The organism is Kitasatospora sp. NPDC042419 (assembly GCF_056437345.1).
Genome location: NZ_JBWKAW010000022.1, coordinates 1 through 102848 on the forward strand (window position 1 = coordinate 1; position 102848 = coordinate 102848).

A 102848-nucleotide genomic window follows, 5' to 3' on the forward strand; every position below is an offset into this window, starting at 1 on the left:
GGCGACCTCACCAGCTGCTTCGACTTCACCGCACCCGACTACTCCATCCCCCAACTACCCGACACCACGGCCCTGATGGCCCGGGCCGACGCGGGCAGCAAACTCCCGGGCGTCCAACTCCCCGCCACCGGGACCCAGTCCATGCCCGTCCAGGAGCCGGGGCCGAGGCCGCACCGGCGGCTGCCGTACCGGCCGTGGGCGGAGGCCTCCGTCGACCGCGCCACCGGTCTGATCACCTGCACGCTGCGCAACGACGGCACCGTCGCTTTCCCGTTCACCGTCTACCCCAACATCGCGTACGCCTTCGCCGGCACCCCGTTCACCGTCGCCCCGGGCGCCACCCGGACGTACACCTGGGACGCCGCCGCGACGGACGGCCGCTACGACTTCACCGTCCACGGCCCCGACGGCTTCGTCCGCCGCTACGCCGGCACGGTCGTCCGCGCCGAGCAGGACGACGTCGCCGTTCCGGTGGTGACCGCGACGCCCGGGGCCTCGGCGCTCACCGTCGACCTGGTCAACGCCGGGCGGACGGCCGTCACCTTCACCCTCACCCCGAACGACTACGCGGGTGCGCCGCAGACCCTCAAGGTCGCGGCGAACTCCCGTGCGACGGCGTCCTACCCGCTCGACCAGGGCCGCTACGACGTCACCGTCACGGCGACGACCGGCACCCGCTTCACCCAGCGCTACGCGGGCACCCTGCACTGAGCCCGACCGCCGGCCGGCAGCGGGCCGCCGCGCGGCGAGCCGTCACGCAGCGGCCCAACGCTCAGCGGGCCACTGCTCAGCGGCCCACCGCTCAGCGAGCCGCCGCGTCGGCCCGCACCGCGTCGGCCGCCACCCGGAAGCCGATGTTGCCGGCCGAGCTGTCGGGCGTGTTCGAGCTGCGGGCCGCCACCCGGTAGCGGTTGCAGTACGACTCGTGGCACATGTGGGAGCCGCCGCGCATGACCCGCGCCGGGCCGTCCGGCGGCCCGGCCGGGTCGTCGCCCCGAGCGGTCCGGTGGAAGTCGGGGCTGAACCGGTCCGCGCACCACTCCCATACGTTGCCGACGGTGTTGTACAGACCGAAGCCGTTCGGCCGGAACGCGGTCACCGGGGCGGTGCCCCGGTGACCGTCGGCCGCCGTGTTCAGGGTCGGGAAGACGCCCTGCCAGATGTTGCACATGTGCCGGCCGCCCGGGGTGAGCTCGTCGCCCCACGGGTAGCGCCGCTGCTCCAGGCCGCCCCGGGCCGCGTACTCCCACTCGGCCTCGGTCGGCAGCCGGGTGCCGGACCAGGCGCAGTACGCCTGCGCGTCGTTCCAGGACACGTGGACGACGGGGTGGTTCTGGCGGGCCGTGACGGAGGAGCCCGGCCCCTCCGGCGCCCGCCAGCTCGCCCCGGAGACGGCCCGCCACCACGGCACCGCCGCCACCGCGGGCGAGGCGGCGGCGAGCTCCCCGGGCAGGAAGCCCTCGAAGACGAAGGAGAACCCGAACTCCTCGGCCTCGGTCCGGTGCCCGGTGGCCTTCACGAAGGTCGCGAACGCGGCGTTGGTCACCGTGGTCGGCGCGATCCGGAACGGGCTCAGCCCGACCTCGCGCACGGGGCCCTCGCCGTCGGCGGGGTAGCCCGTCCGGTCGTCCGTCCCCATCAGGAACCGCCCGCCCGGCAGGTCGGTCAGCTGCCGCGCGACCCGCAGCGCCCGGGGATCGGCGAGCGGCAGCACGGTCACGGCGGCGGGCTCGCCGGCGTCCGCGGCGCGTCCGGGGGTGCAGCAGGGCTTGGTGGTCGGCACGGTGTTCCTCGCTCCGGGTCGGTCGGTTCGGTGGTCGGCGCCCCGCACCGGGCGGGCCGGGTGCGGGGCGCCGGCCACGGCTGGTCGGACGGTCAGGCGACCCGGTCCGCGGCCAGCCGCGCCGCCAGCGCCGGGACGCCGAGCGCCTGCTCCTCCTGCGGTGTCGCCTGGTACAGCAGGTTGGTCAGCTGGTACGGGTCGGCCGCAAGATCGTAGTACTCACGGAACTTCACCTCCCCGGTGCCCGACACCGTGCCGTTCGCGTCGGTGTGCAGCGCGTAGTACTCGGTGTACTGGCGGTCCTTCGCGACGTACGAGGACCAGGTGGGCGGACCGCCCGCCGCCGTGCCCTGCTTCCACCACTCGACCAGCAGGTGGTCCCTGCTGTACGCGGTGAGCAACGAGCGGCCGTCCTGCGGGGTGTCGGGCGTGATGCCGGCGGCGTCGAGGATGGTCGGGGCGATGTCGATGTTGGCGACGATCCGGTTGTCGACGGTTCCCGCGCCGAGGCCGCCGGCCGGCCAGGAGAGGTAGAACGGCACCTCGTGGGCCGGGGAGTAGGGCACGGACTTCTTGAGCCATCCGTGGTCGGCCCAGGTGTACCCGTTGTCTCCGATGTAGACGACCAGGGTGTTGTCGAGCTGGCCGAGCGCCACCAGCTTGTCGTGGATCGCCTGGACGGCTTCGTCGACGGAGAGCAGGCTGCGCAGCTGCCGGGTCCGCAGGGCCTGGGCGTCGGCGAGCGTGGCGGTGGCGTTCTTGATGTAGCCGGGCTTGTCGCTGCGGTCGGCCTCGGGCACGGAGGGGCGCCCGTTCCACGGCGGGACCACCGTGTCGGCGTACTTCGCGGCCGGGACGTTGGGCTCGTGCGAGGCGTAGGGGGTGACGTAGGCGAACCAGGGGCGGCTGTCGGTGGCGGCCTTGTCCAGGAACGCCAGCGTGCGGTTCTTGATGATGTTGGTGGTGTAGCCGGTCAGCGTCTGGACGGTGCCGTCGATGTTCCAGTTCGCGTTGTTGAAGGCGGGCTGGAGCAGCGCCCACTCCTCGAAGTGCGGCGGGTTGTCCGCCAGCGTCCAGGAGTTGAGGTACTTGCCGAACAGGCCGGTGCGGTAACCGGCCTGCCGGAGGTAGCGCTGCACGGTGGTGTGCTGGTCCAGGCTGTGCGAGGCGCCGTTGTTGCGCACGCCGTGGTTGTGGGCGTGGCGGCCGGAGAACACCGACGACCGCGAGGGCGCGCAGAGCGGCGTGGTCACGTGCCCGTCGGTGAAACGCACGCCCTGGCCGGCGATCCAGTCGACGGTCTTCTGGATCGCCCACTCGGTGTGCTTGGGCTGGTCGTCGGTGACGATCAGCAGGATGTTGGGGCGGGTGGCGGCGGCCCCGGCGGCGGCTGCGGGCCTGGCGGACGCCAGCTGGAGCGCGGGGGCCGCGGCGGCGGCCGCCACGGCGGCGGCTCCGGCGAGGAACCCCCGCCGGCCGACCGTCCCGGCCGCGGCGGCCGTACCGGCCTCCGAATCGCCCGCCGAACCGCTCGTCGAATTGCCCGTGGAACTGCTCGCGGAACCTTCCGTGAAACTGCCCGTCGAATCGCTCATGGAATTCCCTCCGTGCTTTTCGGTGATCCCGTCCGACCGCCCCGGGGAATCCCGGCTCGGCATCTCGGAATCGGTGCCGGAAAGCGGAAATCCGCCCGCAATTCACCCGTACCCGTGTCCCGGACAGCACTCACGGGCACGGCGAGTCGCCGGCAGTCCGCCTGAGAGGAACCGGAGCACCCCGCCTACCTGCACGAACGGTGCGAGTGCGAGCCACTCCGGGGAGTTCCGACGCGGGCCGGCCGGTCCCCGTCCATCCCGCCGGGAACCGCCGCCCGACTCACGCCGGGTCGGGCGTACAGAGGGCGCTCGCCAGCCGTCCGAAATCGACATGCCGGCGAGCAGCCAGGAACTCTCCAGCTGCCATGCGAGCGACTGTAGGAGTTCCCGGGAAGTACTGGCAATACCCCCGGCCCATTGTTTCGGCACTGTGGCGGAATTCGGGACGCATGTTTCCCCCGGCCGCTCCCGACCACTCCCGGCCGCTCCCGGCCGCTCCCCGTCGACGACCGGCCCCGGCAACCGGGGCGTGCCGCCGCCGTCCGGGCACCCCCGGCCTCCCTCCGCCCGCACCCGCCGCCACGGCGCGCTCTAGGCTGCACTCATGATCATCCCCATGGAGGAACCGATACGGCTCGTCGTCTTCGACTGCGACGGCGTCCTCGTGGACAGCGAGCGGATCGCCGCCCGCGTCCAGGTCACCCTCGGCGCCGAACTCGGCTGGCCCCTCACCGAGGCCGACGTCGTCGAGCGCTTCGTCGGCCGCTCCCAGGCCTCGATCCACGAGCAGGTCGCGGCCCGGCTCGGCGAGGAGACGGCAGCGCACTGGTGGGAGGAGTTCGTGCGGCGGCACGCGGAGGAGGTGGACGCCGGCCTGACCCCCGTGGACGGCCTGCCCGAGGCACTGGACGCGATCGCCCTGCCGACCTGCGTCGCGTCCAGCGGCTCGCACGAGAAGATGGCGCACACACTGGGCCGCACCGGCCTCCACCACCGTTTCGCCGGACGGATCTTCAGCGCCACCGAGGTCGACCGCGGCAAGCCCGCCCCCGACCTCTTCCTGCACGCGGCGGAGCGGATGGGCGTCCCGCCGGCCGCGTGCGCCGTCGTCGAGGACAGCGCGCCCGGCGTCCAGGCCGCCCGGGCCGCCGGCATGCGCGCCTTCGGCTACGCCGGCGGCCTCACCTCCGCCGACCGCCTGGCAGGCCCCGGCACCGTCGTCTTCCACGACATGCGCGAACTCCCCGCCCTGCTCGCCGCCGGGTAGCACCCGGCCCGGTCCGCCCCTCGCGCCCCTCGCGCCCCTCGCTTCCGGCCGCGAGGGGGCGGGACGGTCCCAGTCCTCCTCAGACGGTCAGCGAGTGCTTCGGGCCGAGGACGCAGAATTCGTTGCCCTCCGGGTCGGCGAGCACGGTCCACGGAGCGTCCGCCGGCTGACCGACGTCCACGAGCACCGCCCCCAGCGCCAACAGCCGTGCCACCTCGGCCGGACGGTCGTCCGGGGCGAGGTCCAGATGGAGGCGGTTCTTGCCCGCCTTCTCCTCTGGGACGGGCAGGAACACCATCCCCGGCCAGGCCGTTTCGTCCGCCCCGACCACCACCTCGTCCGGGTCTTCCAGCAGGATGCGCCAGTCGAGCGCCTCGGCCCAGAACCGGGCCAGGGTTGCGGGATCCCGTGCGTCGACGGCGATCTGGTAGAGACGAAGGCTCATGCCACGGATCCTACGAGCCGTGCCGCACCGGGCGCCCCGCGCAACGCCGGTCTCCCGGCCTCGACTCCGGGTCGCCTCCGGTCTCCCCGCCACCGCTTCGATCCGGCCGCCCGACCGTCCGTCCGATTTCCCCCAACCTCGTGTTCTCCTCGGCGAGTTGCCCCCCGGCCAACCGGGCGGGCAGCCCATCAAGCGCGCAGCCCACCGAGCGGGCGGGCGCGCCATCCGCCGCGCCCGCCCGGCTCCGGCTCAGCCCACCGGCCCCAGCAGCGCGGGCAGTTCGGCGATCGACGCCAGCACGTGGGTGGCCCCGTCCGCCCGCAGGCGCTCCTCGCCGTGGGCGCCGGTGAGCACCCCGGCGACGACCGGGGCTCCGGCGCGCGTGCCGGTCAGCATGTCGTAGCCGGTGTCGCCGGCCACCGCGATCTGCCGGACCGACTCGGTCCCGGTGCGCAGCAGCGCGGTGAGGGCGAGGTCGGGGTACGGGCGGCCGCGGCCCGCGTCGGCGGGGCAGAGCGTGAGGTCGGCGACCGACTGCCAGCCGAGCGCGTCGAGGATGCGGTCCTGGGTGGGCCGGGAGAACCCGGTGGTGAGGACCACCGTCCGGCCCTGGCCGCGGAGTTCGGCGATGGCCTCGGCCGCGCCGGGCAGCGCCGCGCAGTGGCCGGCGTCGACCAGGTCGTGGTAGGCCGCCTCGAAGGCGGTGTTGGCCCGCTGGGCCTTCTCCTCCTCGCCGAACAGATGGCGGAAGACGGAGATCTTGGACTCGCCCATGGTGGCGCGGACGTGCTCCAGCATGCGGGCGTGCTCGGGGCTGCCGGCCTCGACGCCGAGCGTGCCGGCGGCGGCCTGGAAGGCCTGCTCGACCAGGCCGTCGTCGGCCACGGTGGTGCCGGCCATGTCCAGGACGACCAGGCGGATGTCGTACGACATTGTGAGTTCCTCTTACAGGTTGGCGAGTTCGGCGGTGGTCTCGGCGATGGCGGGCGAGCAGGTCATGCCCCGGCCGCCCGGGCCGGTGACCAGCCAGACGCCGTCACGGACGCGCTCGCGGTGGACGACCCGGGTGGTGTCGACGCACTGCGCGTACACCCCGGCCCAGCGGCGGCGGACCCGGGGCAGCGGACGGCCGAGCAACTCCTCGGCCACGCCCACCAGGTGGTCGTACGGGTCCTCGACGACGTCGAAGCCGAACGGCTGGTCGTACTCGTGGGTGTCGCCGATGGTGAGGCCGCCGTCCCGGCGCTGGACCATCAGCAGCTGCATCTTGTGCTCGGCGGCGACCGGCGGCTGCGGCTGGGCGGCCTTGAGCTGCTCCAGCGCACCGCCGGCGAAGGCGGGGTAGTAGCGGAAGGAGTCGCCGTCGGCGACCGAGGTGGTGAGCGTCTCGCCCAGCGGGTCGGTCTGCATCATCTGCAACCGCACCTTGCGGACGGGCAGTTCGGGGGCGAGCTCGCGGACCAGGCCGCCCAGCCAGGCGCCGGTGCAGAGCACGACGAGGTCGCCGGTGTGGACGTCGCCGTGGTCGTCGCGGACGGCGTTCTCGCCGATGACGTCGCGGACCTCGCGCCCGGGCAGGAAGGTGTACCGGCCGGTGGCCAGCAGGGCGGCGCGCAGGGCGGGCTGGGCGGTGCGCGGCTCGACGGCGGCGTCCCGCTCGCACCACAGGGCGCCGAGCAGCTTGCCGCGCAGCGCCGGGTTGGCGGCCCGGGCCTGCTCCGGGTCGAGCAGCCGGTAGCCGCGCGCCGCCGCGTCCGGCAGGGTCAACGCCTCTTCGGCGACGGCCAGTTCGGCCTCGGTGCGGATCGCGGTGAGCGAGCCGTTGGCCCGGAAGCCGAGATCGGGCACCTGGCCGCCGATCCGCTCCCAGAGCTCGCGGGCACGCAGTGCGGTGTCCAGCTCCTCCCCCTGCGCCCGGCCGCTGACCCAGACCAGGCCGAAGTTGCGCACCGAGGCGCCGCGCGCCTCGGCCTCGCGCTCCAGGTGGACGACCTCGTGGCCGCGTTCCACGGCGTGCCAGGCGTGCATGGTGCCGAGCACGCCTGCTCCTACGACGATGACTCTCATGCGGCCAGGGTGGTGCCGCCAGGTGACCGAGGGGCGTCCGAGTGGCGGCCCACAGATGAACCGACCGAAAAGTTGTACAGCCAACCTGGGGCGGGGTGCGGGGCTCGCGACAGCGGGCACCCCGCCCCGGGCACCTCAACACCCCGACGCCCCGACACCCCAAAGCCCCAGGAGAGCCCCAGGGGAGCCCCGGGGCAGCCCGCTACCGCCGCACCGTCGCCCGCAGGTAGTGCCGCCGGCCGAACTTCGGCTCGTCCACCGCCGTCAGCTCCTCCACCTGGAACCGGTACAGCGCCGCCGCCCCACCCCCGGTCAGGAACTGCCGCCGGATCTCCGCGTCCTGCGCGAAGGACGGATACCGCCCCTGGTAGGCGGCCAGCGCCGCCTCCGCCTGCCGCCCCCACGCCTCGCCCGCACTGCCCGTCAACTGGAGGCCGCGCAGCTGCTCGCCGAAGACCGGCGGCGGCAGGAAGACGGTCGCCGCCGCCCGGGCCTCCTCCGCGAGGTGGTGGCTGTGCCGGGTGGCGCGCTCGCTGACGAAGTAGAGGACGAGGTCGTCGTCGTAGGCGAAGAAGGCGAGGTTGGCGTGCGGGCCGTGCTCGTGGCCGGCGGTCGCGAGCGTGAGCACCATCGCCTCGGCCAGCAGCCCTTCGACCCCCTTGCCGAGCTCCTCGGCCGGCCAGTCCCCCTGGGTGATGTCGAGTCGGTACGGCATGGGCAGCACTTCCCTCCGTGGCACGCCCGGCGCCCGCGGCGCCCTGGCACGACTGAGCCGGGCGGGTGCCCCGTCCACAGGGGCCCCACGCCCGGCTCACATGCTCTCCCCGCCACCCCGGCCACACAAGGGTCGGGCGGCACCCGGACCGCTCAGCCCCGCCGCACCGCCGTCGGCGGGCGGCCGCCGGCCGCCACCGCGAGCCCGGCGCCCAGGAACGGGCGCAGTGGACCGCTGCGTGCGCGGTCCACCAGCGGCCCCGCCCGCCCGGCCGCCAGCGCGAGCGGAACCGCGACCAGCACGCCGACCACCGCGCCGGCCAGCACGTCGTGCGGGTAGTGCACGCCCACCCACACCCGGGAGGCGCCCATCAGCACGGCGGCGATCCCGGCGACCGCCCCGATCCGCCGGTCGGCGAACCAGAGCGCGGCGGCGGCCGCGAACGCGGCCACCGTGTGGTTGCTCGGGAACGACCAGTCCCCGGGGCCGGGGCAGGCCTCCAGGGTGTCGCGCACCCCGAGCTGGGCGCACGGCCGGACCTCCTCCACCACCCCCTTGAGAGCCGAGTTCACGACGTACGCGACGACCACGATCAGCGGCGAGGCGAGCACCCGCGCTATCACCGCCGAACCCGCGCCCCGCGCGCGCCACCAGGCGGCGAGCATGAGCAGCGCGAAGAGTGCCAGGCCGAGCGCGGACCAGAGCGCGACCAGCCGGTCCAGCCAGTGCGGCGCGGCGTCGGCCCAGCCGACCACCCGACTGTAGAGGCCACCGTCGATGCCGCTGCCGTCGTAGGCGGCCAGCGCGCCGCCCGGGGACGCCTGCGCGGCGGTGGTGGCGGCGGTGGCGGTGGCAGTGGTGGCCGTAGCGGCAGCCGCCGGGGCGACCGCCATCGGTACGAGGAGGGTCACCGGCGGTCACCCCGGCGACGGCGGGCTCTCCTGGAGCGGAACACTTCGAGAACAAACGGGAGCATGGAGACAACTACTACCAGACCGGCGATCAGCAGCAGATTCCGCTTGATATCAGGCACAGTCGACCGAGCGCCCGCGCGGCCGGGACCACCCCGACGGTCGAGGGCACCCGACCCGCCGCCCGCCGCCCACCGGACGGCGAACGGGCGGGCGAACGGGCGATCCGCTCGACAGCGGGAGCACCACCCGGACGCCCCTGGACACCCGATGACCAGCATGCGGACACGCGCCCCCGACACGCCCCCATGCGCCTGACGCGCACCTCTCACGACCGCCCCCACGGGACGTCGCGCCGCCACCCCTCCCGCTCCCTCGCACCTCCCCGCCCGACGACGCTCCCCCGCCCCACCACCACTCTCGCCCAACAAAATATGTAGACCGGTCCACTTACTAAAAATCCACCGACCGGTCTACATAAAAAGCCCGCCACTCATCTCCAAACGGGCAGAATATGCCGACCGGTCTACAGAGAAATGCCGTCGAAAGCCCGCTCAGCCCCCCACTCCACGCCGACCCGCCGCCCCTTCGCATCAGTCGCCGACCCTGCACTCCGGAGCAGGAAGTCGGCCCGTCCGACTTCCTGCTCCGATCACCCACCGCACACCACCCACCCCTGCAACCACACGGGACCCGGCGCCGGACCGCCATAACTCATTGGCATGTCCACTCTCATACCCTGTGGTATTCCGACTTGGCAGACCCCATCCCCAGGAACCGGTAGCGCCCGTACTCTTTCGTCAGCGCGTCGACCCCGGCGCGCCCTCGAACGGCGGCGAGGAGCAAACCGAGTGCGGCAGACCGGACGGCAGACCCGACGACCCGAACGTCGAACTCCGCAGACCGCGGCGGAGCTGGCCAAGGTCCACGAGCGCGCCCTCGCCGAGGCCGCCGCCCGCAGCGCCGCCCGGGACGCCACCGCCCCCGACGACGAACAGGCGCTCCTCCAGCCCCGCCCCGAGATCGGCGACTCCTGGGCCCGCCTGCGCCGCCTCGGCCTCGACCCGGACGCCGGCGCCGCCGCCGTCCACCTCGGCCCCGCCGAAATCGAACACCGCCGCCGCACCTCCGGCCTCGACCCGGTGCTCCCGGTCCTGCGCGACACCCTGCTCGAACCGGTCGGCCAGGCCCCGCTGATCCTGGCCATCGCCGACGCCGACGGCCACATCCTCTGGCAGGAGGGCGAACGCGGCCTCCGCCGCAGCGCCGACCGGATCGGCTTCCTCACCGGCGCCCGCTGGGTCGAGGAGAGCGTCGGCACCAACGGCATCGCCGCCGCGCTGCGTGCGCAGCGCCCGATGCACGTCCACTCCGCCGAGCACTACCTGCGCAGCCACCACTCCTGGACGTGCGTCGCCGCGCCCGTCCACGACCCGGGCACCGGGCGGCTGATCGGCGCGATCAACCTCAGCGGCCCGGCCCACACCGTCCGCCCGTACCTGCTGCAACTGACCGCCACCGCCGCCAAGCTCGCCGAGACCGAGCTGCGGGCCCGCCGCCTGGAGTCGCTGCACCACCTCCGCACCCTGGCCGCACCGCTGCTGGCCCGGGTGAACGGTCCGGCACTGGTCGTGGACGCCGCCGGCTGGACCGCCGCCGCGGCGGGCTTCCCCCCGCCGCCCCGGCTGCGCCTGCCCGCAGGCGGCTGGGGCTCGGCGGCCGTGCACTGGCTGCCGAGCCTCGGCGAGTGCGTGATCGAGCCGCTGGCCGACGGCTGGCTGGTCCGCCCGGTCCGGCCCCAGGACGACGACCCGACGACGGCCGCCGACCCGTACGGGGACGGTCCGGACGGCGGTCCGGACCGGGGCCTGCTCGCCGAGCAGGCCGAGGGCGCCCGGCTCCGGCTCGACCTGCGCCGGCCGGACCGTGCCGAGCTCTCGGTGCACGGTGCCGCCGGCAGCTGGTCCCACACCCTCAGTCCGCGCCACGCCGAACTGCTGCTCCTGCTCGCCACCGAGCGGAACGGCCACAGCGCGGCACAGCTGGCCGACGCGCTGTTCGGCGACCCGGCCCGAACCGTGACGGTCCGGGCCGAACTGTCCCGGCTCCGCCGCTACCTTGGCGGCCTGCTGGCCCACCGGCCGTACCGGTTCGCCGAGTCGGTGCTGGTCAGCGTGGCCGGCCCGGAGGACCCGTACGACCTGCTGCCGACCTCCTCGGCACCGGCCGTGCGCCGGCTCCGCGCGGGGCTGGCCGGCGGCAGCGTCCGGCTCCCCGGCACCCCGTCGTTACCGGACCCGCGCGCCCCCGGCGACTCGGCCGCGCCCCGCGCCCGGCCGTCCCGTTCGCCGGCCCTGCAGCAGCCGCCCCTGCAGCAACCGGCCCTGCAGCAACCGGCCCTGCAGCAACCGGCGCCGCAACAACTCACCCCGCAGCAAGTGGCACAAATGGCACCGCAATCGCGGGCGTCGCAGACCCAGCCGACCGGCACACCACAGCCGGGCACCCGGCCCGTCCCCCCGCAGTTCCCGAACCCACGGTCCCCGACCGCACCACCCGCGGAAACCCCGCCGACCGACACCCGGCCCGTCGACACACAGAACACGAACACACAGCCCACGAACCCACGGTCCACGAACGCGCGGTCCACGAACGCACGATCCACGAACACGCAGCCCATCGGCGCACAGCCGGCTGCCGCACAACCCCCGGGCCGACGGCCCGCGCGGCCTCAGCCGCCCGTCAGCAGCTCGGACAGCTGGGCGTCGGTCGGCCCGTAGGCGCGCTCCGCCTCCTCCGACACGAGCGCGTAGGTCCGGTCCAACCAGTCCCGGACCTTGGGCTTCGACACTTCCAGCAGGGCGCTGCCGTGCGGCGATTCCAGCGCCAGGTGCAACGTCGAGCCGTGGCACGGACAGTACGCCGGCCACAGCTTGACGTCGCCCTGACCGCTCAACGAGCGCAGGCCGTCGCGCAGCAGTTCACGCGAGAACACCCAATCGGCCTCGTCCGGCCGGCCCAGGTGGAACGTCAGCAGCACCTCGTACGGGCGCTCGGCGTCGAACCGGAACCGCGTGCGGACCTCCCCGACCACCTCCTCGCCCAACGAGATCCGCAGGATCAGCACCTCCTCCACCGCCGCCGGAGCGGCGGTGGAGCCTGCCTCATCGCCGCCCGTGGGGGTAGCGGCGAGAGGGGCACTGGAGGGTGCTGACAGCGGGTCGGGCGGCATGACGATCTCTCCGGGACGGCGTGGGATGCCCTCAGCCTGCGCCACTGGTCACCGGGCGGCAAGGGTTGCAAGGAGGTTGCAATAATCCCTGCCCGACCGGGCAGATCCTTACCGATACTGTCAGACGGACCGTCAACTTCCACTAAGGAATGGGTTGTCCACGGATCGGATCGATTCGGTCCGAGGGCTGGCCACCCCCGGGGCGGCCGCTGGTACGCTCGTCCCCCTGTCGGCGCGCGCCCGCGCGCGAGTCCCGGCGGACCCCGCACGCGCAGCCCCGGACGAGACCAGGCCGGATCCGGCCGGCCCTGCGGCCGTCCACCGGGTCCGGCAGCACCGGCTGCGCCGTCGGTACGTGGGAGAATGCGACGACCGCAACGGCGACTTCAGGGGAGGGAGGGGGTCCGGTGGCTCTGTCCGAGGACGCCGGGCAGGACGCGGCGTACCCGCACGAGCGGCGCCGCGAGCGCCGTGGCCGGCACGGTCGGCCGAAACCGTTCGGCGGCCGCCTCCGCCTGCCCACGCTGCGGTTCTCCGGTGCCGCGATGGCGATGTCCACCGTGGTGGGCATCAGCATCGCCACCACCTTCCTGCTCAACGAGCAGCAGGGCGTGGGCCGGCGTGCCGGGGTCGCCCGGGTCGGGTCCAGCGGACCGCCCAGTCCGGCCGCGCCCGACGCCTCGTCCGACACCGCCGACACGTCGTCCGGCCTGGCGTCCGCCGATGCTTCCGCTCCCACGGGCCACGCCCCGGCCGCCCTGCCGCAGTCCGGTCCGTCCGGCCCGTCGGGTCCGACCCGCGCGGCGGGACCGTCCGCGGGCGCGCACTCCCCCGGTCCGTCCGCGTCCGCTCCGGCTGCGCCGCACTCCGGTGACGCCGGGTCGGGTCGTCCGCTCGCCGAGGGCCCGGCCGACTCGCACCCGCACGGCACGACCGGCGAACCCTCCGCCCAGGAGCTCGGCACGGGCGGAGGCACCGAGGCCCCGGCCGCGACCCCGAGGCCCGGCCCGAGACCCGCCGACGGACAGCAGGCCGGCGCCGACCGGCCGACCGCCGGGCAGCTCGCGGGGGAGCAACCCGACGGACGTCAGTCCGACGGGCAGCCCCTCGCCGGGCAGCCCACCGACGGCCCGGCACCGTCCGAGCCGTCACCGTCCGCCCCCTCCCCCTCCGTTCCCCGGCCGATGGTCCCGTCGCCGGGCGGCTCCACGCCCCGGCCGCCCATCGCGCCGCCCGGTCCGGGAGGCTGGACCGGGGGCACCCTCGGCTCCGCCAAGGACACCGGCACCGAGGGCGCGGGAGGCCGGCCGACCACCGGCGGTCCCGCCGGCAGCGAGGACGGGGCCGTCGGCACCGGCAGCACCGGCACCGACAGCACGGGCGCCGCCTCCGACACGGACCGGACGCTCACCGGCGCCGCCCTGATCCAGCCCCTCGGCCGTGACGGCACCCGGCACCTGCTCGCCCTGACCGTCACCGAGCCGCTCACCGCGCTGCAGACCGAGTTCAGGCTCGCCCCCGGCTCGCTGGCGCCCGGCTCCGGCACCGCCTGGACCGACCTGACGGGCGCCGTGGCCTCCACCCACCAGGAGCGCGGCGCGCTCGTCTACCGCTTCACCACGCCGCCCGGCACCGACGTCCGCCCCGGCCGGTACGTGTTCGGCGTCCTCGGCAGCCGCCCCGCCACCCCCGCCCCGGCCAACACGACGGGCGTCCCCGCCGCGCCGGCCGCCACGTCCTCGCCGACGACCCCGTACCCCGGGCCCGCACCGACCGCCGCCCCGCGGCCGGCCACCGCGCCGGAGACCTGGAGCGCCGCCGCCTTCGGGATCGACCGCCCCCGCGCGGTCGCCGCCCTCGGCACCTTCGCATCCCCGGCGGACGCCCCCGGCGCAGCCGCCGCCCCCTCCGCCGCACCGCGCACCGGGGCCCACGCCACCGCCCCGGCCCGCTGACCCGGGAGGACGGCCGTCCCCTCACCGGCCCGCCGGCCCAGAGGCCCGAGCCCACCGGCCCAAGCCCCGACCGCTCACAGCCCACCGGCCCACCGGCCCGCCGGCCCGCCGGCCCACCGACCGACCGGCTCGCCGCCCCGCCGAGGGTCCACCGGCCCGACCGCGAAGCACCCGGCAACCCGACAGGTCAGCGCCCGTTCGGGCTCTTCTCGGCCGCCTCGTTCGTTACTGTGGTCGCCAGTCGGCACAGCCGCCCCGCGCAGGGGCCGGCCCCGCACCACCGCATCCCAGGAGGAGTTCGTGTCCACGGTCCTGACCCAAGGCGGCAACGCCCCGCTGACCGCCGCGCGGGTGACCGTCGAGGTCACCGCACCCAAGGCGCTGGACGTCTCGGGCCTGCTGCTGACCGATGCCGGAAAGGTCCGCTCGGACGCCGACTTCGTCTTCTACAACGCCCCGAACGGGCCCGGCGTGACCCACCGCCCGGCCTCCGCCGGCACTCCGGACGCCATCACCATCGACACCGCTGCCGTCCCGGCGGGCATCACCAAGATCGTGGTGACCGCCAGCCCCGACGAGGCCGGCGCCACCTTCGCGGGCATCGAGCCGACCGCGACCGTCCGGGACAGCGCCAGCGGCGAGGTGCTGGTCACCTTCACCCCGCCGCCGCTCAGCCGGGAGACCGCGCTGGTCGTGGTCGAGGTCTACCAGCGCAACGGCGCCTGGAAGGTCCGCGCGGTCGGCCAGGGGTACGCCGACGGCCTGGCCGGCATCGCCACCGACTTCGGTGTGAGCGTCGACGACCAGCCCGCCCCCGCGGCGGCAGCCGCGACTCCGGCCCCGGCCCCGGTCGCACCGCCCGTCGCAGCGCCGCCGGCGCCGCCCGCGGCGCCCGTCGACCCCCGGGTCGCGATGGCCTCCGCCCCGCCGATGCCGCAGGCCGCCCCGCCCGCTCCCCCGGCGCCTCCCGCCGCGCCGTCCTTCACCAAGGTCACCCTGGACAAGGGCCGGGTCAGCCTCACCAAGGGCGGTTCGGTCTCGCTGGAGAAGAACGGCAAGCCCTTCCTCTCCTCGGTCCGGATGGGCCTCGGCTGGGAGCCCGCCGGGCGTGGCCGCAACATCGACCTCGACGCCTCCTGCATCGCCTTCGACGCGAAGCGCGAGAAGCTGGACACCGCCTGGTTCATGAAGCTGGGCATCTTCAACGGCTCCATCACCCACTCCGGCGACAACCTGACCGGCGAGGGCGGCGGCGACGACGAGTCGATCACCGTCCACCTCAACGGCCTGCCGCCGGAGGTCTGCGGCCTGGTGTTCGTCGTGAACTCCTTCTCCGGCCAGAAGTTCACCGACGTCAAGAACGCCTACTGCCGCCTGGTCGACGCGTCGTCCAACCAGGAACTGGTCCGCTTCGACCTCACCCAGTCCGAGGCTCGCACCGGCGTGGTGATGTGCAAGCTGGTCCGCCAGTACTCGGGCGAGTGGGTGATGACCGCGATCAGCGAGTACGTCGACGCCAAGACCGCCCGCGCGATGGTCAAGCCCGCCGCCTCGATGCTCTGACCGCACTGGCACCGACACCGGAACGGACCCGGAACGGACACCGGTCGAGGGCCCGGCCGCTCCCCCGCACAGGGGAACGGCCGGGCCCTCCGAACTCCCGTGCGCCTCAGGCCTCTTGCCCCCGCGCGCGCCGACCTCTCGACCGCGCCGACCCCTCGCTCGCGCCCACTCCTCGACCGCGCCCACTCCTCGCTCGCGCCTACTCCTCGATCGCCCCGCCGACCCGCCGCAGGTGCTGCCGGAAGCTGTACGCCGGGTCCACGGCCCGGCGCTCCAGGTACTCGGCGAACGAGGTCTGCCGGCGCAGCGTGTCGCCGGTGCGGATCCGCTCCGCCTGGGCGCGCTCGGTGCGGGCGATCCCGGCGGCGGTCTCCAGCACCTCGTCCAGCCGCTCGGCCGGGACGAACAGCACGCCGTCCGCGTCCGCGAACACCACGTCCCCGGCGCTCACCAGGTGCGGGCCGAACCGGGCCGTGACCAGGGCCTCCGGCTCGCGCTCGTCCAGCCGCAGCGGGCCCAGCGGCAGGCTGCCGTAGCTGAACACCGGCAGCCCGATCTCCACCAGCTCCGGGGTGTCCCGGTGCAGCCCCCACACCACCAGTCCGGCCACCCCGGCGGCCTGCGCCTCCAGCACGGCGAGGTCGCCGACGCACGCCTCGTCGACCCGGCCGCCGTTGTCGATCACCAGCACGTCCCCGGGCTGTGCCGAGCCGTACGCCTCCAGGAACACGTCCACGCTCCCGTAGTGCCGCACCGGCAGCACCCGTCCGGCGACCCGGCTCCCCGCGACCACCGCGCCCACCCCGGCAGGAGCCGCCCGCAGCTCCACCCCGAGCCGCACGCACGCGTCCGCCACCAACGGCGTCGACAGCTCCGCGAACCGCTTCACCACCATGCCAACTCCTCCCACCAGCAGCCCAGTTCACCAGCAGAGAGATCCTACGCGCAGCCCCCTCACACCATCGGGTGAAAAACCATCGCGTACGGCATAGCCTCCCCGAACCCGCCACTAGCGTGACTCACATCTGAAGGAGGGGCATCATGAGTGCTGTGGCGCATGAGCAACCGATCACGGGTTCCCTGTCGCAGGAGGACATCCTGCTGGAGGGCTTCCTGAGCCTGCACTCCCCCGAAGGCTTCCGGGCCGAGCTCATCGAGGGAGAGATCATCGTGGCACCACCCCCGGACGGCGATCACGAGGACCACATCGGGCTCTTGATCGACCAGGTCGCGCGGCTGTCCAAGCTGCGCATGCAGGTGGCCGGCACCAAGGGCCTCCGCTTGGTGAGCGGCGGTCTCTGCCCGAAGAACCACGTCATCCCCGACGCGACCTTCGCCCCGATGGAGCTCCGCCTCTTCCGCGGCGCCCCGTCCTGGATGGAGCCCGACGGCGTGGCCATGGTCGCCGAGGTGACGTCCACCAAGCCGAATCAGGACCGGATCGCCAAGCGCCACTGCTACGCCCGCGCCGGGATCCCGCTCTACCTCCTGATCGACCGCGAGCGGTCGCAGGTCAGCCTCTTCGGCGCCCCCCGTCGCGACGAGTACACCGAGGTCCACCTGGCCGCCTTCGGCGAGCCGCTCGCGCTCCCCGAGCCCTTCGGCTTCGAGCTGGACACCAAGCCCTTCCTCTGAGCCCGCCCTCCTCCGGCCCCCTCCCATCCCGGAGGACCCCAGGCCGCCCCGGAGGACCGGCGCACGAGAACGGCCCGCACCCCTCCGCGCATCGGGGGTGCGGGCCGTGTCCTCGGTGGCGGACGGCGGCGGACGTCAGCCGCGGGTCGCCATGGCGCGCAGGAAGAACGTCAGGTTGGCCGGGCGCTCCGCGAGACGGCGCATGAAGTAGCCGTACCACTCCTGGCCGTACGGGAGGTACACGCGCATGGTGTTGCCCTCGCCGGCGAGGCGCAGCTGCTCCTCGGGGCGGATGCCGAACAGCATCTGGTACTCGAAGGAGTCCCGCTTGCGGCCGTTCCACTGGGCCAGCTGGCCGGCGATCTTGATCATGTTGGGGTCGTGCGAGGCGATCATCGGGTAGCCCTCGCCGGCCATCAGGACCTTGAGCGCGCGGACGTACGCGAGGTCGACCTCGTGCTTGCCCTGGAAGGCGACCGACTCGGGCTCCTTGTAGGCGCCCTTGCAGAGGCGCACCCGGGAACCGGCGCCGGCGAACTCGCGGCAGTCGGCCTCGGTGCGGCGCAGGTAGGCCTGGAGGACGACGCCCAGCCACGGGTAGTCGGCCCGCAGCTCGCGCGCGATGGAGAGGGTGGAGTCGGTGGTGGTGTGGTCCTCCATGTCGAGGGTCACCGTGGTGCCGGCGTCGGCGGCGGCCTCGCAGATGCGGCGGGCGTTCTCCAGGGCGATCTTCTCGCCGTCCACCGGGAGGAACTGGCCGACGGCCGAGAGCTTGACCGAGACCTCGGCGCCGGCGGCCAGGCCGGTCTCCTTGAGCGCCGCGAGCAGGTGCTCGTAGGCCTCGGCGGTGCCGGCGGCCTGGGCCGCGTCCTGGGTGTCCTCGCCGAGGTGGTCCAGGGTGACCTTGCGGCCGGTGGCGACCAGGTCGTCGCAGGCGGTGACGGCGTCGTCGAGGGCCTCGCCGGCGACGAAGCGCTCGACTATCGCGTGGGTCGGCGGGAACTTCTCGACGACGGTGCGGACCTGGGGGGAGCGGGAGGCCGCGAGGAGGGCGGAACGGAGCATCGTGACTCCTGGAACTGGTGCTTCTAAGGGTGGCAGAAAAGCGGGCGGCGGACGAAGAGGGGTGCCGCGCGCAGCGCGACCCGAGAAGGGTGGCGGCGGGCGACGGGTGGGCGGGGTCCGCCGCCCGAGGGACGCCCGGTTGCGGGACCGGGCGTCACGGGACCGAAGGGTCCGGGGGGGTACTCAGCCCATGTGCGGGTAGCGGTAGTCCGTCGGCGGGACGAACGTCTCCTTGACCGAGCGGGTCGAGGTCCAGCGGGTCAGGTTCTGCTTGGCGCCGGCCTTGTCGTTGGTGCCCGAGGCACGGGCGCCGCCGAACGGCTGCTGGCCGACGACCGCGCCGGTCGGCTTGTCGTTGATGTAGAAGTTGCCGGCCGCGTTGCGCAGCTTGAGCATCGCGTGCTGGACGGCCTCGCGGTCCTGGGCGATGATCGCGCCGGTCAGGCCGTAGGCCGACACCGACTCCATCTGGGTCAGCATCGCGTCGTACTCGTCGTCCTCGTAGACGTGCACGGCGAGGATCGGGCCGAAGTACTCGTCGCGGAAGTACTCCGAGGCCGGGTCCTGGCAGACCAGCACGGTCGGCCGGACGAAGTAGCCCACGCTGTCGTCGTACGTGCCGCCGGCCAGGACCTCGACCTGCGGGTCGGCCTGGGCGCGGTCGATCGCGGCCTTGTTCTTGGCGAAGGCGCGGTCGTCGATGACGGCGGACATGAAGTTCGACAGGTCGTTGACGTCACCCATGGTGAGGCCGTCGACCTCGTCGCGGAACTCGTCCTTCAGCTCGGCCCAGATGGACGCGGGGACGTAGGCGCGCGAGAGCGCCGAACACTTCTGGCCCTGGAACTCGAAGGCGCCGCGGGTCATCGCGGTCTTCAGGACGGCCTTGTCGGCGGACGGGTGGGCGACCAGGAAGTCCTTGCCGCCGGTCTCGCCGACGATCCGCGGGTAGGTGCGGTAGCCGGAGATGTTGTTGCCGACCTCGCGCCACAGGTGCTGGAAGGTGGCGGTGGAGCCGGTGAAGTGGATGCCGGCCAGCGCCGGGTGCTTCAGCGCGACCTCGGAGACGGCCAGACCGTCGCCGGTGACCATGTTGATGACGCCCTTGGGCAGGCCGGCCGCCTCCAGCAGCTGCATCAGCAGGTGCGCGGAGAACTGCTGGGTCGGCGACGGCTTCCAGAGCACCACGTTGCCCATCAGCGCCGGCGCGGTCGGCAGGTTGCCGGCGATGGCGGTGAAGTTGAACGGGGTGATCGCGTAGACGAAGCCCTCCAGCGCGCGGTGGTCGCTGCGGTTCCACACGCCGTCCGAGGAGATCGGCTGCTCGGCCAGGATCTGGCGGGCGAAGTGCACGTTGAAGCGCAGGAAGTCGACCAGCTCGCAGGGGGTGTCGATCTCGGCCTGCTGCGCGGTCTTGGACTGGCCGAGCATGGTGGCGGCGGCCAGGGTCTCGCGCCAGGGGCCGGCCAGCAGGTCGGCGGCGCGCAGGAAGATCGCGGCGCGGGAGTCGAAGGAGAGCGCCTGCCAGGCCGGGGCAGCGGCCAGGGCAGCATCGATGGCGTCCTGCGCGTCCGCCTGGGTGGCGTTGCGCAGGGTGCCGAGCCTCGCCGCGTGGTTGTGCGGCTGGACGACGTGGATCTCGGCGCCGGCGCCCATGCGGCGCTCACCGTTGATCGTCATGGTCAGCTGGACCGGCTCCTGGCCGCCCAGCTCCTTCAGCTTGGCCTCCAGACGGGCCCGTTCCGGGCTGCCCGGGGCGTAGCTGTGGACCGGCTCGTTCACCGGCGCGGGGACCTGGGTCACAGCGTCCATGAGCGCACGCTCTCCTTCATGTCATGCAGGGGGATGCCGGCGCGGATCGCACGACGGCCACAGGACGAACGCTATTCCCGCACCGGGGCCCGCTTGATTGGCCTGGCGGCTAAAATCATTCGCACGGCGTTGTCCGACCGGATGAACAGTCGGCCGATCGCACCCCTCTGCGGCACGGCGCACCCGGGACCGCAACCCGCACCGCACTACACCGCCGCACCACACCGCACCCGCACCGCACCGCCGAGGTGCCGCCGGCGCCCGAAGGAGGAGGACCGATGACCACCCCGGGCCTCCCGCTCCGCCAGCTGCTGATGTCGCTCGGCGAGCCGCTGGTCGAGCTCCAGGCCGCCCCGCACGGGCTGGACGTCGCGGTCCGCGACGTGGCGATCCTCGACCCGGAGGACCCTCCCACCGCCGCCGCCGGCGAACTGGTGCTCGCCATCGGCGCCCGGGGCCGGGCCGCCCTCCCGGCGCTGCGCGCGGCCGGCCGGTCGGGCGCCGCCGCCGTGGCCGTCAAGCTGGACGCCCCCGGGCAGGCCGACGCCCTGCGCGAGGCGGCCACCGAGGCGGGCGTGGCCCTGCTCTCGGTCCGCCGGGAGACCCGCTGGGAGCACCTCGACTCGCTCGCCCGCGCGATCATCGCCGGACCGGACACCCCGGACTCGCCGGGCACCGCCGAGCACAACGCCGGCGACCTCTTCTCGCTGGCCCAGACGGTCGCCGTGCTCACCAACGGCATCGTCTCGATCGAGGACACCTCCAGCCGGGTGCTCGCCTACTCGCGCTCCTCCGACTCGGACGAGGTGGACGACCTGCGCCGGCTCTCCATCCTCGGCTGGCAGGGCCCCGAGCCGTACCTGTCCAAGCTCCGCGAGTGGGGCGTCTTCCAGCACCTGCGCACCTCGGACACGGCGATCGCGGTCGACCCGCACCCGGAGCTGGGCCTGCGCCGCCGGCTGGCGATCGGCATCCGGGCCGGTGCGCAGCCGCTCGGCACCATCTGGGTGCAGGAGGGCTCCCAGGCGCTCGCGCCGCTGGCCGAGCAGGCGCTGGTCGGCGCGGCCCGGGTGGCGGCGGCGCAGCTGGTGCGTCGGCGGCGGGAGCTGTCGGCGGACGTCCGGCTGACCAGGACGCTGCTCACCGGCCTGCTGGAGGGCTCCACCGGTGCGCAGTCGCTCGCCACCCATCTGGGGCTGGACCTGCGCCGCCCGGCCACCGTGCTGGCGTACAGCGCGGGCTCCACCGAGGAGCTGACCCGGGCGGAGGTGACCGGCCTGATCTCGGTGCACACGGCGGCCCGGCACCGGACCGCGCTGCTCGCACCGATCGAGTCCCGGGTGTACGTGCTGCTGCCCGAGCTTCCGGCCAACCTGCCGATGGCGACGGTGCGCGGCTGGGCGCAGGAGGTGGTCGAGGCGGCCCGGGACCACCTGGGCGTGCCGCTGCGGGCGGCGATCGGGTCGACCGTGGACGGCCTCCCCCAGGTGCCCGACTCGCGGGCGCAGGCGGACCGGATCCTGGACGCGATGGGCCGCGGCGGGGTGGACCTGGAGGTCGCGGCGCTGATCGACGTGCAGGCGGAGGTGCTGGTCAGCGAGGTGCTGGCGCTGCTCCAGGAGCGGGGCGGGCTGCGCGACCCGCGGCTGACCGCGCTCGCCGCGTACGACCGCCGGCACGGCACCCGGCTCGCCGAGTCGGTGCTGGCCTGGCTGGACGCGCTGGGCGAGGTCAGGGTCGCGGCGGACGCCCTGCACATCCACCCCAACACGCTGCGGTACCGGGTCCGCCGGGCCGAGCAGCTGACCGGCATCGACCTGTCCCAGCCGCAGCAGCGGCTGCTGGCCATGCTCCAGCTGCGGCTCCCCGCCGAGCCGTAGGCCCGGCAGACCCCTCCCAGCGGGCGCTGCCGCCCGGCGGCCCCGGCGGCCCCGACGGCCGCGGCGGCCGCGGCGGCCCCACGCGAAAGGGGCCCGCCGAAGCGGGCCCCCGTCACTCACCTGCGGTCGGTTCAGGCGCCGTAGCCCTGGCCGCGCTTGTGCTCGTTCAGCCGGTGCCACGGGCCGGTGATGGCCAGCTGGATGCCCGGGACCTGGATGTTGGCGAAGAGGGTCTTGCCGTCGTCCGAGAAGGTCACGCCGGTGAACTCGCTGAACTCGGGCTTCGTGGCGGTGCCGATGTTCAGGTCGTTGCGGGCGATCGGGTAGGTCAGCCCGTCCTCGGTGGCGCCGAACAGGTGCGACACGCCCTCGCCGTCCTCGGCGATCACGATGCCGCCGTAGGGCGAGACGGTGATGTTGTCCGGGCCGTCGTAGTTGTCGTGGTCGCCGAAGACGTCGGAGTTGACGCCCAGCAGCACCTTCAGGGTGATGGTGCGGCGGGCCGGGTTGTAGAACCAGACCTGGCCGTCGTGCTGCACCGGGCTCTCGGAGCGGGCGAAGCTGGAGACGAAGTAGAAGCCGCCGTCACCCCACCACATGCCCTCCAGCTTGCGGGCGCGGGTGACCTCGCCGTCCTTGAACTGCTTGCGGATCGAGACGGTGCGGGCGTCGCGGTCCTCGACCTTGACCCAGTCCACGCCGTAGGTGGTGCCGACCGCGGTGGCGCGGGAGAGGTCGTCGACGAACTTGCCCTGGGCGTCGAAGACCTTGAAGGCCTCCAGCAGACCGGCGTCGGCGGCCAGCTTGCGCAGCTGGTAGCGGCCGTGCTTGAAGCCGGCCGGCGGGGTCCAGCGGAACAGCAGGCCGTTGGGGTTCGAGGCGTCCTCGGTCAGGTAGACGTGGGCGCGCTTCGGGTCGACGACGACGGCCTCGTGGGCGAACCGGCCGAAGGCCTTCACCGGCTGCGGGTCGCGGTTGTAGTCGTCGTCGAACGGGTCGACCTCGAAGATGTAGCCGTGGTCCTTGGTCAGGCCGTTCTTGCCGGCCTTGTCCTCGGTCTCCTCGCCGGACAGCCAGGTGCCCCACGGGCTGACGCCACCGGCGCAGTTGGTGGAGGTGCCGGCGATGCCGACCCACTGCTCGACCTTGCCGTTGGCCTTGGCGTGCACGATGGTGCAGCCGCCGGCCGCGCCCGGGTCGTAGACGTGGCCCTCGATCAGCGGGACCGGGTTCGGCCAGTTGGCGCGGCCGCCGGACAGCTCGTGGTTGACGACCAGCAGGTTGCCGCCGCGCTCGTCCTCGAACGCCGCGGTGCCGTCGTGGTTGCTCGGGGTGAACTCGCCGGTGCGCAGCTTGGTGACGCCGGTCCGGTTGACGACCTTGTACTTGAAGCCCTTGGGCAGCGCGAGCAGGCCCTCCGGGTCCGCGACCAGCGGGCCGTAGCCGACGGCCAGCCGCTCGGCCTCGGCGGCGGCGGCGACCGGCGCCTCGCCACCGGCCGGGGCGGCGATCGCGCCGGGCGCGCTGGCCAGCGCCTCAGCGCTGCCGGCGATCAGGACACCGGCCCCGACGACGGTGGAACGGTTGACGAAGTCCCGGCGGGACAGCGACATGGCAGTCACTCCTGAGGGGTGGGCCGCCGACCGGGACTGCGCCCGGTTCGTGGCGTGCGAGGTGTCGAGGCTGGTCCCGACGCCCAGCAGACTCCGCCCGTTCGGTGAACACACGGTGAAGCGGATGCCTCGTCAGGGTGTTCATTTGCCGACCGTATTCGAACTCATGATCCGCCCCCTGCCCGCGAGCCGCAGGTCGGACGGGCAAACGGGGGATCAGCGGCCGGTCCGGACCGCCCGCCACTGCTCCCAGGAGGCCAGCCACAGCTGCTCGCAGAGGCGGTGCTCGTCGCCCTCGCCGCGCCCCGTCCGGCCCCGGCCCGCCCGGCCGCGCCGGACCTGTTCCCAGGCCCGCTGCGCCGGCAGGCTCGGCACCTCGCTGGCGAACACCGTGTGGCGGATGACCTCCTCGACCGCGGCGTCCCCCTCCGGCGTCCCCACCACCCAGTGGGTCAGCTGGGACAGCCGGTTGAGCTGTTCGACCATCGCCGCCACCGCCGCCAGCGCCTCCTCCCTGGTCTCCGAGGCGAGCCGCATCTGCTGACGCACCGCCGCCTCCCAGCGCAGCGCACCCGCCTCGGCGCGCGCCCCGCGGGCGGGCCGGGGCACCCGCCCGGCCCGTACCCGCGCCTCGACGGCGGCGGCCTCGCTGATGCTGTGCGCGATCACCGCCCGGTGCGCCTCCAGCCCGGTGACCAGGGCGAGTTCGCGCTCCTCCAGCGGGAGGTGACGGCCGCGCCGGGCGGCCAGGTCGCGCAGCATCGCCGTCCGTCCGCGCAGGTACCGCTCGTGGTCCCCGATCCGGGTCAGCTCGACGCCGCCGGGCGGCACCCCCCGGCCGCAGACGGTGACGGTCAGTCCGTCCACCCGGAGCCGGCCGGCCCAGACCGGCTCGGCGCCGCTGATCGGACAGCAGCCGGGCAGCGCCGCGCCGGCCCAGAGGCCGCGCCGGTCCTCGTGCACCTCGACCGCGCGCGGCTCGCCGTCCACGGTGATCCACTCGCGCAGCGCCCGGACCCGGCCGGGCGCGTCGCCCTCGTCCACGCCGAGCTGCTCGTAGACGCGGTCGCGCTCGTCCTCGACCACGTCGTCCAGCTCGGGCAGCGGCCCGAGCCGCTCGGCGCCGGGCCGGTGGGTGCGCACGGTGACGTACGGGCCGTCGGGGGAGCCCCAGTCGCCGGAGCCGACCTCGATCCAGCCCGGACCGGCGACCGTCCCGACGCCGGCGAACCCGGGCCCACCGAACCCGGCCGGGCCGAACCCGGCCGTCCCGGCCCCGGCCGGGCCGAACCCCGCACCGCCGCCGACCCCCGCACCGCCGAACCCCGCACCGCCGGCCGCTCCGAACCCGTCGCCGTCGGCCCCGCCCGCCTCGAACGCGACCAGCGCGGCGCCGTCCATCCCGAGCACGGGCGCGACGCCGTACACGGGGAAGGAGGTCGAGGCGAGGGTGCGGCGGGCGAACTCCTCCTGCGCGGCCAGGCATTCCTCCAGGTCGTCGCCGTGGCATCCGTGCGGGCGGTCGAACCGGTCAACCGTTCCCGCGCCGTCCCCGTACCGGCCGTCCCGCCCGCCACCGCTCGCCCGCGTCATCCCGCGCCGCACCCCCTGGTCCTCGCCGTGCCCGTCGACTGCGGGCAACGATACGTGGCCCGACCTACCGGGTCATCAGGCCCTTTGCCGCACCGCGCGGATCGGCCCGGCAAACGGAACGGGCGAACCGGCGGCCGTGTCCGAGCGGCCGGCTGTCGGTCCCCCTTCGTACGCTGGCCGGTATGACAGCAACCACGGAGTTCCCGGCCCGGATCAGCATCGTCACCCTCGGGGTGACCGACCTCGACGAGAGCGCCCGATTCTACGAGGCGCTGGGGTGGCGCCGCTCCTCCGTCTCCAGCCCGGAGATCGTCTGGTTCCGCACCGCCGACTCGGTGCTCGGCCTCTTCCCGCACGACGAGCTGGCCGCCGACGCGGGCGTGCCGGCCGGCGGCGAGCCCTCGTTCCGGGGCGTCACCCTCGCGGTGAACCTGGAGTCGCCCGCGCAGGTGGACGCCGCCCTGGAGACGGCGGTGGCGGCCGGCGCGACGGTGGTGAAGCCGCCGGCGCCGACCAGCTGGGGCGGCTACTCCGGCTACTTCGAGGACCCGGACGGCCACCTCTGGGAGCTGGCCCACAACCCGTTCTTCCCGTTCACGGCGGACGGCTCGCTGGACCTGCCCTGAGGCCCGCCCGGCCCGGCCCCCCGCCTCCCCCGGTGCCCCGCGCCCCGGGCGCCGCGCTCCCGGCACCCGGCTGCCCGCTCCCGGCCCGCGCCGTCGGGCTCAGCGGCACGGGCCCGACAGCACGGCTACGACCGGCACGGCTCCGACCGGCTCAGCCCTTCGACCGCGCCTTGAACGCCGCCTTGCGGGCCTCCTTGGCGACCGTCCGGTCCAGGTGCAGCTCGCCGACCGCCTCCAGCACGTCCGCCGTGTAGGGGTGGTCGACCCGCCACAGCTCGCCGAAGTAGCTCGCCGGGTTGTCGGTCACCGGCAGGTCCTCGATCAGCTCGCGCAGCTGCTCGGGATCGCCGCCGGAGTCGAGCAGCTGGGCCGCGAACGCGTCGATCACCGTCCACAGCGCCATCGCCCGCTCCGGCGCGGGCACGTCGGCCGCTCCGAGCGACACCAGCCAGGCCCGCGCCCCGCCGCCCAGCTCCGGGTCGTCCAGCACCTCCCGGACGGCCGGCTCGGCGGGCCCGCCGAGCATGGTCAGCGCCGAGTGGCAGAGCATCCGGCGCATCGGGGCGTACGCGTCGTGACCGCGCGCCGCCGCGAGCAGCTCGCGCGCCGCCTCCAGCGGCTCCCGACCGGTGACCCAGACCCGCAGCTCCTCGTCGGGCAGCACGTTGGCGGCCTCGCTGATCCCGCGGAGCAGCCCGGCGGCGTCGCCCCGGGCCAGGTCGCCGATCAGCGGCGCGTCGTAGCCGTCCTCCAGCAGCCACTGCCGGATGCCGTACTGGCCCAGCGGGGTGAGCCGGACCAGCCCGAAGCGGGCGGACTCCGCCTCGTCCAGCGGCTCCTCGGTGCCGCCGTCGGCCGCCGGTTCCGCGGCGCCCTCGGCCTCCTCCTCGTCGAAGAGCTCCGGGTCGATCGGCCGGTAGTCCAGCAGGCCCAGCTCGGCCAGGTCGGCGAGCATCGGGTCCAGGGAGACCATCACATCGGTGATGTCGCCGAGCAGCTCCTCGCTCGGCTCCTCGCCCTCCGGCACCACCAGCAGCGCGGCCAGCACACCGAGCGGCACGGTCTCACTGCCCGGCTCGGCGAAGGCGGTGGTCTCGTACAGGACCTGGAGCGCCTCGTCGAGCAGCTCGGCGGCCTCGTCGCGGGCGTCCTCGACCTCGCTGAGCCCGTCCTCGTCCTCCTCGTCCTCCCCGCCCGCCTGCCCCTCCGCGGCCTCCGCAGCCTCCGCGGCCTCCGCCGGGGCCCCGGCCGGCCCGGACGGCTCCTCGGGCAGCGAGTCGGCCTCCACGGCCAGCTCACGGACGATCCCGGCCGCGGTCAGCCACAGCTCCAGGACGGTCTCCGGGTCCCCCTCCTCGGCCGGCTCCAGGTCCGGCCCCGGGACGGCCACGTGCTCGCCGGCCGCCGTGGTGCCGATCTCGATCAGGTCGAGGTCACAGGCGAGCGACCAGGCGCGCATCGCCTCGACCACGGCCTCCTCCGGCACGTCCCCCTCCTCCGGGGCGAGGCCGAGCAGCCGGGCGGCCGGCGCCCGGTCCGGGCCGGTGAGGTCGCCGAACTCGTCCACCGGACGGTGCGGGGCCGTCCAGCGGGCCAGCGCCAGGGCCCACCCGAACATCGGGACGGCCTTCGCCTGGGCGGCCAGCTCGGCCTCGGACGGCAGTGCCACCGGCGGCACCAGCACGGCCGCGTCGTCCAGGTCGTCGTCGTCCAGCCCGTGTGCGGCGAACGCCCCGTACAGATCCTGCAGCTCCAGGTCGGCGGGCAGCACCGCGCCCTCGCCCGGCGTGCCCGCCGCCGAGGTTCCGGCGTTCTTACGACGTCGTGCGGCCATCGTTGCGCGTTCTCCCTACGCCGAGGTCAGCCCGCCGGCCTCGCGGAATCAGCTCCGCGTACCGGTCCATCACCTCAGCGTATAGGCCGCGCACGCCCGATGCCCGGCCTCAAGGGGCGCGCGCCGCGAGTGCGCGCCCACCCCTTATCCTTCGAATCGGTACCGCGCACACCCCGCGCGCGCCGACGGGCAACGAAGCCCACGCTCCTCGCCCGCCACCCGGCGGGACGGACCCACTTCAGCTCACCCGCTCCACCAGGGAGCCCCCGCACCGAGGCCACCACCACAGCGCCCAAGGACGGGCGCGCCGGCATACCCCGCCGACCCCGGTGGCGCCCGGCCACAGGAGACCCCTGCCATGGCGGACCTCTCCCCCGCCGGCTCCGGCCTGCGCACCGCGCAGCTCGACGGACGCCGACTGTCGGAGGCCCTGCTTCCCCTGGAGCTCGCACCCCGCGCCCAGCTCCGGCTCGCCGCGATCAGCCGCTGGAACGCGCTGCGCGGCGTCCGCGTCGGCCTCGTCGCCGCCGCCCTCCTCTTCATGCTGATCGGTGCCAACCTGGCCACCCCGATCTACCCGCTGCTCCAGCAGCGCCTCTCGCTGACCGCTCTGGACACCACCGTCCTGTTCACGATCTACGTGTTCGCGCTGGTCCCGGTGCTCGCCGCGGTCGGCCACTGGTCGGACCACCTCGGCCGGCGGGCGCTCATCCTGCCCGCCGTGGGCCTGGCCGCCGCGGGGGACGTCGTCTTCGCGACCTCCGGCAGCTTCTGGCAGCTCGCCGCCGGCCGCGCCGTCCAGGGCATCGCGGTCGGCCTGTCCACGGGCGCCGCCGGTGCCGCCCTCGGCGACCTGCTGCCCGACCACCCCACCCTGGCCGCCAAGCTCACCCTGGCCTGTTCGGCGGGCGGCGTGGCGATCGGCCCGGTGGTCGGCGCCCTGCTGGCCGGCGGCTCCGACCCGCTGCTGACCCCGTTCCTGCTGCACGCGATCGCCCTGCTGGCGCTGTGCGTGCCGCTCGCCCTGGTCCACCCCCGGATGCCCGGCCGCAACCGCCCGCCGGCCTCCCCGCCGCGCATCACCACCCCGGCCCACCTGCGCCCGCAGCGCCTCGCCCTGCCGGTCACCGGCCGCCGCGAGTTCCTGCTGGCCTCCTCGGCCGGCTTCATCTCGTACGCGGTCTTCGGCGTCTACCTGAGCCTGGCCCCGGCCTTCTCGGCCAAGCTGCTGCACACCGACTCCCGCCTCACCGGCGCCGTCGTCGCGGCCCTGCTGCTCGGCTCCTCGGCCGTCGCCCAGCTGCTCGTCCCGCCCACCGCCGACCGCCTGGTGATAGCCCTCGGCATGACCGGCCTGGCCACCGGCCTCGGCCTGGTCGTCACCGCCCAGTACACCGGCACCCCCGCGCTGCTCTTCATCGGCAGCGTCCTCGGCGGCGCCTGCCAGGGCATCGCGTTCCGCTCGCTCTTCACGTCCGCCGTCGCCGCGATGAACCCCGAACGCCGGGGCTCCGAGCTCTCCTCGCTCTGGGTCATCGTCTACCTCGGCTCGTCCCTCCCCATCGTGGGTGTGGGCGCCCTCGTCCAGGCCTACGGCCTGCTCCCGGCCACCAGCGGCTTCGTCCTCCTCGCCGCCGCCCTCTGCGCCGCCCTGGCCGTCGCCGTGGCCCGCAAGCCCAGGCACGCCTGACCCGCACGAACGCCGGAACGCCGCTGCCCGGGACGGAGTATCCGTCCCGGGCAGCGGCGTTCCGCCCCGGCTACGCGCTCCAGGGCTTCCAGGCATCGGTCCCGATCTCGACGGCGAAGGGCTCCGGCAGTCGGACGGACTCCCCGAACTTCCACTCGCCGAGGACCTCGTACGTCGCCTCGGCCTTGTTCGGCTCGCCGAACAGGGTGACACCGGGCTGCCGAGGGTCGCGGTCCACCAGCAGGTAGTACGGCACACCGGTGCGCGCGTAGCCGTTCCACTTGGTGGATCTGACCTGGCGCCCGAACATGGGACGACGGTCCTGGCCGGCGTTGGACGCAGAGGTCACCTCGACCACCAGCTGGAGTTCGTGGGGGTGGAGGTTCAGCACGTCGTCCGCACGCTTCTCGGCGTCGACGTCCTTGTGCACGACCACCATGTCGGGGACATAGCCGTCCCCGACCTCGATCAGGTCCAGATTGATCCCCTGCACGGCCCGCCAGGAGAATGCGGCTTCCAGGAACCACGCCCTCTCGAAGCCGCGCTGGATGTCCGAGAGGATCCCCCCATGGGCGTATACCGGCGCCGGTGACACGACGATCTCCCCTCCGACCACTTCCACCCGCGTGCCGTCGTCCGGGAGCCGGAGGTACTCACCGAGTTCTCCCCGGACCCACATGGCGTACGGCGAGTCAGGCAGAAGCAACTGCGCGAACGCAACTACCGACATGACATCGCTCCCTCCGAGGTCGCGGCTCCAGCCTCGCCGCACGCTGGCAGATATACCACTGCCGCGCGAACAATTCCCCCGAAGGGGAGATTCGCGCGGCAGCGGGTTGACGGGTGGCGTCCGTCAGACGTTGAAGCCGAGGGCGCGGAGCTGGTCGCGGCCGTCGGGGGTGATCTTGTCGGGGCCCCACGGCGGCATCCAGACCCAGTTGATGCGCAGGTCCTGGACGAGGCCGTCGGTGGCGGTCTTGGCCTGGTCCTCGATGACGTCGGTCAGCGGGCAGGCCGCCGAGGTGAGCGTCATGTCGATGGTGGCCACGTCGGACTCGTCGATGTGGATGCCGTAGATCAGGCCCAGGTTGACGACGTCGATGCCCAGTTCGGGGTCGACGACGTCCATCAGGGCCTCCGTCAGGTCCTCGACGGAGACGGTGCCGGCGGTGGTGCCGACGATGACGGTCGGACCCTCCTCCGCAGCGGGGGAGGCCGCGGCACCGGTGTCGGTGTCGGTGGTGTCGGTGTCACTCATGGTCTGTCCTCCTCTGCGGTTCAGTCGGTGGTGACGGCGGGGTGCTCGGCCAGGGCCTTGGCGGTGGCGTCCTTCCAGGCCATCCAGCTGAGCAGGGCGCACTTGACCCGGGCCGGGTACTTGGAGACGCCGGCGAACGCGACCGCGTCCTCCAGCACCTCCTCGTCGCCCTCGCCCTGGCCCTTGCTCTGCATCAGCTCCAGGAAGGCCTCCTGGACCGCCTGCGCCTCGCCGACGGTCTTGCCGACCACCAGGTCGTTCAGCACCGAGGCGCTGGCCTGGCTGATCGAGCAGCCCTGCGACTCGTACGAGACGTCGGCGACCGTGGCGCCGTCGAGCCGCACCCGCAGGGTGATCTCGTCCCCGCAGGTGGGGTTGACGTGGTGCACCTCGGCGTCACCGTCGCGCAGCCCCTTGCCGTGGGGGTTGCGGTAGTGGTCCAGGATGATGTCCTGGTACATCGAGTCGAGCTTCATGATCGCGTGCCCCGTCCCGTCAGCCGAAGAAGTTCCGGACGTGGTGGAGGCCGTCGATCAGGGCGTCGACCTCGCCCGGCGTCGAGTACAGGTAGAACGACGCCCGCGTGGTCGCCGGAATTCCGTACCGCAGGCAGACCGGCCGCGCGCAGTGGTGGCCGACGCGCACGGCGATGCCCTGCTCGTCGAGGACCTGGCCCACGTCGTGCGGGTGGATGTCACCCAGCGTGAACGAGATCGCCGCGCCGCGGTCGACGGCCGTGCGCGGGCCGATGATCCGCAGGTCCGGGACCTCCAGCAGCCGCCCGACCGCGTACTCGGTGATCGCGTGCTCGTGGGCGGCGATCTTCTCCATGCCGATGTTCGACAGGTAGTCGATGGCCGCGCCGAGCCCGACCGCCTGGGCGATCGGCGGGGTGCCGGCCTCGAACTTGTGCGGCGCCGGGGCGTAGGTGGACGAGCCCATGGTGACGGTCTCGATCATCTCGCCGCCGCCGAGGAACGGCGGGAGGTCCTCCAGCAGCTCCTGGCGGCCCCAGAGCACGCCGATGCCGGTCGGGGCGAGCATCTTGTGGCCGGTGAAGGCGACGAAGTCGGCCTCCAGCGCCTGCACGTCCAGCACCATGTGCGGCGCGGCCTGCGAGGCGTCGATGACGACGAGCGCGCCGACCGACTGCGCCTTGCGGACGATGGTCTCGACCGGGTTGACGGTGCCGAGCAGATTGGAGACCAGGGTCACCGAGACGACCTTGGTCTTCTCGGTGATCAGCTCGTCGATGTTCGACAGGTCGAGCCGGCCCTCGTCGGTCAGCCCGAACCACTTCAGCTTCGCGCCGCTGCGCTGCGCGAGCAGCTGCCACGGGACGATGTTGGAGTGGTGCTCCATCTCCGTGATGACGATCTCGGAGTCGGCGTCGACCCGGTAGGGCTCCTCCGCCCAGGCCAGCATGTTGGCGACCAGGTTGAGCGACTCGGAGGCGTTCTTGGTGAAGACGACCTCGTTGCGGCTCGGCGCGTTGACGAACGCCGCGACCTTGTCACGGGCGCCCTCGTACAGCGCCGTGGCCTCCTCGGCGAGCACGTGCACGCCGCGGTGGACGTTGGCGTTGTGGCGCTCGTAGTAGGCGTTCAGCGCGTCGAGCACCTGGCGGGGCTTCTGCGAGGTGGCGGCGTTGTCGAGGTAGACCAGCGGCTTGCCGTCGTGCAGCAGGCGCTGCAGGACGGGGAAGTCCTTGCGGATCGCGTCGGTGTCGAGCAGGCCCGTCAGGACCGCCGACTCGTGCGTATGGGTCACTCGGAAGCGCCGCCCTTCACGTAGGACTCGTAGCCCTCCGCCTCCAGCTTGTCGGCCAGCTCGGCACCACCGGACTCGACGATGCGACCGGCCGCGAAGACGTGGACGTGGTCGGGCTTGATGTACCGCAGGATGCGGGTGTAGTGGGTGACCAGCAGGGTGCCGACCTCGCCGGTCGAGCGGACCCGGTTGATGCCCTCGGAGACGACCCGCAGCGCGTCGACGTCGAGGCCGGAGTCGGTCTCGTCGAGGATCGCGATCTTCGGCTTGAGGAGCTCCAGCTGGAGGATCTCGTGGCGCTTCTTCTCACCGCCGGAGAAGCCCTCGTTGACGTTGCGCTCGGCGAAGGCCGGGTCCATCTGGAGGGCGGCCATCGCCTCCTTGACCTCCTTGACCCACAGGCGCAGCTTGGGGGCCTCGCCGCGGACCGCGGTGGCGGCGGTGCGCAGGAAGTTGGAGACCGAGACGCCGGGGACCTCGACCGGGTACTGCATGGCCAGGAAGACGCCGGCCCGGGCGCGCTCGTCGACGGACATCTCCAGGACGTCCTCGCCGTCCAGCAGCACGCTGCCGCCGGTGACGGTGTACTTCGGGTGACCCGCCAGGGAGTAGGCGAGGGTGGACTTGCCGGAGCCGTTCGGACCCATGATGGCGTGGGTCTCGCCCTGCTTCACGGTCAGGTCGACGCCCTTGAGGATCTCGCGGGGACCGTTCTCGGCCTCGACGGAGACGTGCAGGTCGCGGATTTCAAGCGTTGCCATGGGTACTCAGGACTCCTGGTTGACGGAGACGAGCACATCGTCCCCTTCGATCTTTACGGGGTAGACAGCGACCGGCTTGGTGGCGGGCAGGCCGGAGGGCTTGCCGGTGCGCAGGTCGAAGCTGGAGCCGTGCAGCCAGCATTCGATCATGCAGTCCTCGACCTCGCCCTCGGAGAGCGAGACGTTCGCGTGCGAGCAGATGTCGTTGACCGCGAACACCCCCTCGTCGGTGCGGACGACGGCGACCGGGACGCCGTTGAGGTCGACGCGCTTGGGCTCGTCCTCAGCCAGCTCGCTCAGCGCGCAGGCGCGAAGGAAGCTCATCGGGTCAGACCGCCGCTTCCAGCTCGGCCTCGATCTTCTCCATCAGCTGGTCCTGGATCTCGGCGACGCCGATCTGCTGGACCAGCTCGGCGAAGAAGCCCCGGACCACCAGGCGGCGGGCCTCGTCGGCCGGGATGCCGCGGGCCTGCAGGTAGAACAGCTGCTCGTCGTCGAAGCGGCCGGTGGCGGAGGCGTGGCCGGCGCCGACGATCTCGCCGGTCTCGATCTCCAGGTTCGGGATGGAGTCGACCCGGGCGCCGTCGGTGAGCACCAGGTTGCGGTTGAGCTCGTAGGTGTCGGTGCCCTCGGCGGCGGCGCGGATCAGCACGTCGCCGACCCAGACGGCGTGCGCGTCCTGGCCCTGCAGCGCGCCCTTGTAGACCACGTTGGAGCGGCAGTGCGGGGTGTCGTGGTCGATGACCAGACGGTGCTCCAGGTGCTGGCCGGCGTCGGCGAAGTAGAGGCCGAACAGCTCGGCCTCGCCGCCGGGCGCGGCGTAGGAGACCCGCGGGTGGATGCGGACCACGTCGCCGCCGAAGGTGATGACGACGGACTTCAGCGAGGCGTCGCGGCCGACCAGCGCGGTCTGCTGGGCGGCGTGCACCGCGTCCCGCTCCCAGTCCTGGACCGAGACGAAGGTGAGCTTGGCGCCGTCGCCGACCAGCAGCTCGACGTTGGCCGCGCGGGTGCCGGTGCCGGTGTGGTTGATCACCACGACGGCCTCGGCGAACGGCTTGACGTCGACCACCACGTGGGCGAAGCGGGTGCCGCCCTCGCCGTGCACGTCGATCTTGACCGGCTCGGTGAGCACCGTCTCCTTGGGGACGGTGACCACGAGCGCCTGCTCGAAGGCGCTGTACGCCTGCGCGGCGACCCGGTCGACCGGCTTGCCGGCCTTGCCGAGCCGGGCGTCGTCACGGCCGACGGTCTCGGCGGTGACGCCGTCCGGCAGGCTCAGTTCGACCTTGTCCTCGCCCTGCTCGCCCTCGGCGGCGGTGCCGTCGTGGAGCCCGCCGAGGCGGTGCAGCGGGGTGAAGCGCCAGTCCTCCTCGCGGCCGGTCGGCACCGGGAAGTCCGCGACGTCGAAGGACGGCTTGACCGCGACGCGCGCGTCGATCGGCTGCTTGACGGTGGCGCGGCCGGTGCCGGGGCCGGCGAGCTGGGCGCCCGCGCCGGCCGTGCCGACCTCGATCGAACCGGCGGTGGTGGAGCCGGTGGGGGTGTTGACGTCAGCCATGGCTGTTCGTTGTGCTCTCTTCCTCAAAGTGTCGATGGACGGCGGGGCGGCCGGCGGGTCAGCCGACGGAGCCCTCCATCTGCAGCTCGATCAGCCGGTTCAGCTCCAGCGCGTACTCCATCGGCAGCTCGCGGGCGATCGGCTCGACGAAGCCGCGGACGATCATCGCCATGGCCTCGAACTCGGTCATGCCGCGGCTCATCAGGTAGAAGAGCTGGTCCTCGCTGACCTTGGAGACGGTCGCCTCGTGGCCCATGGAGACGTCGTCCTCGCGGACGTCGACGTAGGGGTAGGTGTCCGAGCGGGAGATGGTGTCGACCAGCAGCGCGTCGCAGAGCACGTTGGACTTGGCGCCCTTGGAGCCCTCGCCGATCTCGATCAGGCCGCGGTAGGAGGTGCGGCCGCCGCCCCGCGCCACCGACTTGGAGACGATGTTGGAGGAGGTGTTGGGCGCCATGTGGACCATCTTGGCGCCGGCGTCCTGGTGCTGGCCCTCGCCCGCGAAGGCGATCGACAGGGTCTCGCCCTTGGCGTGCTCGCCCATCAGGTAGACGGCCGGGTACTTCATGGTGACCTTGGAGCCGATGTTGCCGTCGACCCACTCCATGGTCGCGCCCTCGTACGCCACGGCGCGCTTGGTGACCAGGTTGTAGACGTTGTTCGACCAGTTCTGGATGGTCGTGTAGCGGCAGCGGCCGCCCTTCTTGACGATGATCTCCACGACCGCGGAGTGCAGCGAGTCGGAGGAGTAGATCGGGGCGGTGCAGCCCTCGACGTAGTGGACGTAGGCGTCCTCGTCGACGATGATCAGCGTCCGCTCGAACTGGCCCATGTTCTCGGTGTTGATCCGGAAGTAGGCCTGGAGCGGGATGTCGACGTGGACACCCTTCGGCACGTAGATGAAGGACCCGCCGGACCAGACGGCCGTGTTCAGCGCGGCGAACTTGTTGTCGCCGGCCGGGATGACCGTGCCGAAGTACTCCTTGAAGATCTCCGGGTGCTCGCGCAGCGCGGTGTCGGTGTCCAGGAAGATGACGCCCTGCTCCTCCAGGTCCTCGCGGATCTGGTGGTAGACGACCTCGGACTCGTACTGGGCGGCGACGCCGGCGACCAGCCGCTGCTTCTCCGCCTCCGGGATGCCGAGCTTGTCGTACGTCGCCTTGATGTCGGCGGGCAGGTCCTCCCAGGACTCGGCCTGCTTCTCGGTGGAGCGGACGAAGTACTTGATGTTGTCGAAGTCGATGCCGGTCAGGTCGGAGCCCCAGGTCGGCATGGGCTTCTTGCCGAACAGCTTGAGGCCCTTGAGCCGCAGGTTCAGCATCCACTCGGACTCGTTCTTCTTCGCGGAGATGTCGCGGACGACGTCCTCGCTGAGCCCGCGCTTGGCCTCGGCACCCGCGGTGTCCGGGTCGGCCCAGCCGTACTCGTAGGTGCCCAGGCCTTCGAGCTCCGGGTGCGAAACGGTGTCAGTCATGCGAGCTTCCTAACGCGCGGACGCTGAATCTTCGGTGGACGTACCGGCAGTCGGCGCGGCATCGGTGCCCCGGCCCGCGGCGGCGCGCAGGGCGGACGACGATGCGGCACCGGGTGCCGGCACATAGGTGGTGCAGACCCCGTCGCCGTGGGCGATGGTGGCCAGCCGTTGCACATGGGTGCCCAGCAGTTGGGAGAAGACCTCGGTCTCCGCCTCGCAGAGCTGCGGGAACTGCTCGGCGATGTGCGCGACCGGGCAGTGGTGCTGGCAGAGCTGGGCGCCGGCCGGGGCCTGCGCCGCGGCGGACGGGACCCGCCGCACCGTGGCAGCGTACCCGTCGGCGCTCAGCGCCTGGGCGAGGGCCTCGGTGCGCTCCCCCGCCTCGGCGGAACCGAGGGTCTCCAGGTACTTCTCGGCCTGCCGCCCGAACCGGGCGCGCGCGAAGGCGGCGACCGCCTCCTCGCCCGCCGCGCCGCCGCCCACCGCGTCGGAGATCCAGCGCAGGGCGTCGGCGGCGAGCTGGTCGTACGCCTGGTAGAAGGCGTCCCGGCCGGCGTCGGTGAGGGCGAAGACCTTGGCGGGGCGGCCCCGGCCCCGGCTGCCGTACACCCGCTGCTCGCGGGCGTCGACCAGGCCGGCGGCGGTGAGGCCGTCCAGGTGACGGCGGACGGCTGCGGTGGTCAGACCGAGCCGGTTCGCCAGGTCGGCGGCGGAGGAGGGGCCGTGGTCGAGGATCGACCGGGCGACCCGGTCCCGGGTGGCCCGGTGGCCGTCCAGCAGCACCTCGGCCGCCGTCGCGGGCACGGCACAGCCGGGGGCCGACTCGGCCTCCTGCTGTGCGGGGTGCTCGCGCATGTTTTTCACAACACCAGTGTTGCGTAATTCCTTCCGGCAGGACAAGCCGTGATCCAGGCCTCACCCGTGGCATCTGTCACGCAGGTAAGCCTTACCTGACCTGCGGAAACGATCACCGGGGGTTCCGTTCCGCCGGTCACTCCGGCCGTCGCGGCCCCCGATCCGGCGGCCCGTCGATCCGGAATCCAATCCTCCGCCATGCCCCTTCCGCACCCTCCACCGGCCCCTCCCCCTCCCGGGCCGGGCTCGACCCGGCCCTCCGTCCGGCCTCCCGTCCGGCCGCGCTGTTCACTCCTCTTAGACTCGCCGGTATGCATTCCGAACCCGCGGTCCAGATCACCGGGCTGGTCAAGCGCTACGGCGAGAAGACCGCGGTGGACGGTCTCGACCTCGCCATCGCGCGCGGCACCGTCACCGCCGTCCTCGGTCCCAACGGCGCCGGCAAGACCACCACCGTCGAGACCTGCGAGGGCTACCGCCGCCCCGACGCCGGCACCGTCCGCGTCCTCGGCCTCGACCCGGTCACCGAGGGCGCCGCACTGCGGCCCCGGATCGGCGTGATGCTGCAGTCGGGCGGCGTGTACGCGGGCGCGCGCGCCGTCGAGATGCTCCGGCACACCGCCAAGCTGCACGCCCACCCCCTGGACGTCGACGCCCTGGTCGAACGCCTCGGCCTCGGCTCCTGCGGCCGCACCACCTACCGTCGGCTCTCCGGCGGCCAGCAGCAGCGGCTCGCCCTCGCCATGGCCGTGGTCGGCCGCCCCGAACTGGTCTTCCTGGACGAGCCCACCGCCGGCCTCGACCCGCAGGCCCGCCGCGCCACCTGGGAACTGGTCCGCGACCTGCGCCGGGACGGCGTCACCGTCGTCGTCACCACCCACCACATGGACGAGGCCGAACAGCTCGCCGACCGGGTCGCCATCGTCGACCGCGGCAAGGTCATCACCGAGGGCAGCCCGGACGAGCTCTGCCGCGACGGCGCCGAGTCGAGCCTGCGCTTCGACGGCCCACCCGGGCTCGACCTCGCCACACTCCTCAAGGAACTGCCCGAGGGCGCCACCGCCGCCGAGACCACCCCCGGCAGCTACCGCATCGAGGCGCCCGTCGACCCCCGCCTGCTGGCCACCGTCACCGGCTGGTGCGCGGCCTCCGGCATCCTGCCCGAACGGCTCGCCGTACAGCGCCGCAGCCTCGAAGACGTCTTCCTCGACCTCACCGGACGGGACCTCCGCGCGTGACGACCACCGACTACTCCCCCCAGCCCGGCGCGGCCCCCGTCGGCCGGATGCTGCTCGCCCAGACCGCGTTCGAGACGAAGATGCTGCTGCGCAACGGCGAACAGCTGCTGCTCACCGTCATCATCCCGACCGTGCTGCTCGTCCTCTTCTCCGCCGTCGACATCGTCGCCGTCGAGGGCCCCGGCAAGCGGGTCGACTTCCTCGCGCCGGGCCTGCTCGCCCTCGCCGTGATGTCCACCGCCTTCACCGGGCAGGCCATCGCCACCGGGTTCGAGCGCCGGTACGGGGTGCTGAAGCGGCTCGGCGCCAGCCCACTGCCGCGCTGGGCGCTGCTCACCGCCAAGACCGGCTGCGTCCTGGTCACCGAGGCGCTCCAGGTGGCGCTGCTGTCGGTGATCGCACTCGCCCTCGGCTGGTCGCCGCACGGCAACCCGCTCACCGTGGCCGCCCTCCTGTTCCTCGGCACCGCCGCCTTCTCCGGCCTCGGCCTGCTGATGGCCGGCACCCTGAAGGCGGAGGCGACGCTCGCGGCGGCCAACCTGGTCTTCATCCTGCTGCTGCTCGCGGGCGGCGTGATCGTGCCGCTGTCGAAGTTCCCCTCGGCGGTGCAGTCCGTCCTGGAGCTCCTCCCCATCGCCGCCCTCTCCGACGGCCTGCGGTCCGTCCTCCAGACCGGCGCCGGCGTCCCCTGGGCCGACCTCGGCATCCTGACCGCCTGGTCCGCCCTCGCCCTGGCCGCCGCCGCCCGCTTCTTCCGCTGGGAGTAACCCCTCCCGCACACCCCGGCGGCCCCCGGTTCGAACGAACCGGGGGCCGCCGCCATTCACACCCCCCACCTCAGGGCGAGGGCGTCCCATTCGGCCAGACACAGGGCGTACTGACGTTCAGCGAGAGATCGTGGCTTTCGTCCGATACTCCGTTGAGGACAGCGACGAACTTGTCCTGGGGGTTCTTCAGCTTCACCCAGTCAAAGGTGGCCTCCGGGGCCATCTCGAAGCCCTTCCCCATCAAAAGAGTACGAAAGGCAGCAGCGGCTTCCGTCCTGGTCGCCATCGGAACGGCCCCGAATCCGTATCTGCGCGAGGTCTGCTTCCTACCGCGCGGGCCCACATCATTGGATTCGCAATAGGAATCGAGGAATTCGCCCGACTGGCTTGAAAGCGGCTTGACGGGGAGCTTCGCCAGGATCTCCGCCAGGTAGTCGTCGGCCTGGGCCTTGGCCTGATCCAGCGTGATCGTAGGCTTCCTTCGCTCCGGAATGGTTTCCACCCCACAGGCAGTCAGAGCGAGCATCGAGGTCGCCATCACAGCTGTGACGGCCACCCATCCGGGCCGTGAGAGGGATTCGGACGCACGCCCGGCGATTCTCATCATTTCCTTCCAGCAATGATCTCTCCCATGACCCGGAGGGAGACCGAGTTGGGGTTCCAGTAGTCGGAATGGCCCGTTCCGGGGCCGGTCGGGATCACCCGTGCACCAAAGTCGGGATTCATGGGATCCCGCCCGTGAATCAGGTGATGGTCGGGGTTCCGAACAAGGCCGTGCCAGGATCCGATGTTGTTTCCGGCGTTGCTTGCCAGCTTGTCGGCGGCCAGAGGGGGCGCCATGTCGATCTTGTCGACATCCCCCTTCGCAACGAAGACACGCGACGGATCGACGCCGAGATCACGGGCATGCTCGACGCCGGCTCCAGGGCTGGCGATCAGGACGACGTTGTCGACCGGCAGGCCTTTCTCACGCAAGGCATAGCCGGCCGTGGTGGTCCCATAACTGTGGGCGAGGATCGTATTGTTCGACGCAGCCCCCTGATGGGTGGCACGAAGGCCCGTCTCGAAGCCGTGCAGGCTGTTCGCGGCGTTCTTCGCATAGCTGTCCTCCGTCGCCTCCGGGACGATCGACTGCGGCGCGTCGTATCCGACCCAGGTGATGGACGACGTGGTCTTCGACCTCCCGTTGGCCTCGTTGGCCGAGGCGACCATCCGGTCCGACCGGACGATGTCACCGTCGATGCTGCCGAGCCGCGCTCCAGTGCCGGGAACGTAGGTCGAGACGTTGTCCGCGGTGTCGGGGTTGTTCACCGCGACGATGGCGTGACCGTTGCCCTTGGTGTCGAAGCCGAGGAGGTAGGTGGGCGGATGCTCCTCATCGACCCGGGTCGTCAACCGCTTCTCGATGGCACTCACACCGACGAGCTGCTCCTGCAGCAGGGCCTTCCGCCTCTCCCACTCGTCGTGGGCCGGGTTCGAGACGGCGCCGTTCATTCCCGCGACCTTCGCGGGCGGCTCGGGACCCAGGTGGTCGAGCTGGGACTGGAGGTCCAGCTTCGCCTGCTGAAGGGTGATGCGGTTGGCCCGGTCGCGGTCGACCGCCGGGATGCCGTCGAGGTTGCCGATCCGGTCGGGGTGGTCCCGGGTGAACTTCTGCCGCTGGTCCTCGGTGAGGCCGCTCCACCACTGCTTGACGCTGTTCGGGTCGGTGCCCGCGACGGGTATCCGCTCGCGGGCGGTCTCGGCGGCCAGGTCCTGCGCCACGGTGGCGGCGTTCAGCCCGGTGCCGTTGCTCGCGTTGGCCGCCAGGTGGTTCAGCCGCGCGCTGATCTCCTGGTCGGCGCGGACCGCCTCGTTGAGTGCTGCCGTGATGCGGTTGCTGATCGCTATTGCGCTCGTCTCGGCGCCGGTGCCGGCGAAGTTCGGGGAGGAGGGCTCGTTGTCCCACGTGATCCGCCCGTCGGGGGCCACGTTGAGCTTCGCGTTCTTGGCGTCGTCGAGGGCGCCGACCAGGTGGGACTGGGCCAGCGCGAACTGTTCGGCGGCGTTGGCCAACGCCTTGCCGACGAACGAGAGTTCCTGGCGAGCGGCCTGGAGCTTGCCGCCCAGGTCGGTGATGCGGCCGTGGGCCGTGGCGGAGGTGGGGCCGGTCCAGTGCGAAGCGCTCAGCCGGTCGGCCACCTCGTGCTGCCAGGCTTCCACGTGCTGTCCGAAGGCGGCGGCCAGGGCGTCGAAGGCGTTCTTCGCGTTGGTGATGTTGTTGAGGTTGGCGTTGTAGAGGCTCGTGATGTCCATCGGCTACTGGGCTTTCCGCTCTGCGGCGGCACGGGCGACGGCGGTGGCGGTGGAGTTCTCGCCGGCCAGGACCGTCCCGAAGGGATCGGTTCCCGCCGCCGGGGTCGCGCCGCCCTGAGCGGTGCCCGCCGCGCCGCGGAGGTGCCCGTAGGCGCTCTGCTCCCCCTGCTGGTAGGAGACCGCTGTCTGGACGAGCTTGGAACCGACGTCCGACATCTCGCCGGAGAGCTTGTCCAGCAGGGTCTTCCAGTTCGTGGCGCAGTTGTGGATCGCGGTTGCCGTGAGCCAACCCTGAAGCGTCGCAGCGGCCCTGTCGCTCGGTGCGACGATCTTCGTCGTCTCCCCCGGCACCTGTCCCGCTATGTGCTGGGCGGTCTGCCCGCAGCCGGCCAGTGCTGCCGGATTGACCTTGAACTCCGAAGCGAGATCGGGATTCGGCACGGTTCCCCCCTGTGCGTCGTCTCAGCGTGGTGATGCCCAGATCCTGCCGGACCCGCCCGGTGGTGCGCATGAGTTCTCGTACTCAGGTGCGCATCGACCGGCCCGCGAGCACGCGGCGCGGCCCCTCGACTCGGAGGAGTCGAGGGGCCGTTGGGCGCTGCCGGTCGTATCCGCGTCAGCTCTCGTCGCCGTTGCGGCGGCGGCGGGCGAGGAAGACGAGGGCGCCGCCGAGGACCACGACTCCGCCGCCGGCGGCGGCGATCACCGGGGTGGCGTCGCTGCTACCGGTCGAGGCGAGCACCTGGACGGTCGGCGTCGAGGTGGGCGTCGGGACCGGGGTCGCCGTGCGGGTCGGCGTCGGGGTGGGCGTCCGCGTGGGCGTGGGGGTCGGGGTGGGTGTCGCCGTCCGGGTGGGGGTCGGCGTCGGGGTCGGGGTGACGGTGCGCGTCGGGGTCGGGGTCGGCGTCACCGTCGGAGTGGGGGTGGGAGTCGGGGTGGGCGTCGGTGTGGGAGTCGGCGTCGAGGTGGGAGTCGGCGTCGGGGTCGCGCAGACCTCGATCGTCTTCGTCTCCGTCTTGTTCCAGTCGTTGTTCTTCGGGTCCTCGGTGGTGGTCACCACGAAGGTGGCGCTGATCGGCGCGGTGTGCGCCTTCACCGGGAACGTCTGGTGGAACTCCTTGCCGAACTCCTTCTGGTCCAGCACCTTCTCACCGTCGACGGTGAGGCTGACGGCGTTCTTCACGCCCGTCGCGTCGCTGTAGTCGGTCAGATCGATCACGATCTTGTCGCAGGTGACCTGCCAGACCGGCACGTGTGCCGAGGCGCTCGTGGCCAGGGCCAGCGGCAGCAGGACGGCTGCCGCCGCCGCCCCCGCGAGTGCCGCACTGCTGATGCCGATCTGCCGCCGCTGTCGCGCCATTTCGTTGTCCCCTCCGAACGGTCTTGTGCAGCAGGCGTGTTGAGTGGATCAGCGGTGGCCCGCTACGACTGTCCGGGGGACTCTACCGGCACGTCCACGTCCCTCTACACCCCACCGCACGACCGGATTTCCCCTGTCCGTCCGGCCTCGGATGTGCACGGAAAGCCCATCACACCCGCGACCTCGGACGACACCGCTTCGGCGAACTCGAATGAACTCCGTCACACCGGCCGAAAACCAGCGGCCCCCGGTGATCGGATTCGATCACCGGGGGCCACCGAGCAGTCGACCCCAGGCGGCTCAGGCCTGGCCGGCCGCCTTGCGGCGACGCGCGACCAGCACCAGCGCGCCACCGGCGGCGATGACGACCGCGCCGCCGATCGCGAGCGGCACGACCGGGCCGGAACCGGTGTGGGCGAGACCGCCCCCGGTGCTGGCCTCGGCCGACGGGCTCGCGGAGGCGGCCGGCACGGCCGCCGAACCCGAGGCGGAGGCGGACGGGCTCGCGGAAGCGCTCGCGCTCGGCTTGGCGCTGCCCGAGGCGGACGGGCTCGCGGAGCCGCCCGGGGTCACCGAGGCGCCCGGCGTGCCCGGGGTGGCCGACGGCGTGCCCGGGGTGCTCGGGGTGCCGGTGGAGCCCGGGGTGCTCGGGGTGGTGGTCGCCGACGGCGTACCAGTCGGCACGACCGGCGGCGGGGTGGTCGGCGGCGTGGTGGGCGGGGTGGTCGGCGGCGTCACCACCGGCAGGCAGCCGGTGAACGGGAAGTGGTGCGTCTCCGCGCCGGCCGTGCCGGTCAGCGAGGCGACGATCACCGAACCGTTGACCGGGCCGCCGCCGGTGGGCTTCGCGCCCCCGACGCCCGGGGTGTTCAGGGAGAACGCGGCGTTCGGCGCCAGCACGGTGCCGGCCCAGGCGGCCGGGCCGTTCTTGACGACCTTGGTCGCGGTCGGGAAGTTCCAGAGCAGCTTGGCGCGGATCGCCCCGCCGTGCGCGCTCTGCAGCTTGTCGTCCAGCAGGTAGGCCTTCTTGCCCTCGTCCCAGAGGTTGAAGCCGGTGGTCTTCGCGGCGGCCATGTCGTACGAGTCACCGGTCACGTTGACCACGGTGACCGAGCCGGCCGGCACCTTCAGGAAGATGTTGGTGGCGCCCTGCAGGGTGGCCGCGCTGACGGTGAAGCTGTTGTACGAGGCGTCGCCGCTGGTCAGGTAGAGGTCCGCGCCCTTGGCCTCGACCTTGGCGGCGGCGGTCTGCGGCGCGGCGGCCAGCTGGACGGAGGCGGCGCGCAGCTTGGTGAACTCGGCCTTGAAGTCGATCGGCGAGGCGCCCTGGCTGATCTTGCCCTGGTGTGCGTCGATGACGGCGCCCTCGGCCTTGGAGCCGTAGATGCCGTTGCCCTTCATCACCTGGGTGTTGTGCCCGGTCACGCGGCCGGCCACGACCAGCGCGTTGCCGCCGGGGAGCGCCTTCACCTGGTCGGCGGTCAGTTCCTGGCCGACCGAGAAGCCGCCGGTGAAGTCGGCGTTGCCGCCGACCGCCACCGCACCCTCGGCGTCCGGCGTGTGGGTGTCGTCGCCCTCGACGAACTCGCCGTAGAGGTTGGCGACTCCGAGGCCCTGGCACTGCTGGCCGGGCTCGGTGGCGTGGGCGGCGGCCGGGGCGATCAGGCCGGCCAGGACAAGGGATCCGCCGAGCGCGAGCGCAGCGGCGGGTACGGGTATGCGCATGTGCAGGATCTCCGCTTACGTGCGGGGGTGGGAGGGGTCCGGAAAAAGGTATGGACCAAGCCGCACTCTTTCGGCCAGATGAGCAATTGGTCAAGACCAATTCCCGCATTGCCCGAACAGTCCCTTTTGTTCCGCCTCGCGGCGGCGGCGTCCTCCGCGGCGGCGCCCCGGGCGAACCGCTCCGCCGCGATCGGCCCGGCGGCCCGGCCCCGCCCCAAGATCGCCCGTAAGGGCGCCTACCATGGACGCCGTGCGTACCACCACCCCCTTCTCCCTGCTCGCCGAGCGCTGGCGACCCTCCGCCGCCATGGTCCGGCGCGCCGCGTTCGCCGCACTGGTGATGAGCGTGGTGATCGTCGTGACCGGCGGCGCCGTCCGGCTCACCGCCTCCGGCCTCGGCTGCACCACCTGGCCCCGCTGCACCGACGAGAGCCTGACGCCGACCCCCGAAATGGGCCTGCACGGCGTCATCGAGTTCGCCAACCGGATGCTCACCTACGTGCTGAGCGCCGCGGTCGGCTGGGCCATCCTCGCCGCCCGCTGCCACCGGCCCTGGCGGCACGGCCTCAGCAAGCTCGGCTGGGCGCAGTTCTGGCTGGTGATGAGCAACGCCGTGCTCGGCGGCATCACCGTGCTGACCGGGCTCAACCCCTACACGGTGGCGCTGCACCTGATCGCCGCGATGGCCCTGGTCTGGGTCGCCCTGCTGATGTGGGAGCGGTCCAAGGAGGGCGACGGCCCGGCCCGCCCGCTGGTCGCCGAGCCCATCAAGCGGCTCGCCTACGTCCTGGTCGGCGTGATCGGCCTGCTGGTCGCCGCCGGGACGCTGGTCACCGGCGCCGGCCACCACCCCGGGACGCCCAAGGACAACAAGTTCGTCCCGCGCATCCCGATCGACTACGACCGCCTCGCCCAGGTCCACGCCGACCTCGCGTTCGTCTCGCTCGGCCTGGCGATCGCGGTGATCTTCGTCTTCGCCGCCGTCAAGGCCCCGCCGGCCGCCCGGGCCCGGGCGCGCGAGCTGCTGGTCGTCCTGCTCCTCCAGGGTGTGCTGGGCTTCGTCCAGTACTTCACCGACGTCCCGGAGCTGCTGGTCGGCATCCACATGCTGGGCGCCACGCTCACCTGGATCGCCGCCCTGCGCATCCCGCTGGCCCTGCGGGTCCGCGAGGACGAGGCCGCCCCCGCGGGCACCCTCCCCGCGTCGGCCACCACCGAGGAGGTCCCCCAGGCCACCACGGTCTGACCCGCCCCGCGGACACCCGAAGGGCCCCGGTCTCGTGGAGACCGGGGCCCTTCGGCGTGCTGGTGCGACCGGGCGGTCAGCCGCCGATCTGGATGCCGGCCATCCGCTTCCACTCGTACGGACCGGTCCTCACCTTCAGGGCGAGCTCGCCCTCGAAGTCGTCGTGCAGGGTGACCCCGGCCAGCTCGGCGGCCCGGCGGCCCACCGCGTAGCTCGGCGCGACCTGGTCGCCCCAGGTGCCGTCCGCGCCGACCACCACGATCCGGGTGGCGACCGCGCCGACGTACTCGACGACGCCGTCGGCGCTGCCGCCGTGCTGCCGGGCGAAGCTGGTGAGGTGCTTGGCGATGCGCTTGGCGCGGCGCTCGGCGCGGGCGTCCGGCGCGGCGGTGGTGGCGGTCTCTGCGCTGCTCATGCCCGCATGCTACCGAGCGGTAGCGGGGCTGGCGACGGGAGCGCGCTGTGCGCCGGGCCACACATCCGGCCACGCCCCGCGCCGCACACCGCGAGCGCGTCGGGCCACACACCGCACGCACACCGCACGCGCGCCGGACCGCGCCACACACCGCGCCGCACCGCACGCCCGGCACACCGGCCCGCACCCGGCGGCGCCCCGGGCCACATACTGGTGGGGTGACCTTCGATGGCTGGCCCGCCGAGGCGCTCGACTTCTACGAGCACCTGGAGGCGGACAACTCCAAGACCTTCTGGCAGTCCCACAGGACCCGGTACGAGCACGCCGTACGGGAGCCGATGGAGCGGCTGCTCGCCGAGCTGGAACCCGAGTTCGGGCCGGGGAAGATCTTCCGCCCCAACCGCGACGTCCGGTTCAGCGCCGACAAGTCCCCGTACAAGACGCACATCGGCGCCCACCTGGCGGCCGGCGGCTACGTCCAGCTCTCCGCCGACGGCCTGGCCTGCGGCAACGGGCTGTACCAGCTCGCCCCCGACCAGCTGGAGCGGTACCGGGCGGCCGTCGCCGAGGACGTCTCGGGCGCCGAACTGGAGCGGGTGGTGGCCCGGGTCCGGAAGGCCGGCCCGCAGGTGGTCGGCCGGGACTCGCTGAAGTCCGCCCCGCGCGGCTACCCCAAGGACCACCCGCGGATCGGACTGCTCCGCCACAAGGGCCTGATCGCCTGGCAGGAGTGGGCCCCCGAGCCCTGGCTGGGCACCCCGGACGCCTACGACCGGATCACCGCCTTCCTGCGCGCCTCACAGCCCCTCAAGGACTGGCTGGACGGCCACGTCGGCCCGTCCGAACTCCCCGCCCGCTGAGCCGTCGAGCACCCACCCGGCCCCGCCCGCCGAGCCGTCGCCCGGCCCCGGTGAACGCGGCCGCCCGCCGAGCAGTCGCCCCGCCCCCGTGAACGCCGAAGGGCCCCGGTCCGCAGACCGGGGCCCTTCACGACGACGCGGGCGTCACGCCGGACTCACTTCACGAACGGGTCCACCGCGATCACCACGAACAGCAGCGTCAGGTAGGTGATCGACCAGTGGAACAGCCGCATCTCCTTCAGCTTGGCGCCCACCAGCCCGGCCTTGGCCCGGGCGTACAGCGCGTGCGCCTCCTTCAGCCACGCGGCGCCCAGCACCACCGCCGAGACGGGGTAGAGCAGGCTGGTGTCCGCGAGCGGCCAGAGCGCCAGCGAGACGAGCACCATCACCCAGGAGTAGGCGACGATCTGCTTGGCGACCGCCAGGTTGCCCTTGATCACCGGCAGCATCGGCACGCCGGCCCGCTCGTAGTCCTCGCGGACCTTCATCGACAGCGGCCAGTAGTGCGGCGGCGTCCAGAAGAAGATCACCAGGAAGAGCACCAGCGCCGACCAGGAGACCGTGTTCGTGACGGCCGCCCAGCCGACGAACACCGGCATGCAGCCCGCGATGCCGCCCCAGACGATGTTCTGCGCGGTGCGGCGCTTCAGTCCGAGCGTGTAGACGAACACGTAGAAGAGGAGCGCGCCCAGCGCCAGGGCGGAGGAGAGCCAGTTGACCAGCGCGCCCAGCCAGAGCGTCGAACCGACCGCGAGGGTGATGCCGAAGACCAGCGCCTCGCGCGGCGACACCATGCCGGTGACGATCGGGCGGCGCTCGGTCCGGGACATCACGGCGTCGATGTCGCGGTCGATGTACATGTTGAGCGCGTTGGCGCCGCCCGCGGAGAGGTAACCGCCGATGACCACCTTCAACACCAGCAGGAGGTCCGGGACACCGCGCTGCGCCAGGAACATCACCGGCACGGTGGTGATCAGCAGCAGCTCGATGATCCGCGGTTTGGTCAGTGCGACGAAGGCGCCGACACGGGCCCCGAACGGCCGTTGCGCAGGCGTCGCCCCGGTGACCCCGGCGGGACGGGATTCGACGGCGGTCACTAACACCCCAACTGAAGATGAATCCTCACAGGCGGCCACCGGAACGTTGTTCCCGAATCGTCCGCTCTGCGCGTACCACGCCACCTTAGACGCTCCATATCTCCCCACCGGCCCCGGGGTGCCCCGGCGAGGCGGAACGCACACCGCCGGGTGAACCCCGCCGCCCCGGCCTGGACCGATGCCCGCGGACCCCTCTCGCGGACCCGCCGGAGCGAGGCCGCCCCCCGCCCGCGCCCCGGAGAGGCGAACCTCCCCAATCCGGGCGAGGGTGGACAAAGGATCCGGCCGCCCGCCCGGGGAATGGCGACCAACATGCCTGAGTTGTCCCACCACGGAGGGTGAGCCCCGGCCCGGACGGTAGGCTCGCCCACAGAAGCGGGATCTACCCTCCGTGACCGGCACCACCCAGCGTCCGGCCCCACCGACGTGGCCGACCCGGTCCCTCACGGGGTCACTCTTCACAATGGAAGGAGCCCTGAGACAGGGTGAGCACGACGCCGAATTCATTCGAGTGGTCCGACCTCGACGAGCGGACGGTCGACACCGCCCGCGTTCTGGCCATGGACGCGGTCCAGAAGGTCGGCAACGGGCACCCCGGGACGGCCATGTCGCTGGCCCCCGCGGCCTACCTGATCTTCCAGCGCTTCCTGCGCCACGACCCGACCGACCCGGCCTGGGTCGGCCGCGACCGGTTCGTCCTCTCCCCCGGTCACACCAGCCTGACCCTCTACACCCAGCTCTACTTCTCCGGCTACGGCCTGGAGCTGGACGACCTCAAGGCCTTCCGGGTCGCCGGCAGCCGCACCCCGGGCCACCCCGAGCACGGCCACACCGCGGGCGTCGAGACCACCACCGGCCCGCTCGGCCAGGGCATCGGCAACGCCGTGGGCATGGCGATGGCGGCCCGCTTCGAGCGCGGCCTCTTCGACCCGGACGCCCCGGCCGGCGAGTCCCCGTTCGACCACACGGTCTGGGCCATCGTCTCCGACGGCGACCTGGAGGAGGGCATCTCCGCGGAGGCCTCCTCGCTGGCCGGCCACCAGAAGCTGGGCAACCTGGTCGCGCTCTACGACGACAACCACATCTCGATCGAGGGCGACACCGAGACGGCGTTCTCCGAGGACGTCCTCAAGCGCTACGAGGCGTACGGCTGGCACGTCCAGCGGGTCACCCCGAAGTCCAACGGCGACATCGACGTGGCGGCGCTCGCCGACGCCCTCGCCGCCGCCAAGGCCGAGACCTCCCGCCCGTCGATGATCGCTATGCGCACGATCATCGCCTGGCCGGCCCCGGACGCCCAGAACACCGCCAAGGCCCACGGCTCCGCGCTCGGCGGCGCCGAGATCGCCGCCACCAAGAAGGTCCTGGGCTTCGACCCGGAGAAGACCTTCGAGGTCAGCGACAAGGTCATCGAGCACGCCCGCCTGGTGATCAAGCGCGGCAAGGCCGCCCGCACCGAGTGGGAGCAGTCCCTCGACGCCTGGCGCGCCGCGCACCCGCAGCGCGCCGCCGAGTTCGACCGCATCCAGGCCGGCGAGCTGCCCGAGGGCTGGAAGAAGGCGACGCCCGTCTTCGAGGCCGGCAAGGCCGTCGCCACCCGCAAGGCCAGCGGCGAGAGCCTGAAGGCCTTCGGCGCGGTGATCCCGGAGCTGTGGGGCGGCTCGGCCGACCTCGCGGAGTCCAACCTCACCACCATCGACGAGGACAGCTCCTTCCTCCCCGAGGGCAACCCGCTGAAGTCGGCGAGCCCGTACGGCCGGACCATCCACTTCGGCATCCGCGAGCACGCCATGGGCTCGACCATGAACGGCATCGCGCTGCACGGCCGGACCCGCGTCTTCGGCGGCACCTTCCTGGTCTTCGCCGACTACATGCGCCCGGCGGTCCGCCTGGCCGCGCTGATGAAGCTGCCGGTCACCTACGTGTGGACGCACGACTCCATCGGCCTCGGCGAGGACGGCCCGACCCACCAGCCGGTCGAGCACCTGGCCTCGCTGCGCGCCATCCCGGGCCTGGCCATGGTCCGCCCGGCCGACGCCAACGAGACCGCCGTCGCCTGGCGCACCGTCCTGGAGCGCCAGACCACCCACCCCGGCCCGGTCGGCCTGGCGCTCACCCGCCAGAACGTCCCCACCTTCGACCGCACGGTGTTCGGCTCCGCCGAGGGCACGGCGAAGGGCGGCTACGTCCTCGCCGAGGCGTCAACCGGCGACCCGCAGGTGATCCTGCTCGGCACCGGCTCCGAGGTCCAGCTGGCCGTCAAGGCCCGCGAGGTCCTGGAGGCCGAGGGCGTCGCCACCCGCGTCGTCTCGCTGCCGTCCTTCGAGTGGTTCCAGGAGCAGGACCAGGCCTACCGCGACAGCGTGCTGCCGCCGTCGGTCAAGGCCCGCGTGTCGGTCGAGGCCGGCATCGCCCAGGGCTGGCGCGAGCTGGTCGGCGACCACGGCCGGATCGTCTCGCTGGAGCACTTCGGCGCCTCCGCCGACTACCAGGTCCTCTTCGAGGAGTTCGGCCTGACCGCCGAGCGCGTCGTCGCCGAGGCCCACAACGCGCTGCGCTCGCTGGAAGCCGTCAACCGCTAGCGGCACCCGCCGGCCGGGCGCACCGACCGCACACCGGACGCCCGGCCGGCCCCCCGAGGACCCCACGGACATACAGACGAAGGACTGAAGCACCATGACTGACGCACTGAAGCGCCTCAGCGACGAAGGCGTGGCGATCTGGCTGGACGACCTCAGCCGCAAGCGGCTCAACAGCGGCAACCTCGCCGAGCTGGTGCAGCACAAGCACGTGGTGGGCGTCACCACCAACCCGACCATCTTCCAGAAGGCCATCGGCGGCGGCGACTCCTCCTACGACGGCCAGCTGCGCGACCTCGCCGTCCGCAAGGTCACCACGGACGAGGCCGTCCGCATGATCACCACCTCGGACGTGCGGGACGCCGCCGACGTGCTGCGCCCGGTCTACGACGCCTCCAACGGCCGCGACGGCCGGGTCTCCATCGAGGTCGACCCGCGCCTGGCCCACGAGACCGCCGCCACCGTCGCCGAGGCCAAGCAGCTGTGGTGGCTGGTCGACCGCCCGAACGTGTTCATCAAGATCCCCGCCACCAAGGCCGGCCTGCCCGCGATCGCCGAGGTCATCGGCAAGGGCATCAGCGTCAACGTCACGCTGATCTTCTCGCTGGAGCGCTACAAGGCCGTCATCGACGCCTACCTGACCGGCCTGGAGGCCGCCAAGGCCAAGGGCCTGGACCTCTCGCAGATCGAGTCGGTCGCCTCCTTCTTCGTGTCGCGCGTCGACACCGAGATCGACAAGCGCCTGGACAAGATCGGCGGCGACGCCCGGGACCTCCGCTCCAAGGCCGCGCTCGCCAACGCCCGCCTCGCCTACCAGGCGTACGAGGAGGTCTTCGGCAGCGTCGACGCCAAGACCGCGGGCAGCGACCGCTGGCGCGCCCTGGAGGCCGCCGGCGCCAAGCCGCAGCGCCCCCTCTGGGCCTCCACCGGCGTCAAGGACCCGGCCCTGCCGGACACCCTGTACGTCACCGAGCTGGTCGCCCCGGGCACCGTGAACACCATGCCCGAGGCCACCCTTGAGGCGACCGGCGACCACGGCGTGGTCACCGGCGGCACCATCGTCCCCAACTACGCCGACGCGAAGGCCGTCATGGACGCCATCGCCGCCGCCGGGGTGGACTACGACGACGTCGTGCAGGTCCTGGAGGACGAGGGCGTGGAGAAGTTCGAGCAGTCCTGGAACGAGCTGCTCGACACCGTCACCGCTTCGCTGGCCTCCTTCGCCGGCGAGAAGTGACCCCTGCTCACACAGCCAGCGCACGAAAGCGGAGCCCATCAAGTGAGCACTGACTTCCCTGAGTTGACGTCGGACTCGGACGCAGGCGACCCCACGCCGGCCCCCGTCAACCCGCTTCGTGACCCCACCGACCGGCGGCTCCCGCGCATCGCGGGGCCGTCCGGCCTGGTCATCTTCGGGGTCACCGGCGACCTGTCCCGCAAGAAGCTGATGCCGGCCATCTACGACCTGGCCAACCGCGGCCTGCTGCCGCCGGGCTTCTCGCTCGTCGGCTTCGCCCGCCGCGAGTGGGAGGACGAGGACTTCGCCAAGGAGGTGCACGACGCGGTCAAGGACCACGCCCGCACCCCCTTCCGCGAGGAGGTCTGGCAGCAGCTCGCCAAGGGCATGCGCTTCGTCCAGGGCGACTTCGACGACGACGACGCCTTCGACAAGCTCCGCGCCACCATCGAGGAGCTGGACAAGGCGCAGGGCACCGGCGGCAACTTCGCCTTCTACCTGTCCGTCCCGCCGAAGTTCTTCCCGACCGTCGTCCAGCAGCTGAAGAAGCACGGCCTGGCCGACCCTCCCCAGGGTTCCTGGCGCCGCGCCGTCATCGAGAAGCCCTTCGGCCACGACCTGGAGTCCGCCCAGGAGCTGAACCGGATCGTCCACGAGGTCTTCCCCCGGGACGAGGTCTTCCGGATCGACCACTACCTGGGCAAGGAGACCGTCCAGAACATCCTGGCGCTCCGCTTCGCCAACCAGATGTTCGAGCCGATCTGGAACCGGTCGTACGTCGACCACGTGCAGATCACCATGGCCGAGGACATCGGCATCGGCGGCCGGGCCGGCTACTACGACGGCATCGGCTCCGCCCGGGACGTCATCCAGAACCACCTGCTCCAGCTGATGGCGCTCACCGCCATCGAGGAGCCGGCGTCCTTCCACCCGAAGGCGCTGGTCGCCGAGAAGCTCAAGGTGCTCAGCGCCGTCAAGCTCCCGGCCGACCTCGGCAAGCACACCGTGCGCGGCCAGTACGCGTCCGGCTGGCAGGGCGGCGAGGAGGTCGTCGGCTACCTCGACGAGGACGGCATCAACCCGGACTCGCGGACCGACACCTACGCGGCCATCAAGCTGGAGATCAACAACCGCCGCTGGGCGGGCGTGCCGTTCTACCTGCGCACCGGCAAGCGGCTGGGCCGCCGGGTCACCGAGATCGCGGTGGTCTTCCAGCGCGCCCCGTACCTGCCGTTCGACTCCTACGCGACCGAGGAGCTCGGGCAGAACGCCCTGGTCATCCGGGTCCAGCCGGACGAGGGCGTCACCGTGCGGTTCGGCTCCAAGGTGCCGGGCACCTCCTTCGAGGTCCGCGACGTCACGATGGACTTCGCCTACGGCGAGTCCTTCACCGAGTCGTCCCCGGAGGCGTACGAGCGGCTCATCCTCGACGTGCTGCTCGGCGACGCCAACCTGTTCCCGCGCCACCAGGAGGTCGAGCTGTCCTGGCAGATCCTCGACCCGATCGAGAAGTACTGGGACGCCCACGGCAAGCCCGCCCAGTACCCGGCCGGCACCTGGGGCCCGGCCGAGGCTGACGAGATGCTCGCACGAGACGGCAGGAGCTGGCGCCGGCCATGAAGATCGACCTCACGGACACCACGTCCGGCAAGATCAACGCCGCCCTGATGGAGGCGCGCCGGGCGGGCGGGTCCACCGCCGCCGGCATGGTGCTCACCCTGGTGATCGTGACCGACGAGGGCAGCGCGTACGACGCCCTCAAGGCCGCCAACGACGCCTCCCGCGAGCACCCCTCGCGCACCCTGGCGGTCATCAAGCGCGCCGGGCGTTCGCCCCGGGCCCGCGCCGAGACCCGCCTGGACGCCGAGATCCTGGTCGGCTCCGACGCCGGCTCCGGCGAAACGGTCATCCTGCGCATGCACGGCGAGCTGGTCTCGCACGCGCAGTCGGTCGTCCTGCCGCTGCTGCTGCCGGACGCCCCGGTCGTGGTCTGGTGGCCGGAGAATGCGCCGCTGCACCCGGCGCAGGACCCGCTGGGTTCGATCGCCCAGCGCCGGATCACCGACGCGGTCACCGCCGAGTCCCCGGTGGGCCAGCTCGCCCAGCGGGCGCAGAGCTACACCCCCGGCGACACCGACCTGGCCTGGACCCGGATCACCGGCTGGCGCTCGATGCTGGCCGCCGCGCTGGACCAGCGGCCGTCCACGATCACCTCCGCGGTGGTCGAGGGCGAGTCGTACAACCCCAGCGTCGAGCTGCTCGGCCTGTGGCTGCACACCCGGCTGCACGTGCCGGTCGAGCGGGTCGTCACCAACGGCCCGGGCATCACCGCGGTGCACCTGCGCACCACGGACGGGGACATCACCCTGGACCGCCCGGACGGCCTGATGGGCACGCTCTCCATGCCCGGCTCGCCGGACCGCCAGGTGGCGCTCAAGCGGCGCGAGACCTCGGAGCTGATCGCCGAGGAGCTGCGCCGGCTCGACCCGGACGACATCTACGCGGCGGCCGTGCGCACTCCGGTGGACCGGCTGCTCGAACCGTCGGACGAGCCGGCCCCGGTGGTCGACGCGGCCGACGAGGTCGCCGTGGAGGCCGTGGCGGCCGCCGCCGAGGCCGCGGTGGCCGCCGAGGCCCCCGCACCCGCCCCCGCGAAGAAGGCGGCCGGCAAGCGCTCCGCCAAGAAGGCGCAGGCATGACGGCCGCCACCCCGCAGCTGGTCGTCCACCGGGACAAGGAGCTGATGGCCCAGACCGCCGCGGCCCGGCTGATCACCCGGATCGTGGACGCCCAGGCCGCCCGCGGCACCGCCTCGGTGGTGCTCACCGGCGGGCGCAACGGCAACGCCCTGCTGGCCGCCATCGCCGCCTCCCCGGCGCGGGACGCGGTCGACTGGGCCAAGCTCGACCTCTGGTGGGGCGACGAGCGGTTCGTGCCCGCCGCCGACCCGGAGCGCAACGCCGTCCAGGCCCGGGCGGAGCTGCTGGACGCCGTCCCGCTCGACCCGGCGCGGGTGCACGAGATGCCCGCCTCGGACGGCGTGGACGGCTCGGACGTCGAGACGGCCGCCGCACGCTACGCGGAGGAGCTGGCGAAGGCGGCCGGACCGGGCGACCGGCTCGGCGTCCCCGCCTTCGACGTGCTGCTGCTCGGCGTCGGCCCGGACACCCACGTCGCCTCGCTCTTCCCCGAGCACCCGGGCGTCCGGGAGACCGGGCTGACGGTGGTCGGCGTGCGCGGCGCGCCGAAGCCCCCGCCGACCCGGATCTCGCTCACCCTCCCGGCGATCCGGGCGGCCCGCGAGGTCTGGCTGCTGGCGGCGGGCGAGGACAAGGCGGGCGCGGTCGCGCTGGCCCTGTCCGGCCCCGGCGAGCTCCAGGCGCCCGCCTCCGGCGCGTACGGGCGCGGGCGCACCCTGTGGCTGCTGGACCGCTCCGCGGCGGCCCAGCTGCCGCCCCAGCTGTACCCGCCGGCCTCGGCCTGAGCACGCGCGAAGGGCGTCACCGTTCTCCCGAACGGTGACGCCCTTCGTGTTGCTGCCGCGCGCCCGCGGGCACCCGCCCCCGGCGCGCGGCGGTGCGTCTCAGATCTCGCCGCGGAGCTTGGCCAGCGCCTCGGCGAGGATCGCCTCGCCGTCGGCGTCGGTCCGGCGCTCGCGGACGTAGGCGAGGTGGGTCTTGTACGGCTCGTTGCGGGACGGCGCGGGCGGGTTGTGCTCGTCCTGGCCGGCCGGGAAGCCGCAGCGCGGGCAGTCCCAGGTCTCCGGGATGACCGCTTCGGCCGCGAAGCTCGGGCGGGTCTCGTGCTTGTTGGCACACCAGAAGGAGATCCGGTTGCGGGGGGCGGATTCGCCGCGCTCCGCCTCACCCATCGGGCCGGCTCCGACCCTGCTGCCACGGATGGCGTTGCCACTTGCCACGGTCTGACTCCCTGCGTGCTGGTGCGCCGACCCGCCGCGATGCGCGTCGGTGGCGAAAGTCGTCCTAGTGTAAGCAGGAGTTAAGGATGCGCCACCACCGGCTCCGCCCCGGACCGTTCCAGCATAGGCCGCGGGGCGACGGGGCGTCAGAGGTACGTCAGCTCTTGTACTTCATGACCAGGCTCAGCACGATGATGCATGCGAACCAGCCGAGTCCGACCACGATCGTGATGCGGTCCAGGTTGCGCTCGGCCACCGCCGAGCCGCCACCGGTCGACATCGCGCCGCCGCCGAACATGTCCGACAGGCCGCCGCCCTTACCCTTGTGCAGCAGCACCAGGAGGATCATCAGCAGGCTGAAGACGATCAGGGCAATCGAGAACCCGATAACCACGACGGGACCAACTCTCTCGTATCTTCGGCGAAGGGGCCGGACCGCGCACGGCGGTCCGGCCCCAAAGCCTACGTTGCTGCGGCGGCGTTAGCCTACTGCCTGCTCACGGTACCGCACGATCTTGACGAACTCGTCGGCGTCCAGGGAGGCACCGCCGATCAGGCCGCCGTCGACGTCCGGCTTGGCCATCAGACCGGCCGCGCTGGAGGACTTGACCGAACCGCCGTACAGCACGCGGACCTTCCCGGCCAGCTCGGCGCCGTACAGCTCGGCGATCCGCACGCGGATCGCGGCGCAGACCTCCTGGGCGTCCTCGGGGGTCGCCACCTCGCCGGTGCCGATCGCCCAGACCGGCTCGTAGGCGACCACGATGGACTCGGCCTGGTCGGCCGGGACGTCCTGCAGGGCGCCGTCGAGCTGGGCCAGGGTGTACTCGACGTGGGTGCCGGCCTTGCGGATCTCCAGCGGCTCGCCGATGCAGAGGATCGGGGTGACCCCGCTGCGGTAGGCGGCCTTCACCTTGGCGTTGACGATCTCCTCGTTCTCGCCGTGGTACTGGCGGCGCTCCGAGTGGCCGATCACCGCGTAGGTGCACTTGAGCTTGGCCAGCATCGGGCCGGAGACCTCGCCGGTGTAGGCACCGGAGTCGTGCTGCGAGATGTCCTGCGAGCCGTACTTGATCTTCAGCTTGTCGCCGTCGACCAGGGTCTGCACCGAGCGGAGGTCGGTGAACGGCACGAGGACGGCCACCTCGACCGACTCGTAGTCCTTGTCGGCCAGCGCGAAGGCCAGCTTCTGGGTGTGCTGGATGGCCTCGAGGTGGTTGAGGTTCATCTTCCAGTTGCCCGCCATCAGCGGGAGACGCTCAGTCATTGCGGTATCAGCCTTCCAGGGCGGCGAGACCGGGAAGGGTCTTGCCCTCCAGGTACTCGAGGCTCGCGCCACCGCCGGTCGAGATGTGCCCGAACTTCGTCTCGTCGAAGCCCAGGATGCGGACGGCCGCGGCGGAGTCGCCGCCGCCGACCACGGTGAACGCGTCGCTGTCGACCAGGGCCTGGGCGACGGCCTTGGTGCCCTCGGCGAAGGCCGGGTGCTCGAAGACGCCCACCGGGCCGTTCCAGAACACCGTCTTCGCGTCGGCCAGCTTCGCCGCGAACAGCTCGCGGGTCTTCGGGCCGATGTCGAGGCCCTCCTTGTCGGCCGGGATGCCGTCGGCGCCGACGACCTCGAAGTCCTCGACCGGGGCGTGCGTCTTGGTGTCCGGGAACTTCGCGGAGATCGCGACGTCCACCGGCAGCACGAACTCGACGCCGCTCTCCTCGCCGCGCTTCAGGTAGTCCAGCACCGTCGGGATCTGGTCCTCCTGCAGCAGCGAGATGCCGACCTCGTGGCCCTTGGCCTTGAGGAAGGTGTACGCCATGCCGCCGCCGATCAGGATGCGGTCGGCCTTGCCGAGCAGGTTGTCGATCACGCCGACCTTGTCCGAGACCTTGGAGCCGCCGAGCACCACCACGTACGGGCGCTCGACCTCCTCGGTGAGGCGCTTGAGCACGCCCACCTCGGTGGCGATCAGGTCACCGACCGCGTGCGGCAGGCGGGCCGGCAGGTCGAACACCGAGGCGTGCTTGCGGTGCACCGCGCCGAAGCCGTCGCCGACGTAGAGGTCGGCCAGGCCCGCCAGCCGGTCGGCGAAGGCGCCGCGCTCGGCGTCGTCCTTGCTGGTCTCACCGGCGTTGAAGCGCAGGTTCTCGAGCAGCGTGACCTCGCCGTCGGCCAGGGCGGCGACGGTGGCCTTCGCGCTCTCGCCCACGGTGTCGGTCGCGAACGCGACCGGCTTGCCGAGGATCTCGCCGAGGCGGACGGCCACCGGCGCGAGGGAGAACTGCGGGTCCGGCTCGCCCTTGGGGCGGCCGAGGTGGGAGGCGACGACGACCTTCGCACCGCGCTCGACGAGCTTGGCGATGGTCGGGGCGACGGCGCGGATCCGGCCGTCGTCGGTGATCGTGCCGCCGGACAGCGGGACGTTCAGGTCCGCGCGGACGAACACGCGCCGGCCGGCGACGTCCAGGTCTTCGATGGTCTTCACGGTCTTCGGTCTCCTGGCGAGAAGGTGGAGCAGGCGACGGCACAACGGCGGGCCGTCAATTGGGAGTTGAGGGTGCGCAGACGGAGGGCCCGGTCGGCTTCGCACATGCCTTCCGGGCCCTCCCCCCTACTTCACGTCAGCTCCCGCTGCGTCAGAGCCGGCCACCGACGAGGGTGGTCAGGTTGACGAGGCGGTTCGAGTAGCCCCACTCGTTGTCGTACCAGCCGAAGACCTTGACCTGGTTGCCCTGGACCATGGTCATCAGCGAGTCGAAGATCGTGGAGAACGGCGAGTTCACGATGTCGGAGGAGACGATCGGGTCCTCGGTGTACTGCAGGATGCCCTTGAGGGTGGTCTCCGAGGCCTTCTTGAAGGCCTCGTTGACCTCGGCGACGGTGACGTCGCGCTCCAGGGTGACGACCAGGTCGGTGATCGAGCCGGTCGGGACCGGGACGCGCAGCGAGGTGCCGTCCAGCTTGCCCTTGAGCTCGGGCAGGACCAGGGCGGTCGCCTTGGCGGCACCCGTCGAGGTCGGGATGATGTTGAGGGCCGCGGCGCGGGCGCGACGCAGGTCCTTGTGCGGGAAGTCCAGGGTGACCTGGTCGTTGGTGTACGCGTGCACCGTGGTCATCAGACCCTTGACGATGCCGAAGTTCTCGTTCAGCACCTTGGCCAGCGGCGCCACGCAGTTGGTGGTGCAGGAGGCGTTGGAGATGACGGTGTGCTTCTCGGCGTCGTACTTGTCGTCGTTGACACCGATGACGATGGTGATGTCCTCGTCGGTGGCGGGCGCCGAGATGATGACCTTCTTGGCACCGGCGGCGACGTGCTTCTTGGCCGCCTCGGCCTTGGTGAAGATGCCGGTCGACTCGATGACGACGTCCGCGCCCAGCTCGCCCCAGGGGAGGTTGGCGGGATCGCGCTCGGCGATGACCTTGAAGGTCTTGCCGTCGACGGTGATGCTGTCAGCGGTGTGCGAGACCTCGCCCTGGAAGGTGCCCAGGATCGAGTCGTACTTCAGCAGGTGCGCCAGGGTCTTGGTGTCGGTCAGGTCGTTGACACCGACGATCTCGATGTCCGCGCCCTGGGCCTGAACCGCACGGAAGAAGTTGCGGCCGATGCGGCCGAATCCGTTGATGCCTACCCGGATCGTCACGAACCGATCTCCTCGTTAGGTACGCCGGACGCTATGCCGACGGGGTGGAATTTGGGATGTCCCCGACCGCCTATGACCCTACCCCTCCAAGGCCGGGTAGAGCACATCAGCCCGCTCCGCAACCCCTGGCGTGGCGCGTGATCCGGGCGTCTTCGGGCCTTCCGTCCTTGCCCTCCGGGGCAGTTGGTCCCGGGCCCGCGGGCCCTCCGGCGGGAGCCCTCCGTCCGCCCCTCGGACACGGCACCGCCGGTGCCCGAACAGCGGGCACCGGCGGGGGAGATCATCACCGAACGCGATCGTCAAGAGTCAGTTGAGTGCCATCTCGTCCGTCAGGTTGGCCTCGGTGCTCGGCAGGCCCAGCTCGGAGGCGCGCTTGTCGGCCATCGCCAGCAGCCGGCGGATCCGGCCGGCCACCGCGTCCTTGGTCAGCGGCGGGTCGGCGAGGGCGCCCAACTCCTCCAGCGAGGCCTGCTTGTGCTGCATCCGCAGCTGACCGGCGGCGGCCAGGTGCTCGGGCACCTCCTCGCCCAGGATCTCCAGCGCGCGCTGCACCCGGGCACCGGCAGCCACCGCGGCCCGGGCCGAGCGGCGCAGGTTGGCGTCGTCGAAGTTGGCGAGCCGGTTGGCGGTGGCGCGCACCTCGCGCCGCATCCGGCGCTCCTCCCAGGCGAGCACCGACTCGTGGGCGCCGAGGCGGGTGAGCAGCGCGCCGATGGCGTCGCCGTCGCGGATCACCACCCGGTCCACGCCGCGCACCTCGCGGGCCTTGGCCGGGATGCCGAGCCGGCGGGCGGCGCCGACCAGGGCGAGGGCGGCCTCGGAGCCGGGGCAGGTGATCTCCAGCGAGGAGGAGCGGCCGGGCTCGGTGAGCGAGCCGTGCGCCAGGAAGGCCCCGCGCCAGGCCGCCTCGGCGTCGCAGGTGGCGCCGGAGACCACCGCCGGGGGCAGGCCCCGGATCGGCCGGCCCCGGCCGTCCACCAGACCGGTCTGCCGCGCCAGCAGCTCGCCGTCCTTGACCACCCGGACCACGTACCGGCTGCCGCGCCGCAGGCCGCCGGGGGCCATCACGACCAGGTCCGAGGAGTGTCCGAAGATCTCCAGCAGGTCCTTGCGCAGACGCCGGGCGGCCGCGCCGGTGTCGAGCTCCGCCTCGATCACGATGCGGCCGCTCACGATGTGCAGCCCGCCCGCGAATCGCAGGATCGCCGACACCTCCGCCTTGCGGCAGCAGGCCCGGGTGACCGGGAGCCGGCTGATTTCGTCCTTCACCGCTGGAGTCATCGCCATGGCCCGATCCTTCCATGTGTCCGGAAAATCCGGTCGTACGCGGCTGCCAAGAGCTCCGGGTCGTGTCGCGGCGTGCCGTCGGTACGGGCGACCCGGCCGAGCACCAGGGCGGCGCCCATCCGCTCGGCGGCCTTCTCCAGGCCGGCCAGGTCCGCCTGGCCGAAGGCGCCGCCGGTGACGGCGCGCTCGTCCACCAGGATCGCATCCACCGCGAGGTCCGCGGCGTGGTCGGCGATGACCTCCAGGTGACGCTGCGGGGTGAAGCCCTCGGTCTCGCCCGGCTGCGGGGCCAGGTTCAGGGTGAGCAGGCGGCGCGCGCGGGTCTCGACCAGCGCCTTGGCCAGCTCGGGCACCAGCAGGTGCGGCAGCACGCTGGTGAACCAGGAGCCGGGGCCGAGCACCACCCAGTCCGCCTCGCGGACGGCGGTGACCGCCTCCGGGACGGCCGGCGGCTCGTCCGGCAGCAGCCGCACCGACTGCACGGTGCCCGGGGTCACCGCGACGCTGGCCTGGCCGCGGACGGCGGCCAGCTCGGCCGGGTGCGCCGGGTCGTGGCCGCGGACGACCGCCTCGATGTCCAGCGGGACGGCCGACATCGGCAGCACCCGGCCCTGGACGTTGAGCAGCCGGCCGACCCAGTCGAGGGCGGCGACCGGGTCGCCGAGCTTCTCCCAGAGCGCGACGATCAGCAGGTTGCCGACGGCGTGGCCGCCCAGCTCGCCGCTGCCGGTGAAGCGCTGCTGGATCACCTCGGACCAGGTGCGGCCCCAGTCGTCGTCCCCGCAGAGCGCGGCCAGCGCCTTGCGGAGGTCGCCCGGGGGCAGCACCCCCAGCTCCTCGCGGAGCCGGCCGCTGGAACCGCCGTCGTCGGCGACGGTGACCACGGCGGTCAGGTCGGTGGTGAGCCGGCGCAGCGCGGACAGCGAGGCGGACAGGCCCTGGCCGCCGCCGAGCGCGGTGATCCGGGGCGCCTGGTTGGTCCGGGGCGCCTGGTGGGGACGGGCCGGGCTGGTGCGGGCCGCTCCGGCGCGGGGCCGGCCGGTCGCGAAGGACCGGGCCGCCACCCCGCTCCGGTCGGCGGCCTTGTTCTGAAACTGCCGCCCGGGCACGTATCCCGTCACACCTACCTCGCGTTCCTCTTGCCGGCCGCCGACCTTCCGCCGGCGGCCCGGCAGGGGGTGCGGCGGCTACTCCCGTCCCATGTCACGGTGGACGAGCACCGTTTCGACGCCGTCCGAGATGAGACGTTTCGTCAGGCGCTCGGACATCGCGACGCTGCGGTGCTTGCCACCGGTGCAGCCTACGGCAAGCGTCATGTAGCGCTTCCCCTCGCGGCGGTACCCCTCGGTGACGATGCGCAGCAGCTCCGCGTAGCCGTTGAGGAACTCGTTGGCCCCGGGCTGCTGGAACACGTAGTCGGCGACGTCGGCGTCGGTGCCGGTACGGGCCCGCAGCTCGGGCACCCAGTGCGGGTTGGGCAGGAAGCGGCAGTCCACCACGAGGTCGGCGTCGACCGGCAGGCCGTACTTGAAGCCGAAGGACATCACGGTGGCCCGCAGCTCGGGTTCGTCGTGGTCGGCGAACTGGGCGTCGAGCTTGGCGCGCAGCTGGTGGACGTTGAGGTTGGAGGTGTCGATCACCAGGTCGGCCTCGCCGCGCAGCTCGCGCAGCAGGTCCCGCTCCTGGGCGATGCCGTCGACGATCCGGCCGTCGGCCTGGAGCGGGTGCGGGCGGCGCACTCCCTCGAAGCGGCGGACGAGGGCGTCGTCGGAGGAGTCCAGGAAAACCACACGGAGCCGGACGCCGCGCTTCTCCAGCTCGTCCAGGGAGGTCAGCAGGTCGTCGAAGAACTGCCGGCCGCGGACGTCGACGACGGCGCCGATCCGGGCGACGTTGCCCTGGGACCGGGCGCCGAGGTCGACCATGGTCGGGATGAGGGCCGGCGGCAGGTTGTCCACCACGAACCAGCCCAGGTCCTCCAGGCACTTGGCGGCGGTGGAGCGGCCGGCTCCGGACATGCCGGAGATGATCACCAGCTCCGGGGTGTTCTCTCCGCCGGCCTCCGGCCGGGCGGTGCCCCCGTAATCGGACACGGTCACTTCGGTTCCCCGCTCTCGGTGGTTCTGCTGTGGAGAACGCGCGTCGCGCGGGCAAGCTTCCCCGGCTCACTCGGGCGAGTGAGCACGGGGCGCGCCGGCTGACGGGCGGCATCGGCCGTCATGGCGTCTCCTGGGTGGGTGCGGTCTCGGGTGCCGCGGGCGCCGGCTCATCGGCGCCGTCCTCGATGATCTCGCCCGTGGCGGTGTTCACGGCTGGTGCGGCAGGTGTACGGGACGACAACGCCGCCGCAACTGTCTCCGCCGTCCGCCGGCCGATGCCGGGGACGGCGCAGAGTTCGTCGACGGTGGCCGCCCGGAGCTTCTTCAGCGAGCCGAAGTGCTTGAGCAGCGCCTGACGGCGAGTCTCGCCGAGGCCGGGGACGGAGTCCAGTTCTCCGGCGGTGAGTCGCTTGGAACGCTTGCCCCGCTGGTAGGCGATGGCGAAGCGGTGGGCCTCGTCGCGGACCCGCTGGAGCAGGTAGAGGCCCTCGCTGCTGCGCGGGAGCACGACCGGGTCGTCCTCGCCGGGCAGCCAGACCTCCTCCAGGCGCTTGGCCAGGCCGCAGAGCGCGACGTCGTCGATGCCGAGCTCGTCCAGGGCCCGCTGGGCGGCGGCGACCTGGGGCTGGCCGCCGTCGACGACGATCAGCTGCGGGGGGTAGGCGAAGCGGCGCGGGCGGCCCGTCTCGGGGTCGACCGGGCCGCCCGGCGCCTCGGTGCCCGGCTCGTCCTCGGAGCCCTCCTCGGGGCCCGTCTCGGGGACGGCCCACTCGCCGGTCTGCTCGCGTTCCTGCAGGTAGCGGCGGAACCGGCGGCTGATCACCTCGTGCATCGAGCGGACGTCGTCCTGGCCCTCGAAGCCCTTGATCTGGAAGCGGCGGTACTCGCTCTTGCGGGCCAGGCCGTCCTCGAAGACGACCATCGAGGCGACCACGTCCTCGCCCTGGAGGTGGGAGATGTCGAAGCACTCGATGCGCAGCGGGACGGAGTCCAGCTCCAGTGCGTCGGCGATCTCCTGGAGGGCGCGGCTTCGCGTGGTGAGGTCGGAGGCGCGCTTGGTCTTGTGCAGGGCGAGCGCCTGTTGGGCGTTGCGCTGCACGGTGGCCATCAGGTCCTTCTTGTCGCCGCGCTGGGGCACCCGCAGGTCGACCTGGCTGCCGCGCAGGCCGCTCAGCCAGTCGCGGGCCGGCCCGGCGGGGTCGGGCAGTGCGGGCACCAGGACCTCGCGGGGGACGGACTCGCCGCTCCCGTCCTCGCGGGCGCCGCCGTAGAGCTGCTGGAGGGCGTGCTCGACCAGTCCCGCGGTGTCGACGTCCTCGACCTTGTCGGTGACCCAGCCGCGCTGGCCGCGGACCCGGCCGCCGCGGACGTGGAAGATCTGGACGGCGGCCTCCAGTTCGTCCTCGGCGACGGCCAGCAGGTCGGCGTCGGTGGCGTCGGCGAGGACGATGGCGTTCTTCTCCATGGCCCGCTTGAGCGCGCCGATGTCGTCGCGCAGGCGGGCCGCCTTCTCGTACTCCATCTCGACCGCGGCCTCCTGCATCTCGCCCTCCAGGCGGCGCAGGTAGTTGCCGGTGCGGCCGGCCATGAAGTCGCAGAAGTCCTCGGCCAGGGCGCGGTGTTCCTCGGGCGAGACCTTGCCGACGCAGGGGGCGGCGCACTTGCCGATGTAGCCGAGCAGGCACGGGCGGCCGACCTGGCGGGCGCGCTTGAAGACGCCGTTGGAGCAGGTGCGGACGGGGAAGACGCGCAGCAGCAGGTCGACGGTCTCGCGGATCGCCCAGGCGTGGCCGTAGGGGCCGAAGTAGCGCACGCCCTTCTTGTGCGCGCCGCGCATGACCTGGACCCGCGGGTACTCCTCGTTCAGGGTGACCGCGAGCTCGGGGTAGCTCTTGTCGTCGCGGTACTTGACGTTGAAGCGGGGGTCGAACTCCTTGATCCAGGAGTACTCCAGCTGGAGCGCCTCCACCTCGGTGGCGACCACGGTCCACTCCACCGAGGCGGCGGTGGTGACCATGGTCGCGGTGCGCGGGTGCAGTCCGGCGAGGTCCTGGAAGTACGAGGAGAGCCGCGGGCGCAGGCTCTTGGCCTTGCCGACGTAGATGACCCGCCCGTGGGCGTCGCGGAACTTGTAGACGCCTGGCGAGGTGGGGATCGCGCCCGGCGCCGGGCGGTAGGTGGACGGGTCAGCCATGGGTCCACCGTACCGAGTCGGGCCGGGCCTTCGGAGGGGAGATCAACTGCTTCAGCGCGGGGTCACCTTGAGGTTGCCGCCCTCGACCGCCACGGTGTACTCGGGCAGCGGGGTGGGGGCCGGGCCTTCCAGCACGGCGCCGTCGGTGATGCCGAAGAGGCTGCCGTGGCAGGGGCACTGGATCTTCTGGTTCTTGACCTGGTCGACGACACAGCCGGCGTGGGTGCACTTGGCGCTGAACGCCTTGTACTGGCCCTCGGTGGGCTGGGTGACGACGATCTTCTTCTCGCGGTAGACGGTGCCGCCGCCGACCGGCACGGCGGCGGCCGGGCCGACGTCCACCGGGGTCCCGGCGGCGGAGGAGTCGGAGGAGGACGAGGAGCAGCCGGAGACGGCGAGCGTGCCGCCGGCGGCGAGGACGGCCGCGGCACCGCAGAGCAGGGTGCGGCGGGAGGTGGCGGGGCTGTCGGCCGGCAGGCTGTCGGGGGCCTCGGGCATGAGGGTGCTCCTGGTCTGGCGGGTGTCACCGCGGCTGCGGGGGTGTGCGCGGCCGCGACGGCCCGGCTGCTGCGGGCCGGGCGGAAGTCTATGCCGGGTTTATCCGGCCGCCCCCCGTGCGTCGGGGGGCGGCCGGAACGGGTTTCGGCCTACTTCTTGGCGGCCACGGCGCGCTTGCGCGGTGCCCTGGCCTTGACCGGGGCGACCGGGGCGTCCTCGAACTCGCCCGGCAGGATGTCCCGGAGGAACTTGCCGGTGTGGCTCTCGGAGACGGCCGCGATCTGCTCCGGGGTGCCCTCGGCGACGACCGTGCCGCCGCCGGAGCCGCCCTCGGGGCCCATGTCGACGATCCAGTCGGCGGTCTTGATCACATCGAGGTTGTGCTCGATGACGATCACCGTGTTGCCCTTGTCCACCAGCCCGGAGAGCACCTTGATCAGCTTGCTGATGTCCTCGAAGTGCAGACCGGTGGTCGGCTCGTCGAGCACGTAGACCGTCCGGCCGGTGGAGCGCTTCTGCAGCTCGGAGGCGAGCTTGACGCGCTGGGCCTCGCCGCCGGAGAGGGTCGGCGCGGACTGGCCGAGCCGGACGTAGCCGAGGCCGACGTCGTTGAGCGTCCTCAGGTGGCGGGCGATCGCCGGGACGGCCTCGAAGAAGCCGAGCGCCTCCTCGATGGGCATGTCCAGCACCTCGGCGATGGACCGGCCCTTGTAGTGGACCTCCAGCGTCTCCCGGTTGTACCGGGCGCCGTGGCAGACCTCGCACGGGACGTAGACGTCCGGCAGGAAGTTCATCTCGATCTTGATGGTGCCGTCGCCGGAGCAGTTCTCGCAGCGGCCTCCCTTGACGTTGAAGGAGAACCGGCCGGGCAGGTAGCCGCGGACCTTGGCCTCCTGGGTCTCCGCGAAGAGCCGCCGGACGTGGTCGAAGACGCCGGTGTAGGTGGCCGGGTTGGAGCGCGGGGTCCGGCCGATCGGCGACTGGTCGACGTGCACCACCTTGTCCACCTGCTCGGTGCCGGTGATCCGGGTGTGCCGGCCGGGCACCGTGCGGGCGCCGTTCAGCTCCCGGGCGAGGTGGGTGTAGAGGATGTCGTTGACCAGGGTCGACTTGCCGGAGCCGGAGACGCCGGTGATCGCGGTGAAGGTGCCGAGCGGGAAGCCGACCGTGACGTCCTTGAGGTTGTGCTCGCGGGCGCCGTGGACGGTCAGCTGGCGCTTCTTGTCCCGGTCGCGGCGGGCGGCCGGGATCGGGATGGACCGCTTGCCGGAGAGGTACTGGCCGGTGAGCGACTCCTTGTTGGCGAGCAGCTGCTTCAGCGAGCCGGAGTGGACCACCTTGCCGCCGTGCTCGCCGGCGCCGGGGCCGATGTCGACCACCCAGTCGGCCATCTTGATGGTGTCCTCGTCGTGCTCGACGACGATCAGGGTGTTGCCGATGTCGCGGAGCCGGACGAGGGTCTCGATCAGCCGGTGGTTGTCGCGCTGGTGCAGGCCGATGGACGGCTCGTCCAGCACGTAGAGCACGCCGACCAGGCCGGAGCCGATCTGGGTGGCGAGCCGGATGCGCTGGGCCTCGCCGCCGGAGAGGGTGCCGGCCGCGCGGTCGAGCGAGAGGTAGTCCAGGCCGACGTCGACCAGGAAGCGGAGCCGCTCGTTGACCTCCTTGAGGACGCGCTCGGCGATCTGCTTGTCCCGGGCGTTGAGCTTCATCGCGCCGAGGAAGTCGGAGCAGTCGCTGATCGACATCGAGGAGACCTCGGCGATCGAGCGGCCCTCGACGGTGACGGCCAGCACCACCGGCTTGAGCCGGGTGCCCTGGCAGGTCGGGCAGGGCACCTCGCGCATGTAGCCCTCGAAGCGCTCGCGGCTGGAGTCGCTCTCCGCCTCGGTGTGCCGGCGCTGGATGAACGGCACCGCGCCCTCGAAGCCCGTGGTGTACGAGCGGTCGCGCCCGTACCGGTTGCGGTAGCGGACCTCGACCTGGTGCTTGTGCCCGTACAGCAGCGCCTTCTTCGCCCGGGCCGGCAGTCCGGCCCAGGGGATGTCGGTGCGGAAGCCCAGCTCACCGGCCAGCGCGTCGATCAGGCGCTGGAAGTACTCCTTGGTGTGGCCGCCGGACCACGGGTGGATGGCGCCCTCGTCCAGCGACTTCTCGTCGTCGGGGACGACCAGCTCCGGGTCGACCTCCATCCGGTTGCCGAGGCCGGAGCAGTCCGGGCAGGCGCCGAACGGCGAGTTGAAGGAGAACGAGCGCGGCTCCAACTCCTCGAACGACACGTCGTCGTACGGGCAGTAGAGGTGCTCGGAGTACATCCGCTCGCGCTCGGGGTCGTCCTCCGGGAGGTCGACGAAGTCGAGCACGACCATGCCGCCGGAGAGCCGCAGGGCCGTCTCCACCGAGTCGGTCAGGCGGCGCTTGGCGCTCTCCTTGACGGTGAGGCGGTCGATGACCACCTCGACGGTGTGCTTCTCCTGCTTCTTGAGCTTGGGCGGCTCGGCGAGCTGGACCGTCTCGCCGTCCACCCGGGCGCGGGCGTAGCCCTTCGACTGGAGGTCGGCGAAGAGGTCGACGAACTCGCCCTTGCGCTCGCGCACCACCGGGCTGAGCACCTGGAAGCGGGTGCCCTCGGCGAGCTCCAGTACCTTGTCCACGACGGCCTGCGGGGACTGCTTGGCGATCGGGCGCCCGCAGTGCGGGCAGTGCGGCTTGCCGATCCGGGCGAACAGCAGGCGGAGGTAGTCGTAGACCTCGGTGATGGTGCCGACGGTCGAGCGCGGGTTGCGGTTGGTGGACTTCTGGTCGATCGAGACGGCCGGGGAGAGGCCCTCGATGAAGTCGACGTCGGGCTTGTCCATCTGCCCGAGGAACTGGCGGGCGTAGGAGGACAGCGACTCGACGTAGCGGCGCTGCCCCTCGGCGAAGATCGTGTCGAAGGCCAGCGAGGACTTGCCGGACCCGGAGAGGCCCGTGAAGACGATGAGGGAGTCGCGGGGCAGGTCGAGCGAGACGTTCTTGAGGTTGTGCTCGCGAGCACCGCGGACGATGAGGCGGTCGGCCACTGCTTCTGGCGCCTTTCTCCGGGGCGAGAGGGCTGGAAAGTGAGGTGTTGCTTCTTCCAGGATGCGGCAGTCAGCCTACTAGCTCACGCGTTCGATTATCGAGCTCGTCCACCCGGGTCCACCCGAACGAGTGAAGCGCCTATCGGGCGTTGACAGGGGCGGTTCGGGAAAACCCCTGCTCAGCCACGACGCGGGGAGATAGCGTCACCCTCGTCAACGAGCGAGGGCCCGTCCGGGCAACGCCACCGACCACTCCGACGGGGAGCGCATCCGATGACCGACGCCGAGACCACCCCCGAGACCACCCCCGAGACCACCCCCCGGGGCGTCCCCCAGGGCGTCCCGGGGAACCACGCCGAAGCCGCCGCCCTCGCGGACGAGCGGCTGCGCCAGGTGGCAGCGAGCACCGGCGCCCTGCTGCGGACCGTGAAGGGGCTGGACCCCGCGGCCCTGGCGGAGCCGTCCGCCCTGCCCGGCTGGACCAGGGGGCACGTGCTGGCCCACCTCGCCCGCAACGCCGACTCGCTGGTCAACCTGCTCGACGGCGCCCGGACCGGCACCGACATCCCGCAGTACGCCAGCGACGAGGCCCGTGACCAGGGCATCGAGGACGGCGCGGGCCGTCCGCTGGAGGTCCAGGCCGAGGACCTGGACGCCACCGGCGAGGGCTTCGCCGCCGCTGCCGCGCTGCTGCCCGACGCGGCCTGGAGCGCCCCGGTCCGGCACCGGACCGGCTACACCTTCCCGGCGTACGACATCCCGTGGAAGCGGCTGATGGAGGTCGAGTACCACCACGTCGACCTGGCCGCCGGCCACACGCCCGCGGACTGGCCGGAGTCCTTCGCGGTGGCGGAGTTCCGGCGGCTGTCGGGCCGGCTGGCCGGGGCCGAGGGCCTCCCCGCGGTCCGGCTGGTGGCCGAGGACACCGCGGACGAGGCCGGGATCGGCTCCGCCGGCGACGGGCCCGGACTGACCGCCGAGGGCCCGGTCCGGGCGCTCACCGCCTGGCTCTCCGGCCGCTCCGCCGGCGACGGCCTCCGGGTCCACCGGGACGGCGTCCCGCTCGCCGACGGCCCCGCCGCCCTGCCGGCCCTCCCCCCGCTGGGCTGACCGCCCCGGAGGCGAGATGCTGTCAGGGCAACCCACACCAGGAGGAGCGGACGGATGACGTACCACGGAGCGGTCAAGGTCGGCGGACCGCCGGACGTGCGCGAGCTGGCCCATCTCATCATCACCAAGGTGGCGGTCGGACCGTACGACAACAACGCCTACCTGCTGCGCTGCCGCGACACCGGCGAGCAGCTGCTGATCGACGCGGCGGCCGACGCGCCGGTGCTGCTGGAGAGCGTCGGCGGGGGCCTGGCCACCGTGGTCACCACCCACCGGCACCACGACCACTGGGGCGCGCTGGCCGAGGTGGTCGCCGCCACCGGCGCCCGCACCGCCGCCGGGCGGATCGACGCCGAGGCCGTCGAGGTGCCGACCGACCTGCCGCTCGACGACGGCGACACCCTGCGGGTGGGCAGCTGCGAGCTGACCGTCCGGCACCTGGTCGGGCACACCCCCGGTGCGATCGTGCTGGTCTACGACGACCCGCAGGGCCACCCGCACGTGTTCACCGGCGACTGCCTCTTCCCCGGCGGCGTGGGCAACACCTGGGGCGACCCGGCGGCCTTCGAGAGCCTCTTCCGGGACGTCAACGAGAAGCTCTTCGACGCCCTGCCCGACGAGGCCTGGGTCTACCCCGGCCACGGCAACGACACCACGCTGGGCGCCGAGCGCCCGAACCTGCCCGCCTGGCGCGAGCGCGGCTGGTAGGACCGGCCCGGGGCGCCCCGGGCCGGTCTGGGCCCGCACGGGCCCCGAGGGGGCGCCGTAGGGGGCCTGGGCGCCGCCGGAAACGACAGCGGGCCCGCGACCACTGCTCGGTCGCGGGCCCGCTGTGCCGGGGGGCGGGGCTCAGGCGTCGATCTTCTCCGCCGCCTCGGCCCGCTCGGCCTTCTTCGAGGCCATCAGGCTGGTCACGGTGGTGACGGCGAGCACCACCACGATGAAGCCCAGCGAGAACGGGATGCCGATCTCCGGCACGTGGGCGCCCTGCTCGTGCGCCGCGTGCAGGACCAGCTTCACGCCGATGAAGCCGAGGATCACCGACAGGCCGTACGAGAGGTGGACCAGCTTCTTCAGCAGGCCGCCGATCAGGAAGTACAGCTGGCGCAGGCCCATCAGGGCGAAGGCGTTGGCGGTGAAGACGATGTACGGGTCCTGGGTCAGGCCGAAGATCGCCGGGATCGAGTCCAGCGCGAACAGGACGTCGGTGGTGCCGATCGCCAGCATGACGATCAGCATCGGGGTCATCAGCCGGCGGCCGTTCTCCCGGATGAAGAGCTTGGTGCCGTGGTACTTGTCGGTCGACGGGAAGCGCCGCTCGATCGTCTTGAGCAGGCGGTTCTCCTCGAACTCCTCGTCCTCCTCGTCGGAGCGCGCCTCCTTGATCAGCTTCCACGCCGTCCAGATCAGGAAGGCGCCGAAGATGAAGAAGACCCAGGAGAACTGCGTGACCAGGGCCGCGCCGCCGGCGATGAAGACCGCCCGGAGCACCAGGGCGATGATCACACCGAACATCAGCACGCGCTGCTGGTAGATCCTCGGCACCGCGAACTTGCTCATGATCAGGATGAACACGAACAGGTTGTCGACGCTGAGCGACTTCTCGGTGATGTACCCGGCGAAGAACTCACCGGCCGGCTGCGCGCCGGAGTGCCACCAGAGGAACCCGCCGAAGAGTGCCGCCAGCACGACCCAGACCGTGGTCCAGATACCGGCTTCCTTGATCGACACCTCGTGCGGCTTGCGGCCGCCGATGAAGAAATCGGCCACGATCAGTGCCAAAAGCACCACGATCGTGCCGACCCAAAGGCTTACGGAAACGTCCACTACTGCTCCTCCGGCAGGTAGGCGAGACAGTCATCGTCACTGCCGGAGGTCTCTTCCGCCCGTCGGGCGCGCTGCGGCGCACCCGCGGACCAGCGCCCCGGGGCGCCGCTGGGGGCGCCCGTGATGACGGGGACGACTGCGGGGGAATACTCCCCTCCGCTGTCAACGAGGGTAACAGAACCCCCAAGTAAAGGTAAAGAAGGTAAAGTCGCCGCCCCCTGCGGCCCCGGCCGGCCGCTACAGGAACGGCTCGATGGCCGGCAGCAGGTCCTGGAAGGTCCGGCCGCGGGCCGGAGCCCCGATCGCCTGCATGCCCCAGCCGCCGGACTCCTCGCGGAACACCTTCGCCATGATCTGCCCGGTGTGCGGACCGCCGCCGGTCAGCTCGTACCGGGCCAGCTCCAGCCCGGTCGACTCGTCGACCAGCCGGCAGTGCGCGTTCCGGACCTCCGCGAAGGTCTGCCCGGTGTACGAGCTCACCGTGAACACCACCTGGGTGATGTGCGGCGGCACGTGCGCCAGGTCGACCAGGATCGCCTCGTCGTCCTCCCCCGCGCCGGCTCCGCCGACCAGGTTGTCCCCAGTGTGCCTGACCGAGCCGTCGGAACTCTCCAGGTGCTGGAAGAAGACGACGTCGGACGGCGTCCGCTCGGCGTACAGCAGGGCCGAGGCGTCCAGGTCGATCTGCCTGGTCCGGCTGCCGAAGAGGCCGCGCCGGGGCGCCGCCTCCCAGCCGAGGCCCATCCGGACGACGGTGAGCGTCTCGCCCGACCCCTTCTGGAGACTGACCCGCTGCCCCTTGGCAAGTGTCACCGACACGGCGATGTGTCCTCTCTGCCCAGCCGCGCGGTCGATCCCCGCGCAGGCTCCACGGTGGAACACCCCGTTGCCGTCCCCCGGCTGAGGCCCCCTGTTTCGGCCGCCCCGTCCAGTGGCGGCACCGCAGGCCAGCCTAGGCCCTGCGGCAGAACGCTTCGATCGCCGTGTACCCCTTTGTGGCAGGGCTGAGACACCGCCGGGCTTGACCGGGAAAGGAACCGGCCACGCCCGACGGGGTCTCGGGAGCGCTCCCCGGGCGGATGCCGGGGGACGGCGGGCGACGACAGGTGACAGCAGGGGACGGGAGCGGGACGACGGGGGGACGGCGCTACGCGATGCCGGCCTCGCGCATCTGCCGCAACTCCTTCTTCAGCTCCTTGACCTCGTCGCGCAGCCGGGCCGCGACCTCGAACTGGAGGTCCGTCGCGGCCGCGTGCATCCGCTCCGTCATCGACTGGATCAGCTCGGCCAGCTCGGCGGCCGGCATCGACTTGGCCGGCTTGCGGTCGCTGCCCAGGGCCGGGACCGGTGCCTTGGCGCCCTTGCCCCCGGCACCGCGGTAGCCGGTGGAGAGCAGCTGGTCGGTGTCGATCTCCTCGCGGGAGAGGGTGTCCAGGATGTCGCCGATCTTCTTCCGCAGCGGCTGCGGGTCGATCCCGTGCTCCTTGTTGTACGCCTGCTGGACGGCCCGCCGGCGGTTGGTCTCGTCGATGGCCTTCTCCATCGCCGGGGTGATCCGGTCCGCGTACATGTGGACCTGGCCGGAGACGTTGCGGGCCGCGCGGCCGATGGTCTGGATCAGCGAGGTGCCGGAGCGCAGGAAGCCCTCCTTGTCGGCGTCCAGGATGGCCACCAGCGAGACCTCGGGGAGGTCCAGGCCCTCGCGGAGCAGGTTGATGCCGACCAGCACGTCGTACTCGCCGGCTCGCAGCTCGCGCAGCAGCTCGACCCGGCGCAGCGTGTCGATGTCGCTGTGCAGGTACCGGACCCGGATGTCGAGGCCGAGCATGTAGTCGGTGAGGTCCTCGGACATCTTCTTGGTCAGGGTGGTGACCAGGACGCGCTCGTCCTTCTCCACCCGCTTGCGGACCTCGTGCACCAGGTCGTCGATCTGGCCCTCGGTGGGCTTGACGATCACCTCGGGGTCGATCAGGCCGGTCGGGCGGATGATCTGCTCGACCTGGCCGTCGCCGCGGGACAGCTCGTACTGGCCGGGGGTGGCGGAGAGGTAGACGGTCTGGCCGATCCGCTCCTGGAACTCCTCCCACTTCAGCGGGCGGTTGTCCATCGCGGAGGGCAGCCGGAACCCGTGCTCGACCAGGGTGCGCTTGCGCGAGGCGTCGCCCTCGTACATCGCGCCGATCTGCGGGACGGTGACGTGCGACTCGTCGATGACCAGGAGGAAGTCCTCCGGGAAGTAGTCGAGCAGGGTGTTCGGCGGGGAGCCGGGCTCGCGGCCGTCGAAGTGCATCGAGTAGTTCTCGACGCCGGAGCAGGTGCCGATCTGGCGGAGCATCTCGATGTCGTAGGTGGTGCGCATGCGCAGCCGCTGGGCCTCCAGCAGCTTGCCCTGCTTCTCCATCCGCGCGAGGGTCTCCTCCAGCTCCTTCTCGATGTCGCCGACCGCGCGCTCCATCCGCTCCGGGCCGGCGACGTAGTGCGAGGCCGGGAAGACGTGGACGGAGTCGTCCTGGCTGATGATCTCGCCGGTGAGCGGGTGCAGGGTGTAGAGCGCCTCGATCTCGTCGCCGAACATCTCGATCCGGACGGCGAGCTCCTCGTAGACCGGGAAGATCTCGATGGTGTCGCCGCGGACCCGGAAGGTGCCGCGGGTGAAGGCGAGGTCGTTGCGGGTGTACTGGATGTCGACGAAGCGGCGGAGCAGGACGTCGCGGTCGATCTCCTCGCCGACCTTGAGCCGCACCATCCGGTCCACGTACTCCTGCGGGGTGCCGAGGCCGTAGATGCAGGAGACGGAGGCGACCACGACCACGTCCCGGCGGGTGAGCAGCGAGTTGGTGGCGGAGTGCCGCAGCCGCTCGACCTCCTCGTTGATCGAGGAGTCCTTCTCGATGTAGGTGTCCGTCTGCGGGACGTACGCCTCGGGCTGGTAGTAGTCGTAGTAGGAGACGAAGTACTCGACCGCGTTGTTCGGCAGCAGCTCGCGGAACTCGTTGGCGAGCTGGGCGGCCAGGGTCTTGTTCGGCGCCATCACCAGGGTGGGGCGCTGGAGCTTCTCGATCATCCAGGCCGTGGTGGCCGACTTGCCGGTACCGGTGGCACCGAGCAGGACGACGTCCTTCTCGCCGCCCCGGACCCGGCGCTCCAGCTCGGCGATGGCCGCCGGCTGGTCGCCGTTGGGCTGGTAGGGACTGACGACCTCGAAGGGCGTCTCTGACCGCTCAATACTCGTGATGGGTCGCACGTGTCCACCGTACGGCCCACCACCGACAAAGACGGGTCCCTCCGGCGGACCCGGCGGACCCGACGGGACGCCCGGCCCGGTCCGGGCCAGCCGCGGGAGGTGTTTGCAAAGTCGCGGCGGACTTTGCAAACACCCCTGGGCACGCCCTAGCGGGCGCTGTCGCGGGCGAGTGCGACCAGGCGGGAGACGGCCCGCAGGTACTTCTTGCGGTAGCCGCCGCGCAGCATCTCCTCCGGGAACACCTGGTCGAAGGGGATCCCGGACGCGGTGACCGGCAGCTCGCGGTCGTACATCCGGTCCGCGAGGACGACCAGGCGCAGCGCGGTGGACTGGTCGTCGACCTGCCGCACGCCGCGCAGGCAGACCGCCGTGACGTCGTCCAGCAGCGCGCCGTAGCGGCTGGGGTGGACGGCCGAGAGGTGGCCGAGCAGGGCGTCGAAGTCGTCCAGCGAGGCGCCGGGGGTGCGGTTCGCGGCGGTGTCCACCTGCGCGTCGGTGTACGGCGGCGGGGCGGCCGGCAGGCCGCGGTGGCGGTAGTCCTGGCCGTCGATCCGCATCGGGCGGAAGTGCGCGGACAGGCCCTGGATCTCGCGGAGGAAGTCGGCGGCGGCGAAGCGCCCCTCGCCGAGCTTCTCGGGCAGGGTGTTGGAGGTGGCGCAGAGCCGCACGCCGTTGTCGACCAGGCGGCCGAGCAGGGTGGAGACCAGCACGGTGTCGCCCGGGTCGTCCAGCTCGAACTCGTCGATGCAGAGCAGCTTGTGCCCGGAGAGCGTGGTCACGGCCTGCTGGAAGCCGAGCGCGCCGACCAGGTTGGTCAGTTCGACGAAGGTGCCGAAGGCCTTGGGGCCGGGCGCGGCGTGCCAGAGCGAGGCGAGCAGGTGGGTCTTGCCGACGCCGTAGCCGCCGTCCAGGTAGACGCCGGCCGGGCCGGTGGGCGCGGGGGCGCTGCGGCGGAACCAGCTGCGCTTCGGGGCGGCGCCGTTCCCGCTGTTGAGCGCGCCGGCGAACTGCTCCAGGACCTGGACGGCCTCGTACTGGCTGGGCTGCGTCGGGTCCGGGATGTACGTCCCGAAGCTCACGTCGGAGAAGCGCGGCGGCGGGACCATCTCGGCGACCAGGCGCTCGGCGGGGACGACGGGGCGCCGGTCGGTGAGCGCGACCGGTCCGGCGGCGGGGCCGTCCGCGGCTATCGGCTCGGAGTCGATCACGGCGTCGGGGTGGGAGGCTGCTGGCACGGTAGTACAGGGTACGCCTGGCCGCGCGCGCGGTGGGCCCCGGCCGCCGGCGCGCGCCGGTGGAAGACTGATGGCATGCAACAGTTGATCAGCCCGCTGGCCGAGCCGGTCGCCGACCCGGCCTCACTGGAGTCGCTCGCCGCCGTCTACGCGTACCCCGACCAGGTGAATCACGGCCGTCCGTGGCTGCGCGCCAACATGGTGGCGGGGCTGGACGGCGGGGCCCGGCTGGACGGGCTCTCGGAGGGGCTCTCCAGTTCGGCCGACAAACGGATCTTCGGTGTGCTGCGGGCACTGTCGGACGTGGTGCTGGTGGGGGCCGAGACGGTGCGCGCCGAGGGGTACCGGCCGGGCCGGGCCCGGGCCGAGTTCGCCGCGGCGCGACGGGCGGCCGGGCAGGCGCCGGCGCCGGCCATCGCGGTCGTCACCCGCTCGCTGGGGCTGGACCTGGCGGCGCCGCTGTTCACCGAACCGCTGGTGCGGACGGTCGTGATCACCACCGAGGACGCGCCCGAGGAGAGCCGGGCGGCGGTGGCCGAGGTGGCCGACGTGATCGTCGCGGGCCGGGGCTCGGTGGACCTGCGGGCGGCGGTCGCGGCGCTGGCCGCCCGGGGCTGGACGAGAATGCTGAGCGAGGGCGGACCGCGGCTGCTGGGACGGCTGGCCGCCGACGGCCTGCTCGACGAGCTGTGCCTGTCCCTGGCACCGCTGATCACGGCCGGCGACGCGCCGCGGATCATCCACGATGCGGAAATGCCTGACGTGCAGCGGATGCGACTGGTCTCATTGATCGAGCAGAAAGGATTCCTCTTCACCCGCTACCTGCGTCCGCCGACCCCGTGACCCCCGGACAGTGATCCCGCTCCCACTTGGGACGTTCCCTCCGCGTGGCCCGTGCGTCGGGTGAGCGAGGTGCGGAAAGCTTCCGCCGGGGCAGTATGGGATCCGATGCCGGAGCCCGGGGGCCGGCGACTGGAAGGGACTCACGTGTTCAAGACGGTACTGATGATCGAAAAGGCGCTCTCCGACGCCGACGTGGAGCTGGTCACCACGCTCCACAGCGACGAGAAGGTGTCCTTCGTCGTCCTCATGCAGCCGCGCGGCAAGCAGGACGAGCTGCTGCGGGCGCTGGACGACGTCGCCCTCGGCCACCTCGACAAGGTGGTGCACGAGCACGACGAGTCCGAGACCGGGCCGACGGTGGCCACCGAGTCGCTGGAGCACAGCCTGCGCCACCTGCGGCGGGCCGGCGCCGAGGCGGTCGGCGAGCTGGTCGAGGAGAAGCCCCTGGACCGGCTGCGGGCCGTGGTCGAGGAGCACCAGGCCGACGAGGTGGTGGTGCTCACCTCGCCGCACTTCGTGGAGGAGTTCTTCCACCGCGACTGGGCCTCCCAGGCCCGGCACAAGGTGGGCGTCCCGGTGCTGCGGTTGTTCGCCAGCGACTCCTGACACCCTCCCCCGCGGCGACCGCCCGGCAGGATCCGGCAGAGCCGCCCCGGTCGCCCGGTGGTGCAGAATCGTCCTTGCGGTCCGGTCCGCGAGGGCGATTCGCCTTTGCCGCCCGCCCTGACCCCCTGTCCCTCCCTCCTCGCCCGCCGTCGGGCAGGAGGGGCCCATCGCCCGTACGGAGTCCCGCCTTGAACGACGCCGCGCACGACCTGCACGCCCCGCACTTCATCGGCATCGGCGGCGCCGGGATGTCCGGCCTGGCGAAGATCCTCGCGGTGCGCGGCGCCAGCGTCTCCGGCAGCGACTCCAAGGAGTCCGAGACCGTCCTCGCGCTGCGCGCCCTCGGTGCCAGCGTGCACATCGGCCACGCCGCCGAGCACGTGCCGGACGGCGCCAGCAGCATCGTGGTGTCCAGCGCGATCCGCGCCGACAACCCGGAGCTGGCCACCGCCCGCGAGCGCGGCATCCCGGTGGTGCACCGCTCCGACGCGCTGGCCGCGCTGATGGGCGGCCGCCGGGCGCTGGCCGTGGCCGGCACCCACGGCAAGACCACCACCACCAGCATGCTCGCCGTCGCGCTCGGCGAGCTGGGCCTCGACCCGTCCTACGCGATCGGCGGCGACCTCGACGCGCCCGGCTCCAACGCCCACCACGGCACCGGCGAGATCTTCGTCGCCGAGGCCGACGAGAGCGACCGCAGCTTCCACAAGTACGCACCCGAGGTGGCGATCGTGCTCAACGTGGAGCTCGACCACCACGCCAACTACGCGTCGATCGACGAGATCCACGAGTCCTTCGAGACCTTCGTCGGCCGGATCGCCCCCGGCGGCACCCTGGTCGTCTCCGCCGACCACGAGGGCGCCCGCGAGCTGACCGCCCGGGTCGCCGGCCGCGAGGGCCTGCGGGTGGTCACCGTCGGCGCCGCCGAGGACGCCGACCTCCGCGTCCTGTCGGTGGTCGCGCACGGCATGACCAGCGAGGTGACCGTCCTGCTCGACGGCGCCGAGCTCACCTTCACCGTCTCGGTGCCCGGCCGGCACTACGCGCACAACGCGGTCGCCGCGCTGGCCGCGGGCGTCGCGCTGGGCGTCCCGGCCACCGACCTGGCCAAGGCGATCGCCGCCTACACCGGCGTGCGCCGCCGCCTGCAGCTCAAGGGCGAGGCCGGCGGGGTCCAGGTGATCGACTCCTACGCGCACCACCCGACCGAGATGACCGCCGACCTGGAGGCGATCCGGGAGGCCACCGACGGGCGCGTCCTGGTCGTCTTCCAGCCGCACCTGTTCAGCCGCACCCAGCAGCTCGCCGAGGAGATGGGCGCCGCGCTGGCCCTGGCCGACGCCTCCGTCGTGCTCGACATCTACCCGGCCCGCGAGGACCCGATCCCCGGCATCACCAGCGAGCTGATCATCGAGGCCGCCCGGAAGGCCGGCGCCGAGGTCACCGCCGAGCACGACTTCGCCGCCGCCCCCGCCCTGCTGGCCGCGCTGGCCCGCCCGGGCGACCTGCTGCTCACCATGGGCGCGGGGGACGTCACCAACCTCGGCCCGGCCGTCCTGGCAGAATTGGGTAGGGGCCTGGAGCACCTCGCGAACGTGGCCACCAACGTCTGAGTCCCCCGACCTGGAGCCGTCATGAGCTACGAGATCGAGAAGACCGACGCCGAGTGGCGCGCCGAGCTCTCCCCGGAGGAGTACCACGTCCTCCGGGAGGCCGGCACCGAGCGCCCGTTCACCGGCGAGTACACCGACACCAAGACGGTCGGCGTCTACGGCTGCCGGGCCTGCGGCGCCGAGCTGTTCAGCTCGGAGACCAAGTTCGACAGCCACTGCGGCTGGCCGTCCTACTACGCGCCGCTCGCCGGGGACCGCGTCCAGTACATCGAGGACACCTCGCTCGGCATGCGCCGGGTCGAGGTCCGCTGCGCCCGCTGCGGCGGGCACCTCGGGCACGTCTTCGAGGGCGAGGGCTACGGCACGCCGACCGACCAGCGGTACTGCATCAACAGCGTCTCGCTGACGCTGAAGCCGGCGGAGTAGCAGATCCGAAGAAACAGCGCGGGCGGGGGCCATCGAGATGGCACCCGCCCGCGCCCGGTCGCGCAACCATGCGCGGGGCGCTGTCCGAGAACTGGATAGGCTGGCCCGGCACTGAATCAGTCACGGTGAAGTGGAACCGCCCCGTCGGCCGGAAGGGTCCTGATGCTCACCCGCCTAGAGGTCCACGGATTCAAGAACCTCCTTGGCCTCGGGGTCGACTTCGGCCCCTTCACCTGCATCGCTGGTGAGAACGGGACCGGGAAGTCGAACGTCTTCGACGCGATCCAGTTCCTCTCCCTCCTGGCGGACAAGTCGATGATGGAAGCCGCTCAGGAGGTCCGTGGGGTACACGGCGAGAGGCACGGCGACCCACGTGACCTGTTCTGGAAGGGCTACCTCCCGGGCCGGCACAGGATGAGCTTCGCGGTGGAAATGATCGTTCCGGCCACGATCGAGGACGACTTCGGTAGGGTCGCGAGGCCTACGACCACCTTCCTGCGGTACGAGCTGGAGATCGGGTACCAGGAGCCGTCCGGGCTGGACCGGTTCGGCCGTCTGACCCTTCTTCGCGAGGACCTGCGCCACATCACCAAGGGCGCAGCCAAGGAGCACATCCGCTTCCCGCACAGTGCGGCGCGGTTCCGCAACGAGGTGATCCTCGGTCACCGCAGCGGTGCTCCGTACATCTCCACCGACACCGACGCGGCCAACGGTGAACCGATCGTCAAGATCCATCAGGACGGCGGCAGCCGAGGCCAGCCGAAGCCCGCAGCCGCGTCCCGGGCTCCGGCCACCGTCGTCTCCACCATCACGTCCAGCGACGATCCCACCATCCTCGCGGCAAGGCGAGAGATGGAGTCCTGGCGCCGACTCGCCCTGGAACCTTCAGCCCTTCGTAGTGCAGACCGGTTCGTTGATCCCCAGATAATGGAGGCGGACGGGTCGCACCTTCCGGCGGCCCTGTACCGAATCGCGCATACGGCGGCCGAATCCGCCGAACGAGCGGCCGAACTCGACCCGGAGCGGGTGTACGCCCGCGTCGCCGGCAGGCTGTCCGATCTTACCGGCGTACAAATCCGCGACCTCGCCGTCGACCAGGACGAAGTGCGCCAACTCCTGACCGTCAAGGTCCGAGAAGCCGATGGAATGTTCCTCCCGGCCCGCAGCCTCTCCGAGGGAACTCTTCGATTTCTCGCGCTCTGCGTACTGCTGGAGGACAACAGCGTCCGCGGCATGGTGTGCATGGAAGAGCCGGAGAACGGGATTCATCCGGCCAACCTCGTACCCATGGTCGAGCTGGTCCAGGACCTGGCCGTCGATCCTGCGGCCACTCCGGGAGCCGACAATCCGTTTCGACAGGTGCTCATCAACACCCATTCCCCGGGCGTAGTCCAGCTGGTGGACCGGAACGACCTCTTGTTCGCCGACTCCGTACTTCGGAGACTCGATGACGGAACCCTGGCACGCAGTCTCCAGCTCCGGCCGCTTCGCGGCACCTGGCGCGCCTCCGAAGGTGATCGGGACTACGTCACCAAGGCCGACATCCTGCCGTACCTGACCACTCCCCCAGGCGCGCAGACCACACTCGACTGGAGCATGGCGTGACCCTTCGCGTTCTGTTCACCGGCGAGGGAGCCAGCGACAACGGACTCGTCCCCCACATTGAGGCAGCCGCGGCCCGAGAAGGACTCCAAGCCATCGTGACAGCACCGGACTTCGGCCGCTTGCCGGTAACCGAGCTGCACTCGGTGCCAGCGAAGTTGCGTGCCATTCGCGCCTTGGACGACTCCAACTACGACCTCATCATCGTCCACCGCGACGCCGACCGCATCGGACCGCAGGAACGCCGCAGCGAGGTCGCACAGGCAGTGGGTACTACCTGGCCGGAACACCTGCACATTGCGGCGGTGCCGGTCCGTACGCTTGAGGCGTGGCTGCTCCTGGACGAGCATTCGATCCGCCAGGTCGCGGAGAACCCCAACGGGAAGGCCCGGCTCACCCTCCCCAAAGGCATCGCAGCCGAGCGTGTGCCGGACCCCAAGAAGCTGCTACGCGAGAGTCTGGCCACCGCGAACGGGAGTACGGGGCGGCGGCTCGACAATTTCCGGAGACGGTTCCCGCAACACCGCCACCAGCTGTTGGAGCGCCTGGACGCGTTCGGGCCGGTCAGTCAACTTCCCTCATGGCAGGCATTCATGACAGATCTCCGGATCGCGTTTCAGGCTCTCTAGCTCCAACCGTCCGAGGCGCCTCGGCCAAGGCGCGCCGACCGACCAGCGGTACTGCATCAACAGCGTCTCGCTGACGCTGAAGCCGGCGGAGTAGCACCGGCACGTCGCACGGCGGGGCCCGGGAACCGGTTCGGTTCCCGGGCCCTCGTGCTACCCGGCGACCGGGGCGAAGCGGACCGGCAGCTCCACCAGGGCGCGGTGGAACGGGCCCGGGCGCCAGCGGAGGGCCTCCGCGGGGGTGGCGAGTTCCAGCTCGCTGAGGCGGCTGGTGAGCTGCTCGATCGCGGTGATGGCGATCAGCAGCGCCGGGTCCCGGGCCGGACAGGAGTGCGGGCCGGCGGCCCAGGCGAGGTGCGCGGACTCGCCGCTGCGCAGCTCGCCGCCGCCGGCGGGCGGGGCGGCCTGGGAGTTGGCGGCCGCGTAGGAGACCAGGACGAGGGAGCCGGCCGCGATCTCCCGGCCGTGGAAGGTGACGTCGTAGCGCGGGTAGTGCGCGGAGAGGTTGGCCAGTGGCGGCTCGTGCCAGAGCACCTCGTCGATCGCCTGGTACGCCGTCATCGCGCCGCCGAACAGCGACCCGGCGTAGCGGGCGTCGGTGAGCAGGCGGAGCAGGGCGTTGCCGATCAGGTTGGTGGTCGGCTCGTTCCCGGCGATCATGGTCAGGGTGATCTGCCGGACCACCTCCTCGTTGTCCAGCCCCGCGGGGTGGGTGAGGAACCACGAGGTCAGGTCGTGCCGGGGCCGTACGCGCCGCTCGGCGACCATCCCGGTGACCACCGCGACGAGGTCCCCGTACGCGGCCACCGCCTTCTCGGTGGACTCGATCATGCCGACGATCCCGGCCACCAGGCGGTCGGCGTGCTCCTCCGGCACGCCGAACCAGGTGGTGACGACGTGGACCGGCAGGCGCCGCGCGTAGTCGGCGATCAGGTCGGCGGAGCCGGTGGCCTCGAAGGCACCGATCAGCCGGTGGGCGACCTCGGCCACCCGGCGCTGGAGCACGTGCGGCTCCAGCAGGGCCAGGCCGTCGGTGATCACCTGGCGGTAGCGGGCGTGCGTCGCGCCGTCGCTGAAGAGGGCGGTCGGGCGGTAGCCGAGCACCGGCAGCAGCGGGGAGTCCGGCGGGACCGTCCGCTGCCAGGCCCGGGAGTCCTTGGAGAAGGTGTCGCTGTCGCGCAGCAGGTCGAGGGCGGCCTGGTAGTCGGTGACCAGCAGGGCCTCGACGCCGGGGGCGATCTCCACCGGGGCGACCGGCCCGTGGCGGCGGAGCCGCTCGTAGACGGCCTGCGGGTCGGCGGCGAAGGCCGGGCCGTGGAGGGGGACCGCCCGGGGAGCCGCCCCGCCCGCGCCTTCACCTGCGGCGGGGGCGGGGTCGGGGGCGGGTACGTCGTCGGGGGCGGGGCTCGCGGCGGGTACGTCGTCGGGGCTGGTCACGGCTGCTCCGGGGCGGCGGGGTCGAGCGCGGCGGGGTCGGGCGTCGCAGGGCCGGGCGCGGCGGGGTGGGGCTCGGCGGGGTCGGGGCTCGCGGGCAGGCCGTGCAGGACGTGTTCGGCGAGGGCGATCAGCGCGTCCAGGCTGGAGCCGCGCTCCCGGGCGTCGCAGAGCACCAGCGGGGTGGCCGCGTGCAGGTCCAGGTGGGCCCGGAGCACCTCGGGCGGGTGGACGGGCGCGTCGGGGAAGACGTTGACGGCGACCGCGTACGGCAGGCCCTGCTCCTCGACCATGTCCATGATCTCGAAGGAGTCGGCCAGCCGCCGGGTGTCGGCCAGCACCAGGGCGCCGACCGCGCCGCGCGCGATGTCCTGCCAGAGCGGGAAGAACCGGCGCTGGCCCGGCGTGCCGAACATGTAGAGCACCACCTGGCCGGGCAGGGTGAGCCGCCCGAAGTCGACCGCGACCGTGGTGGTGGCCTTGCCGGGGAGGCCGGCCACGTCGTCCACCGGGGCGCCCGTCTCGGTCATCGCCTCCTCGGTGTGCAGGGTCGGGATCTCCGAGAGGGTGCGGATCAGTGTCGTCTTGCCGACCCCGAACGGGCCGGCCACCACCAGCTTCATCAGCGTCTGGTCCCGGTCGGGCAGGTAGCCCACCCGGTCCGGCCGGCCCGGCGCGGCCGGGTCACCGGAGAGTGCGGAGTCCAACGAGGAGCCTCTCGACGATGGAGCGGTCGGTCTGCTGGGCGCGGGGGATCGGCGCGCGGGCGCGCAGGCAGCCCGCCTCGACCAGGTCGGCCGCGAGGAAGACGGTGGCGCTGACCGGCAGCCGCAGGTGGGCCGCGGCCTCCACGACGGTGAGCGCGCCGGGGCGGAGCAGTTCCCAGAGCCGGCCGTGCTCGGCCCCCAGCTCCGCCAGCTCCGGCGGGGGTTCGGCACCGGCCGCGCACAGCACGGTGAGCCGTTCGAAGCCGGCCGTGCCGGGCCGGGCCCGTCCGCCGGTGGCCAGGTAGGCGGGAACCATCCGCCTGCGGGGTACGGCGGTCATGACCGGGCGGACGCGTCCTGCCGCCTGGCCGGGCTCGCCAGGGCACGGCCCAGCGCTGCGACCTGCACCTGCATCTGGTAGGCCACGTTGCCGAGTTGGGCCTCGGGTGTGGTGAAGACCGCGAGCGAGGTGTTCTCCCCGGCCGGGACGACGACGGCGAAGCCCAGCTCGGACTCGACCACGGTCTGGGCCAGCCGGGGCTGCTCGGCGTCGGTGAACGCGGTGGTGAACGCGCGGGCGGCGGCGTGCACGGTGGCGGTCATCGCGGCGACCCGCTCGGCGGAGGCGCGGCCGAGGCCCGCCGAGGCGGCCTCGACGAGGCCGTCGCCGGTGGCGATGACCGCGTGCAGGACGCCCGGCAGCTCCAGCAGCGGGGTCAGCACCCACGAGATCTCGTCGGTGGCGGTGGTCGCGGCCGCACCGGTCGCGGCGGTGGTGTCTGCGGCGGCGGTGGGGCTGGGCGTGCTGCTCACGGCTCGGCTCCTTCGGGGGCTGGGGTTCTAGCGGCCGGGCGCGCCCGCCGGTCCGGCGCCGGTGTGGTCGGCGTCGGGGCGGGGCGGGGCCGACCGGTCGGCGCCGGCGGAGCCGGTCGCCGCGGGGGACGGACGGTGGTCGGGCGTGGTGGCTGTGGTGGCCGCGGTGGCGTCGTCGTCGGCGACGGCCGAGCCAAGGTCGGTGCCGGTCCCCGTGCCGGGTCCGGGTCCGGGTCCGGCTTCGCGGCCGGCCTCGGCTTCGGGGCCGGCTTCGGGGCCGGCTTCGGGTTCGGCTTCGGGGCCGGCGGTCGTCACCGCGGCGAGGGCCACCGCGGCCCTGCCCGAGCCGGTGCCGTGCTGGAGCGCCTGCCAGCGCTCGGCGGCCTGCTCGGGCGTGCGGACCGGCGGACCGGCCGGCCCGTGCTCCCCCGGCTCCCCCGGCTCCTCCGGTGCCTCCGGCTGCGGGCGCCGGGCCAGCGGCTGGCGCCGGCGGCGGCTCGGCAGCCCGCTGCCGTCGTCCGGGACGAGCTGCACCGGCGGCACGACGTGGATGGCCGGCGGCGCGTGCGGCTCCGGCGCGTCCGGCGCGTCCGCCCCGGGCCGGCCCCCGGGCCGGCGGGTGTGCGGCGCCGGTACCGCCTGCACGGTGGGTGCCGGGGCCGGCCCGGCGCCGGACCGCAGCGGCAGCGGGGTGAGCACCGACAGCGGCTGCTCCTCGTCCACCACCGTCAGCAGCCCGGCCGGGACCCGCACGATGGTCCGCATGCCGCCGTACGGGGAGGGCTCGATGTGGCAGGCGAAGCCGTACTGCCGGGCCAGCTTGCCCACGACGGCGAACCCGGTCTTCGGCGGGTTGCCGAGTTCGGTGAGCAGGACCTCGGGCGGGCCGGACAGCAGCCGGCGGGCCCGGCGCAGCTGGTCCTCCTCCATCCCGATGCCGCTGTCGTCGACGATCACCAGCGCACCCCGGCCGCCCTGCTGGACGGTGACCGGGACGTCCGTCTCCGGGTGCGAGTAGGCGGTGGCGTTGGCGAGCAGTTCGGCGACGGCGATGGCGAGCGGCTCGGCGGCCCGGGCGACCACCGCCAGCCGGCTCTCCCGCAGGTGGTTGGCGACCTTGATCCGGGCGTACCCGGGCACCCGGGAGAGGGCGCCGACCACCACCTCGGCGAGCGGCGAGTCGGTGCGGGCCAGGCCGGGCCAGGCCTCGCAGAGCACGGCGACGGTCTGGATCCGGCGCAGCGCGACCTCGTTGCGGAAGTCGACCTCCAGCAGCCGGGGGTCGTCGTTGTCGTGCTGGAGCTGCTGGACGAGGCTCTGGATCTGGTAGAGCAGCGTCTGGATCTTGGAGGTGGCTCCGCGCATCGCCGAGCGGGCGGCGGCGTCGACCCGTTCGCGCTCGTCGGTCACGGCGGCGGCCGCGGCGTCGAGGACGGCCTGGAGCACCTGGACGGCGTCCGGGCCGACGGCGGCGGGGTCGAGCGGTCCGGCGACCGGTGCGTTGGGGTGGCTGAGGCGGAGGGCCGCGGCGGCCACGCGTTCGGTGGCGAGGTGGCCGACCTCGGACAGCAGGGCGGCGGTCCGCCGCTCGGCGACGGCCGCGCGTTCCTCGGCGGCCGTCGCGGTGCGTTCGGCCCCGGCCGCGGTGCGGCCCGCCTCGGTCGCGGCGCGGTCGGCCCGGGCCGCGGCACGCTCGGCCCCGGCCGTCGCGTGTTCGGCCTCGACGGCACGGCGGAGGGCCTCCGCGGCGCCGCGCTCCGCCTCGTGCGCCCGGTCCTCGGCGGCCAGCGCCCGGTCCGCGGCCTGCCGGACCTCGTCGGCCGAACGCCGGGCTTCGGCCCTGGCCTCGCGGGCCCGCTGCTCGCCGAGCTCGGCCCGGGACCCGGCGGCGCGGGCGCGTTCCTCGGCCCGGACCGCGGCGGACTCGGCGGTGGCGGCCCTGGCCAGTGCCCGGGAGCGGGCGCGTGCCAGGACGGCGGCCACCGCGAGCGCGGCGACCGCGATCAGCGCCACGGCCGGCAACACGAGCTGCGTCATCGACGTCCTCGGAGGTCCTCGGTCGGAGGGGCGGGCTCGCCCCCGGGGGAGTGTCCGGCGGCTCAGCCCCGGGTGGGTGCGCCGCCCGTCCCGTTCCGCGGCCGGGCCCGGCGCCGATCAGTGTCCTCGTCCAACTCCCGGGCCACCAGGGCCACCTGGCTCATGGCCTCCAGGACGTTCGGCACCTCCGTCCCGTCCAGGTGCCGGTACTCGGCGCCGATGGTGAGCACCAGCCGCTCGGGCAGGCCGAGTTCGGGGTAGCGCCGCTCGGCGATGATCCGGCGGGCCGCGTCGAGTGCGGGGATCCCGGCGGCGTGCAGGGCGTGCGCGCGCTCGCGCAGGTAGCCGAGGTAGGCGATGTGCTCCCGGACGCCCGTCCGGTCGAGCACCGGGCCGTGGCCGGGGACGAAGATCTCGGCCCCGGTGGCCAGGATTCGCTCGCAGGCGGCGACGATGTTCTCCAGCGGCCCGGACCAGTGCGAGGGGTGGTCGCCGGGCTGCTCGGCGGACGAGCCGAAGATCACGTCGCCGGTGAACACCGTCCGCTGGTGCGGGAGGTGGACGATCAGGTCACCGCCGGTGTGCGCGGCCGGCAGCCCGGTGATCTGCACCGGGTACTCCCCCACCCGCAGCTCCAGCTCACCGTGGAAGACGGTGTCGGGCTGCACGGGCTCGGTCTGCGACCAGTCGAACTGCCCGAAGTGGCGCCGGAGGTAGCCGCCGAGCAGCGAGTCCGGGTCGCTGCCCGCGACCAGTGCGTGCTGCTGCTTGGGCGTCGGCTCGTAGTGGATGTGCTCCAGCGCCTCGCGGGTGGCGATGATCTCCGCCTCCGGGAGCACGCCGGCGCCCCAGAGGTGGTCCCCGTTGGCGTGCGTGACGATCACCCGGTCGACGGTGGTGCCGTCGGTGAGCCGCTTGCGGCTCTCGGCGAGGAACTCGGCGGCGAGCGACGGGTCGTAGGGCGTGTCGATCCAGAGCGCCGTCCGTGGCGAGGCCAGCAGCCCGCAGTTGGCGAGCCCCCATCCGCGCTTCGGCGGGAGCCAGACGTACAGGTCATCGGCAATCGTGCTCACGTTCGCACGGTTGATCGTCATGGGCGCGATTATGCCGATGATGTGACAGGAGTGGAGCAAGACCCCTGCATTTCAAGACAATTCCTGTCACGGAGCATCCCGCCCTGTCCCGTTTCCTCCCCCCTTGCACCGATGCGGTCTGGACCATTCCGCCCCGCGGAGCGGGATCCGGCCGGATCCCGGCACCTGTCGGCACCTCAGGCCGCCGGGAGGAACCGGCAGACCTCGACGGTCACGTCGACGGTGTCGAGACCGATCACCCGGCCCTCGACGGCGGCGAATCCTTTCTCCCCCGAGCGGAAGAGCGCGGCCAGCGGCGACTGCCGGCCGGCGGCGGTCAGGGCCTCGACGGCCATCGCGGAGCCGAAGGCGAACACTCCGCAGAGCACGATGCAGGGGGCGTGCCGCGAGGTGCGGGTGACGAAGACGAAGCCGTGGTCGCGGACCAGCTCGTCGGCGGCGTTGTACTGGGCCTCGAAGGCCATGCCGCCCCAGCGGGCCCGGGCCGCCCGGGGGTGTTCGAGCCGGAAGTCCGGGAAGTCCCCGGCGAGCACGGTGGCCGAGTAGGCGTTCACGTCCGGGCCGCCGATCGAGAAGGTCGGCATCCGCGGGTCCTGGGCGCCGGCGGTGACCAGCTCGATGGTCGCCTTCCGGTTGATCTTCCGCAGCAGGTCGGTGAGTTCGGCGATCGCCCGGGCCTCGGCCATCGGCATGAAGAGCACGTTCTTCGGCCCCCGGCTGGTGAGTCGGCAGCCGTCCTTGGCGTACGCGAACTCCGCCACCTCGATGCTGGGGGTGACGATCTGCACCCGGCCGTACGGCGCGAGCAGCGCGCGCAGGAAGCCGTAGCGGAGGAAGAGGCGGGTACGGGCGAGCGAACGGGCGGCGAGAAAGCCGATCACGGCCGGGAAGAACCCGACCAGGATCTGCAGCAGGATCTCCATGGCACCCCTCGCGCGGACGACTCGGGCACGAACTGTCTGCGCTGAGGTGATGCCCCGTTGAACACCGGAAACTCCCGGCACTGCAGTCGACCCGGCGCCAGGAGTGGGAAGTGCGCCGACTTCACCCGTTCGGCGGCGGCCGGGTCACGCCGGGCCGGTCCGCCGGCGGACCGGGCGGCTGAACCGACGGGCGGGCGGGCGGCGGGGCGGACCGGGCGGCGGGGCGGCCGGGGCCGACGGGCGCCCGGGCGGGGACCCGGTCCGCCGGGGACCGGACCCGCCGCCGACGGTTCAGCCCAGCTTCTTGGTGAACTTCCGCTCACTGGCGCACTGCTCGTACCCCAGCCAGGCGTTGATCGCCAGCATCGGCGCGTTGGTCGCGTCGTTGGAGGTGTACGCCCGGAGCAGCCCGGCCTCCCGGGCCCGGCGCAGCGACTCCAGCTTGGCCAGCTTGCTCAGCCCCCGGCCCCGGTACTCCCGGCGGCAGGCGGTGAACGCCGACCAGTACCGGTCCACGCCGTCCGTGTGCGCCGCGCTGAAGGCGGCGGGCTCGCCGTCGACCACGGCCACGACGGTCAGCTCGTGGTCGTGGCCCGGGTGGATCCAGTCGCCGTTCCGGAACTCCTCGAAGTCGGCGGCGTCCATCTCGACCTCGCCCGGCTCGTCCCGGATGGCGTCCGCCTCGATCACGAAGATCGGGTACGGGTCGGCCGCCCAGTCGCTCGCCGGGCGCAGCTCGACGCCGGCCGGCAGTGGCGGCGCCTCGGGCAGCGGCAGCGCCAGGTCGCGGCCGGCGAAGCGGGCCAGCCGGCCCTCGGTGAAGCCGCGGGCCTCGGCGAAGGCGCGCGAACCGTCCTCCTCGTCCACCCAGCTGTGCAGCTCGACCACGCCGTGCTCGGCCAGGTGCCGCTCGGCGGCGGCCAGCAGGCCGGTGAAGGCTCCGCGCCGCCGGTACTCGGGCAGCACGCTGCCGTTGGCGTAGCCGATGCCCTTCGTGGTCGTGCCGGTGACCACACCGCAGCGGACCGCGCCGACCACCCTGCCGTCGAGTTCGGCGACGAAGGTGCGGTAGTGCGCGCCCTCGGGCTGGTGGGCGGCCTGCCAGGCGAAGGCCTCGGCGGTCGTCACCAGGTGGTCGCGCCCGGCGCGGTGGGCCGCGGCGACCGCGTCGGCGTCGTCGGTGCGGAAGTCACGAATCGTCAGTGTTGTCATAGGTGCGTCACGCTAGCGGCCCGGCACCCCGTGCGCAGCCGATTATCCTCCGGGCCCGGAGGCCCCGGAGCGGCCCCCACCTGCGAAGAGGCGCGGCGGAGGACGTTAGAGTCCGTCACTGGCGCACCGCCAAGCTCAAATAATGCTCTGAGATGACCGGGTGAGGCTTGGCAGCCGCACCACCTGGGGACATCCTCAGCAGCACAGCCCGGCGGCCCTGGCGACGATGCCCGCGCCGACCGACGGCTTCCCCACCCAGCCCTCAGAAGGGGGCGCACCGATGACCTCTCCTGCTCTGCGAGCGCCCGCGACGACGACGGGAACCGCCGGGACGACCGGCACCGCCGAGGCGGCCGACACGACCGGGACCGCCGGCGCCACCACCGCCGCCACCGGCACTGCCACCGCCACCGCCACCGCCGGCCGGCTCGGCGTCGGGCTCGGCTGGCGCAGCGAGATCGACACCGTGGTGGAGCGGCAGCCCGGCCTGGACTGGGTCGAGGTCGTCGCCGAGAACGTCTGCGCCGACCACCTGCCCGAGTCCCTGACCGTCCTCCTCGCCCGCGGCCTGACGGTGGTCCCGCACGGCGTCTCGCTCGGCCTCGGCGGCGCCGACCGGCCCGACCCGGCCCGCCTCGCCAGGCTCGCCGAGACCGCCGGGGCGCTCGGCTCCCCGCTGGTCACCGAGCACCTCGCGTTCGTCCGGGCCGGCGGCCTGGAGGCCGGCCACCTGCTGCCGGTGCCGCGCTCGCGCGACGCCCTGCGCGTCATCGCCGAGAACGTCCGGATCGCCCAGGACCAGCTCCCGGTACCGCTGGCGCTGGAGAACATCGCCGCCCAGCTCGCGTGGCCGGACGACGAACTCACCGAGGGCCAGTTCCTCGCCGAACTGGTCGAGCTGACCGGTGTCCGGCTGCTGATCGACGTCGCCAACCTGCACACCAACCGGGTCAACCTCGGCATCGACCCGGCCGCCGAACTGGACCGCCTGCCACTGGAGGCGCTCGCCTACGTGCACGTCGCGGGCGGCACCATGATCGACGGGGTCTGGCACGACACCCACGCCCACCCGGTCACCGAGCCGGTGCTGGAGGTGCTGGCCGAGCTCTGCGCCCGGGTCGCGCCGCCCGGTGTGCTGCTGGAGCGCGACGCCGCGTTCCCGCCGCCCGCCGAACTGGCCGCCGAACTCGACGCCGTCCGGCGGGTGCTGGACGGCGGTGGCCCGCGGTGACCGGCACCGACGACGCCCGGGCCCGGCTGGCCGCCCGGCAGACCGGGCTGCTCACCGCGCTGGTGGCCGGCGGCCCGGTGCCGCCCGGCTTCGACCCGGCGCAGGTCCGGTCCCAGTCCGCCGCGCTGGCCGCCAAGCGGCGGGACACCGCCGCCAAGGTGGCCCCCGCCCTGCCGCGCCTGCTCGGGGCGCAGTACGGACCGCTCTTCCTCACCTACGCCCGCCGGCACCCGCAGACCGGCGGCTACCGCGCCGACGCCCGCGCCTTCGCCGAGTGGGCGCTCGCCGAACCGCCCGGCGCACCGCCCGCCGAGCCACTCGCCGAACCGCTCGACGCCGACCGGCGCAGGGCCCTGGAACAGTGGCTCCACCCGGCCCCCGAACGACCGCCCGGTCCGCTCGCCCGCCTGCGCCACGCCCTGCGGCCGAGCCGCCGGGCCTGACACCCGGCAGCCGACACCGGGCAGCCGACACCCGGCACCGACACCCGGCAGCGCCACCGGACACCGAACGGTCGGCACCGCACCACGGCCGCACCGCGGCCCCACGAACCACCCGTCACGCACCGGGCGCCGGACGCCGCGCACCCGGAACCCCGCGCCGGACCACCAGGCCCCGCGCGCACCCAGCACGAGCGGCACCAGAACGCTCACCGTCCCCGGGGGAATCCGCCCATGTGGCACAACGCCTACTTCCTCGTCCCCGCCCTCCTGCTGTTCGGCGCCGCGCTCCACGCCGCGCAGGCCAAGCAGGCCGCCAAGCGCGTGCCCTTCCCCAAGGGCCTGCCCGGCCGCGGCCTGCCGCTGCTGGACACCGCCTTCCTCTCCGGCGGTCCGGGGCGGGTCTTCGACACCGCCGTCGTCCGGATGCACCAGGACGGCCGGGCCGTCGTCAGCCGCGCCGGCCTCGTCACCGTCACCGACCCCCGGGCGCACGACGCCGTCGACCAGGCTCTCGTCGAGGCGGTCGGCCCGTCGCGCAGCGCCGAGATCGGCACCCTGCGCCGCGCGGTGATGCGCTCCGCCGCCGTCCAGGAGATCGGCGACGGGCTGGCCGGGCGCGGCCTGCTCCGCGACCCCGCCCGGCTGCACCGTGCCAAGGTGGCCCGCCGGTTCCTCTGGATCGCCCTGTCGGCCGTGCCGGCCTTCACCGTCGCCGCCTACGTGCTGGACTCCGACGAGCCCGGCTACGACCACCCGGCGCTCTGGCTCCCCCTGGTCATGCTCGCGTTCGGCCTGGTCTCGCTGCTGGTCACCTGGCCGCTCAAGGGCCGGATCACCCCCGCCGGACGCCGCCAGCTCGCCCTGATGGACACCGGCAAGCCGTGGAAGCCCTCCGACCGCCCGGTCCTGCACGCCGCCGACGCCGCGCTGCTCGGCGCCGTCGCGCTCGGCGGCCTGGCCGCCGCGGGCCTGGGCGACGAGGAGCTGGAGCAGGCGCTGCTCGCCTCCGCGGCGGCCGACCAGGCCGCCCGGTCCGCCGCCTACTCCGGCACCGGCTCGTCCTCGTCCAACTCGTCCGGCTCGTCCTGCGGCAGCGCGACGGTCTGGTGCGGCTCCTCCTCCGACTCCGGGCCCTCCGGTTCGGGCTGCGGCGGCAGCAGCGGCTGCGGATCGTCCTCCTCGTCGAGCTGCGGGTCGTCGTCCTCGTCGAGCTGCGGATCGAGCTCCGGCTCCTCCTGCGGCTCCTCCTCCAGCTGCGGCGGGGGCGGCTGCGGCTCCTGAATCCGGCCCGCCCCGGACGTCACAGTTCGGTATCGCGGTTCGGGAATGCGTTCCACCCGCGACGGCGGCGGGTCTACAACAAGCCCATGTGGTTGCTCTTCCTGCTCCCGGCCTGCGTCGCTGCGGTCCTCTCCTGCATCCGGCTCGTCCGGATGACCGCGACCGCCGACGCACTGGCCGGGCAGGAGGGCCCGCGGCCGCCCGAAGCGGTCGGGATCGGGCTCTACGAGACGGCCTACCTGGCCGGCGGCCCGGACCGGGTGGTCGAGCTGGCCCTCGTCCTGATGGCCTCCCGGGGCCGGCTGCACCTCGCCCACACCGGCTGGACCACGGTCGTCGACCCGCGCGGCCGCAGCCGGCTGGAACGCGCGGTGCTCGCCACCGTCGGCCCCGAGGGCCAGTGCCGCACCGACGACCTGCGGGAGGCGATGGCCGCCCACCCCACCGTGCTGGAGATCGGCAGCCGGCTCTCGCTGGCCGGGCTGGCCACCCCGGCGGCCGTCCAGCGGCACACCGTCCTGGTGGTCCGGCAGGTCCGCCAGGCGCTGCTGCTCACCCTGGCGCTGCTGGCCGCGGCCCTGGCCACCGGTGTCCTGGTGGACGGTGACGCGCTGGCGCCGCTGGCCTGGTTCTCGCTGCCGCTGGTCCTCACCACGGGCACCCTGCTGATGGCCCGGATCGACGTCTACCCGTACACCGGCTGGGCCTCGCCGGTCGGCCAGGAGGTGCTCCGCGAGGTCCGCCCGCCGCGCCAGCACGGCCTCACCGACGACGACGAGCGCGAACTGTTCACCGCCGTCGCCATGAACGGCACCGACGCCCACCCCGACGCCCGCCTCCGCGCGGCGCTGCGCCGCCACTGAGCCGCCACCGAGCCGGCCACCGGTCCCCCCGCACGGCGACGGCCGCCCCGCGGCGGTGCTGCGGGGCGGCCGTCCGTCGTCGCGGCCTCAGACGAGGCCGTTGAGCAGCTCGCTGACCGGCTTGCGGCGGCCGGTGAAGAACGGCACCTCCTCGCGGACGTGCAGCCGGGCCCGGGACGGGCGCAGGTCGCGCATCAGGTCCACGATCCGGTGCAGCTCGTCCGCCTCGAAGGCGAGCAGCCACTCGTAGTCGCCCAGCGCGAACGAGGCGACCGTGTTGGCCCGCACGTCCGGGTAGCCGCGCGCCATCTGGCCGTGCTCGGCGAGCATCGCGCGCCGCTCGGCGTCCGGCAGCAGGTACCACTCGTAGGAGCGGACGAACGGGTACACGCAGACGTAGTCGCGCGGACGCTCGTCGGCGAGGAACGCCGGGATGTGCGACTTGTTGAACTCGGCCGGGCGGTGCAGCGCCATGTTCGACCAGACCGGCTCCAGCTCCCGGCCCAGGCCGGTGCGGCGGAAGCGGTTGTACGCCTCCTGCAGGTCGTCGGAGTCGGCGGCGTGCCACCAGACCAGGATGTCGGCGTCCGCACGGAGACCGGAGACGTCGTAGGTGCCGCGCACCGTGACGTCCTTCGCGGCGAGCTGGGCGAACAGCTCGTCCACCTCGGCGGCCAGCGCGGTGCGGTCCTCGGGCAGGGCGCCCTTGAGCTTGAACACCGACCACATGGTGTAGCGGATGACCTGGTTCAGGTCCCGTGCCTTCTTCTTCTCCGGCTGCTGCTCAACGGTCTCAGTCATGCGCTCATTGTCCTCTCGGTGACGTTCTCCCCGGTCGGCGGGGTCAGCACTCCGTCGAGCCCGGCGACGGCCGTCCGGGCACTCGCGATGCACGCCGGGATGCCCACCCCGTCGTACGCGGCCCCGCACAGCGCCAGCGCGCCCACCCGGTCCGCGGCCGCGCGGATCCGGGCCACCCGGTCCAGGTGGCCGACCGGGTACTGCGGCAGTCCGGCCCGCCAGCGGGTGACGGCGGTGTCGTACGGGCGGGCGGTCAGGCCGATCGCCTCGCCCAGGTCGGCCAGCGACCGGGCGACCAGTTCCTCGTCCGGCAGCTCCAGCGGCTCCTCCTCGCGGAGCCGGCCCAGCGAGGTGCGCAGCACGAACGCGTCCGGGGCGGAGCGCTCCAGCCAGCCCCACTTGTTGGACGAGAAGGTGGAGGCCTTGATCCGGCGGCCGTCCACCGGCGGCACCAGGAAGCCGCTGCCGGACGGCGGCTCCGGCAGGTCGGAGCGCCGGAACGCCAGGGTGACCAGCGCCATCCCCGCGTACTCGACGCCGTCCAGCTCGGCGGCCGCGGCCGGCGCGTCGGCGCGCAGCAGGCGGGCGGCGGGCGGCGCGGGCACGGCCAGCACGACGGCGGTCGCGTGCAGTTCCGCACCGTCGCCGGTCAGCACCCGCCAGCCGTCCGGGGTGCGGTGCAGCCCGGTCACGGCGGTGCGGGTGCGCAGCTCGACGCCGGCTTCGGCGCAGGCCGCGGCGACCGCCGTCGGCAGGGTGCCGAGTCCGCCGCGCAGGCCCTGGAAGACGGGTGTCCCGGCGGTCTGCGGCCGGGTGGCCAGCGCGTGGACGCCGTCGACCAGCGAGCCGCCGCCGCGGGCGACCGGCAGCAGGGCGGGGACGGCGGCCCGCAGTGAGATCTCGTCGGCGCGCCCGGCGTAGACGCCGCCGAGGAGCGGCTCGACCAGCCGGTCCACCACCTCGCGGCCGAGCCGGTCGGCGACGTACCGCCCGATCGCGACGTCGTCCGTGACGGCCTCGGCGGGGCCCTCCTGCCGGGCCCGCTCCAGGCCCTCGGCGCTCAGCACCCCGGAGGCCTCCAGTGCGGCGAGGTCCCCGGGGACGCCCATCACCTGTCCGCCGGGCAGCGGCCGCAGCGCGCCCCTGGTCCAGATCGCGGCCTTGGCGGTGGTCGGCGGCTCCAGTTCCGCGCCCAGCCCGACGGCGCGGGCCAGCTCGACCGCCTCGGGCCGCCGGGCCAGCATCGACTCGGCCCCGAGGTCCACCCGGACCCCGCCGACCTCGCCGCCCCACAGCTTCCCGCCCAGCCGCTCCGACGCCTCCAGCAGCGTCACCCGCGCCCGGGCCGCTCCCCCGGCGGCCCCGCTGAGCACGGCGGCCGCGGTCAGCCCCGCGATCCCGCCGCCGATCACGACGACATGTGCTTGCGACATGCCTCGCAGTCTTGCAGGTCTTTACACCTTTGCCTCAATCCGCCCGCTTCTGCCCCTTCGAGGCCTCGGAGTCCTTGGACCTCCCCCTAGGCTCGGCGGCATGGAACCGATCCTGGTGAGCGCCTGTCTGGCCGGTGTGCCGTGCCGGTACGACGGGCGGGCGAAGACGGCGGAGGCGGCAATCGGGCCGGTCGGGGAGGGGCGGGCCGTGGTGGTCTGCCCGGAGGGGGCGGGCGGGTTGCCGACGCCCCGGCCCCCGGCCGAGATCGTCGGCGGGGACGGCGCGGACGTGCTGGACGGGCGGGCCCGGGTGGTGGACGCGACCGGCGCGGACCGCACCGCGGAGTTCGTGGCGGGGGCGCGGGCGGCACTGGCCGCCGCCGAGGAGGCCGGGGCGCGCCGGGCGCTGCTGACGGCCCACAGCCCGTCCTGCGGCTGCGGGCAGGTCTACGACGGGACGTTCGGCGGGGCGCTGCGGCCGGGTGACGGGGTGACGGCGGCACTGCTGCGGCGGGCGGGGGTCGTGGTGGAGGCGGTCTGACGCCTTGTCCGCTCCGCAGCCGAGCCGTGATCGAGCTGCGACCTCCGGAGCGGGTCCGATCCGGGCCCGCGCCCGTCGAATGGTGCGAGTGCCGGAAGGAAGCGGCGCCGGAACTGTGGACGCGGGGAGGACTCGATCGTGGAACGAGGACGGCGGAGAGCGGCGGCGCTGGCGGCGGTGGCCGTGGCGGCGGTACTGGCGGGCGGGTGCAGCGCGTCCGGGGGCAGGGGCGACATGAGCGCCAGGGCGGACACGGCCGCGGTCGCGGCGGGTGACGCGGCCGCGCCGCCCGCACCGGCCGCACCGGGGGTGGCGGGGGCCGCGCCCTCCGCCGCGCCGAAGGCGGCTCCGGAGGCGGGCGGCGAGGCGGGCACCGGGGCGGGCGCCGGGAAGCCCGCCGTGGTGCCGGTGGTGGACGCGCGGCAGATCGCGTACAGCGCGCAGCTGTCGGTGCGGGTGGCGAAGACGGACACCGCGCTGGCGAGGGCCCGCGAGCTGGCGACCGGCGCGGGCGGCTACGTGGCGAGCGAGACGGTGAGCGGCTACGGCGCGCAGCCCGGCGACGGGGGCGACGGGAAGCGCCCGGTCGACACGGATCCGCCCGGTCCGCAGAGCGGGCAGCTGACGGTGAAGGTGCCGTCGGCGGTGTTCCAGCAGACGCTGGACCAGCTGGCAGGGCTGGGCGAGGTGCTCTCCCGCCGCAGCCAGGCGGACGACCTGACCCAGCAGGTCGCGGACGTCGGCAGCCGGGTGCAGACCCAGCAGGCGAGCGTGGACCGGGTCCGGGCGCTGATGGCGCAGGCGAAGACGCTGGGCGAGATCACCAGCCTGGAGGGCGAGCTGAGCCGCCGCGAGGCGGATCTGGAGTCGCTGCAGAAGCAGCTGAAGGAGCTGTCGGCGAAGACCTCGCTGTCCACCATCACGCTGGACGTGCGGCAGAAGGCGAACACTCCCGCCCCGGACCAGCCCGACGCGGAGGACGAGGACGGCTTCTGGGACTCGGTCGGCTCCGCGCTGGGCGGCGGCTGGGGCGTCCTGGCCGCGATCGTGCGCGGCATCGCGGTCGCGATCGCGGCGGCGGCGCCGTTCCTGCTGGTGGCCGGGCCGGTGGCGCTGGTGCTCTGGGTGCTGCGCCGCCGTCGGCGGGCGGAGGCGGCGCAGGCCCCGGCGGGGCCGGCCGTTCCGGACGAGCAGCCGGCGGTGCCCGCCGCTCCCACCGGGAGCCCGAAGGTCCCGGCCGTACCGGCCGAGCGCCCGGCGGCCCCCGCGGCGGGCGAGGAGGACTGACGGGGCCCGGAAAGCGGCCGGTACGGCGGCGGGCCCTCCGCGTGGAGGGCCCGCCGCCGTACCGCGCGGGCGTCAGCGGGCGCTGGCCTCGTGGACGAAGGCGACGAGGCGGCTGAGCGCGTCCGGGTCCATGCTGGGCAGCACGCCGTGGCCGAGGTTGAAGATGTGGCCGCTGGAGCCGAGCGCCTGGGCGGCGTGCAGCACCTCGCGGGCCTTGGTCTCGACGGCCCTGGTGGGCGCGAACAGCACGGCCGGGTCGAGGTTGCCCTGGAGGCCCTTGCCCGGGCCGACCCGCTCGGCGGCGACGTTCAGCGGCACCCGCCAGTCGACGCCGACCACGTCCGCGCCGGCCTGGCCCATCAGGCCGAGCAGCTCGCCGGTGCCGACCCCGAAGTGGATCCGCGGCACGCCGTAGCCGGCGACGGCGTCGAAGACCTTGGTGCTGGCCGGCATGACCGAGCGGCGGTAGTCGTCCGGGGCGAGCGAGCCGACCCAGGAGTCGAAGAGCTGGATCGCGGAGGCGCCGGCCTCGATCTGCACCTTGAGGAAGGCCGAGGTGATGTCGGCCAGCCGGTCGACCAGGGCGGCCCACAGCTCGGGCGCGCCGTACATCATGGCCTTGGTGTTCTCGTGGTTCTTGGACGGGCCGCCCTCGACCAGGTAGCTGGCCAGCGTGTAGGGGGCGCCGGCGAAGCCGATCAGCGGGGTGGAGCCCAGCTCGTCGACGAGCAGGCCGATCGCCTCGGTGATGTAGGGGACGTCGTCCGGCTCCAGCGGGCGCAGCCGCTTCAGGTCCTCGAAGCTGCGGATCGGGTCGGCGATGACCGGACCGATGCCGGGCTTGATGTCGACGTCGATGCCGACCGCCTTGAGCGGCACCACGATGTCGCTGAAGAAGATCGCCGCGTCCACCTTGTGCCGGCGCACCGGCTGGAGGGTGATCTCCTTGACCAGCTCGGGCCGCATGCAGGACTCCAGCATGGGGATGCCCTCGCGGACCTTCAGGTACTCGGGCAGCGAGCGGCCGGCCTGGCGCATGAACCAGACCGGGGTGTGCGGTACCGGCTCGTGCCGGCAGGCCCGCAGGAACGCGGAGTCGTACGCGGCGCCGCGGCGCGCGGGGGGCTGCTGGCCGGGGGCGGCGCCTGCCTGGGCGGCTGCCGTGGTGTCTGCCGTTGTCTCGCTCACGCCCCAAATCTTCGCACGCGCCCCGGACCGGCCCCCTCGCCCGGGCTCGTCGGTTCCTCCAAGATCTGGCCGGATTGCCCTCCCGGCGCGCCGCGCGGAAAGAAGTTGCGGCGATTACCCGGCTTTTCGACCTAGTCTTCGGGTCATGGCAGCGGTCGGAGGGCACCCCGCACAGGGTGGCGGAGCAGGTGGCGGAACGGGTCGGGAGGCGGCGCCGAGCGAGTTCCGGGCCGCCGTGGAGGCGTTCTCCGGAGCGCGGCTCCGCCCCGAGGTCCTCCTCTCCCCCGCCCCGGCGCCGCGCCGGCTGGCTCCGTTCGCGTTCGCGGTGACCGCCACCGTCGAGGTCGACGGCGAGGAGCTCGCCGACGGCCGGCTGGTGCTGCTGCACGACCCGGACGGCCAGGAGTCCTGGAACGGGGACTTCCGGGTGGTCACCATGACCCGGGCCGAGCTGGAACCCGAGATGGCCGGCGACCCGATGCTCTCCGAGGTCGGCTGGGCCTGGCTGCTCGACGCACTGCAGGCGCACGGCGCCGGCTACGCGGAGCCCTCCGGCACGGTGACCAGGTGCGCCTCGCAGTACTTCGGCGCGCTCGCGGACCGCGAATCCAGCACCGAGATCGAGATCCGGGCGTCCTGGACGCCGTCCGACGGCCGCTTCGAACGGCACCTCGCGGCCTGGGGGGACCTGCTCTGCACCGGCGCCGGGCTGCCGCCCGCCGCCCCGGCCCCGCAGTCAGCCTCCGACGTCGCGTCACTCGGTGGAGTGGTCCCGATGCCCGCGCGACGGCGCCCGCGCTCGCACTGACGAGTGGCGTCCGGGGCGGTCGGCCGCGCCGAGCCCCGCACCACCCCCAGGGCTGACGGAGTGTGACTTCGGACCGGCTCCACGTCAACAAATCGGTTGAAACCGACCGCTATGCGATCGATCTGATCGATTTTGTACGAATCCCAGGCATGTCGTATCAGTCACATGCGCGATTTGTCCGTATTGTTACTCACTAGATCGTGATCTTTCGCTAAAGCCGGGCACGGATGATGCCGAAGCAGACTGTGACCCTTTCCGAACGCGGAACACTCCGACCGCCCCCTCGGGGTTCCGTCCGCCACTCCCCGCAGGAGGCCTGGTGTCGGTCCTTCTTGAGCACCCCGCAAACGTGGTCGCCTACCGGCCGACCAAGCCCACCGCCATGGTGGTCATCGCCGATCCCCGCGTCCGAAACACCGTCACCCGCCACCTCTGGGCGCTCGGCGTCCGGGACGTGATCGAGGTGTCCTCGATCGCCGAGGCCCGCCCCCGGGTCTCCACCCCCCGCGACATCTGCGTCGCCGACGTCCACCTCCCCGACGGCTCCGGACTCACCATCCTGGCCGAGACCCGCGCCGCGGGCTGGCCCAACGGCCTCGCGCTCTCCGCCGCCGACGACATCGGCGCGGTCCGCAGCGCGCTGGCCGGCGGGGTGAAGGGCTACGTCGTCACAGGCACCCGCACCAACGTCGCCATGCCGGGCCGCCCCGGCCTCCCGCTCGGCGCCGGCGGCCTGGCCGGCCGGATGCGGCGCCCCGGCATGCCGGGCATGCCCGGCGCGGCCGGTGCCCCCGGCGGCGCCCCCGGAGCCCCCGGTGCTCCGGGAACGCAGCAGGCCGCCTACCGCGAGCTCTCCGGCCGCGAGGTCGAGGTGCTGCGGCTGGTCGCCGAGGGCCAGTCGAACAAGGCCATCGGCGTCGCGATGGGCCTCTCCGCGCTCACCGTGAAGAGCCACCTCGCCCGCATCGCCCGCAAGCTGGGCACCGGCGACCGGGCCGGGATGGTCGCGGTCGCGCTGCGGACCGGCATCATCCACTGACCCTGGTGGACCGCCGCGGCGGCCTGGAGGAACGTTTCTGTGTTGTCGCCCGCTCGCCTCCGGGCTCCATCTTCGCCCGCTCGCCTCCGGGCCGCTTGACCCGGTGCCGACGGTCGTCGCTCCAATGCCCTTCGTTCCTCAGGGCCTCCTCGCTCCTCCCTTTCGGCACCGGCGCGGCCCTTCGGCTCGGGGCGGGTTCGGTGCATGGCCGAGGTCGGCGAGGCGGGCGTGTGCTGCGGGGTCCGGGCGGGCGCCTGCCGGACGGCTCCGGCGGGCGGCCGGCCCCACCGGCCCCGGCGGGCGGGCGCGGTACGGCTCGGGGCGGCGCGCATCCTGGCTCGGGATGCGGGCGCCCCAAGACTCCGGCGGGCGTGTGCCCGCCGTCTCCGCCCCCGGGGGTGACTCCCCCGGGGGCGGAGCCGCGAGCGGCCGGCGGAACCGGACGAAGATCCGGGAACCGGGCCCCCGGAGCGGTCTGACCAGTCCGACAACACTCCCGGCTGCGGGGACCGTCGTACCCTTGGTGGGTGACCGACGCCGTAGCAGCCATCCCAGAAGAAGCAGCCCCGGTCCCGCTCCTCGAACCGAAGGAGGGGATCCCTCCGGTCGTGGCGGACGAGCGGGCGCTGGCCGCCACCGTCGCCGCCTTCGCCGAGGGAACGGGACCGGTCGCCGTCGACGCCGAGCGAGCCTCCGGCTACCGCTACGGCCAACGGGCGTACCTCATCCAGCTGCGCCGCGCGGGCGCCGGTACCGCGCTGATCGACCCGATCGCCTGCCCCGACCTCAGCGGACTGGGCGAAGCCCTCGCGGACACCGAATGGGTGGTGCACGCCGCCACCCAGGACCTGCCCTGCCTGGCCGAGGTCGGCATGAGACCCCAGCGACTGTTCGACACCGAGCTGGCCGGGCGCATCGCCGGCTTCGCCCGGGTCGGACTCGGACCGATGACCGAGAGCGTGCTCGGGCTGAGCCTGGCCAAGGAGCACTCCGCGGTCGACTGGTCCACCCGCCCGCTGCCCGAGCCGTGGCTGCGCTACGCCGCTCTGGACGTCGAGGTGCTGGTCGAGCTGCGCGACGCACTCGAACGGGAGCTGGACGCCCAGGGCAAGCTCGACTGGGCCCTGGAGGAGTTCGCCGCGATCGCCTCCGCGCCCCGCCCCGCCCCGCGGACCGACCCGTGGCGCCGCACCTCGCAGCTGCACAAGGTGCGCCGTCGGCGCCAGCTGGTCGTGGTGCGCGAGCTCTGGCTCGCCCGGGACCGGATGGCGCAGGAGCGGGACGTCTCGCCGGGCCGGGTGCTCTCGGACGCCGCGATCGTCAACGCCGCGCTGGCCATGCCGCTGAACATCGCCGCCCTCCAGGCGGTCCAGGGCTTCGGGCCGCGCGTGCACCGTCGCCAGCTGGAGCAGTGGCTGGCCGCAGTCCAGCGGGGCCGGGAGGTCCCGGAGAACCAGCTGCCGCCGGCCGCCGCGCCGCACGACGGCCCGCCGCCGCCGCGCGCCTGGGCCGAGAAGGACCCGGTCGCCGCCGCCCGGCTGACCGGGGCGCGGGCCGCCGTCACCGAGCTGGCCGAGGCGCACAACCTGCCGGCCGAGAACCTGATCACCCCGGACCTGGTCCGCCGGGTCGCCTGGGAGCCGCCGGCCGGTGCCGGCGCCGCCGAGATCGCCGCCGCGCTGCGCCGCCTGGGCGCCCGCCAGTGGCAGGTGGACCTGGTGGCGCCCGCGCTGGCCGCCGCCTTCGCGGAGGCCGCCACCGCACAGCAGGACTGAGCGGACCGGGGCCGCCGGAACACACGAAAGGGGATGCCGCCCGACGGGACGGCATCCCCTTCGGCGTGTTCGGCACCGGGCCGGAGCGGCGCGGAGGCGAGTGGGGGACAACACCGCCCCGAGCCGAAGGGGCGCGCCGGTGCCGAAAGGGAGAGCGCGAGGAGGCCGTGAGGAACGAGCGGCATCGGAGCGCCGACCGTCGGCACCGGATCAAAGCGGCCCGGAGGCGAGCGGGCGACAACACCGCCCCGAGCCGAAGGGGCGCGCCGGTGCCGAAAGGGAGAGCGCGAGGAGGCCGTGAGGAACGAGCGGCATCGGAGCGCCGACCGTCG

89 protein-coding genes and 1 pseudogene are annotated in these 102848 nt (G+C 73.0%); 34 read left to right on the forward strand and 56 right to left on the reverse strand.

Features of this window, described 5'->3' with window-relative positions; genetic code table 11:
• The coding region (locus AC067J_RS31200; protein ID WP_478304875.1) for a phospholipase domain-containing protein at positions 1-711 on the forward strand (711 nt) is incomplete at its 5' end.
• A gap of 91 nt (positions 712-802) precedes the next feature.
• Here AC067J_RS31200 and AC067J_RS31205 read toward each other — a convergent pair.
• Positions 803-1720, reverse strand: coding sequence for a formylglycine-generating enzyme family protein (locus tag AC067J_RS31205; protein WP_478305091.1), 918 nt, complete (start codon positions 1718-1720; stop codon positions 803-805).
• 155 nt (positions 1721-1875) lie between these two features.
• Positions 1876-3378 (reverse strand): sulfatase family protein, encoded by a 1503-nt coding sequence (locus tag AC067J_RS31210; protein ID WP_478304877.1) that lies wholly within the window; start codon positions 3376-3378, stop codon positions 1876-1878.
• Between the two features lie 616 nt (positions 3379-3994).
• On the opposite strand from AC067J_RS31210, the gene AC067J_RS31215 reads away from it, so the two are divergent.
• Entirely contained in the window at positions 3995-4645 is a 651-nt protein-coding gene (locus AC067J_RS31215; protein WP_478304879.1) for an HAD family hydrolase, read from the forward strand.
• A 79-nt stretch (positions 4646-4724) separates the two neighbouring features.
• Here AC067J_RS31215 and AC067J_RS31220 read toward each other — a convergent pair whose 3' ends face one another.
• From AC067J_RS31220 to AC067J_RS31240, 5 genes are all read right to left on the reverse strand, one after another.
• On the reverse strand, positions 4725-5090 hold the full coding sequence (locus AC067J_RS31220; RefSeq protein ID WP_478304881.1) for a VOC family protein: 366 nt from the start codon (positions 5088-5090) through the stop codon (positions 4725-4727).
• Positions 5091-5339: 249 nt separating this feature from the next.
• Positions 5340-6023 (reverse strand): phosphonatase-like hydrolase, encoded by a 684-nt coding sequence (locus tag AC067J_RS31225; protein WP_478304883.1) that lies wholly within the window; start codon positions 6021-6023, stop codon positions 5340-5342.
• A 12-nt stretch (positions 6024-6035) separates the two neighbouring features.
• A complete protein-coding gene (locus tag AC067J_RS31230; RefSeq protein WP_478304885.1) occupies positions 6036-7157 on the reverse strand; it encodes a TIGR03364 family FAD-dependent oxidoreductase in 1122 nt (373 codons plus the stop codon).
• A gap of 202 nt (positions 7158-7359) precedes the next feature.
• Positions 7360-7872 carry a pyridoxamine 5'-phosphate oxidase family protein gene (locus AC067J_RS31235; protein WP_478304887.1) on the reverse strand — a complete coding sequence of 171 codons (513 nt, stop codon included), beginning with the start codon at positions 7870-7872 and terminating at the stop codon, positions 7360-7362.
• 152 nt (positions 7873-8024) lie between these two features.
• Positions 8025-8783, reverse strand: a complete 759-nt coding sequence (locus tag AC067J_RS31240) for a phosphatase PAP2 family protein (RefSeq protein WP_478304889.1) — start codon at positions 8781-8783, stop codon at positions 8025-8027.
• An 851-nt stretch (positions 8784-9634) separates the two neighbouring features.
• On the opposite strand from AC067J_RS31240, the gene AC067J_RS31245 reads away from it, so the two are divergent.
• Positions 9635-11563 (forward strand): GAF domain-containing protein, encoded by a 1929-nt coding sequence (locus AC067J_RS31245; protein ID WP_478304891.1) that lies wholly within the window; start codon positions 9635-9637, stop codon positions 11561-11563.
• Here AC067J_RS31245 and AC067J_RS31250 read toward each other — a convergent pair.
• On the reverse strand, positions 11515-11910 hold the full coding sequence (locus tag AC067J_RS31250; RefSeq protein WP_478304893.1) for an SsgA family sporulation/cell division regulator: 396 nt from the start codon (positions 11908-11910) through the stop codon (positions 11515-11517). The genes AC067J_RS31245 and AC067J_RS31250 overlap by 49 nt on opposite strands.
• Before the next feature lie 512 nt (positions 11911-12422).
• Here AC067J_RS31250 and AC067J_RS31255 point away from each other — a divergent pair.
• Complete coding sequence (locus AC067J_RS31255) at positions 12423-13970, forward strand: hypothetical protein (RefSeq protein WP_478304895.1); 1548 nt, start codon at positions 12423-12425, stop codon at positions 13968-13970.
• Between the two features lie 312 nt (positions 13971-14282).
• Positions 14283-15533 (forward strand): TerD family protein, encoded by a 1251-nt coding sequence (locus AC067J_RS31260; protein ID WP_478305092.1) that lies wholly within the window; start codon positions 14283-14285, stop codon positions 15531-15533.
• A gap of 199 nt (positions 15534-15732) precedes the next feature.
• Here AC067J_RS31260 and AC067J_RS31265 read toward each other — a convergent pair whose 3' ends face one another.
• Positions 15733-16428, reverse strand: a complete 696-nt coding sequence (locus AC067J_RS31265; RefSeq protein WP_478304897.1) for an RraA family protein — start codon at positions 16426-16428, stop codon at positions 15733-15735.
• A gap of 146 nt (positions 16429-16574) precedes the next feature.
• Here AC067J_RS31265 and AC067J_RS31270 point away from each other — a divergent pair, with 146 nt between their 5' ends.
• Positions 16575-17168, forward strand: a complete 594-nt coding sequence (locus AC067J_RS31270) for a Uma2 family endonuclease (RefSeq protein ID WP_478304899.1) — start codon at positions 16575-16577, stop codon at positions 17166-17168.
• Between the two features lie 135 nt (positions 17169-17303).
• Here AC067J_RS31270 and AC067J_RS31275 read toward each other — a convergent pair whose 3' ends face one another.
• Entirely contained in the window at positions 17304-18233 is a 930-nt protein-coding gene (locus AC067J_RS31275) for a proline dehydrogenase family protein (RefSeq protein ID WP_478304901.1), read from the reverse strand.
• 183 nt (positions 18234-18416) lie between these two features.
• The gene (pruA, locus tag AC067J_RS31280; protein ID WP_478304903.1) at positions 18417-20045 is read right to left on the reverse strand and encodes an L-glutamate gamma-semialdehyde dehydrogenase; all 1629 of its coding nucleotides are present in this window, start codon (positions 20043-20045) and stop codon (positions 18417-18419) included.
• Between the two features lie 278 nt (positions 20046-20323).
• Between pruA and AC067J_RS31285 the strand changes: the two genes are divergently transcribed.
• On the forward strand, positions 20324-21925 hold the full coding sequence (locus AC067J_RS31285; protein WP_478304905.1) for a PucR family transcriptional regulator: 1602 nt from the start codon (positions 20324-20326) through the stop codon (positions 21923-21925).
• A 131-nt stretch (positions 21926-22056) separates the two neighbouring features.
• On the opposite strand, the gene AC067J_RS31290 is transcribed toward AC067J_RS31285, so the two are convergent.
• Both AC067J_RS31290 and AC067J_RS31295 read right to left on the reverse strand, forming a co-directional pair.
• A complete protein-coding gene (locus AC067J_RS31290; protein ID WP_478304907.1) occupies positions 22057-23538 on the reverse strand; it encodes an alkaline phosphatase PhoX in 1482 nt (493 codons plus the stop codon).
• 216 nt (positions 23539-23754) lie between these two features.
• On the reverse strand, positions 23755-25131 hold the full coding sequence (locus tag AC067J_RS31295) for a hypothetical protein (protein ID WP_478304909.1): 1377 nt from the start codon (positions 25129-25131) through the stop codon (positions 23755-23757).
• A gap of 182 nt (positions 25132-25313) precedes the next feature.
• Between AC067J_RS31295 and AC067J_RS31300 the strand changes: the two genes are divergently transcribed.
• Positions 25314-25757, forward strand: a complete 444-nt coding sequence (locus tag AC067J_RS31300; protein ID WP_478304911.1) for a VOC family protein — start codon at positions 25314-25316, stop codon at positions 25755-25757.
• A gap of 151 nt (positions 25758-25908) precedes the next feature.
• Here AC067J_RS31300 and AC067J_RS31305 read toward each other — a convergent pair whose 3' ends face one another.
• Positions 25909-27591 (reverse strand): hypothetical protein, encoded by a 1683-nt coding sequence (locus AC067J_RS31305; RefSeq protein ID WP_478304913.1) that lies wholly within the window; start codon positions 27589-27591, stop codon positions 25909-25911.
• A 358-nt stretch (positions 27592-27949) separates the two neighbouring features.
• Between AC067J_RS31305 and AC067J_RS31310 the strand changes: the two genes are divergently transcribed.
• Positions 27950-29281 (forward strand): MFS transporter, encoded by a 1332-nt coding sequence (locus AC067J_RS31310; protein WP_478304915.1) that lies wholly within the window; start codon positions 27950-27952, stop codon positions 29279-29281.
• Positions 29282-29351: 70 nt separating this feature from the next.
• On the opposite strand, the gene AC067J_RS31315 is transcribed toward AC067J_RS31310, so the two are convergent.
• The 9 genes from AC067J_RS31315 to AC067J_RS31355 all read right to left on the reverse strand — a co-directional run bounded on the left by AC067J_RS31315 (position 29352) and on the right by AC067J_RS31355 (position 36960).
• Complete coding sequence (locus tag AC067J_RS31315) at positions 29352-30011, reverse strand: Uma2 family endonuclease (protein ID WP_478304917.1); 660 nt, start codon at positions 30009-30011, stop codon at positions 29352-29354.
• 123 nt (positions 30012-30134) lie between these two features.
• A complete protein-coding gene (locus AC067J_RS31320; RefSeq protein ID WP_478304919.1) occupies positions 30135-30539 on the reverse strand; it encodes a metal-sulfur cluster assembly factor in 405 nt (134 codons plus the stop codon).
• A 20-nt stretch (positions 30540-30559) separates the two neighbouring features.
• Positions 30560-31015 (reverse strand): Fe-S cluster assembly sulfur transfer protein SufU, encoded by a 456-nt coding sequence (sufU, locus tag AC067J_RS31325; protein WP_327681703.1) that lies wholly within the window; start codon positions 31013-31015, stop codon positions 30560-30562.
• Between the two features lie 19 nt (positions 31016-31034).
• Entirely contained in the window at positions 31035-32282 is a 1248-nt protein-coding gene (locus AC067J_RS31330; RefSeq protein WP_478305094.1) for a cysteine desulfurase, read from the reverse strand.
• A gap of 23 nt (positions 32283-32305) precedes the next feature.
• On the reverse strand, positions 32306-33070 hold the full coding sequence (sufC, locus tag AC067J_RS31335) for a Fe-S cluster assembly ATPase SufC (RefSeq protein ID WP_478304921.1): 765 nt from the start codon (positions 33068-33070) through the stop codon (positions 32306-32308).
• 6 nt (positions 33071-33076) lie between these two features.
• Positions 33077-33394: a bifunctional 3-phenylpropionate/cinnamic acid dioxygenase ferredoxin subunit gene (locus tag AC067J_RS31340; protein ID WP_478304923.1), complete on the reverse strand. Its 318-nt coding sequence runs from the start codon at positions 33392-33394 to the stop codon at positions 33077-33079.
• A 4-nt stretch (positions 33395-33398) separates the two neighbouring features.
• Positions 33399-34631: a Fe-S cluster assembly protein SufD gene (sufD, locus tag AC067J_RS31345; RefSeq protein ID WP_478304925.1), complete on the reverse strand. Its 1233-nt coding sequence runs from the start codon at positions 34629-34631 to the stop codon at positions 33399-33401.
• Positions 34632-34689: 58 nt separating this feature from the next.
• Entirely contained in the window at positions 34690-36105 is a 1416-nt protein-coding gene (sufB, locus tag AC067J_RS31350; RefSeq protein WP_478304926.1) for a Fe-S cluster assembly protein SufB, read from the reverse strand.
• 9 nt (positions 36106-36114) lie between these two features.
• Positions 36115-36960, reverse strand: a complete 846-nt coding sequence (locus AC067J_RS31355; protein WP_478304928.1) for a helix-turn-helix transcriptional regulator — start codon at positions 36958-36960, stop codon at positions 36115-36117.
• A 311-nt stretch (positions 36961-37271) separates the two neighbouring features.
• Between AC067J_RS31355 and AC067J_RS31360 the strand changes: the two genes are divergently transcribed.
• Positions 37272-38198 carry an ABC transporter ATP-binding protein gene (locus AC067J_RS31360; RefSeq protein WP_478304930.1) on the forward strand — a complete coding sequence of 309 codons (927 nt, stop codon included), beginning with the start codon at positions 37272-37274 and terminating at the stop codon, positions 38196-38198.
• A gap of 47 nt (positions 38199-38245) precedes the next feature.
• Positions 38246-38965, forward strand: a complete 720-nt coding sequence (locus AC067J_RS31365; RefSeq protein WP_478305096.1) for an ABC transporter permease — start codon at positions 38246-38248, stop codon at positions 38963-38965.
• 70 nt (positions 38966-39035) lie between these two features.
• On the opposite strand, the gene AC067J_RS31370 is transcribed toward AC067J_RS31365, so the two are convergent.
• From AC067J_RS31370 to AC067J_RS31390, 5 genes are all read right to left on the reverse strand, one after another.
• Positions 39036-39503, reverse strand: coding sequence for a hypothetical protein (locus AC067J_RS31370; RefSeq protein WP_478304931.1), 468 nt, complete (start codon positions 39501-39503; stop codon positions 39036-39038).
• 65 nt (positions 39504-39568) lie between these two features.
• The gene (locus AC067J_RS31375; protein ID WP_478304933.1) at positions 39569-41260 is read right to left on the reverse strand and encodes an alpha/beta hydrolase; all 1692 of its coding nucleotides are present in this window, start codon (positions 41258-41260) and stop codon (positions 39569-39571) included.
• Between the two features lie 3 nt (positions 41261-41263).
• Entirely contained in the window at positions 41264-41701 is a 438-nt protein-coding gene (locus tag AC067J_RS31380; protein ID WP_478304935.1) for a WXG100 family type VII secretion target, read from the reverse strand.
• Between the two features lie 175 nt (positions 41702-41876).
• Positions 41877-42620: an LAETG motif-containing sortase-dependent surface protein gene (locus AC067J_RS31385; protein ID WP_478304937.1), complete on the reverse strand. Its 744-nt coding sequence runs from the start codon at positions 42618-42620 to the stop codon at positions 41877-41879.
• Positions 42621-42920: 300 nt separating this feature from the next.
• A complete protein-coding gene (locus AC067J_RS31390) occupies positions 42921-44345 on the reverse strand; it encodes a choice-of-anchor A family protein (RefSeq protein ID WP_478304939.1) in 1425 nt (474 codons plus the stop codon).
• A 241-nt stretch (positions 44346-44586) separates the two neighbouring features.
• Between AC067J_RS31390 and AC067J_RS31395 the strand changes: the two genes are divergently transcribed.
• The gene (locus AC067J_RS31395; RefSeq protein ID WP_478304940.1) at positions 44587-45591 is read left to right on the forward strand and encodes a COX15/CtaA family protein; all 1005 of its coding nucleotides are present in this window, start codon (positions 44587-44589) and stop codon (positions 45589-45591) included.
• Between the two features lie 76 nt (positions 45592-45667).
• Here the strand turns inward: AC067J_RS31395 and AC067J_RS31400 are convergent, their stop codons facing one another.
• The gene (locus tag AC067J_RS31400; protein ID WP_478304942.1) at positions 45668-46006 is read right to left on the reverse strand and encodes a hypothetical protein; all 339 of its coding nucleotides are present in this window, start codon (positions 46004-46006) and stop codon (positions 45668-45670) included.
• 218 nt (positions 46007-46224) lie between these two features.
• On the opposite strand from AC067J_RS31400, the gene AC067J_RS31405 reads away from it, so the two are divergent.
• Entirely contained in the window at positions 46225-46866 is a 642-nt protein-coding gene (locus AC067J_RS31405; RefSeq protein WP_478304944.1) for a DUF2461 domain-containing protein, read from the forward strand.
• Between the two features lie 155 nt (positions 46867-47021).
• Here AC067J_RS31405 and AC067J_RS31410 read toward each other — a convergent pair whose 3' ends face one another.
• Entirely contained in the window at positions 47022-47963 is a 942-nt protein-coding gene (locus tag AC067J_RS31410; protein ID WP_478304946.1) for a heme o synthase, read from the reverse strand.
• A 485-nt stretch (positions 47964-48448) separates the two neighbouring features.
• Between AC067J_RS31410 and tkt the strand changes: the two genes are divergently transcribed.
• From tkt to pgl, 5 genes are all read left to right on the forward strand, one after another.
• Complete coding sequence (gene tkt, locus AC067J_RS31415; protein ID WP_478304948.1) at positions 48449-50545, forward strand: transketolase; 2097 nt, start codon at positions 48449-48451, stop codon at positions 50543-50545.
• Between the two features lie 94 nt (positions 50546-50639).
• Positions 50640-51779 carry a transaldolase gene (gene tal / locus AC067J_RS31420; protein WP_478304950.1) on the forward strand — a complete coding sequence of 380 codons (1140 nt, stop codon included), beginning with the start codon at positions 50640-50642 and terminating at the stop codon, positions 51777-51779.
• 63 nt (positions 51780-51842) lie between these two features.
• Positions 51843-53399 carry a glucose-6-phosphate dehydrogenase gene (gene zwf, locus AC067J_RS31425; protein WP_478305098.1) on the forward strand — a complete coding sequence of 519 codons (1557 nt, stop codon included), beginning with the start codon at positions 51843-51845 and terminating at the stop codon, positions 53397-53399.
• The gene (gene opcA, locus AC067J_RS31430; RefSeq protein ID WP_478304952.1) at positions 53396-54478 is read left to right on the forward strand and encodes a glucose-6-phosphate dehydrogenase assembly protein OpcA; all 1083 of its coding nucleotides are present in this window, start codon (positions 53396-53398) and stop codon (positions 54476-54478) included. Before zwf ends, opcA begins: the two co-directional genes overlap by 4 nt.
• The gene (gene pgl, locus AC067J_RS31435; RefSeq protein WP_478304954.1) at positions 54475-55263 is read left to right on the forward strand and encodes a 6-phosphogluconolactonase; all 789 of its coding nucleotides are present in this window, start codon (positions 54475-54477) and stop codon (positions 55261-55263) included. Before opcA ends, pgl begins: the two co-directional genes overlap by 4 nt.
• Before the next feature lie 99 nt (positions 55264-55362).
• Here the strand turns inward: pgl and AC067J_RS31440 are convergent, their stop codons facing one another.
• The 11 genes from AC067J_RS31440 to uvrA form a co-directional block, all read right to left on the reverse strand.
• Complete coding sequence (locus tag AC067J_RS31440; protein WP_243436955.1) at positions 55363-55650, reverse strand: RNA polymerase-binding protein RbpA; 288 nt, start codon at positions 55648-55650, stop codon at positions 55363-55365.
• A 205-nt stretch (positions 55651-55855) separates the two neighbouring features.
• Positions 55856-56092 (reverse strand): preprotein translocase subunit SecG, encoded by a 237-nt coding sequence (secG, locus tag AC067J_RS31445; protein ID WP_478304956.1) that lies wholly within the window; start codon positions 56090-56092, stop codon positions 55856-55858.
• Positions 56093-56179: 87 nt separating this feature from the next.
• On the reverse strand, positions 56180-56965 hold the full coding sequence (gene tpiA, locus AC067J_RS31450) for a triose-phosphate isomerase (RefSeq protein WP_478304958.1): 786 nt from the start codon (positions 56963-56965) through the stop codon (positions 56180-56182).
• Between the two features lie 7 nt (positions 56966-56972).
• Positions 56973-58178 carry a phosphoglycerate kinase gene (locus tag AC067J_RS31455; protein ID WP_478304960.1) on the reverse strand — a complete coding sequence of 402 codons (1206 nt, stop codon included), beginning with the start codon at positions 58176-58178 and terminating at the stop codon, positions 56973-56975.
• Between the two features lie 151 nt (positions 58179-58329).
• Complete coding sequence (gene gap / locus AC067J_RS31460) at positions 58330-59334, reverse strand: type I glyceraldehyde-3-phosphate dehydrogenase (RefSeq protein ID WP_478304962.1); 1005 nt, start codon at positions 59332-59334, stop codon at positions 58330-58332.
• Between the two features lie 306 nt (positions 59335-59640).
• Positions 59641-60621 (reverse strand): DNA-binding protein WhiA, encoded by a 981-nt coding sequence (gene whiA, locus AC067J_RS31465; protein WP_148642545.1) that lies wholly within the window; start codon positions 60619-60621, stop codon positions 59641-59643.
• Positions 60612-61742, reverse strand: a complete 1131-nt coding sequence (locus AC067J_RS31470; RefSeq protein ID WP_478304964.1) for a gluconeogenesis factor YvcK family protein — start codon at positions 61740-61742, stop codon at positions 60612-60614. Before AC067J_RS31470 ends, whiA begins: the two co-directional genes overlap by 10 nt.
• Before the next feature lie 66 nt (positions 61743-61808).
• A complete protein-coding gene (rapZ, locus tag AC067J_RS31475) occupies positions 61809-62720 on the reverse strand; it encodes an RNase adapter RapZ (protein ID WP_478304966.1) in 912 nt (303 codons plus the stop codon).
• A gap of 118 nt (positions 62721-62838) precedes the next feature.
• A complete protein-coding gene (uvrC, locus tag AC067J_RS31480; protein WP_478304968.1) occupies positions 62839-64914 on the reverse strand; it encodes an excinuclease ABC subunit UvrC in 2076 nt (691 codons plus the stop codon).
• A 51-nt stretch (positions 64915-64965) separates the two neighbouring features.
• Entirely contained in the window at positions 64966-65412 is a 447-nt protein-coding gene (locus tag AC067J_RS31485) for a Rieske (2Fe-2S) protein (RefSeq protein ID WP_478304970.1), read from the reverse strand.
• 149 nt (positions 65413-65561) lie between these two features.
• The gene (gene uvrA / locus AC067J_RS31490; RefSeq protein WP_478304971.1) at positions 65562-68474 is read right to left on the reverse strand and encodes an excinuclease ABC subunit UvrA; all 2913 of its coding nucleotides are present in this window, start codon (positions 68472-68474) and stop codon (positions 65562-65564) included.
• Positions 68475-68747: 273 nt separating this feature from the next.
• Here uvrA and AC067J_RS31495 point away from each other — a divergent pair, with 273 nt between their 5' ends.
• Together AC067J_RS31495 and AC067J_RS31500 are read left to right on the forward strand one after the other, a co-directional pair.
• On the forward strand, positions 68748-69584 hold the full coding sequence (locus tag AC067J_RS31495) for a maleylpyruvate isomerase family mycothiol-dependent enzyme (protein WP_478304973.1): 837 nt from the start codon (positions 68748-68750) through the stop codon (positions 69582-69584).
• 54 nt (positions 69585-69638) lie between these two features.
• Positions 69639-70292, forward strand: a complete 654-nt coding sequence (locus AC067J_RS31500) for an MBL fold metallo-hydrolase (protein ID WP_478304975.1) — start codon at positions 69639-69641, stop codon at positions 70290-70292.
• A 141-nt stretch (positions 70293-70433) separates the two neighbouring features.
• Here the strand turns inward: AC067J_RS31500 and AC067J_RS31505 are convergent, their stop codons facing one another.
• The 4 genes from AC067J_RS31505 to zapE form a co-directional block, all read right to left on the reverse strand.
• Entirely contained in the window at positions 70434-71411 is a 978-nt protein-coding gene (locus AC067J_RS31505) for a TerC family protein (RefSeq protein ID WP_478304977.1), read from the reverse strand.
• Positions 71412-71648: 237 nt separating this feature from the next.
• Positions 71649-72230, reverse strand: coding sequence for a TerD family protein (locus AC067J_RS31510; protein ID WP_478304979.1), 582 nt, complete (start codon positions 72228-72230; stop codon positions 71649-71651).
• A gap of 328 nt (positions 72231-72558) precedes the next feature.
• Positions 72559-74655, reverse strand: a complete 2097-nt coding sequence (gene uvrB, locus AC067J_RS31515; RefSeq protein ID WP_478304980.1) for an excinuclease ABC subunit UvrB — start codon at positions 74653-74655, stop codon at positions 72559-72561.
• Positions 74656-74801: 146 nt separating this feature from the next.
• Positions 74802-75863, reverse strand: a complete 1062-nt coding sequence (gene zapE, locus AC067J_RS31520; RefSeq protein WP_478305100.1) for a cell division protein ZapE — start codon at positions 75861-75863, stop codon at positions 74802-74804.
• A gap of 102 nt (positions 75864-75965) precedes the next feature.
• Here zapE and AC067J_RS31525 point away from each other — a divergent pair, with 102 nt between their 5' ends.
• From AC067J_RS31525 to AC067J_RS31550, 6 genes are all read left to right on the forward strand, one after another.
• Positions 75966-76733: a pyrimidine reductase family protein gene (locus tag AC067J_RS31525; protein WP_478304982.1), complete on the forward strand. Its 768-nt coding sequence runs from the start codon at positions 75966-75968 to the stop codon at positions 76731-76733.
• 144 nt (positions 76734-76877) lie between these two features.
• Positions 76878-77339: an indole-3-glycerol phosphate synthase gene (locus AC067J_RS31530; RefSeq protein ID WP_478304984.1), complete on the forward strand. Its 462-nt coding sequence runs from the start codon at positions 76878-76880 to the stop codon at positions 77337-77339.
• Between the two features lie 188 nt (positions 77340-77527).
• Entirely contained in the window at positions 77528-78952 is a 1425-nt protein-coding gene (gene murC / locus AC067J_RS31535; RefSeq protein WP_478304986.1) for a UDP-N-acetylmuramate--L-alanine ligase, read from the forward strand.
• Between the two features lie 21 nt (positions 78953-78973).
• Positions 78974-79378, forward strand: coding sequence for a peptide-methionine (R)-S-oxide reductase MsrB (gene msrB / locus AC067J_RS31540; protein WP_478304988.1), 405 nt, complete (start codon positions 78974-78976; stop codon positions 79376-79378).
• A 162-nt stretch (positions 79379-79540) separates the two neighbouring features.
• Positions 79541-80983, forward strand: a complete 1443-nt coding sequence (locus tag AC067J_RS31545) for an AAA family ATPase (RefSeq protein WP_478304990.1) — start codon at positions 79541-79543, stop codon at positions 80981-80983.
• Positions 80980-81609: a DUF4276 family protein gene (locus AC067J_RS31550; protein WP_478304992.1), complete on the forward strand. Its 630-nt coding sequence runs from the start codon at positions 80980-80982 to the stop codon at positions 81607-81609. The genes AC067J_RS31545 and AC067J_RS31550 overlap by 4 nt, the downstream gene beginning before the upstream one ends.
• Positions 81610-81759: 150 nt before the next feature.
• On the opposite strand, the gene AC067J_RS31555 is transcribed toward AC067J_RS31550, so the two are convergent.
• From AC067J_RS31555 to AC067J_RS31590, 8 genes are all read right to left on the reverse strand, one after another.
• Entirely contained in the window at positions 81760-83043 is a 1284-nt protein-coding gene (locus AC067J_RS31555; RefSeq protein WP_478304994.1) for a cytochrome P450, read from the reverse strand.
• Positions 83040-83663: a GTP-binding protein gene (locus AC067J_RS31560; RefSeq protein ID WP_478305102.1), complete on the reverse strand. Its 624-nt coding sequence runs from the start codon at positions 83661-83663 to the stop codon at positions 83040-83042. Before AC067J_RS31560 ends, AC067J_RS31555 begins: the two co-directional genes overlap by 4 nt.
• Positions 83664-83724: 61 nt before the next feature.
• Positions 83725-84087, reverse strand: coding sequence for a DUF742 domain-containing protein (locus tag AC067J_RS31565; protein WP_478304996.1), 363 nt, complete (start codon positions 84085-84087; stop codon positions 83725-83727).
• Complete coding sequence (locus AC067J_RS31570) at positions 84084-84479, reverse strand: roadblock/LC7 domain-containing protein (protein ID WP_478305104.1); 396 nt, start codon at positions 84477-84479, stop codon at positions 84084-84086. Before AC067J_RS31570 ends, AC067J_RS31565 begins: the two co-directional genes overlap by 4 nt.
• 108 nt (positions 84480-84587) lie before the next feature.
• Positions 84588-86597: an ATP-binding protein gene (locus AC067J_RS31575; RefSeq protein ID WP_478304997.1), complete on the reverse strand. Its 2010-nt coding sequence runs from the start codon at positions 86595-86597 to the stop codon at positions 84588-84590.
• A gap of 62 nt (positions 86598-86659) precedes the next feature.
• Positions 86660-87691, reverse strand: coding sequence for an MBL fold metallo-hydrolase (locus tag AC067J_RS31580; RefSeq protein WP_478304998.1), 1032 nt, complete (start codon positions 87689-87691; stop codon positions 86660-86662).
• Positions 87692-87867: 176 nt separating this feature from the next.
• The gene (locus AC067J_RS31585; RefSeq protein ID WP_478304999.1) at positions 87868-88614 is read right to left on the reverse strand and encodes a hypothetical protein; all 747 of its coding nucleotides are present in this window, start codon (positions 88612-88614) and stop codon (positions 87868-87870) included.
• 291 nt (positions 88615-88905) lie between these two features.
• On the reverse strand, positions 88906-89826 hold the full coding sequence (locus tag AC067J_RS31590) for an N-acetyltransferase family protein (protein ID WP_478305001.1): 921 nt from the start codon (positions 89824-89826) through the stop codon (positions 88906-88908).
• A 457-nt stretch (positions 89827-90283) separates the two neighbouring features.
• On the opposite strand from AC067J_RS31590, the pseudogene AC067J_RS31595 reads away from it, so the two are divergent.
• The 3 genes and pseudogenes from AC067J_RS31595 (at position 90284) to AC067J_RS31605 (ending at position 93644) form a co-directional block, all read left to right on the forward strand.
• A pseudogene (locus AC067J_RS31595) lies at positions 90284-91500 on the forward strand (MbnB/TglH/ChrH family RiPP precursor modification enzyme).
• Between the two features lie 231 nt (positions 91501-91731).
• Positions 91732-92781, forward strand: a complete 1050-nt coding sequence (locus AC067J_RS31600; protein ID WP_478305003.1) for a TIGR04222 domain-containing membrane protein — start codon at positions 91732-91734, stop codon at positions 92779-92781.
• Between the two features lie 86 nt (positions 92782-92867).
• Complete coding sequence (locus AC067J_RS31605; protein WP_478305005.1) at positions 92868-93644, forward strand: TIGR04222 domain-containing membrane protein; 777 nt, start codon at positions 92868-92870, stop codon at positions 93642-93644.
• Positions 93645-93731: 87 nt separating this feature from the next.
• On the opposite strand, the gene hemQ is transcribed toward AC067J_RS31605, so the two are convergent.
• Entirely contained in the window at positions 93732-94445 is a 714-nt protein-coding gene (gene hemQ, locus AC067J_RS31610) for a hydrogen peroxide-dependent heme synthase (RefSeq protein WP_478305007.1), read from the reverse strand.
• Positions 94442-95878 (reverse strand): protoporphyrinogen oxidase, encoded by a 1437-nt coding sequence (gene hemG, locus AC067J_RS31615; protein ID WP_478305009.1) that lies wholly within the window; start codon positions 95876-95878, stop codon positions 94442-94444. Before hemG ends, hemQ begins: the two co-directional genes overlap by 4 nt.
• A gap of 100 nt (positions 95879-95978) precedes the next feature.
• On the opposite strand from hemG, the gene AC067J_RS31620 reads away from it, so the two are divergent.
• Both AC067J_RS31620 and AC067J_RS31625 read left to right on the forward strand, forming a co-directional pair.
• Positions 95979-96419: a 2-thiouracil desulfurase family protein gene (locus tag AC067J_RS31620; protein ID WP_478305011.1), complete on the forward strand. Its 441-nt coding sequence runs from the start codon at positions 95979-95981 to the stop codon at positions 96417-96419.
• Between the two features lie 234 nt (positions 96420-96653).
• On the forward strand, positions 96654-97706 hold the full coding sequence (locus AC067J_RS31625; RefSeq protein WP_478305013.1) for a DUF4349 domain-containing protein: 1053 nt from the start codon (positions 96654-96656) through the stop codon (positions 97704-97706).
• Positions 97707-97778: 72 nt separating this feature from the next.
• Here AC067J_RS31625 and hemE read toward each other — a convergent pair whose 3' ends face one another.
• Positions 97779-98792 (reverse strand): uroporphyrinogen decarboxylase, encoded by a 1014-nt coding sequence (gene hemE, locus AC067J_RS31630; RefSeq protein ID WP_478305106.1) that lies wholly within the window; start codon positions 98790-98792, stop codon positions 97779-97781.
• A gap of 247 nt (positions 98793-99039) precedes the next feature.
• Between hemE and AC067J_RS31635 the strand changes: the two genes are divergently transcribed.
• The 3 genes from AC067J_RS31635 (at position 99040) to AC067J_RS31645 (ending at position 102516) form a co-directional block, all read left to right on the forward strand.
• The gene (locus AC067J_RS31635) at positions 99040-99702 is read left to right on the forward strand and encodes a DUF3000 domain-containing protein (protein WP_478305015.1); all 663 of its coding nucleotides are present in this window, start codon (positions 99040-99042) and stop codon (positions 99700-99702) included.
• A 319-nt stretch (positions 99703-100021) separates the two neighbouring features.
• Entirely contained in the window at positions 100022-100741 is a 720-nt protein-coding gene (locus AC067J_RS31640) for a LuxR C-terminal-related transcriptional regulator (RefSeq protein ID WP_478305017.1), read from the forward strand.
• A gap of 527 nt (positions 100742-101268) precedes the next feature.
• Positions 101269-102516 carry an HRDC domain-containing protein gene (locus tag AC067J_RS31645; protein WP_478305019.1) on the forward strand — a complete coding sequence of 416 codons (1248 nt, stop codon included), beginning with the start codon at positions 101269-101271 and terminating at the stop codon, positions 102514-102516.
• Positions 102517-102848 lie beyond the last annotated feature (332 nt).

Coding starts and splice junctions, on each gene's coding strand:
- AC067J_RS31210 (WP_478304877.1), bottom strand. CDS start 3,378: ATGAGCGATTCGACGGGCAGTTTCACGGAAGGTTCCGCGAGCAGTTCC.
- AC067J_RS31215 (WP_478304879.1), top strand. CDS start 3,995: ATGGAGGAACCGATACGGCTCGTCGTCTTCGACTGCGACGGCGTCCTC.
- AC067J_RS31220 (WP_478304881.1), bottom strand. CDS start 5,090: ATGAGCCTTCGTCTCTACCAGATCGCCGTCGACGCACGGGATCCCGCA.
- AC067J_RS31225 (WP_478304883.1), bottom strand. CDS start 6,023: ATGTCGTACGACATCCGCCTGGTCGTCCTGGACATGGCCGGCACCACC.
- AC067J_RS31230 (WP_478304885.1), bottom strand. CDS start 7,157: ATGAGAGTCATCGTCGTAGGAGCAGGCGTGCTCGGCACCATGCACGCC.
- AC067J_RS31235 (WP_478304887.1), bottom strand. CDS start 7,872: ATGCCGTACCGACTCGACATCACCCAGGGGGACTGGCCGGCCGAGGAG.
- AC067J_RS31265 (WP_478304897.1), bottom strand. CDS start 16,428: ATGGTGGTGAAGCGGTTCGCGGAGCTGTCGACGCCGTTGGTGGCGGAC.
- AC067J_RS31270 (WP_478304899.1), top strand. CDS start 16,575: ATGAGTGCTGTGGCGCATGAGCAACCGATCACGGGTTCCCTGTCGCAG.
- AC067J_RS31275 (WP_478304901.1), bottom strand. CDS start 18,233: ATGCTCCGTTCCGCCCTCCTCGCGGCCTCCCGCTCCCCCCAGGTCCGC.
- pruA (WP_478304903.1), bottom strand. CDS start 20,045: ATGGACGCTGTGACCCAGGTCCCCGCGCCGGTGAACGAGCCGGTCCAC.
- AC067J_RS31285 (WP_478304905.1), top strand. CDS start 20,324: ATGACCACCCCGGGCCTCCCGCTCCGCCAGCTGCTGATGTCGCTCGGC.
- AC067J_RS31290 (WP_478304907.1), bottom strand. CDS start 23,538: ATGTCGCTGTCCCGCCGGGACTTCGTCAACCGTTCCACCGTCGTCGGG.
- AC067J_RS31295 (WP_478304909.1), bottom strand. CDS start 25,131: ATGACGCGGGCGAGCGGTGGCGGGCGGGACGGCCGGTACGGGGACGGC.
- AC067J_RS31300 (WP_478304911.1), top strand. CDS start 25,314: ATGACAGCAACCACGGAGTTCCCGGCCCGGATCAGCATCGTCACCCTC.
- AC067J_RS31305 (WP_478304913.1), bottom strand. CDS start 27,591: ATGGCCGCACGACGTCGTAAGAACGCCGGAACCTCGGCGGCGGGCACG.
- AC067J_RS31310 (WP_478304915.1), top strand. CDS start 27,950: ATGGCGGACCTCTCCCCCGCCGGCTCCGGCCTGCGCACCGCGCAGCTC.
- AC067J_RS31315 (WP_478304917.1), bottom strand. CDS start 30,011: ATGTCGGTAGTTGCGTTCGCGCAGTTGCTTCTGCCTGACTCGCCGTAC.
- AC067J_RS31320 (WP_478304919.1), bottom strand. CDS start 30,539: ATGAGTGACACCGACACCACCGACACCGACACCGGTGCCGCGGCCTCC.
- sufU (WP_327681703.1), bottom strand. CDS start 31,015: ATGAAGCTCGACTCGATGTACCAGGACATCATCCTGGACCACTACCGC.
- sufC (WP_478304921.1), bottom strand. CDS start 33,070: ATGGCAACGCTTGAAATCCGCGACCTGCACGTCTCCGTCGAGGCCGAG.
- AC067J_RS31340 (WP_478304923.1), bottom strand. CDS start 33,394: ATGAGCTTCCTTCGCGCCTGCGCGCTGAGCGAGCTGGCTGAGGACGAG.
- sufD (WP_478304925.1), bottom strand. CDS start 34,631: ATGGCTGACGTCAACACCCCCACCGGCTCCACCACCGCCGGTTCGATC.
- sufB (WP_478304926.1), bottom strand. CDS start 36,105: ATGACTGACACCGTTTCGCACCCGGAGCTCGAAGGCCTGGGCACCTAC.
- AC067J_RS31355 (WP_478304928.1), bottom strand. CDS start 36,960: ATGCGCGAGCACCCCGCACAGCAGGAGGCCGAGTCGGCCCCCGGCTGT.
- AC067J_RS31360 (WP_478304930.1), top strand. CDS start 37,272: ATGCATTCCGAACCCGCGGTCCAGATCACCGGGCTGGTCAAGCGCTAC.
- AC067J_RS31365 (WP_478305096.1), top strand. CDS start 38,246: ATGCTGCTCGCCCAGACCGCGTTCGAGACGAAGATGCTGCTGCGCAAC.
- AC067J_RS31370 (WP_478304931.1), bottom strand. CDS start 39,503: ATGGCGACCTCGATGCTCGCTCTGACTGCCTGTGGGGTGGAAACCATT.
- AC067J_RS31375 (WP_478304933.1), bottom strand. CDS start 41,260: ATGGACATCACGAGCCTCTACAACGCCAACCTCAACAACATCACCAAC.
- AC067J_RS31385 (WP_478304937.1), bottom strand. CDS start 42,620: ATGGCGCGACAGCGGCGGCAGATCGGCATCAGCAGTGCGGCACTCGCG.
- AC067J_RS31390 (WP_478304939.1), bottom strand. CDS start 44,345: ATGCGCATACCCGTACCCGCCGCTGCGCTCGCGCTCGGCGGATCCCTT.
- AC067J_RS31395 (WP_478304940.1), top strand. CDS start 44,587: ATGGACGCCGTGCGTACCACCACCCCCTTCTCCCTGCTCGCCGAGCGC.
- AC067J_RS31400 (WP_478304942.1), bottom strand. CDS start 46,006: ATGAGCAGCGCAGAGACCGCCACCACCGCCGCGCCGGACGCCCGCGCC.
- tal (WP_478304950.1), top strand. CDS start 50,640: ATGACTGACGCACTGAAGCGCCTCAGCGACGAAGGCGTGGCGATCTGG.
- opcA (WP_478304952.1), top strand. CDS start 53,396: ATGAAGATCGACCTCACGGACACCACGTCCGGCAAGATCAACGCCGCC.
- pgl (WP_478304954.1), top strand. CDS start 54,475: ATGACGGCCGCCACCCCGCAGCTGGTCGTCCACCGGGACAAGGAGCTG.
- AC067J_RS31440 (WP_243436955.1), bottom strand. CDS start 55,650: ATGGGTGAGGCGGAGCGCGGCGAATCCGCCCCCCGCAACCGGATCTCC.
- tpiA (WP_478304958.1), bottom strand. CDS start 56,965: ATGACTGAGCGTCTCCCGCTGATGGCGGGCAACTGGAAGATGAACCTC.
- whiA (WP_148642545.1), bottom strand. CDS start 60,621: ATGGCGATGACTCCAGCGGTGAAGGACGAAATCAGCCGGCTCCCGGTC.
- uvrC (WP_478304968.1), bottom strand. CDS start 64,914: ATGGCTGACCCGTCCACCTACCGCCCGGCGCCGGGCGCGATCCCCACC.
- AC067J_RS31485 (WP_478304970.1), bottom strand. CDS start 65,412: ATGCCCGAGGCCCCCGACAGCCTGCCGGCCGACAGCCCCGCCACCTCC.
- AC067J_RS31495 (WP_478304973.1), top strand. CDS start 68,748: ATGACCGACGCCGAGACCACCCCCGAGACCACCCCCGAGACCACCCCC.
- AC067J_RS31500 (WP_478304975.1), top strand. CDS start 69,639: ATGACGTACCACGGAGCGGTCAAGGTCGGCGGACCGCCGGACGTGCGC.
- AC067J_RS31525 (WP_478304982.1), top strand. CDS start 75,966: ATGCAACAGTTGATCAGCCCGCTGGCCGAGCCGGTCGCCGACCCGGCC.
- msrB (WP_478304988.1), top strand. CDS start 78,974: ATGAGCTACGAGATCGAGAAGACCGACGCCGAGTGGCGCGCCGAGCTC.
- AC067J_RS31545 (WP_478304990.1), top strand. CDS start 79,541: ATGCTCACCCGCCTAGAGGTCCACGGATTCAAGAACCTCCTTGGCCTC.
- AC067J_RS31560 (WP_478305102.1), bottom strand. CDS start 83,663: ATGAAGCTGGTGGTGGCCGGCCCGTTCGGGGTCGGCAAGACGACACTG.
- AC067J_RS31565 (WP_478304996.1), bottom strand. CDS start 84,087: ATGACCGCCGTACCCCGCAGGCGGATGGTTCCCGCCTACCTGGCCACC.
- AC067J_RS31575 (WP_478304997.1), bottom strand. CDS start 86,597: ATGACGCAGCTCGTGTTGCCGGCCGTGGCGCTGATCGCGGTCGCCGCG.
- AC067J_RS31580 (WP_478304998.1), bottom strand. CDS start 87,691: ATGACGATCAACCGTGCGAACGTGAGCACGATTGCCGATGACCTGTAC.
- AC067J_RS31585 (WP_478304999.1), bottom strand. CDS start 88,614: ATGGAGATCCTGCTGCAGATCCTGGTCGGGTTCTTCCCGGCCGTGATC.
- AC067J_RS31590 (WP_478305001.1), bottom strand. CDS start 89,826: ATGACAACACTGACGATTCGTGACTTCCGCACCGACGACGCCGACGCG.
- AC067J_RS31600 (WP_478305003.1), top strand. CDS start 91,732: ATGTGGCACAACGCCTACTTCCTCGTCCCCGCCCTCCTGCTGTTCGGC.
- AC067J_RS31605 (WP_478305005.1), top strand. CDS start 92,868: ATGTGGTTGCTCTTCCTGCTCCCGGCCTGCGTCGCTGCGGTCCTCTCC.
- hemQ (WP_478305007.1), bottom strand. CDS start 94,445: ATGACTGAGACCGTTGAGCAGCAGCCGGAGAAGAAGAAGGCACGGGAC.
- hemG (WP_478305009.1), bottom strand. CDS start 95,878: ATGTCGCAAGCACATGTCGTCGTGATCGGCGGCGGGATCGCGGGGCTG.
- AC067J_RS31620 (WP_478305011.1), top strand. CDS start 95,979: ATGGAACCGATCCTGGTGAGCGCCTGTCTGGCCGGTGTGCCGTGCCGG.
- AC067J_RS31625 (WP_478305013.1), top strand. CDS start 96,654: ATGAGCGCCAGGGCGGACACGGCCGCGGTCGCGGCGGGTGACGCGGCC.
- AC067J_RS31635 (WP_478305015.1), top strand. CDS start 99,040: ATGGCAGCGGTCGGAGGGCACCCCGCACAGGGTGGCGGAGCAGGTGGC.